This is a genomic window from Vibrio sp. TBV020 (assembly GCF_046056895.1).
Classification (GTDB): Bacteria; Pseudomonadota; Gammaproteobacteria; order Enterobacterales; family Vibrionaceae; genus Vibrio.
Genome location: NZ_JBEEAQ010000003.1, coordinates 346,030 through 461,372, shown reverse-complemented (window position 1 = coordinate 461,372; position 115,343 = coordinate 346,030). Strand labels below are relative to the sequence as shown.

At 42.8% G+C, this 115,343-nt stretch carries 103 protein-coding genes (2 of these 103 only partly in view); 55 read left to right on the top strand and 48 right to left on the bottom strand.

What is annotated here, in order from left to right:
* On the top strand, nucleotides 1-256 hold the 3' portion of the coding sequence (locus tag AAFX28_RS10050) for an amidohydrolase (protein WP_408687419.1). Its footprint begins 1,154 nt before the window's first position; only the last 256 of its 1,410 coding nucleotides appear in the window; its start codon lies off the left edge, out of view; its stop codon occupies nucleotides 254-256.
* A gap of 102 nt (nucleotides 257-358) precedes the next feature.
* Here AAFX28_RS10050 and motX read toward each other — a convergent pair whose 3' ends face one another.
* The 7 genes from motX to kefG form a co-directional block, all read right to left on the bottom strand.
* Nucleotides 359-997 carry a flagellar protein MotX gene (gene motX / locus AAFX28_RS10045; protein ID WP_408687418.1) on the bottom strand — a complete coding sequence of 213 codons (639 nt, stop codon included), beginning with the start codon at nucleotides 995-997 and terminating at the stop codon, nucleotides 359-361.
* 244 nt (nucleotides 998-1,241) lie between these two features.
* Nucleotides 1,242-2,558: an adenylosuccinate synthase gene (locus tag AAFX28_RS10040; RefSeq protein ID WP_408687416.1), complete on the bottom strand. Its 1,317-nt coding sequence runs from the start codon at nucleotides 2,556-2,558 to the stop codon at nucleotides 1,242-1,244.
* 172 nt (nucleotides 2,559-2,730) lie between these two features.
* A complete protein-coding gene (locus tag AAFX28_RS10035) occupies nucleotides 2,731-3,672 on the bottom strand; it encodes an isoaspartyl peptidase/L-asparaginase family protein (protein WP_408687414.1) in 942 nt (313 codons plus the stop codon).
* 110 nt (nucleotides 3,673-3,782) lie between these two features.
* On the bottom strand, nucleotides 3,783-4,364 hold the full coding sequence (slyD, locus tag AAFX28_RS10030) for a peptidylprolyl isomerase (RefSeq protein WP_408687412.1): 582 nt from the start codon (nucleotides 4,362-4,364) through the stop codon (nucleotides 3,783-3,785).
* A gap of 92 nt (nucleotides 4,365-4,456) precedes the next feature.
* On the bottom strand, nucleotides 4,457-4,651 hold the full coding sequence (locus AAFX28_RS10025; RefSeq protein WP_408687410.1) for a YheV family putative zinc ribbon protein: 195 nt from the start codon (nucleotides 4,649-4,651) through the stop codon (nucleotides 4,457-4,459).
* 19 nt (nucleotides 4,652-4,670) lie between these two features.
* Nucleotides 4,671-6,467, bottom strand: coding sequence for a glutathione-regulated potassium-efflux system protein KefB (kefB, locus tag AAFX28_RS10020; RefSeq protein WP_408687409.1), 1,797 nt, complete (start codon nucleotides 6,465-6,467; stop codon nucleotides 4,671-4,673).
* 1 nt (nucleotide 6,468) lies between these two features.
* A complete protein-coding gene (kefG, locus tag AAFX28_RS10015; protein WP_408687407.1) occupies nucleotides 6,469-7,041 on the bottom strand; it encodes a glutathione-regulated potassium-efflux system ancillary protein KefG in 573 nt (190 codons plus the stop codon).
* A gap of 157 nt (nucleotides 7,042-7,198) precedes the next feature.
* On the opposite strand from kefG, the gene AAFX28_RS10010 reads away from it, so the two are divergent.
* The 6 genes from AAFX28_RS10010 to crp all read left to right on the top strand — a co-directional run bounded on the left by AAFX28_RS10010 (nucleotide 7,199) and on the right by crp (nucleotide 12,675).
* Nucleotides 7,199-9,121, top strand: coding sequence for an ABC transporter ATP-binding protein (locus tag AAFX28_RS10010; protein ID WP_408687405.1), 1,923 nt, complete (start codon nucleotides 7,199-7,201; stop codon nucleotides 9,119-9,121).
* Entirely contained in the window at nucleotides 9,118-9,597 is a 480-nt protein-coding gene (locus tag AAFX28_RS10005) for a TIGR02444 family protein (RefSeq protein ID WP_408687404.1), read from the top strand. The genes AAFX28_RS10010 and AAFX28_RS10005 overlap by 4 nt, the downstream gene beginning before the upstream one ends.
* Before the next feature lie 9 nt (nucleotides 9,598-9,606).
* Nucleotides 9,607-10,596: a hydrolase gene (locus AAFX28_RS10000; protein WP_408687403.1), complete on the top strand. Its 990-nt coding sequence runs from the start codon at nucleotides 9,607-9,609 to the stop codon at nucleotides 10,594-10,596.
* 40 nt (nucleotides 10,597-10,636) lie between these two features.
* Nucleotides 10,637-10,849: a YheU family protein gene (locus AAFX28_RS09995; protein ID WP_408687401.1), complete on the top strand. Its 213-nt coding sequence runs from the start codon at nucleotides 10,637-10,639 to the stop codon at nucleotides 10,847-10,849.
* A gap of 82 nt (nucleotides 10,850-10,931) precedes the next feature.
* A complete protein-coding gene (locus AAFX28_RS09990) occupies nucleotides 10,932-11,801 on the top strand; it encodes a phosphoribulokinase (RefSeq protein ID WP_408687399.1) in 870 nt (289 codons plus the stop codon).
* Between the two features lie 241 nt (nucleotides 11,802-12,042).
* The gene (crp, locus tag AAFX28_RS09985) at nucleotides 12,043-12,675 is read left to right on the top strand and encodes a cAMP-activated global transcriptional regulator CRP (protein WP_004410522.1); all 633 of its coding nucleotides are present in this window, start codon (nucleotides 12,043-12,045) and stop codon (nucleotides 12,673-12,675) included.
* A gap of 213 nt (nucleotides 12,676-12,888) precedes the next feature.
* Here the strand turns inward: crp and AAFX28_RS09980 are convergent, their stop codons facing one another.
* From AAFX28_RS09980 to AAFX28_RS09950, 7 genes are all read right to left on the bottom strand, one after another.
* Entirely contained in the window at nucleotides 12,889-13,680 is a 792-nt protein-coding gene (locus AAFX28_RS09980; protein ID WP_408687397.1) for a DUF1338 domain-containing protein, read from the bottom strand.
* Between the two features lie 205 nt (nucleotides 13,681-13,885).
* Nucleotides 13,886-15,343: a succinylglutamate-semialdehyde dehydrogenase gene (gene astD, locus AAFX28_RS09975; protein WP_408687395.1), complete on the bottom strand. Its 1,458-nt coding sequence runs from the start codon at nucleotides 15,341-15,343 to the stop codon at nucleotides 13,886-13,888.
* A 25-nt stretch (nucleotides 15,344-15,368) separates the two neighbouring features.
* Nucleotides 15,369-16,388 (bottom strand): arginine N-succinyltransferase, encoded by a 1,020-nt coding sequence (gene astA / locus AAFX28_RS09970; RefSeq protein WP_408687393.1) that lies wholly within the window; start codon nucleotides 16,386-16,388, stop codon nucleotides 15,369-15,371.
* 197 nt (nucleotides 16,389-16,585) lie between these two features.
* Nucleotides 16,586-17,800, bottom strand: coding sequence for an aspartate aminotransferase family protein (locus AAFX28_RS09965; protein WP_408687391.1), 1,215 nt, complete (start codon nucleotides 17,798-17,800; stop codon nucleotides 16,586-16,588).
* Between the two features lie 402 nt (nucleotides 17,801-18,202).
* Nucleotides 18,203-18,790 (bottom strand): aminodeoxychorismate/anthranilate synthase component II, encoded by a 588-nt coding sequence (locus tag AAFX28_RS09960; RefSeq protein ID WP_408687389.1) that lies wholly within the window; start codon nucleotides 18,788-18,790, stop codon nucleotides 18,203-18,205.
* Nucleotides 18,791-18,921: 131 nt separating this feature from the next.
* Nucleotides 18,922-21,519 carry an ExeM/NucH family extracellular endonuclease gene (locus tag AAFX28_RS09955; RefSeq protein ID WP_408687387.1) on the bottom strand — a complete coding sequence of 866 codons (2,598 nt, stop codon included), beginning with the start codon at nucleotides 21,517-21,519 and terminating at the stop codon, nucleotides 18,922-18,924.
* 346 nt (nucleotides 21,520-21,865) lie between these two features.
* Nucleotides 21,866-22,384 carry an FxsA family protein gene (locus AAFX28_RS09950; protein ID WP_408687385.1) on the bottom strand — a complete coding sequence of 173 codons (519 nt, stop codon included), beginning with the start codon at nucleotides 22,382-22,384 and terminating at the stop codon, nucleotides 21,866-21,868.
* Nucleotides 22,385-22,713: 329 nt separating this feature from the next.
* On the opposite strand from AAFX28_RS09950, the gene aspA reads away from it, so the two are divergent.
* The 16 genes from aspA (at nucleotide 22,714) to AAFX28_RS09870 (ending at nucleotide 41,522) form a co-directional block, all read left to right on the top strand.
* A complete protein-coding gene (aspA, locus tag AAFX28_RS09945; protein ID WP_408687383.1) occupies nucleotides 22,714-24,165 on the top strand; it encodes an aspartate ammonia-lyase in 1,452 nt (483 codons plus the stop codon).
* A gap of 154 nt (nucleotides 24,166-24,319) precedes the next feature.
* Nucleotides 24,320-25,627 (top strand): anaerobic C4-dicarboxylate transporter, encoded by a 1,308-nt coding sequence (locus AAFX28_RS09940; protein WP_408687381.1) that lies wholly within the window; start codon nucleotides 24,320-24,322, stop codon nucleotides 25,625-25,627.
* 471 nt (nucleotides 25,628-26,098) lie between these two features.
* Nucleotides 26,099-27,547, top strand: coding sequence for a YfcC family protein (locus AAFX28_RS09935; RefSeq protein ID WP_408687379.1), 1,449 nt, complete (start codon nucleotides 26,099-26,101; stop codon nucleotides 27,545-27,547).
* 845 nt (nucleotides 27,548-28,392) lie between these two features.
* On the top strand, nucleotides 28,393-29,616 hold the full coding sequence (gene arcA, locus AAFX28_RS09930; protein ID WP_408687377.1) for an arginine deiminase: 1,224 nt from the start codon (nucleotides 28,393-28,395) through the stop codon (nucleotides 29,614-29,616).
* A gap of 60 nt (nucleotides 29,617-29,676) precedes the next feature.
* The gene (gene arcC / locus AAFX28_RS09925) at nucleotides 29,677-30,588 is read left to right on the top strand and encodes a carbamate kinase (RefSeq protein WP_408687375.1); all 912 of its coding nucleotides are present in this window, start codon (nucleotides 29,677-29,679) and stop codon (nucleotides 30,586-30,588) included.
* A 100-nt stretch (nucleotides 30,589-30,688) separates the two neighbouring features.
* Nucleotides 30,689-31,699 carry an ornithine carbamoyltransferase gene (locus tag AAFX28_RS09920; protein ID WP_408687373.1) on the top strand — a complete coding sequence of 337 codons (1,011 nt, stop codon included), beginning with the start codon at nucleotides 30,689-30,691 and terminating at the stop codon, nucleotides 31,697-31,699.
* 564 nt (nucleotides 31,700-32,263) lie between these two features.
* Nucleotides 32,264-33,193, top strand: coding sequence for an aspartate carbamoyltransferase (pyrB, locus tag AAFX28_RS09915; protein WP_408687371.1), 930 nt, complete (start codon nucleotides 32,264-32,266; stop codon nucleotides 33,191-33,193).
* Between the two features lie 16 nt (nucleotides 33,194-33,209).
* The gene (gene pyrI, locus AAFX28_RS09910; protein WP_408687370.1) at nucleotides 33,210-33,674 is read left to right on the top strand and encodes an aspartate carbamoyltransferase regulatory subunit; all 465 of its coding nucleotides are present in this window, start codon (nucleotides 33,210-33,212) and stop codon (nucleotides 33,672-33,674) included.
* Nucleotides 33,675-33,965: 291 nt separating this feature from the next.
* Entirely contained in the window at nucleotides 33,966-34,454 is a 489-nt protein-coding gene (locus AAFX28_RS09905; RefSeq protein ID WP_408687368.1) for an arginine repressor, read from the top strand.
* A 161-nt stretch (nucleotides 34,455-34,615) separates the two neighbouring features.
* Nucleotides 34,616-36,409, top strand: coding sequence for a protein-disulfide reductase DsbD (locus AAFX28_RS09900; protein ID WP_408687366.1), 1,794 nt, complete (start codon nucleotides 34,616-34,618; stop codon nucleotides 36,407-36,409).
* A gap of 216 nt (nucleotides 36,410-36,625) precedes the next feature.
* Nucleotides 36,626-37,261 carry a response regulator transcription factor gene (locus AAFX28_RS09895; protein WP_408687365.1) on the top strand — a complete coding sequence of 212 codons (636 nt, stop codon included), beginning with the start codon at nucleotides 36,626-36,628 and terminating at the stop codon, nucleotides 37,259-37,261.
* Between the two features lie 104 nt (nucleotides 37,262-37,365).
* Nucleotides 37,366-37,992 (top strand): MarC family protein, encoded by a 627-nt coding sequence (locus tag AAFX28_RS09890; protein WP_408687363.1) that lies wholly within the window; start codon nucleotides 37,366-37,368, stop codon nucleotides 37,990-37,992.
* 222 nt (nucleotides 37,993-38,214) lie between these two features.
* Nucleotides 38,215-38,478, top strand: a complete 264-nt coding sequence (locus AAFX28_RS09885) for a DUF4212 domain-containing protein (protein WP_004410602.1) — start codon at nucleotides 38,215-38,217, stop codon at nucleotides 38,476-38,478.
* Between the two features lie 12 nt (nucleotides 38,479-38,490).
* On the top strand, nucleotides 38,491-40,218 hold the full coding sequence (locus tag AAFX28_RS09880; RefSeq protein ID WP_408687362.1) for a sodium:solute symporter family protein: 1,728 nt from the start codon (nucleotides 38,491-38,493) through the stop codon (nucleotides 40,216-40,218).
* A 93-nt stretch (nucleotides 40,219-40,311) separates the two neighbouring features.
* Nucleotides 40,312-40,794, top strand: coding sequence for a hypothetical protein (locus AAFX28_RS09875; RefSeq protein WP_408687360.1), 483 nt, complete (start codon nucleotides 40,312-40,314; stop codon nucleotides 40,792-40,794).
* A 77-nt stretch (nucleotides 40,795-40,871) separates the two neighbouring features.
* Complete coding sequence (locus AAFX28_RS09870) at nucleotides 40,872-41,522, top strand: inorganic diphosphatase (protein ID WP_408687358.1); 651 nt, start codon at nucleotides 40,872-40,874, stop codon at nucleotides 41,520-41,522.
* 96 nt (nucleotides 41,523-41,618) lie between these two features.
* On the opposite strand, the gene AAFX28_RS09865 is transcribed toward AAFX28_RS09870, so the two are convergent.
* Both AAFX28_RS09865 and AAFX28_RS09860 read right to left on the bottom strand, forming a co-directional pair.
* Entirely contained in the window at nucleotides 41,619-45,047 is a 3,429-nt protein-coding gene (locus AAFX28_RS09865; protein ID WP_408687356.1) for a PAS-domain containing protein, read from the bottom strand.
* Between the two features lie 106 nt (nucleotides 45,048-45,153).
* Nucleotides 45,154-46,338, bottom strand: a complete 1,185-nt coding sequence (locus tag AAFX28_RS09860) for a 3-phenylpropionate MFS transporter (protein ID WP_408687354.1) — start codon at nucleotides 46,336-46,338, stop codon at nucleotides 45,154-45,156.
* A 200-nt stretch (nucleotides 46,339-46,538) separates the two neighbouring features.
* Between AAFX28_RS09860 and AAFX28_RS09855 the strand changes: the two genes are divergently transcribed.
* The 19 genes from AAFX28_RS09855 (at nucleotide 46,539) to AAFX28_RS09765 (ending at nucleotide 66,406) form a co-directional block, all read left to right on the top strand.
* Nucleotides 46,539-48,365 (top strand): DUF294 nucleotidyltransferase-like domain-containing protein, encoded by a 1,827-nt coding sequence (locus AAFX28_RS09855; RefSeq protein WP_408687352.1) that lies wholly within the window; start codon nucleotides 46,539-46,541, stop codon nucleotides 48,363-48,365.
* Nucleotides 48,366-48,374: 9 nt separating this feature from the next.
* Nucleotides 48,375-49,007 (top strand): 3'-5' exonuclease, encoded by a 633-nt coding sequence (locus AAFX28_RS09850; protein ID WP_408687351.1) that lies wholly within the window; start codon nucleotides 48,375-48,377, stop codon nucleotides 49,005-49,007.
* A gap of 198 nt (nucleotides 49,008-49,205) precedes the next feature.
* The gene (acs, locus tag AAFX28_RS09845; RefSeq protein WP_408687349.1) at nucleotides 49,206-51,155 is read left to right on the top strand and encodes an acetate--CoA ligase; all 1,950 of its coding nucleotides are present in this window, start codon (nucleotides 49,206-49,208) and stop codon (nucleotides 51,153-51,155) included.
* A gap of 301 nt (nucleotides 51,156-51,456) precedes the next feature.
* The gene (gene aroQ, locus AAFX28_RS09840; RefSeq protein WP_408687347.1) at nucleotides 51,457-51,906 is read left to right on the top strand and encodes a type II 3-dehydroquinate dehydratase; all 450 of its coding nucleotides are present in this window, start codon (nucleotides 51,457-51,459) and stop codon (nucleotides 51,904-51,906) included.
* 59 nt (nucleotides 51,907-51,965) lie between these two features.
* Nucleotides 51,966-52,421, top strand: coding sequence for an acetyl-CoA carboxylase biotin carboxyl carrier protein (gene accB, locus AAFX28_RS09835; RefSeq protein WP_408687346.1), 456 nt, complete (start codon nucleotides 51,966-51,968; stop codon nucleotides 52,419-52,421).
* A 15-nt stretch (nucleotides 52,422-52,436) separates the two neighbouring features.
* A complete protein-coding gene (accC, locus tag AAFX28_RS09830; protein WP_408687344.1) occupies nucleotides 52,437-53,780 on the top strand; it encodes an acetyl-CoA carboxylase biotin carboxylase subunit in 1,344 nt (447 codons plus the stop codon).
* Nucleotides 53,781-53,917: 137 nt separating this feature from the next.
* A complete protein-coding gene (prmA, locus tag AAFX28_RS09825) occupies nucleotides 53,918-54,805 on the top strand; it encodes a 50S ribosomal protein L11 methyltransferase (RefSeq protein ID WP_408687342.1) in 888 nt (295 codons plus the stop codon).
* A gap of 139 nt (nucleotides 54,806-54,944) precedes the next feature.
* Nucleotides 54,945-55,907: a tRNA dihydrouridine synthase DusB gene (dusB, locus tag AAFX28_RS09820; protein WP_394127449.1), complete on the top strand. Its 963-nt coding sequence runs from the start codon at nucleotides 54,945-54,947 to the stop codon at nucleotides 55,905-55,907.
* 72 nt (nucleotides 55,908-55,979) lie between these two features.
* On the top strand, nucleotides 55,980-56,276 hold the full coding sequence (fis, locus tag AAFX28_RS09815) for a DNA-binding transcriptional regulator Fis (protein ID WP_000462885.1): 297 nt from the start codon (nucleotides 55,980-55,982) through the stop codon (nucleotides 56,274-56,276).
* A 109-nt stretch (nucleotides 56,277-56,385) separates the two neighbouring features.
* Nucleotides 56,386-57,198, top strand: a complete 813-nt coding sequence (locus AAFX28_RS09810; RefSeq protein WP_408687340.1) for a DUF6387 family protein — start codon at nucleotides 56,386-56,388, stop codon at nucleotides 57,196-57,198.
* Nucleotides 57,199-57,294: 96 nt separating this feature from the next.
* Nucleotides 57,295-57,507 carry an AlpA family phage regulatory protein gene (locus AAFX28_RS09805; RefSeq protein ID WP_408687338.1) on the top strand — a complete coding sequence of 71 codons (213 nt, stop codon included), beginning with the start codon at nucleotides 57,295-57,297 and terminating at the stop codon, nucleotides 57,505-57,507.
* Nucleotides 57,508-57,711 carry a helix-turn-helix transcriptional regulator gene (locus tag AAFX28_RS09800; protein ID WP_408687336.1) on the top strand — a complete coding sequence of 68 codons (204 nt, stop codon included), beginning with the start codon at nucleotides 57,508-57,510 and terminating at the stop codon, nucleotides 57,709-57,711.
* A gap of 267 nt (nucleotides 57,712-57,978) precedes the next feature.
* Nucleotides 57,979-58,458, top strand: coding sequence for an inovirus-type Gp2 protein (locus AAFX28_RS09795; RefSeq protein WP_408687334.1), 480 nt, complete (start codon nucleotides 57,979-57,981; stop codon nucleotides 58,456-58,458).
* Nucleotides 58,459-58,757: 299 nt separating this feature from the next.
* The gene (locus AAFX28_RS09790) at nucleotides 58,758-60,329 is read left to right on the top strand and encodes a type I restriction-modification system subunit M (protein ID WP_408687333.1); all 1,572 of its coding nucleotides are present in this window, start codon (nucleotides 58,758-58,760) and stop codon (nucleotides 60,327-60,329) included.
* Nucleotides 60,326-61,540, top strand: a complete 1,215-nt coding sequence (locus AAFX28_RS09785) for a restriction endonuclease subunit S (RefSeq protein ID WP_408687331.1) — start codon at nucleotides 60,326-60,328, stop codon at nucleotides 61,538-61,540. The genes AAFX28_RS09790 and AAFX28_RS09785 overlap by 4 nt, the downstream gene beginning before the upstream one ends.
* A gap of 65 nt (nucleotides 61,541-61,605) precedes the next feature.
* Nucleotides 61,606-64,494, top strand: coding sequence for a type I restriction endonuclease subunit R (locus AAFX28_RS09780; protein ID WP_408687329.1), 2,889 nt, complete (start codon nucleotides 61,606-61,608; stop codon nucleotides 64,492-64,494).
* Nucleotides 64,495-64,774: 280 nt separating this feature from the next.
* Nucleotides 64,775-65,464 carry a hypothetical protein gene (locus tag AAFX28_RS09775; protein ID WP_408687328.1) on the top strand — a complete coding sequence of 230 codons (690 nt, stop codon included), beginning with the start codon at nucleotides 64,775-64,777 and terminating at the stop codon, nucleotides 65,462-65,464.
* Between the two features lie 19 nt (nucleotides 65,465-65,483).
* Complete coding sequence (locus AAFX28_RS09770; RefSeq protein WP_408687326.1) at nucleotides 65,484-65,828, top strand: STAS-like domain-containing protein; 345 nt, start codon at nucleotides 65,484-65,486, stop codon at nucleotides 65,826-65,828.
* Nucleotides 65,825-66,406 carry a hypothetical protein gene (locus AAFX28_RS09765; RefSeq protein WP_408687324.1) on the top strand — a complete coding sequence of 194 codons (582 nt, stop codon included), beginning with the start codon at nucleotides 65,825-65,827 and terminating at the stop codon, nucleotides 66,404-66,406. Before AAFX28_RS09770 ends, AAFX28_RS09765 begins: the two co-directional genes overlap by 4 nt.
* A gap of 56 nt (nucleotides 66,407-66,462) precedes the next feature.
* Here AAFX28_RS09765 and AAFX28_RS09760 read toward each other — a convergent pair whose 3' ends face one another.
* Nucleotides 66,463-67,680, bottom strand: a complete 1,218-nt coding sequence (locus AAFX28_RS09760) for a tyrosine-type recombinase/integrase (protein ID WP_408687322.1) — start codon at nucleotides 67,678-67,680, stop codon at nucleotides 66,463-66,465.
* A gap of 403 nt (nucleotides 67,681-68,083) precedes the next feature.
* On the opposite strand from AAFX28_RS09760, the gene AAFX28_RS09755 reads away from it, so the two are divergent.
* Together AAFX28_RS09755 and AAFX28_RS09750 are read left to right on the top strand one after the other, a co-directional pair.
* A complete protein-coding gene (locus AAFX28_RS09755) occupies nucleotides 68,084-69,664 on the top strand; it encodes a hypothetical protein (RefSeq protein WP_408687320.1) in 1,581 nt (526 codons plus the stop codon).
* Nucleotides 69,665-69,807: 143 nt separating this feature from the next.
* A complete protein-coding gene (locus AAFX28_RS09750) occupies nucleotides 69,808-70,785 on the top strand; it encodes a GGDEF domain-containing protein (protein WP_408687319.1) in 978 nt (325 codons plus the stop codon).
* Nucleotides 70,786-70,875: 90 nt separating this feature from the next.
* On the opposite strand, the gene AAFX28_RS09745 is transcribed toward AAFX28_RS09750, so the two are convergent.
* Complete coding sequence (locus AAFX28_RS09745; RefSeq protein WP_408687317.1) at nucleotides 70,876-73,014, bottom strand: M60 family metallopeptidase; 2,139 nt, start codon at nucleotides 73,012-73,014, stop codon at nucleotides 70,876-70,878.
* A 275-nt stretch (nucleotides 73,015-73,289) separates the two neighbouring features.
* The gene (gene zntR / locus AAFX28_RS09740; RefSeq protein WP_408687316.1) at nucleotides 73,290-73,700 is read right to left on the bottom strand and encodes a Zn(2+)-responsive transcriptional regulator; all 411 of its coding nucleotides are present in this window, start codon (nucleotides 73,698-73,700) and stop codon (nucleotides 73,290-73,292) included.
* A gap of 284 nt (nucleotides 73,701-73,984) precedes the next feature.
* Here zntR and purH point away from each other — a divergent pair, with 284 nt between their 5' ends.
* Nucleotides 73,985-75,577 (top strand): bifunctional phosphoribosylaminoimidazolecarboxamide formyltransferase/IMP cyclohydrolase, encoded by a 1,593-nt coding sequence (gene purH, locus AAFX28_RS09735; RefSeq protein ID WP_408687314.1) that lies wholly within the window; start codon nucleotides 73,985-73,987, stop codon nucleotides 75,575-75,577.
* 179 nt (nucleotides 75,578-75,756) lie between these two features.
* Entirely contained in the window at nucleotides 75,757-77,046 is a 1,290-nt protein-coding gene (gene purD / locus AAFX28_RS09730) for a phosphoribosylamine--glycine ligase (RefSeq protein ID WP_408687313.1), read from the top strand.
* Between the two features lie 71 nt (nucleotides 77,047-77,117).
* Here purD and AAFX28_RS09725 read toward each other — a convergent pair whose 3' ends face one another.
* The gene (locus AAFX28_RS09725) at nucleotides 77,118-77,810 is read right to left on the bottom strand and encodes a DUF1481 domain-containing protein (protein WP_408690854.1); all 693 of its coding nucleotides are present in this window, start codon (nucleotides 77,808-77,810) and stop codon (nucleotides 77,118-77,120) included.
* A gap of 90 nt (nucleotides 77,811-77,900) precedes the next feature.
* Complete coding sequence (gene hupA / locus AAFX28_RS09720) at nucleotides 77,901-78,173, bottom strand: nucleoid-associated protein HU-alpha (RefSeq protein ID WP_004410720.1); 273 nt, start codon at nucleotides 78,171-78,173, stop codon at nucleotides 77,901-77,903.
* Between the two features lie 330 nt (nucleotides 78,174-78,503).
* Between hupA and AAFX28_RS09715 the strand changes: the two genes are divergently transcribed.
* Nucleotides 78,504-79,616 (top strand): CNNM domain-containing protein, encoded by a 1,113-nt coding sequence (locus AAFX28_RS09715; protein ID WP_408687311.1) that lies wholly within the window; start codon nucleotides 78,504-78,506, stop codon nucleotides 79,614-79,616.
* Nucleotides 79,617-79,660: 44 nt separating this feature from the next.
* Here the strand turns inward: AAFX28_RS09715 and AAFX28_RS09710 are convergent, their stop codons facing one another.
* Entirely contained in the window at nucleotides 79,661-80,248 is a 588-nt protein-coding gene (locus tag AAFX28_RS09710; RefSeq protein ID WP_408687310.1) for a YjaG family protein, read from the bottom strand.
* Between the two features lie 73 nt (nucleotides 80,249-80,321).
* Between AAFX28_RS09710 and AAFX28_RS09705 the strand changes: the two genes are divergently transcribed.
* Together AAFX28_RS09705 and AAFX28_RS09700 are read left to right on the top strand one after the other, a co-directional pair.
* Nucleotides 80,322-81,248, top strand: coding sequence for a D-2-hydroxyacid dehydrogenase (locus AAFX28_RS09705; RefSeq protein ID WP_408687309.1), 927 nt, complete (start codon nucleotides 80,322-80,324; stop codon nucleotides 81,246-81,248).
* A complete protein-coding gene (locus AAFX28_RS09700; protein ID WP_408687308.1) occupies nucleotides 81,248-81,823 on the top strand; it encodes a uracil-DNA glycosylase family protein in 576 nt (191 codons plus the stop codon). The genes AAFX28_RS09705 and AAFX28_RS09700 overlap by 1 nt, the downstream gene beginning before the upstream one ends.
* Before the next feature lie 71 nt (nucleotides 81,824-81,894).
* On the opposite strand, the gene groL is transcribed toward AAFX28_RS09700, so the two are convergent.
* The 5 genes from groL to AAFX28_RS09675 form a co-directional block, all read right to left on the bottom strand.
* Nucleotides 81,895-83,541, bottom strand: coding sequence for a chaperonin GroEL (groL, locus tag AAFX28_RS09695; protein WP_408687307.1), 1,647 nt, complete (start codon nucleotides 83,539-83,541; stop codon nucleotides 81,895-81,897).
* Between the two features lie 72 nt (nucleotides 83,542-83,613).
* Nucleotides 83,614-83,904, bottom strand: a complete 291-nt coding sequence (locus tag AAFX28_RS09690) for a co-chaperone GroES (RefSeq protein ID WP_004410737.1) — start codon at nucleotides 83,902-83,904, stop codon at nucleotides 83,614-83,616.
* A gap of 194 nt (nucleotides 83,905-84,098) precedes the next feature.
* The gene (locus AAFX28_RS09685; protein WP_408687305.1) at nucleotides 84,099-84,434 is read right to left on the bottom strand and encodes a DUF3135 domain-containing protein; all 336 of its coding nucleotides are present in this window, start codon (nucleotides 84,432-84,434) and stop codon (nucleotides 84,099-84,101) included.
* A gap of 124 nt (nucleotides 84,435-84,558) precedes the next feature.
* Entirely contained in the window at nucleotides 84,559-85,179 is a 621-nt protein-coding gene (locus AAFX28_RS09680) for a helix-turn-helix transcriptional regulator (protein ID WP_408687304.1), read from the bottom strand.
* Between the two features lie 74 nt (nucleotides 85,180-85,253).
* Complete coding sequence (locus AAFX28_RS09675; protein WP_408687303.1) at nucleotides 85,254-85,679, bottom strand: GNAT family N-acetyltransferase; 426 nt, start codon at nucleotides 85,677-85,679, stop codon at nucleotides 85,254-85,256.
* Nucleotides 85,680-85,737: 58 nt separating this feature from the next.
* On the opposite strand from AAFX28_RS09675, the gene murB reads away from it, so the two are divergent.
* From murB to pssA, 3 genes are all read left to right on the top strand, one after another.
* A complete protein-coding gene (gene murB / locus AAFX28_RS09670) occupies nucleotides 85,738-86,784 on the top strand; it encodes a UDP-N-acetylmuramate dehydrogenase (RefSeq protein WP_408687301.1) in 1,047 nt (348 codons plus the stop codon).
* Nucleotides 86,781-87,752 carry a bifunctional biotin--[acetyl-CoA-carboxylase] ligase/biotin operon repressor BirA gene (gene birA, locus AAFX28_RS09665; protein ID WP_408687300.1) on the top strand — a complete coding sequence of 324 codons (972 nt, stop codon included), beginning with the start codon at nucleotides 86,781-86,783 and terminating at the stop codon, nucleotides 87,750-87,752. The genes murB and birA overlap by 4 nt, the downstream gene beginning before the upstream one ends.
* 69 nt (nucleotides 87,753-87,821) lie before the next feature.
* The gene (gene pssA, locus AAFX28_RS09660) at nucleotides 87,822-89,162 is read left to right on the top strand and encodes a CDP-diacylglycerol--serine O-phosphatidyltransferase (protein ID WP_408687299.1); all 1,341 of its coding nucleotides are present in this window, start codon (nucleotides 87,822-87,824) and stop codon (nucleotides 89,160-89,162) included.
* Nucleotides 89,163-89,209: 47 nt separating this feature from the next.
* Here pssA and AAFX28_RS09655 read toward each other — a convergent pair whose 3' ends face one another.
* Complete coding sequence (locus AAFX28_RS09655) at nucleotides 89,210-90,373, bottom strand: nucleotide sugar dehydrogenase (protein WP_408687298.1); 1,164 nt, start codon at nucleotides 90,371-90,373, stop codon at nucleotides 89,210-89,212.
* Nucleotides 90,374-90,835: 462 nt separating this feature from the next.
* Here AAFX28_RS09655 and AAFX28_RS09650 point away from each other — a divergent pair, with 462 nt between their 5' ends.
* Nucleotides 90,836-91,708 carry a sugar transferase gene (locus AAFX28_RS09650; RefSeq protein ID WP_408687296.1) on the top strand — a complete coding sequence of 291 codons (873 nt, stop codon included), beginning with the start codon at nucleotides 90,836-90,838 and terminating at the stop codon, nucleotides 91,706-91,708.
* An 8-nt stretch (nucleotides 91,709-91,716) separates the two neighbouring features.
* Here the strand turns inward: AAFX28_RS09650 and AAFX28_RS09645 are convergent, their stop codons facing one another.
* The 7 genes from AAFX28_RS09645 to AAFX28_RS09615 all read right to left on the bottom strand — a co-directional run bounded on the left by AAFX28_RS09645 (nucleotide 91,717) and on the right by AAFX28_RS09615 (nucleotide 97,874).
* The gene (locus tag AAFX28_RS09645) at nucleotides 91,717-92,472 is read right to left on the bottom strand and encodes a glycosyltransferase family 2 protein (protein WP_408687294.1); all 756 of its coding nucleotides are present in this window, start codon (nucleotides 92,470-92,472) and stop codon (nucleotides 91,717-91,719) included.
* Nucleotides 92,469-93,347: a glycosyltransferase family 2 protein gene (locus AAFX28_RS09640; protein WP_408687292.1), complete on the bottom strand. Its 879-nt coding sequence runs from the start codon at nucleotides 93,345-93,347 to the stop codon at nucleotides 92,469-92,471. The genes AAFX28_RS09645 and AAFX28_RS09640 overlap by 4 nt, the downstream gene beginning before the upstream one ends.
* A gap of 15 nt (nucleotides 93,348-93,362) precedes the next feature.
* On the bottom strand, nucleotides 93,363-94,154 hold the full coding sequence (locus tag AAFX28_RS09635) for a glycosyltransferase family 2 protein (protein WP_408687290.1): 792 nt from the start codon (nucleotides 94,152-94,154) through the stop codon (nucleotides 93,363-93,365).
* An 86-nt stretch (nucleotides 94,155-94,240) separates the two neighbouring features.
* Nucleotides 94,241-95,011 (bottom strand): FkbM family methyltransferase, encoded by a 771-nt coding sequence (locus AAFX28_RS09630; protein WP_408687289.1) that lies wholly within the window; start codon nucleotides 95,009-95,011, stop codon nucleotides 94,241-94,243.
* On the bottom strand, nucleotides 95,008-96,336 hold the full coding sequence (locus tag AAFX28_RS09625) for an oligosaccharide flippase family protein (RefSeq protein WP_408687288.1): 1,329 nt from the start codon (nucleotides 96,334-96,336) through the stop codon (nucleotides 95,008-95,010). Before AAFX28_RS09625 ends, AAFX28_RS09630 begins: the two co-directional genes overlap by 4 nt.
* A gap of 1 nt (nucleotide 96,337) precedes the next feature.
* Nucleotides 96,338-96,883, bottom strand: a complete 546-nt coding sequence (locus tag AAFX28_RS09620; RefSeq protein WP_408687286.1) for a sugar transferase — start codon at nucleotides 96,881-96,883, stop codon at nucleotides 96,338-96,340.
* A 40-nt stretch (nucleotides 96,884-96,923) separates the two neighbouring features.
* Nucleotides 96,924-97,874 (bottom strand): UDP-glucose 4-epimerase family protein, encoded by a 951-nt coding sequence (locus tag AAFX28_RS09615; RefSeq protein ID WP_408687284.1) that lies wholly within the window; start codon nucleotides 97,872-97,874, stop codon nucleotides 96,924-96,926.
* A gap of 143 nt (nucleotides 97,875-98,017) precedes the next feature.
* On the opposite strand from AAFX28_RS09615, the gene AAFX28_RS09610 reads away from it, so the two are divergent.
* Together AAFX28_RS09610 and AAFX28_RS09605 are read left to right on the top strand one after the other, a co-directional pair.
* On the top strand, nucleotides 98,018-99,889 hold the full coding sequence (locus AAFX28_RS09610; protein WP_408687282.1) for a polysaccharide biosynthesis protein: 1,872 nt from the start codon (nucleotides 98,018-98,020) through the stop codon (nucleotides 99,887-99,889).
* A gap of 2 nt (nucleotides 99,890-99,891) precedes the next feature.
* Nucleotides 99,892-100,638, top strand: coding sequence for a glycosyltransferase family 2 protein (locus AAFX28_RS09605; protein ID WP_408687280.1), 747 nt, complete (start codon nucleotides 99,892-99,894; stop codon nucleotides 100,636-100,638).
* A 64-nt stretch (nucleotides 100,639-100,702) separates the two neighbouring features.
* Here AAFX28_RS09605 and AAFX28_RS09600 read toward each other — a convergent pair whose 3' ends face one another.
* The 13 genes from AAFX28_RS09600 to rfbA form a co-directional block, all read right to left on the bottom strand.
* Entirely contained in the window at nucleotides 100,703-102,682 is a 1,980-nt protein-coding gene (locus AAFX28_RS09600; protein WP_408687279.1) for an acyltransferase family protein, read from the bottom strand.
* A 91-nt stretch (nucleotides 102,683-102,773) separates the two neighbouring features.
* The gene (locus AAFX28_RS09595; protein ID WP_408687277.1) at nucleotides 102,774-103,865 is read right to left on the bottom strand and encodes an acyltransferase family protein; all 1,092 of its coding nucleotides are present in this window, start codon (nucleotides 103,863-103,865) and stop codon (nucleotides 102,774-102,776) included.
* A complete protein-coding gene (locus tag AAFX28_RS09590) occupies nucleotides 103,865-104,971 on the bottom strand; it encodes an acyltransferase family protein (protein ID WP_408687276.1) in 1,107 nt (368 codons plus the stop codon). Before AAFX28_RS09590 ends, AAFX28_RS09595 begins: the two co-directional genes overlap by 1 nt.
* Nucleotides 104,972-104,973: 2 nt before the next feature.
* A complete protein-coding gene (locus tag AAFX28_RS09585) occupies nucleotides 104,974-107,877 on the bottom strand; it encodes a glycosyltransferase (protein ID WP_408687274.1) in 2,904 nt (967 codons plus the stop codon).
* A 28-nt stretch (nucleotides 107,878-107,905) separates the two neighbouring features.
* Nucleotides 107,906-108,577: a sulfotransferase gene (locus AAFX28_RS09580; protein WP_408687273.1), complete on the bottom strand. Its 672-nt coding sequence runs from the start codon at nucleotides 108,575-108,577 to the stop codon at nucleotides 107,906-107,908.
* Nucleotides 108,574-109,632 (bottom strand): DegT/DnrJ/EryC1/StrS family aminotransferase, encoded by a 1,059-nt coding sequence (locus tag AAFX28_RS09575; RefSeq protein WP_408687271.1) that lies wholly within the window; start codon nucleotides 109,630-109,632, stop codon nucleotides 108,574-108,576. The genes AAFX28_RS09580 and AAFX28_RS09575 overlap by 4 nt, the downstream gene beginning before the upstream one ends.
* A complete protein-coding gene (locus AAFX28_RS09570; protein WP_408687269.1) occupies nucleotides 109,629-110,828 on the bottom strand; it encodes a hypothetical protein in 1,200 nt (399 codons plus the stop codon). Before AAFX28_RS09570 ends, AAFX28_RS09575 begins: the two co-directional genes overlap by 4 nt.
* The gene (locus tag AAFX28_RS09565) at nucleotides 110,825-111,805 is read right to left on the bottom strand and encodes a sulfotransferase (protein ID WP_408687268.1); all 981 of its coding nucleotides are present in this window, start codon (nucleotides 111,803-111,805) and stop codon (nucleotides 110,825-110,827) included. Before AAFX28_RS09565 ends, AAFX28_RS09570 begins: the two co-directional genes overlap by 4 nt.
* On the bottom strand, nucleotides 111,798-112,778 hold the full coding sequence (locus AAFX28_RS09560) for a hypothetical protein (protein WP_408687266.1): 981 nt from the start codon (nucleotides 112,776-112,778) through the stop codon (nucleotides 111,798-111,800). The genes AAFX28_RS09565 and AAFX28_RS09560 overlap by 8 nt, the downstream gene beginning before the upstream one ends.
* 2 nt (nucleotides 112,779-112,780) lie before the next feature.
* Nucleotides 112,781-113,476, bottom strand: a complete 696-nt coding sequence (locus AAFX28_RS09555; protein WP_408687264.1) for a WbqC family protein — start codon at nucleotides 113,474-113,476, stop codon at nucleotides 112,781-112,783.
* Between the two features lie 3 nt (nucleotides 113,477-113,479).
* A complete protein-coding gene (gene rfbC / locus AAFX28_RS09550; RefSeq protein ID WP_408687262.1) occupies nucleotides 113,480-114,022 on the bottom strand; it encodes a dTDP-4-dehydrorhamnose 3,5-epimerase in 543 nt (180 codons plus the stop codon).
* 1 nt (nucleotide 114,023) lies between these two features.
* Nucleotides 114,024-114,896 (bottom strand): dTDP-4-dehydrorhamnose reductase, encoded by an 873-nt coding sequence (gene rfbD / locus AAFX28_RS09545; RefSeq protein ID WP_408687260.1) that lies wholly within the window; start codon nucleotides 114,894-114,896, stop codon nucleotides 114,024-114,026.
* A 6-nt stretch (nucleotides 114,897-114,902) separates the two neighbouring features.
* Nucleotides 114,903-115,343 carry the 3' portion of a glucose-1-phosphate thymidylyltransferase RfbA gene (rfbA, locus tag AAFX28_RS09540; RefSeq protein ID WP_408687259.1) on the bottom strand. Its footprint extends 429 nt past the window's final position, so only the last 441 of its 870 coding nucleotides appear in the window; its start codon lies off the right edge, out of view; it ends in the stop codon at nucleotides 114,903-114,905.

Genomic DNA, 115,343 nt, shown 5'->3' with positions numbered 1-115,343 from the left:
TGAAACAGGTAAGCTTGCAGACATCATCGTGGTTGATACTAAAGCACCAAACATGGTTCCAGTTTACAACCCATACTCAGCACTGGTTTACTCTGCTAACTCAGCGAACGTTAAGCACACTATTGTTGATGGCAACATCATCATGAAAGATCGTGAAATGCTAACCGTTGATGAAGATAAAATCCGCGAAGAAGCATTAGAGTTCACAAAAGTTGTTCGTGAAACTGTTATCGAATCGGGTGAAGTTGTTCAATAACGACTGACCAATAATGACAATGCCCAGCAAGTGCTGGGCATTTTTGTATCTATCGCAACCAACTGAGTGCAGTGAGTCAGGTGCTGTCGAGACTTTAACCGATTACCAGAACGTGTCGCGCTTTTTCGCTCGAGCAATGATGTTCTGTGGCATTCGCCTTTCTAGTCCTTGCCTTAACACACTAATACGCTTGTGCGTTCGTTGGTCAGCAGTGACGGAGTTGTATAACCAGCGGTAAGCATCTTCGTAATCTAAAGGACTGCCGTAATCACGTAGCAGCAGTTCTGCAAGATGGATACGTGCATTTAAGTTACCCATCGCCGCTGCTTCACGTAGATAGGGAATCGCTCGCTCTTTATCTTGCTGCACGATCGTGCCACGCGAGTAGTAACGACCAATTTGCTCAAGTGCGGCTGGCAAGCCTTGATGCGCTGCGTTTTCCATGTAGTAAAGACCAAGCTCAACGTCTTGCTCAACACACACTCCCCACGCTAGCATATCGCCATACAAAAATTCGTATGCTGGCAGGCTGATACGAGTCGCACGCGCAACGATGTCTTCCACTAGCTGGCAGCTATCCGCCTTTACACGTTCTAAATGCTGGTTGTTATTAATCAGTTTAATTAGTTCAGCTTCGGTATAAATTGGCACTGGCTCACCAATATTAGGCGAATCATTCGCCTGAACAACGGATGCGCTCAACGCTAATACCATCGAAGCCGCTAATTTCCTTAGCTTCATTTTCTGCACTCTTTACTTCGATTTCTATGCTGCTGCCAAAACGACCTTGATCGGCAAACAGTGAGTTATTTGCCGTTCTATGCGGCAAGCTTGATAACTTTATCGGCAAACGGTGCTAACTCTTTAATCAAAATTGCCGCTATTTGGCAAATTGTTGCCGTAAGCAACTCAGATCGCAAGGAAAAAAAGTCAAAAAAAAGCCAGCGATAAACGCTGGCTTTTTAAGTCTCTGAACAATCAGAAATTATGCACCGTATGGGTGAACTTTAATGATTGTTTCGTTACGGTCTGGACCTGTAGAGATGATGTCTACTGGTACACCCGTTAGCTCTTCGATACGTTTGATGTAGTCAAGAGCAGCTTGTGGAAGCGCGTCGATTGACTTAGCACCAAATGTAGTCTCAGACCAACCTGGCATTGTTTCGTAGATTGGCGTTGCTTCTTCGAAAGATTCAGCAGCCATTGGAGAAACTTCTAGGATAGTGCCATCTTTCATCTTGTAACCAGTACAGATCTTGATCTCTTTTAGACCATCAAGAACGTCTAGCTTAGTTAGACACATACCTGTTAGAGAGTTGATTTGGATTGCACGACGCATTGCTACTGCATCAAACCAACCTGTACGACGTAGACGACCTGTTGTTGCACCAAACTCGTGGCCAACATCGCCTAGGTGCTTACCAACTGGGTCTTGCTTATCTAGACCGTCGTAAAGTTCTGTCGGGAATGGACCTGAGCCAACGCGAGTACAGTACGCCTTAGTAATACCTAGGATGTAACCGATGTGACGAGGACCGAAACCTGAACCTGCAGCAACACCACCAGCAGTCGTGTTAGAAGAAGTTACGTATGGGTAAGTACCGTGGTCGATATCTAGTAGAGTACCTTGAGCACCTTCGAACATGATCTTGTCGCCGCGCTTACGTGCTGCGTCTAGTTCGTCTGTTACGTCCATAACCATAGAAGTTAGTAGATCTGCGTAACCCATGCACTGCTCAAGTACTTCTTCGTAGCTTACTGTTTCAGCTTTGTAGAAGTGCTCTAGTTGGAAGTTATGGAATTCCATTACTTCTTTTAGCTTCTCAGCGAACATTTCTTTATCGAAAAGGTCACCAACGCGTAGACCGCGACGAGCAACTTTATCTTCGTAAGCTGGACCGATACCACGACCAGTTGTACCGATAGCTTTCGCGCCACGAGCGATTTCACGCGCGTTGTCGATAGCGATGTGGTACGGAAGAATTAGAGGACAAGCTTCAGAAACGAAAAGACGCTCGCGCACTGGGATACCGCGCTCTTCTAGAGGCTTCATTTCTTTAAGAAGTGCTTCAGGCGATAGTACAACGCCGTTACCGATAACACATTTTACGTTATCGCGTAGGATGCCTGATGGAATTAAGTGAAGAACGGTTTTTTCACCGTCAATTACAAGAGTGTGACCAGCATTGTGACCGCCTTGGTAGCGAACCACATATTTTGCATCTTCAGTTAAAAGGTCAACAATTTTACCTTTACCTTCGTCACCCCATTGGGTGCCCAGAACGACTACGTTATTTCCCATCTTTCCAGTATCTGTTGCTAGTTAAAAATGGATTCTAGCACTGAATCACATTTCTTGCAGTCATTTTTTAATCATGCAAGCGTAATATGGTGTAAATCCAATAGGGCTGAAACTAAGGCCGAAATAAATCAGCCAGTTAGCTTAAGGCTTAGATAAATCAACTAGATTCAGATTACTCATCAGCATATATCTTAACGCTGAAATTGCCGTCGGCATCAATGCCAGCTCGATACATTCCTGAACTGTTCATCGCAAAGTGCAGCTCGCCTTGAGCATCAACTGCAATTAAGCCACCTTCACCGCCCATATCTTTGAGTTCACCTTGAATGACGGTTTCACTCGCCGTGTGCACGTCTTCCTTTAGATAGCGCATTCTTGCTGCTACATCACCTGCAACAGTTTTACGGATAAAGTATTCCCCCATCCCCGTCGTTGATACCGCAACATTGCCATTCTCAGCATAAGTGCCTGCACCAATGATTGAGGAGTCTCCAACGCGACCGTACTTTTTGTTGGTCACTCCTCCTGTACTTGTCGCCGCAGCTAGGTTACCTTGCTGATCAAGTGCCACCGCCCCAACCGTGCCGAATTTTTTGTCATCTGGATACTTTGACTCAGAAAGCGCAAACAGCCCTTTCTCTTTCATTGACAGTAGCTGCTCATAACGTCGGTCCGTAAAGAAGTAGTCTTGCTCAGTAAACTGGTAGTCGTGTTCAAATGCGAACTCTTCAGCCCCTTCACCTATCAGAAGGACATGATTGCTTTTAGTCATCACATCACGAGCAAGCTCGATTGGGTTTTTAATATGGCGAACACCAGCAACAGCCCCCGCATCGAGAGATTTGCCATGCATGACAGAGGCATCCATCTCAACCATCTCTTTGTGGGTTAATACTGAGCCTTTACCGGCGTTGAAGTTCGGCGAGTCTTCCAACACCTTTACTGCCACCACTACTGCATCAAGAGCGTCACCTGACTCCTGCAATATTTTGTACCCTGCACGCACAGAAGTTTCGAGATCAGACAAGATAGAGGATTTCAGTTCATCACTCATTTGCTCACGTAAAATCGTTCCAGCACCGCCATGAATCGCGATTGAAAAAGGTTGGCTCATGAGAGTCTCCATCTATATATCTAAACTGGTTGATAAGCTTTTAAATAACAAAAAAGGCGTTTCCCGTACAGCAGGAAACGCCTTTTCATATCTAGCTAATCGCTAATGGATTAGTGAGAACCGCAGCTGCCGCCACCGCAACAACCGTCTTTTTTCTCTTCACCGTGGTCATGGCCTTCGCCACCACAGCAACCGCCTTCGTGATCGTGGTCGTGACCACAACCGCCAGCTTGGTGCACGTGACCGTGCTCAATCTCTTCTGCTGTAGCTTCACGTAGAGCAACAACTTCAACATCAAATGTCAGTGTTTGGCCAGCAAGCATGTGGTTGCCATCTACAACAACTTCGTCGCCATCTACTTCTGTTACTTCAACAGGGATTGGACCTTGGTCAGTGTCCGCTAGGAAGCGCATACCTACTTCGATCTCTTCAACGCCTTGGAACACGTTAGCAGGAACGCGTTGTACTAGTGCGTCGTTGTGCTCGCCGTACGCTTCTTCTGGAGAAACAGTTACAGAGAACTTAGCGCCCGCTTCCTTACCTTCTAGTGCAGTTTCAAGACCTGTGATTAGGTTGTTGTTGCCGTGTAGGTAATCTAGAGGTGCTTCAGTCGTTGATTGGTCAACAACAACACCGTCTTCTAGTTTTACTTGGTAAGCAAGACTTACTACTACGTTCTTTTCAATTTTCATATTTACTCCAAGGAGAATAAAGGACCATTGCTACAACAATGGTCGTCAAACTTTCTATGGGGGTATTATGGGGATGATTTAGAGAAACTCAATCAATCAGGCTTAAAAATACCGATCATTTCTTGGCCACCGTGTTCCGCGGTATCGACGGATTCTGGTGTTCGTTGATCTTGATGACCACACTCAACACATTCTACTAATTCAATATTGTTCTCTATCCACCAGCGTAATGTGTCTTGTTGAGCACATTTAGGGCAGCTGGCGCCTGCGATAAATCTTTTTTTCATCTCTATTTATTTCACTAGTTTATTCCCAGAAGTTCTTCGCTTGCTGATCGCTTTCCATTTCACGACCAAAAATCTCTTCTAGTTCTTTACGGGCTTCTTTGGCTCTTTGGGCCAATTGTTTGTCATCATTATGCTGAGGAAGCAATTCCTTGAGCATAGCATTATCTAATTTTCGAAAATGCGCTTCAGCTCGCTTTGCTTGATATGGATGCATGCCCAAATCGATCAAGGCTTGTCGGCCTAAATCTAATGCACCTAAGAAAGTTTCACGCGAATAGCTCTCTACACCGTGACTAAGCAATTGATAGGCTTCAACACGACTTCGAGCACGAGCCAATAACTTAAGATTTGGGAAGTTCGCCTGGCAGAGTTCAATGATCTGCATGATTTCATCTGGAGAGTCGGTACAGATGATCATCGCTTCCGCTTTGTCTGCACCCGCCGCTCTTAACAGGTCAACTTGTGTCGCATCACCGTAAAAGACTTTATAGCCATATTTCCTCAGTAACTGAATTTGGCTAGCATCGCTTTCCAGTACCGTCACTTTAATTTTGTTGGCATACATTAAACGGCCAATAATCTGACCAAAACGACCAAAACCAGCAATGATGACACGCGGTTGTTTGTTGATGATATCCGTTTTTAGTTCATCACTCGCACCAGCATTAAGACCACGTGCATACCATTTACTTTGAGCCATCAAAAGTAGAGGCGTTGTTACCATCGACAAACTCACCACAACTAACAAGAACGCGGTCTGTTCGCGGTCTAGTAAACCTTCTGTTGCCGCTGCAGTAAAAATGACGAAAGCAAACTCACCACCTTGGCTCAATATTGCTGCCATCTTGCTACGTGCTTTTGGTCGGCTGCCAGCGATACGCGCCAAGAGATAAAGAATCATCCCTTTCACAATCACCAATCCGATGACTGCTGACAATACAGCAAATGGTTCTAACGCCAACAAACCCAAGTTGACCGCCATACCCACAGCGATAAAGAACAGACCAAGAAGCAGACCTTTGAAAGGCTCGATTGCTATTTCTAATTCATGGCGGTATTCGCTTTCTGCCAGTAGTACCCCGGCAAGGAATGTCCCCAATGCCATCGATAGACCTAGCTGCTTCATCATCAGTGCAATACCAATCACAAGAAGTAATGCTGCTACGGTAAAGAGTTCACGCACACCACTTAACACAACATAACGAAATAGAGGTCGTAGTAAGAAGTGACCACCGACAAGTAGGCCGCCGACACCAGCTAGCATCCATAGTGCATCTAGCCAATCACCTGCCGTGTTACCGGCTAAAACGGGGAGCAGAGCCAGCATTGGGATTACAGCAATATCTTGGAACAGTAATACAGCAAAACCTGACTGCCCTGCTTCTTTGCCTCCCAGCCCTTGCTCTTCAATTACTCTTAATGCGATTGCTGTAGAAGAAAGTGCCAACCCCATACCGATAACTAAACTGGTTTGCCACGACGTTCCTGCAAGGTATGCGACACTCGCTAACACCATGGTCGTAACCAAAACCTGTGCCCCGCCGAGACCCAATATTGGCCCTTTCATTTGCAGTAGCTTCTTTGGGTTTAGCTCTAGACCTATCAAGAACAGCAGCAGTACAACCCCAAATTCAGCGAAATGAAGAATCGCATCAACATCACTGATCAGCCCAAGTCCCCAAGGCCCGATCGCGACACCCGCCAACAAATAGCCTAATACCGATCCCAGACCCAATCGCTGGGCAAGAGGCACTGCTACAACTGCTGCAGTTAAGAAAATTGCACTACTTTGCAGAAAGTCATTTTCTAATGCCATGCTACCCTCCTACTTGTTCAGAATAGGACATCAATGGGTCATTTAGCCATTGACGGTAACGCTCAGCATGTTGATAGCGCTCCATCTCCGAGACATTACGCGCCCAGTAAAGCACTAATGGCTCAATCCAAAACATCTGGCACAATGCAGCCGTCAATTCGAATGGCTGCAGAATTTCTGATAGTGGGTAACGGTTGTATCCCCCTTGGCCAAATGCCTCTTCCTTACCTCCAGTGGTGATAACACTGCGCCAGTACTTTCCTTTAAGTGCCTCGCCATTACCAAACGCAAAGCCTTTGCCCAACACTCGATCCATCCACTCTTTCAACAAAGCAGGACAAGAATACATATAGAGAGGATGATGAAAGACGATCACATCATGATCATTAAGCAATTGATGTTCAGCATTAACATCAATAAAAAAGTCAGGGTAGTGAGCATAAAGATCATGCACAGTGACATGCTCAAGAGACTCGATCTTCTTAAGCATCATTTGGTTGGCAACGGAATCTCGCGACTCCGGATGAGCGTAAATCACCAATACCTTAGGTGTGTCGGAGGGTAAGTTCTGCATTCCTTGGACAGCAATCCTTATAATTTAAGCCAAAATCATTGTTTTTATAGGTTATCAGATTGTTATACGTGGTTAGCTACAATAACGCAACGATCGACATAGCTAGTTAAGTAACCTACTATTCGACGCAATACGAGCAAAGACAAAGCAAAAGATTATGATTACCTTCTCTGGCATTCAGCTTCTTCGAGGTGGCAAACCGCTACTTGATCAAGCCTCTGCAACGATTCACCCTGGCGATAAAGTCGGTCTTGTGGGCAAAAACGGTTGTGGCAAATCCACCCTATTCGCCTTAATTAAGGACGAACTTTCTATTGATGCTGGTAATTTTAGCAAACCCGCACACTGGGAACTGGCATGGGTCGCTCAGGAAACTCCAGCCTTAGAACGCAGTGCCATTGAATACGTAATTGATGGTGACCGCGAGTATCGTCGTCTCGAATCAGATTTGGCTGATGCCGAACAAAAAGATAACGGCACTCTGGTTGCTGAAATCCACGGTAAGATCGAAACCATTGGCGGCTACAGTATTCGTGCTCGCGCAGCAGAACTATTGGATGGTTTAGGTTTTAGCCAAGAGCAAATGAGCTGGAACTTAACTCAGTTTTCCGGTGGTTGGCGTATGCGCCTTAACTTAGCTCAAGCCCTGCTTTGTCGCTCCGACCTATTGCTACTCGATGAACCGACCAACCACTTAGACTTGGATGCAGTAATGTGGCTAGAACGCTGGCTACAAAACTATCCAGGCACTTTAGTTTTGATCTCTCACGACCGAGACTTCCTAGACCCGATCGTTGGTCGCGTTATCCACGTAGAAAACCAACAGCTTAATGAGTACACCGGTAACTACTCTTCGTTTGAAGAGCAACGCGCACAAAAGCTGATCCTGCAACAAGCACAATTTGAGAAGCAGCAGAAACAGATGTCGCACATGCAAAGCTACATTGACCGTTTCCGCTATAAGGCATCAAAAGCTCGCCAAGCGCAAAGTCGTATTAAAGCACTTGAGCGTATGGAAAAAGTATTACCCGCTCAGCTTGATAATCCATTTAGCTTCCAATTCCGTGACCCTGATGCACTACCTAATCCAATCATTATGATGGACGAAGTTTCGGCGGGTTATGATGACAACTTAATTCTTGAGAAGATTCGTCTTAACCTGGTACCGGGTAGCCGCATTGGTCTACTTGGTCGTAACGGCGCGGGTAAGTCGACACTAATTAAGCTGCTATCACGTGAGCTTAATCCTCAAGGTGGCGATCTTACCTATTCACAAGGTGTCAAAATTGGTTACTTTGCTCAGCACCAATTGGAAACACTGCATCCTGAAGAAACACCACTGCAGCACATGATGCAGATAGCACCTGATAAAAATGAGCTAGAACTACGTAACTACTTAGGCAGTTTTGGTTTCCAAGGTGATAAAGCGCTTGAAAAGGTAGCGCCTTTCTCTGGTGGTGAAAAAGCGCGTCTGGTTCTCGCGTTAATTGTGTGGCAAAAACCAAACTTGCTACTACTCGATGAGCCAACCAACCACTTGGATTTGGACATGCGCCAAGCTCTAACTTTGGCATTGCAAACCTTCGAAGGGGCGATGGTGATCGTTTCGCACGACCGCTACCTACTTAGAGCCACAACGGATGATCTTTACCTTGTTCACGACCGCCAAGTTGCACCATTCGACGGTGATTTAAACGACTACTATAAATGGCTGACGGATCAACAGAAGGCAGAGCGAAAAGAAGCTCAAGCTGCGCAACCTGCAAAGGATAGCACCAACAGTGCCGCCGCGAAAAAAGATCAAAAACGCCGTGAAGCAGAGTTCCGCAAGCAAACGGCTCCAATTCGCAAAAACCTGACAAAGCTTGAAGAAAAAATGGATAAGTTGGGCGCTGCATTAGCCGATGCTGAAACGCAATTGTCTGACAACTCCCTTTATGAAGCCGAAAATAAAGCTAAACTTAATGAAGTATTGGCTGTTCAGGCTAACAGCAAAGGTGAACTAGAAGATGTCGAAATGGAGTGGATGTCTCTCCAAGAAGAACTAGAACAGATGGAACAGGAGTTCAATAGCCTATGAGTTCAAAGCACGTCGAAATTTCTTTAACCCTTGAACGCTTATGGCAATTCAGTTTGCAATATTACAGCGTGCGAGAGGTAAAAGCGGCGTGCTTGAATCTTCAGAATCAATTCAAAGGTAACGTGAACTTATTACTGCTGCTCAAATGGTTAGACGAGCAGCAGATCTGCTTCAGAGAACAAGACTGGCATCGAGTTGAAGAGTGCTTAGGGCGCTCCGAAGCATTACTACTCAATTACAGAGAGTTCAGGCGCAAACTGAAACTCCATGTCAGCGACACGCTTTATCGAGAATCTCTTCAGTTTGAACTCCAGCTAGAAAAACAGCAGCAATCTGACTTGGTTGACTGCATTAATAGCATCCCACTGACTCTCAATCATAGCGAACCCTTAACGCTGCGCTATTGCCGCCAGTTAGGTGGAGAACAACTCTACTCTGCATTTGCGGAGCCTATCGACAACATCGCAAACCTATAGAGATCCTCTATGACTCAATTTGTTGCTGCTAAAGGACTAACAAACCCACATCTTCAAACTCTTGCACCGCGCTTTATTCGCAAAAAAGCGCTATTTGAACCTGTGTGGCAAACACTCGATACCCCTGATGGGGACTTTCTCGATATTGCATGGAGCGAAGACATCAATCAAAGCAACCAAGACGAGGCAAAGACTGATAAGCCAATTTTTGTGTTGTTCCACGGGTTAGAAGGCTGCTTCTATAGCCCATATGCCAACGGTCTAATGAATGCTTTTGCCAAACAAGGTTGGCTATCGGTCATGATGCATTTTCGTGGTTGTAGTGGCAAACCAAATAAACTGGCTCGCGCTTATCATTCAGGTGAAGTCGAAGATGCGCGATTCTTCTTGGAATACCTCAATCAATTATTCCCTAACCAAACCAAAGTCGCGGTAGGTATCTCATTAGGTGGCAATATGTTGGCCAACTATTTAGCCAAATATAGTGAAGAGCCCTTACTTGATGCTGCCACCATTGTCTCTGCGCCACTCGATCTTTCTGCTTGTTCAGAACGAATCGAGCAAGGCTTTTCAAAACTCTACAAGAGCTATCTGCTCACCTCGCTAAAAAAGAGCGCACTGCAAAAACAACATCTGCTGAAAGGCGAGTTAGGCCTGAGCTATCACAGCATCAAACGAGTCACGAGATTGTATGAGTTTGATGATTTGATTACCGCTCCCCTGCACGGTTTCAAAGATGCAGAGGATTACTACCATAAATGCTCTGGGATTCATCGCTTAAAAGAGATCACTCTTCCAACCCAGATCATTCATGCTAAAGACGATCCTTTTATGACCGATGCGGTGATCCCCAAATATGTCTTGCCGGATAACATCGACTACCGCCTTTTCGAGCAAGGTGGACACGTCGGTTTTGTCACTGGTAGTGCAATAAAGCCCCGTTTTTGGTTAGAAGAAGCGTTGCCCGCCTACTATGAAAGTCTGGCAGTTTCGGCATAATACCCAGCGTCTACAACGAACATAAAATCTAGAGGTATTTATGATTGTTCCTTGGCAACAAATTGACCCGGACACACTGGATAACTTAATCAAAGAATTCGTCCTACGCGAAGGCACTGACTATGGTGCTATCGAGGTCTCGCTACAAAGTAAAATCGACCAAATCAAGAAGCAGCTTGAGTCCGGTGAAGCAGTCGTTGTTTTCTCTGAATTGCATGAAACGGTCGATATCCAACTCAAAAATAAATTTTAGAGAACCGCATACAGTGACGCCCCATTAAAGCGTGTTATAGTGGGCGTCGATTACAGGAACGTATTCTCAGACAAGGTTTGTCATGTCAGCAAAACACCCAATTATTGCCGTTACTGGTTCTTCCGGTGCCGGAACTACCACTACCTCTGAAGCTTTCCGCAAGATGTTCAACATGATGAACGTCAAACCTGCATGGGTTGAGGGCGATAGTTTTCACCGCTTCACCCGTCCAGAAATGGATGTAGAGATCCGTAAAGCTCGAGAACAAGGCCGCCACATTAGCTATTTTGGTCCACAGGCGAATGACTTTGGTGGGTTAGCTGAGTTCTTCCGTAAATATGGACAAGAAGGTATAGGCCAAGTTCGTCGCTATCTACACACCTTTGACGAAGCCGTCCCTTACAATCAAATGCCAGGTACATTTACTCCTTGGCAAGACTTACCAGAAAACTCAGATGTACTATTCTACGAAGGTCTTCATGGTGGCGTAGTCGATGGTGATGTCAACGTAGCTCAACATGTCGATTTTCTGATTGGCATGGTACCCATCGTAAACCTTGAATGGATTCAAAAGTTCGTACGCGATACCCGTGATAGAGGCCATTCTCGTGAAGCGGTAATGGACTCCATTGTTCGCTCAATGGATGATTACCTAAACTACATCACACCGCAGTTTTCTCGTACTCATATTAACTTTCAGCGCGTACCAACCGTCGATACTTCTAACCCACTTAATGCGAAAGGAATCCCTAGCTTAGATGAGAGCTTTGTCGTGATCCGCTTGCGTGGTATCAAGAATGTCGATTTCCCATATTTACTCGCAATGATTGATGGTTCGTTTATGTCCCGTCATAACACCATTGTTGTCCCTGGTGGCAAGATGAGTTTTGCGATGGAATTAATCGTACGCCCTATTCTTCAACAACTCATCGAAACCGGGAAAATTGGCTAATACTCATGGCTAGAACGCGATTACTTTTCATACCGTGATCATGTGCACAGTTTTGCGTAGTAAATACACCGCTTGACCCGATTAAAATCAAGAAATCGTTTTCGAAAAAGGATACTATTTCTTACCGAAACACAAGATAGCTTGCAGCATTTGTAAAGTGCTCTTATCCTAGTAAGCCTATTTAAGGCTTTGCTAAAACATGGAAAGCGACAAGCGTACCCTGCAGAGGAAGTGAGATATTATGGTTCTAGGTAAACCTCAAACCGACCCAACATTAGAGTGGTTCCTTTCACACTGTCATATTCATAAGTACCCATCAAAAAGCACGCTAATTCACGCGGGCGAAAAAGCTGAGACGTTGTACTACATCGTTAAAGGCTCTGTTGCGGTTCTTATCAAGGACGAAGAAGGTAAGGAAATGATCCTTTCTTACCTAAACCAAGGTGATTTCATCGGTGAGCTTGGTCTATTCGAAGAAGATCAAGAGCGTACTGCTTGGGTTCGTGCTAAATCTCCTTGTGAAGTAGCGGAAATCTCTTTCAAGAAATTCCGTCAGCTAATCCAAGTTAACCCAGACATCCTAATGCGCCTTTCTGCGCAAATGGCAAGCCGCCTACAAGTGACTAGCCAAAAAGTGGGTGACCTAGCATTCCTAGACGTTACTGGCCGTATCGCTCAAACGCTACTAAACCTAGCGAAGCAACCTGATGCGATGACTCACCCAGACGGCATGCAAATCAAGATCACTCGTCAAGAGATCGGTCAGATTGTTGGCTGTTCACGTGAGACAGTAGGTCGTATCCTGAAGATGCTAGAAGAGCAGAACCTAATTTCTGCACACGGTAAAACTATCGTGGTATACGGTACTCGTTAATCCCAATTAACGTTTAAAAAATTTAAAAGCCACCAATGGAGACATTGGTGGCTTTTTTGTTTATTTGCGTCATCCCCGAGAAGGAGGGACGACTGAGTTGGGGATCTCTGCAAGCAAGAAAGCCAACCGATGAAGATTCCCTACTCCCTCCTGCGTCGGTCTATGGAATGACGTCTATCTCCCTAGGGGCAAAGCCGTTTTCACTTCTGCTTTTTATCCGTTGGTACTTTCAAAAATCTTATCTGCAGATGCTGCTACAAATCCTGGGTACAACTCACCATTCGCCATTGGGTAGCGCTTAGCAAATTCATAAAAACCACCAGGAATGATTTCCGTTCCTTCAGCAAATGACACTGCGACTTTGTCAGCCATAGTAGAAGATTGCTCTAGCAATACATCTGGAGAGCCTTTCACTTCACCGCCCGATTCATTGATAGTGAAACCAGCTTGGCGAAGATGATCATTAACACCTTTCACTTCATCAAAGGCGTTCAATTGATTCACACTCACAGTAAAGTGGTTCGCACCGTAACCATGTGCTGCGAGCCAAGAAGCGTATTCACTCTCTTTCGCTAGCGTTTGGAAATCTTGATAACTCAACTCCCATAAACGGCCACCCCACAGGAAGTCAGCACCTTTTAGATCATGGGTGTCCAATTGCTCTACAAGCTTGGCAACGATCGCCTGAAGCTCGTCAGAACACTCATTCACTTTAAGCTCACTGATAAACACTTTAGGTTGTTTAGGATCAGGATGTTCAAAATGCTTAGCCACCAGCTTCTTGCTTTCAAACTCATAATCACCACATGGTTTATAGCCAGCATCCAAGAAAGGCTGAGCCAGTGTTGCAATACCTAATGGCTCAATATTAAAGGTTCGCAGAGCAATATGGTCATTGATGAGAGCCTCATCTTCTTGTAGAAGTTGATGCACTTTTTCAGCAGAAGGACACAAGCGTTGAATATAGTCCGTCCATAACTGTTGGAATAAAACATCTGGCGTCATAACGCCTCCTTGTATGGGGTTGTTTACGTTATAGAGTTAGGTCGTTGTTATCGTTATTCGTTTAATTTTTGGTATAAAAGAGGCTACCAAACCGACTTGTCCAGATAATCAGTTTGATAGCCTTCAACCTGTGACGTTAAAACCTCCCTGCTCAGGGAGGAAGAAGGGAATTCCCTTAATTTAGGTTCTTACTGACCTAATATTTTTATAGCTCTACCCCTGGGCTCAAGGTCGCAGGAAGAATCGTTTCTCCGCCTTCCATCGATGCCATTGGGTAAGCACAGTAGTCTGCTGCATAGTAAGCACTTGGTCGTAAGTTGCCCGACGCACCAGGACCACCAAATGGTGCATCACCACTTGCGCCCGTTAGCTGACGGTTACGGTTCACGATACCCGCTCGGATATGGTCAACAAAATATTCCCACTCGCCATCGTCAGTAGAAACTAGACCAGCGGATAAGCCAAAACGTGTATCGTTTGCTAGCTCGACTGCTTTTTCTAAACCTTGGTAACGAACGACTTGCAGCAATGGACCGAAGTACTCTTCATCAGGCAATTCAGCAATCGCTGTCACATCGATAATGCCAGGCGTCACAAATGCTGCTTCACCTGCCTGTGCTTCAATCAAACTCTGACCACCCAGTTTTTGCAGATTGGATTGTGCTGCAAGGATAAAGTCAGCCGCAGCTTTAGAGATCTGCGGTCCCATGAATGGCGCAGGTTCAGCGAATGGCTGATCAACACGAATCTTGTTCGTCGCTTCTACTAGCTTGCTTACTAGTAGGTCACCTTTCTCACCGACTGGAACATACAGACGACGAGCACAAGTACAACGTTGACCGGCACTGATAAATGCCGATTGGATAATGGTGTAGACCGTTGCATCGACTTCACCGTAGTTTTCAGAGATAACCATTGGGTTATTACCACCCATCTCTAGTGCCAACATTTTACCCGGTTGGCCTGCAAACTGTTTGTGAAGGATATGACCTGTATTCGCACTACCTGTGAATAGCACACCATCAAGCCCCTTAGAATCAGCCAGTGCGATACCTGTTTCTTTCGCACCTTGTACAAGGTTGATTACCCCTTTAGGTAGACCAACCTGATCCCACAGCTTCATCGCGAACTCACCCGTTAACGGGGTTTGCTCTGATGGTTTGAATACTACGGTATTACCAGCAAGAAGCGCCGGAACAATGTGACCATTTGGCAAGTGACCAGGGAAGTTATATGGACCAAATACTGCCATTACACCCAGAGGTCGGTGGCGAAGTACAATCTGGTTACCTGCAGCTTCTCTCTGCGCTTCACCAGTACGGTCATGGTAAGCACGGATAGAAATCGCAATTTTGCCAGCCATAGCGGCCGCTTCAGTGCGCGTTTCCCAAATCGGCTTACCAGTTTCTTTAGCGATGATTTCAGCAATTTGCTCGCTGTTCTCTTTCACTTTCTCAGCAAAAGCTAGAACAATCGCTTCGCGTTCAGCAAAGCTCATTTTCTTCCAGCCAACAAATGCGCTACGCGCTGCTGATACGGCCTGTTCAACTTGATCTGGCGTCGCACTTTCACCCTGCCAGATGACTTCATTGTTGTATGGGCTTTGTGAGTTCATTGCCTCACCTTGACCTTTCACCCATTCACCAGCAATCCAATGTGTCATAACTTGTTCCTTCATAATATCAAGCTTACTGAGCCAACATGCGAACGTAGTCGCCTTCATTCAACTTCAATGCATCTGCTACTTCTGGCGACAAAATCACTGACTCAGTGGCATGGTCGTATGCCGCTTTTGCTGCGGTCGCTCGGAAGTCTTCGAACGAAGTGTTCGAAATGAGGTAGTCCTGAGAACTGGTATGTTCTGCGACTGTCACCTTAGCGCGAATCGAATGACGCACAGATTCAATATTGCGCACGTCACACTCTACCGTCGGGCCACCATCAAAAATGTCGACGTAGTTGCGACAAGTGAAACCTTCTTTTTCAAGTAGGCGCAGCGCAGGTTTGGTGTTGTCATGAACCTGACCGATCACTGCCTGTGCTTCCTTACTCAATAGGTTGATATAAATTGGCAGCTTAGGCATAAGGTCTGCGATAAAGCCTTTCTTACCAATACCTGTTAGGTAATCTGCTAATGTAAAATCAATCGAGAAGAAATGCTCTTGTAGCCATTGCCAGAATGGAGAGTTACCCTCTTCATCAGAAACACCACGCATCTCAGCAAATACCGTTTTAGAAAAACGATGCGGGTGCTCAGCCATCATGAGGAAACGACATTTAGACATTAAGCGACCATTCAATCCTCCGCGGAATGACGGTCTTAGGAATAAAGTACAAATCTCACTACAGCCGGTGTAGTTATTGCCGAAAGTCAGTAGCTTAACTACGTTATTCACGCCAAGTTTCGGCGATGAATGCACGACGGTACTGATGTGGTATGAGTAGAAGGGTACATCCCAACCAATTGAAGCTTCGATACCAGTACAACCAGCGACTTCACCAGTTTCACTATCAAAGCCAACCATTAGATAGCCTTCATCACCAGGTTCAGTTACGTCTGGCTTTGTGAAGCTATATTCTGAATGGGTAATACGATTAGTTAACAGTTCTTCGTTAACCGGTAGAGATGTAAATCCATGACCCGACTCAACCGCACATGTGTGCAGCGCATCGTAGTCCGACATTGCGATAGGGCGAACAACCAGCATCGAAACTCCCTCCTGATGCAGTGAACGCTAGTACTCATTAATTATCTGTTTATACTTTGACTTCGTCATTCCCTACAGTGAGGAATGAGCTTGATAGGGAATCTCTCAACGCTATGCAAGAGATCCCCAACTTTGTCATGCCTTCCTGTTGAGGATGACACTGTTTATGTCGATATGAGTACTAGACTAGGTATTTCTTATTTAACTAGCGTTGCTAGAGCTTTATCTAGGCGAGCTAATCCTTCTTCAATTTCTTCTTTAGTAATGACTAGTGATGGCGTGAAACGCACGACGTTTGTACCTGCAACTAGAACCATTAGACCTTCTTTACCTGCTGCAACCAAAACGTCACGAGCGCGGCCTTGCCAATCTTCATTCAGTGCGGCACCAAGCAATAAGCCTTTACCACGAACTTCGGCAAACATGTTGTACTTATCGTTTAGTTTAGCTAAGCCTTCGCGGAACAACGCTTCACGCTCAGCAACACCGGCTAGCGTTTCTGGTGCGCTAACAACATCAACCACAGCTTCCGCTACAGCACATGCTAGTGGGTTGCCACCATACGTTGAACCATGAGTACCTACTTTCAGGTGCTTAGAAAGTTCAGTCGTCGTAAGCATTGCACCGATAGGGAAACCACCACCAAGAGATTTAGCAGTGCTCAGAATATCTGGCGTTACACCTAGACCTTGGTAAGCGTAGAAGTGACCAGTACGACCGTTACCCGTTTGTACTTCATCGAAAATCAGTAGTGCGTTGTGCTTGTCACACAGCTCACGAACAGTCTGTACGAATTCGTCCGTTGGAGAGATGATGCCGCCCTCACCTTGAAGTGGCTCCATCATGATGGCACACGTACGATCTGAAATGTGTGCTTTCAATGCTTCCACATCGTTGTACGGTAGGTGAGTAACGTCACCAGGTTTAGGGCCAAAACCATCAGAATATGCAGCTTGACCGCCAACAGTAACCGTAAAGAAAGTACGGCCGTGGAAACCTTGTTTAAAGGCGATGATTTCTGATTTTTCAGGACCAAACTTGTCAGCGGCGTAACGACGAGCAAGCTTAAGTGCCGCTTCATTCGCTTCTGCACCAGAGTTTGCAAAGAACACTTTCTCAGCAAAACATACGTCTGTCAGCTTTTTAGCAAGACGCAGCGCTGGCTCGTTAGTCATAACGTTACTTAAGTGCCAGATCTTCTGACCTTGTTCTGTTAACGCGTTAACCATTGCAGGATGACAATGACCTAGGCAGCTCACGGCAATACCACCAGCAAAGTCGATATATTCAGTCCCTTTTTGGTCCCAAACACGAGCACCCTCGCCTTTCACTGGAATCATTTCCATTGGGTTGTAACAAGGTACCATTACCTCATCAAACAAACCGCGTTCTACATTATTTTCTACAGTCATTGCACATTCCCTCTTGATACCGCATGCATAGCGAATATGGTGTCCTTACTTCGAATCAATGAAATAAGATATTGTTTTGCTATTAAGCTATGCTGGCATTGTATTTACATTTAATTAACCATTTCAATAGTGGTTTATTCTTTTTAGTAGCCACTATGAAGTCTAATACTCATCATCCTTGAGTATTTATGCATTACCCTTTCACATTTATGAAGCAATATATTCTTATATTAAAGATAAGCTATGGTTAATCTTAGTCGCGATAAGGGCTGAGAAGTAGGCGTGACAAACTCTACGCATACTTTTTCACAAAGTATTCGCAGACGAGGTTATGAAGAAAATGTTAAGAAAAGTGATCTGAGTCAGGCTTTAACCGAATACCAAACTCAGGAATCGAGCGTTTTAAAGTGGCTTTCGAGCAATAAAGTTGGCGAGGATCTGGTGACCTTGCTCCGTTTTAATCGATTCAGGATGAAACTGTACGGCATCAATCGGCAGGGTTTTGTGTTGATAACCCATGATCTCATCCATGCTTCCGTCTTCCAATTGCGTCCAAGCAGTCAGCTCAAAACAATCCGGTAGCGTTCCGGTTTTCACCACCAGAGAATGATAGCGCGTGACCGTCAGCGGGTTATTCAATCCAGAAAAAACACTTCGGTTGTTGTGAACAATTGGCGATGTCTTGCCATGCATAACCTGACGAGCTCGTACAACTTCACCACCAAACACCTGCGCAATTGCCTGATGGCCAAGACACACTCCAAGTATTGGTAGTTTACCCGCAAAGTATTCGATAGCAGCTAGTGAGATACCCGCTTCATTGGGCGTACATGGCCCAGGAGAGATCACTAGATGAGTAGGGTTTAACGTTTCGATTTCTTCAAGCGTGACTTCATCGTTGCGCACGACTTTCACCTCTGCGCCCAGCTCACAAAAATACTGGTAAAGGTTATAAGTAAAGGAGTCGTAGTTATCGATGATCAGTAGCATGATGAAAAACTGCGTTGATAAAAGTCGAGGTTAGGGGCGGTATTGTGCAATAAGAAAGGAGAAAGGCAAGTGCAAACGATAAAATAAGGCCAGTATTCACTGGCCTTATGAATTTACACTAATAGGGAGCGCTACTGTTTACGGCGCCATAGTGCTAGACCAAATAGCGACAATGTTGCAGCAAAACCAAACGAACCCGCCATGTTCAGCTCAAGTACCGCAGGATCATGATCTGAAGAACGGAAATGGTCATTGTACTTCGGAAGGTCGCCTTTATATTCATCGTTGTAATCAAACAATGTCGACTCGCCACCGTTAATGTGCCAATCCGTAGCATCAACAAAATGCTTCTCTAGGCTTGAACTGATCAACAAGTGGTCCAGTGCACCCACTTCATCATTGTATGAATAGCTCCAGCTGTTTGGATGCGCTTTCGCTACGGCATTGATGTAGCCGTAGCTATCAGTGATCACTGCACCTTCGTCGCCAAACTGAACCTGACCATCAATGTACGTATTACGTGCTGCTTTGATCGTCTTACCGTATTTCTCTTGGCTGTAATCTGTCAGTACTAGCAATGGATCTTCCATTCCGTATGCGTTCAAGTCACCTAAGATAACTTTATGACCTTTGATTTCGCTTAGTGCATCACCCAAAGCCACAGCAGCTGCTACACGGAAGTTCTCACAAGAACCCTGTTTGTCTAGGTCTTGACCGCCTTGACCGCCCTGCTCAACTGGCGCCGCATCTTCCCAACACTTAGAACCTTTCGACTTAAGGTGGTTAATCGCAACCGTGATCTTCTCTTTGGTGCCTTTCACTTTGAAGGTCGGCGCTAGAGAATCACGTTGGTAGTTCTTACCATCCTCAATCACTTTACCATTGTCATCCAACACTTCTGGTGCTTGCTGACTTGGCATTGGAATAACGCGAGAATCTTTCAGCTTAACCACTTTCGGACGGTAGATTACGCCTGTAGTAATCACGTCAGTACCAATGTAGTCATTTTCGTCAGTTACTTTGTCGCCGTTAGAGTCGATAGCAACAATGTCGTAGCGATCTTTCTTCTTCTCAATACGAGCGTTCAACTGGTCAACAAGCTGACGAATTGCACCACTATCACCAAAGCCGTTATTTTCGATTTCCATCAGACCGATGATGTCTGCATCTAGGCGTAGAATCGCGTTAACGATTTTCGCTTGTTGCACCTCAAATTCTTCATAGCTATCAGCACCACGGTTATCACCATGTGGATTCGCGTCTCCCCCAAATGGCGAATTGAAGTAGTTGAGTACGTTGAAAGTAGCGATGCGTAAATCACCCTCTTTCATGTCGATGTCTTCAGTACGAGGATCGTTACGAATAAAGCTTTCGCTTGTAAGAGTATTGGTTGGAATAAGGCGGTAGTCACCATAGCTGTAGGTAATCACACCTTCTAGGCCAACAATAGTGTCGTCGATACGAATGTAATCTTCTGTCGAGCCATCTTGATCAACATCAGTGCGACCGAAGTCTGGGTAATATGGGATTTGACCATCACCGGCTTTAGCATCTGATTCTACGTATAAGCGACGCTCTGCATTTTCAATACTTTGTTGCTTAGCCTCTTCTGACCCTGCTGGGAAGTTTTGGTTTGGCTGCATGCTGATGCGGCCTTGCGCAAGTACCATATTGTTGCGACGCGCTGCGTAGTCATAACCAAAAGTTCGGGTAACTCGCATATCCAGAGCTTCAGTGGTGTTAACCAACATACCTTCATAACGCTCTAGGGTACGATCGAAGTTCTCATCCGTTGGTAAGATTTCGATATCAGTTGCCACTGGCGCGGTTTGTTCGCCTTGCTTAACCCAGTTATTGTTTTCTACTTTTAGTTGCGTGTGGTCGTAGTATTCTTGCACCTTACCTTTAACACATACCACATCACCCGCTTTTAACTCAGAGCTCGATTGGTTTGTATGAACAAACAGGCCTTCTGAGGTTTCAGGGTTGTAGTCATCAGTTAGTGCCTGAAGGTAGAAGCCTTTTGTCAGACCCGTTGTTACTGCACTTACTACACCTTTAACAAAGAAATCTTCATCGGTTATGTATGGGTAACCATTGATAAATGGTGAAGTATCGCCATCGCCTTGAATTTCTTGGATAGAAGTAAAGGTCGGCTCCGCGCCGTCTTGAGTACACGCGAACGGTTCTGGCGCTGTACCACCATCAAGAACACCTAAACCTTCGATACTGTCTTTCGGAAGTGATGACCATTGAGAAGCGTCATAAGTAGAAGAAGGTGTCATCGCATCCGAATTACGTACTAGAGTGACATCTTTTGCAAAGTCGACATCACCCGACACACCCAATAGGTCATGAACCGCACCATCTTTGAGCAGTGCCATTGGATCATCACCATTAAAATTAGTCGTTGAGCCATCAAGAATATTCGCAACAGCTTTAATGTCATCGCTCGCACTGGTATGCGCCACAACCAATACACTTTGCGCAGCGAGCACTTGGCCATTTAATGACAGTTTACTGCCCCATTCGCCTTTACCATTGCTCTGTTTCGCCAGTTCATATCCATCTAGAGAGACTGAGCTATCACCGGTATTGGCGATTTCAATAGCTTTGTTGTAACTACCACCTTCTACATATTGAGAGATGATGATGTCTGCCATTGCTGGAGACGAAAGTGCGCCGGCTACCACTGCGGCAAGTAAAGTAGGAGTGAGTTTTTGTTTCATGTTATCCACCGTGTATCGCTTTCAATGTTACACAGCAACTAGAAAGCGTGTTCCATGTCACTTTTTCTGTGACTACGTTTTAATAAATCTTGCTCAGTGTTGACGTTTTTTATGAAACAAAAAATTACATTCAGTGACAGTGAGATTTTGATCTCATAGGTATGGTGAATATTTGAAGCCTTATCAAATTTTCAACATATCGTGATAACAGAAGTTTCAAATTCAAGACTAGTTCTATGAATTAAATAAGGTTTTGCTAATAAATAAAGTAACAGCTCTACAGTAATTCGACTTGTTCAAGCATGAAAAAAGGCGCTACATGAGCGCCTTTTTCCGAGCTAATCGCTTAATTCAATCGATTTCGATCATCATCATCTTTGCGTTCAAACTCACCCTCAAAGGTAGAACCTTGTTGTGAATCGTCACGATGGAACGGGTTCTGTTCAAACGGGCTTTGACCAAATTGATCACCTTGAAAGCTTCCGTGGAAACCATTGCTCCCCATCGATTTAACCACCATTTTACTCATCAAATATTTAGCAATCATAGCGCGAGGGGCTGGCAACAATACCAACATACCCAATGCATCAGTCATAAATCCTGGTGTAAGTAGGAGTACACCCGCGACAGCTAGCATCACTCCTTCGAAAATTTGTTGGGCAGGAAGCTCACCTTGCTGAAGGCGATTTTGTACCGACATTAATGTTTGTAGACCTTGGCTACGCACGAGGGAAGCCCCTACGAATGCAGTAATTAGCACTAAGGCGATAGTTGGCCACAGTCCAAGGAAGCCACCAACTTGAATAAATAGACCTATTTCAATGATAGGAACGAAAATAAATAGCAGTAATAAGATAGGAAACACACGCCCTCCTTTGTTGTACTCAGTGTACGTGCTCCGCGGTTTGAGCTCAAATTAAAGCGGTAAAAAAACGTGACATAAGCATGATAAAAAACTCAATAAAACACTACCACTAAAGGGTTATTAACACTCTATTCATATCTAACATAACTTTGACTCAACGAAAGCAAAAAAAGGTGATCAAGTTACTATTTTTATACGCTAGGTACAGTATTATGTGCCACATAAGTCAGGACGGATTATACAGCCAAAAATTCTGCCGAATGGATTCTTACACTACAGAATGGCTAGAAATAAACTTTATTATCAGAATAAATTCCTAAGGATCCTGTATGGCTACCCTAACTGATACTTCAAAAACGGCTAACCTTGCAACTCGCATCGAAGAAGATTTACTAGGTGAGCGTCATGTACCTGCTGACGCGTACTACGGCATTCACACTCTACGTGCGATCGAAAACTTCAATATCTCTAACATGACCATCTCTGACGTACCTGAATTTGTACGTGGTATGGTAATGACAAAGAAAGCAGCAGCACTAGCAAACAAAGAGCTTGGAGCGATTCCAAAAGACGTCGCGAACTACATCGTAGAAGCGTGTGATTTGATCCTTGAAACAGGTAAGTGCATGGATCAGTTCCCATCAGACGTATTCCAAGGTGGTGCTGGTACTTCTGTTAACATGAACACTAACGAAGTTATCGCGAACGTTGCACTTGAACTGATGGGCAAGGAAAAAGGCCAATATGAGTTCATCAACCCGAACGATCACGTAAACAAGAGCCAATCAACTAACTGTGCGTACCCAACGGGCTTCCGTATCGCGGTTTACAACAGTGTTCATCAGTTGATGGAGGCGATCGAATACCTAAAAGGCGCATTCGAGCTTAAAGCACAAGAATTCAAAGACGTATTGAAGATGGGTCGTACTCAGCTTCAAGACGCAGTGCCTATGACTGTAGGTCAAGAGTTCCACGCTTGGGCAGTAACGCTAAATGAAGAGATTCGTGCACTAGACTACACGTCTAAGCTACTGTTAGAAATCAACCTAGGCGCAACAGCAATCGGTACTGGCCTTAACGCACCAACTGGTTACCAAGCAACAGCAGTGAAACACCTAGCGGAAGTAACAGGCTTAGAAGTAGTTCCTGCTGAAGACCTTATCGAAGCGACGTCTGACTGTGGTGCTTACGTAATGGCACACGGCGCGCTTAAACGCCTAGCAGTTAAACTGTCTAAGATCTGTAACGACCTACGTCTACTTTCTTCTGGTCCTCGCGCAGGTCTAAACGAGCTAAACCTACCAGAAATGCAAGCTGGTTCTTCAATCATGCCTGCAAAAGTAAACCCAGTTATCCCTGAAGTAGTAAACCAAGTTTGCTTTAAAGTTCTAGGTAACGACAACACCGTTTCTTTCGCAGCAGAAGGCGGTCAGCTACAGCTTAACGTAATGGAACCAGTTATCGCACAAAGCGTGTTTGAGTCTATCTCTCTACTACACAACGCATGTGTTAACTTGCGTGACAAGTGTGTTGACGGCATCACTGTTAACAAAGAAGTGTGTGAGAACTACGTATACAACTCTATCGGTATCGTTACTTACCTAAACCCATACATTGGCCACCACGAAGGTGACATTGTTGGTAAGATCTGTGCTGAAACAGGTAAGAGTGTACGCGAAGTAGTTCTTGAGCGTGGACTATTAACAGAAGATGAGCTAGATGACATTCTTTCTGTTGAAAACTTTATGCACCCAACGTATAAAGCGAAACGCTACGAGTAATTGCAGCAGGAAAAGGCCCCAAACGGGGCCTTTTTTAGGCCTGTATACGGTTAACCACATCAACGCCAAGGTCTTTATTTTCTGATTATCTAAACATTCAGACAACGAGTTTTTAGATAATCAGAATCAAAATTAACTTTATGAGGTAATTAATATGGTGGCAGTAGAGCTCTTTGTCGTTCTGCTTTTTATCTATTTAGGAGCAAGAATCGGCGGTATTGGGATTGGCCTAGCCGGTGGTGCTGGTGTCATCGCCTTATCTTTAGTATTGGGCGTACCAACAAGCCAAGCATTCATTCCTATCGACGTAATCTTGATTATCATGTCAGTGATTACCGCAATTGCAGCAATGCAAGTCGCGGGTGGTCTAGATTGGATGGTTCAAGTAGCTGAAAACTTTTTGCGTAAACACCCTGAACGCATCACATTTTACGCACCGATTGTTACCTTCCTGATGACATTAATGGCTGGTACAGGCCACACGGCATTCTCAACTCTACCGGTAATTGCAGAAGTAGCAAAAGGCCAAGGCGTTCGTCCTTCGCGCCCACTTTCTATTGCGGTTGTAGCTTCTCAAATCGCAATCACTGCATCACCAATTTCTGCAGCAGTTGTTGCTTTCGCGGCAATGCTTGCTCCAATGGGCGTTGATTACCTAACGCTACTTGCGATTTGTATTCCAACCACGTTTGTTGCTTGTATGATTGGCGCATTCGTTGCGAACTTCATGGGTTGTGAACTCAAAGATGATCCAGTTTATCAAGAGCGTCTAGAAAAAGGCCTGATTAAACTCGCTACGGATGAGCAACGAGAGATCCTGCCAACTGCCAAAAAAGCCACTTATATCTTCCTTGCAGCGATTGGCTTTGTGGTTTGTTACGCAGCCGCTATTTCAAACTCGATTGGCCTAATCGAAAATCCAGCGCTTGGCCGTAACGAAGCGATCATGACAGTAATGCTAGCGGCTGCTGCAGCTATCGTAATGAGCTGTAAAATCGACGCAGGAAAAATTCCAGCAGCAGCGACATTCCGCTCTGGTATGACAGCGTGTGTCTGCGTTCTTGGTGTTGCATGGCTTGGTTCGACGTTCGTAAACGCACACGTAGATGGCATTAAAGAAGTCGCAGGTGCACTGTTAGCAGACTACCCATGGATGCTGGCAATGGTACTGTTCTTTGCCTCTATGCTGCTTTACTCACAAGGCGCAACTACTGTGGCACTTATGCCTGCGGCGCTTGCAATTGGCGTAGCACCACTAACTGCCGTAGCGTCATTCGCTGCAGTGAGTGCACTGTTTGTACTACCGACTTACCCAACTCTGCTTGCAGCAGTTGAAATGGATGACACTGGCTCAACACGTATTGGTAAATACGTCTTTAACCATGCATTCTTTGTCCCTGGTGTCGTGACAATTGCTTCAGCTGTAGCACTTGGATTCACATTTGGTGGTCTATTTATCTAGTAAAACCTAGAACATCATAAAAGGGAGCTTCGGGCTCCCTTTTATTTTTGTAATCGTAAAAATATCTACCTCACACTTTATTTTTGACTTTAATCAAAAAAACATCCAAAAAGCGAACCTGCATTTTAATTCGACCATTTGAATAAAATTCCCTTCTTATTTCACTTCCCCTTACCCCACTTAAGCCAGTAAGAAAAACATGTAAACTAAAAGAATATTAATCCGCCTATTTCAAACAATTAACCCTTACAGAAACACGCAACAAAACCACCATAAAATAAACGCTATATTTTTGTGAAGATCCACAAAGTTACCTAATCACCCTCAGATTAAAATAGCTTCAACAGGCAAATGCCTAAATAAGAATTCCAATTACTAATAACTTCCCTACAAAGTTATTTATTTTTAATAACGATGAGTCGCTGATTCACTTTTATTTATCGGTATATAAATAAAAGTAAGGAGATAGCCATGACAACGCAAACTTTACCGACTGAAGAAAAAAAAGGTGGTTTCTTTGCCAACTTTAAATTCCCTTCTGCTTACACCATTCTTTTCATTCTAATTGCTTTAGTTGCAATGCTTACTTGGATCGTTCCTGCAGGTCAATACGACCGACAGATGAACGAAGACCTAGGCCGCGAAGTTCCTGTAACTGGCACCTATCAAGCTGTGGAAGGTAACCCTCAAGGGGTGATTGACGTACTTCTAGCACCAATTGATGGCTTCTATGACCACAACAGTTATGAAGCAGCGGCTATCGACGTTTCTCTGTTTATTCTAGTCATTGGTGGCTTCCTTGGCTTAGTAACAAAGACAGGCGCAATTGATGCCGGCATTGAGCGAGTGACCCATCGCTTGCAAGGTAGAGAAGAGATGATGATTCCTATCTTGATGGCTTTATTTGCAGCCGGTGGTACTGTCTATGGTATGGCGGAAGAATCACTGCCTTTCTACACTTTGCTTGTTCCAGTAATGATGGCTGCACGTTTTGACCCACTCGTTGCCGCAGCGACTGTACTTCTTGGTGCTGGTATTGGTGTTCTAGGTTCAACCATTAACCCGTTCGCTACCGTTATTGCCGCTAACGCTTCAGGTATTCCTTTCACAGACGGCATCATGCTACGCGCAATCATGCTAGTGATTGGCTACGGTATCTGTGTGGCTTACGTTATGCGCTATGCTCGTATGGTTCGCGAAGATCAAAGCAAGTCTATCGTTTACGACAAATATGAAGAGAACAAAGCGCACTTCCTTGGCAACCAGTCAGAAGAAGGCCTAGAGTTCACTACAACTCGCAAGATTATCTTAACCACCTTTGGTGCTTCATTCGGTGTGATGATCTACGGTGTATCAGTTGCCGGTTGGTGGATGGCAGAGATTTCTGCGATGTTCCTAGCAGCTACAATCCTAGTAGGTCTGGTCGCTCGTATGAGTGAAGAAGACTTCACCAATAGCTTTATCGACGGTGCTCGTGACCTATTGGGTGTTGCACTTATCATTGGTATCGCCCGCGGTATCGTGGTTGTGATGGACCGCGGTATGATCACTGATACTATCTTGTTCTCAGCAGAGCAAATGGTGACTGGCCTATCGTCAGTGGTGTTCATCAACGTAATGTTCTTCCTAGAAATTTTACTTTCATTCCTAGTGCCATCGACATCAGGCCTAGCGGTATTGACCATGCCTATCATGGCGCCATTAGCTGACTTTGCTGGCGTAGGTCGCGAGCTTGTTATCACTGCGTACCAGTCTGCTTCAGGTCTAGTGAACTTAATTACGCCAACATCTGCGGTGGTAATGGGTGGTCTGGCTATCGCTCGCGTCCCTTATGTTCGTTGGGTTAAATGGGTAGCGCCGCTACTAGCGATTCTGACGCTGTTCTGTATCGTTTGTCTAAGTATCGCTGCACTAATCTAAGTTAACTGTTTCTTTTCCTTACCCGGCTCACAGGACGTGAGCCCTCTCCCAAAGCCGCCCTAGTGCGGCTTTTCTCATTTATACGTTAAGAGATAAAGCGTCTAGAGATTCCCTACTCAATCCTTCGTTGCTCTATGGATGACTAACAAAACTCCTCTTCGCTACAACGCTGTCATCCTCAAGAGTCAGGAACGAACGAGTTGGGGAGCTCTTAACGCTAGCCACACTATTTTAGAAACTCCCTACTCGCTCCTGCGCCGCGCTATGGAATGACCAATTCAAATAACACCATTCAATAAACTTGTATTTCCCGATATTTATTAATAAGAAAAACTATCAGATTTAATTACTTTCATTTATCAGTATTAAATTAGTGTTCACTGTGTTTTAAATAGCTAATGTGATCTAGATTAAACTTACCACCGAAATATTTGTTACCAGAGCATTAATTCACGAGTCAAAATCAATTATATAGGAACTCTTAGTGCATATTTCCACCCTATTCACTTTATTGTCACCAATTAGAAATTGAATATTTTTCCTATAAAACCCGGCAAGCCTTATTAGATGAACAAACCCATGCATAAACTTCCCTACTTCCTACCTAATTAGGGCATTTACATCCAAGCAACAAGTGAATAGATATTGTTAAAACCCTTGTAAATCAAGGCTTGGAGCATAAAAAACGAACTGTGATTGACCTCTAAGATTCCCCCGCCAACAGGCGTAATATGAGTTCCAGAAACAAAATAAGTGAATAAATAAATTCACGCTTCTATTCCCTACAAATTAATTATTAGTTTTTAAATTAAAACTAAATTAAGAAATATAAGAGAGATACGATCATGAGTAAGTTATACGTAGGTTCTGAAATCGGTCAATTACGTCGCGTTCTTGTTCACCGTCCTAGACGCGCTCTCACTCACCTAACCCCTTCTAACTGTCACGACCTACTGTTTGACGATGTACTTGCAGTAGAACGTGCAGGTAAAGAGCATGATGTGTTTACTCAAACACTGCGTGACCAAGGTGTAGAGGTTCTACTACTTACTGACCTTCTTGCTGACACACTAGCTGTACCAGAAGCAAAAGATTGGCTACTAACTCACCAAGTGTCTGACTACCGTCTAGGTAAGACATTTGCGAATGATGTACGTTGCTACCTAGGTGACCTACCAAACATTGAGTTAGCAAAAATCCTAACAGGTGGTTTGTCTTACGCTGAAATGCCAATGAAATCTTCTTCTATGATGCAAGGTTTACACGCACCAACAGATTTCATCATCGAACCACTACCAAACCACCTATTCACACGTGATACCTCTTGCTGGGTTTACGGTGGTGTGTCTATCAACCCGATGGCTAAACCAGCTCGTCAACGTGAAACAAACCATGTTCGTGCTATCTACCGCTGGCACCCAAGCTTCGCGGGTCAAGACTTCATTAAGTACTTCGGCGACAACGAGCAAGTGAACTACGACAATTCAACAATTGAAGGCGGTGACGTACTGGTTATTGGTAAAGGTACGGTTCTGATCGGTATGTCTGAGCGTACTACGGCGCAAGGTGTTGAGCACTTGGCATCAGGTCTATTCAAGCATGGTCAAGCTAAGCAAATCATTGCGATGGAGCTTCCAAAACACCGCTCTTGCATGCACTTAGACACAGTAATGACACACATGGACGTAGATACCTTCTCTGTCTACCCAGAAGTCGTGCGTAAAGATGTGAAATGCTGGAGCCTAACTGGCGATCAATCTGGTGCTGTAAATGTGAAAGAAGAAGGCTACTTCGTTACAGCAATCGAGAAAGCACTTGGTGTCGACAAACTAAATCTAATCACAACTGGTGGTGACAACTTCCACGCTGAACGCGAACAGTGGAACGACGCAAACAACGTTCTAACAGTGAAACCAGGCGTCGTTGTTGGCTACGAAGGCAACACTTACACCAACGAGAAATACGACAAAGCGGGTATCACAGTTCTACCTATCCCAGGTGATGAACTAGGTCGTGGTCGTGGCGGTGCTCGCTGCATGAGCTGCCCAATCGAGCGTGATGGCATTTAATTAACCCGTTGATTTGGCAGGAGGTAACTTTCCTCCTGCCCCTGCAGAGAGATAAAAGCAATGACTAAACAAACTGTAGTTGTAGCACTTGGCGGTAACGCTCTTCTTCGTCGCGGCGAGCCATTAGAAGCCGATGTACAACGCCACAATATTGAAATCGCAGTAAAAACTATTTCTGAGATTGCAAAAGAGTACAACGTAGTACTTGTTCACGGTAACGGTCCACAAGTTGGCTTACTGGCTCTACAAGGTCTGGAATACAAAAAAGTAGCACCTTACCCACTTGATGTTTTAGGTAGTGAGACTCAAGGCATGATCGGCTACATGCTAATGCAAGAGTTCAAAAACCAAATGCCTAACGTCAACGCAACTTGCATGTTGACGCAAATGACAGTTGATCCAAAAGACCCAGCGTTCGCGGACCCAACTAAGCCAATCGGCCCAATCTACGAAGAAGCTGAAGCGCGTGAACTGGCAGAGAAGTACCACTGGACAATCAAACCAGATGGGCAGCACTTCCGTCGCGTAGTACCAAGCCCTCAGCCAACGGGCATCATCGAGCATGAAGCGATCACTGCACTGATCGAACAAGGTCACTTAGTGATTTGTACTGGCGGTGGCGGTATTCCAGTTAAACGTGAAGATGGCAAGTTGGTCGGTGTAGAAGCGGTTATCGACAAAGATATGTCAGCGGCATTCCTAGCTAAGCAATTAGACGCCGATGCACTGCTTATCCTGACTGATGCAGATGCGGTTTACCTAGATTGGGGCAAACCAACTCAACATGCACTGCGCAGCACGAATCCAACTGAACTGGCTAAGTATCAGTTCGATGCGGGCTCTATGGGTCCAAAGATCGAAGCATCCTGCGAGTTCATTAAACAAGGCGGCAAAGTCGTCGGTATCGGCTCACTGCAAGATGGCCTACGAATTCTACAAGGCACTGCTGGAACCAATATCACTAAAGGCTAAGCCTTAGAAAACAATTAATTAAAACCTATTACCTTGTGCGCTTTCTTACCTCTTTCCCTGCAAACAAGAGAGCGCATTCAAAACATAGAAGGAAAACATCATGGCTTTTAACCTACGCAACCGTAACTTCCTAAAACTATTAGACTTTACTCCACGTGAAATTCAACACATGTTGGATCTTTCAGCGGAACTGAAAAAAGCGAAATACAACGGCTATGAGCAACCTCGTCTAAAAGGCAAAAACATTGCACTAATTTTCGAGAAAACATCAACTCGTACTCGTTGTGCATTTGAAGTTGCAGCATTTGACCAGGGCGCACAAGTATCTTACTTAGGCCCATCTGGTTCTCAAATCGGTCACAAAGAGTCAATGAAAGATACTGCTCGCGTTCTTGGTCGCATGTACGACGGCATCGAGTACCGCGGTTTTGGTCAGGAAATCGTTGAAGAGCTAGGTGCATATGCTGGAGTGCCAGTATGGAATGGTCTAACAGATGAATTCCACCCAACTCAAATCCTAGCTGACTTCCTAACTATGATGGAACACGGCCGTGGTAAACAGCTACATGAAATGACATTTGCTTACCTAGGTGATGCTCGCAACAACATGGGTAACTCGCTAATGGTTGGCGCTGCGAAAATGGGTATGGACATCCGCCTAGTTGCTCCTAAACAGTTCTGGCCAGAAGAAGCGCTAGTAGCACAATGTCGTGAAATCGCTGAAACAACAGGCGCGAAAATCACACTAACTGACGATGTACAAGAAGGCGTTCAAGGTTGTGACTTCCTATACACTGACGTATGGGTATCTATGGGTGAAGCTAAAGAAGCATGGGCTGAGCGTATCAACCTAATGATGCCTTACCAAGTGAACATGGAAATGCTAAAAGCAACAGGTAACCCACATGTGAAATTCATGCACTGCCTACCAGCATTCCACGGCGAAGACACGACTGTTGGTAAACAACTAGCAGCAGAATACCCTCAGCTAAAAGATGGTGTAGAAGTAACAGATGAAGTTGTTGAGTCTGATTACTCTATCGTATTCGATGAAGCTGAAAACCGCATGCACACAATCAAAGCGGTAATGGTTGCGACATTAGGTGATTAATCACCACTAGTCGCAGTCAATACTCAAAATAGTTGGAGCTGTAGCATGGCAACAAATGAATGAGTCTTCCTGAGTTTAGTCCGCTAAATGATTGGCTGGGCCGGCACTCCGGGCGAATGAATGCAGTTAACGCCGCTACAGTTTCAAATATGAAGAGTATTTCTGCAGGGAAATGCGGGTGGCATGATGACTCTTCTCGATTACGTCTGAATAAAGCCCGCATTTTTTTTCATCGATGAGATGATGATTTAAAGCCAAAAACGCCGATAAGCAAGAACTACCAAAGGTTGGTAAAAAGTTTCGAAAAGATGTGAAATTCGCATAAAAATCCAATTTCTGGATACTTTTCGCAAACGCTTGCGTGGCGTTTTTTTGTGCGTATAATCCTCCGCAATTTGTCTAAGGAGACCAACATGTTACAGCAACTAACGACTCACCGTTGTTATAAGAAACGCCCTGAATCAGGGACAGTTGCTGTTTTGTTTTTCTCGTTCAATCCGTTTTAAGCCTCCTATTTTTAGGGGGCTTTTTTTTGTCTGTACATCACGACTAGGAAACATTGCTATGGCGCATTCGTTATTTAATAAGCACATTATCTCCATCCCTGAGCTCAGCCGTGAAGAGCTAGAGCTTATCGTCGACACTGCAGCAAGATTAAAAGCTGAACCAAATCCAGAATTACTTAAACACAAAGTTGTGGCTAGCTGCTTCTTTGAGCCATCAACTCGAACTCGTCTTTCATTCGAAACGGCAGTAGAGCGCTTAGGCGGCAGTGTGATTGGGTTTGATAACGGTGGTAACACTTCTCTGGCTAAGAAAGGGGAAACACTCGCTGACTCAGTACAAGTTATCGCATCGTATGTTGATGCTTTTGTCATGCGTCACCCTCAAGAAGGCGCGGCACGTTTGGCTTCTGAGTTTTCTAAGGGAGTGCCTATCATTAACGGCGGTGACGGAGCAAACCAGCACCCAACGCAAACACTTCTCGACCTGTTCTCTATCTACGAGACTCAAGGCACTCTAGACAACCTCAACGTCGCATTTGTCGGTGACTTAAAGTATGGCCGTACCGTTCACTCACTAACGCAGGCTCTAGCGAAGTTTAACAACGTGCGCTTTTTCTTTATTGCACCTGATGCTCTAGCAATGCCTGACTATATCTGTGAAGAACTTGAAGATGCCGGCATTAAATTCAGCATGCACAGTAACATTGAAGAAGTCGTGCCTGAGCTGGATGTGCTGTACATGACGCGCGTACAGAAAGAGCGCTTTGATGAGTCTGAATATGCGCATATGAAGTCCGCTTTCATCCTTACTGCTGCGACTTTAACGGAAGCGCGCGACAACCTAAAAGTGCTACACCCTTTACCACGTGTTGACGAAATCACAACTGACGTTGATAAGACCAAACACGCTTACTACTTCGAGCAGGCAGAAAACGGCGTTTATGCACGTGAAGCGCTACTAGCTCTAGTTCTTAACCAAACCATTTAATTGCAGGAGAGATATCATGGTGAAAGAAACCCAACTTCAAGTAGAAGCGATTCGTAATGGCTCTGTGATCGACCATATCCCTGCCAATATTGGTATTAAAGTGCTCAAGCTGTTCAAAATGCACAAAACCAATGAGCGTATTACGATTGGTTTAAACCTGCCCTCTTCCGCTGTGGGCGCAAAAGATTTGATCAAGATTGAGAATGTTTACCTGACTAAAGAACAAGCTAACCAATTGGCTTTATATGCTCCAAAGGCGACGGTTAATCAAATTGAAGAGTACAAGGTGGTGAATAAGCTCAATTTGGTTCTGCCAGATAGCATTGAGAGTGTATTTGAGTGTCCAAACAGCAACTGTATTTCTCATGGCGAACCGGTTGAGAGCAAATTTAAAGTGCAAGAAAAACACGAGAATGTGCAGCTAAAATGCCACTACTGTGAAAAAGTATTCTCTAGAGAGATCATGACAGAAGCACGCTAACTGCGTCATTGTTAGTCTCTTTTACCCTTCTATAAAATCTTGCGGATATTTATGCCAATGTTTGGATAAATATCCGCAAAACTTCAGAATTCACGTCTAATTACAGCAACTTGACCAGTTGTTTATTTGGCGATCCTATTCACAAAGCCGCATATACTTTGGTGGTAGACTGATAATCTAAATAAAGCCACCAAAGAGTGGTCGCTCACAACATAGACGGCACCCACATGGAACGGAGTGCTGATGGCCGCATGGACGATCGATTATTACGTCATGTTTTAAGGAGTTCTCATGAGTGAAACTCTAAACCCTAATGTCGTCGACTACAGCGAAGATAAAACGCTGACGGCAGCTTGCAAACGTCTACTGCAACAACAAAGCTTCACAACACAAAATGAGTTAAGAGAAGCACTAGTTAACATCGGCTTTCAGGGGATTAGTCAATCGACAGTATCTCGACTACTTTCCCAGTTGGGCGTAGTAAAAGTGCAGAATGCATGTGGTAAAAAGGTCTACTGTATTACCGTCGAAACTGCACCAGTACGCGTCGAGTCTTCTATTTCATCTCAAATTGAGTTTATTACCCACAACCAAGCAATGGTAGTGGTAAAAACCCACCCAGGCAGCGCCCAACTTGTTGCGCGTTTAGTGGATATAGACCCACATACTGAGATTCTTGGTACCGTTGGCGGCAATGATACCGTGTTGGTCATTCCTAAAGACACCGACCATATTGATGCCTGTGAACGGGTAGTTCGCGCTCGACTTGGTGTGGCATAACCTTTAATGAGCGATCACTTTTGCCTTCCTTATCTCCAAAGTGGTCGCTACTCAAGCTGTGTAAGACATTTCGAATAATTCCGCTAATCGTGAAACTTATTCCCCCAATCCTCTGTCTGATTGAGTTAAAATGATGAAAATTTAACTTAAGTGACACGTTTATGCGCTTTGCCTTATCTCTTTTCTTGCTGTGTGTTTCCGTTATCTCTGCGCCTGCTATGGCGTTATTTGGTAATTCGAATTCTACGCCAAGCTTTGGTAACAACAGCAATACCTTCGTCCCAGTGGACGAGGCTTTTCCGTTTAACGCATTTCAACAAGGCAACCATGTTCTAATAGACTGGCAAGTTAAAGAAGATTACTACCTCTACCAGCATCGCATTTCCGTCAGCGGAGAAAATGTCGCCCTGGGTGATATTGATATGCGCGATGGCGAACCTTATAAAGATGAGTTTTTTGGGGATGTGAATATTTACACCACTCCTCTTTTTGTTGATGTCCCACTTGCAAATTACCAAGATGGCGCTCGTCTAATTGTTCAATATCAAGGTTGTGCAAAAGCAGGTTTTTGTTACCCACCAGAAACACGAGTTGTCGACCTCACGAGCTTTGATAATCAAGCACCAACTGCAGCCGCACCAGCTAAAAAAGCCATTGAAGATAAAACAGCTTCTACTAACGAGAGTACGTCATCACCAGTATCAAGTGAATCCAACCTAGCCTCTAAGCTGGGTAACAATTGGTGGACGCCTCTGTTGTTCTTGGCCTTAGGTGTTGGTCTTGCTTTCACTCCTTGCGTACTACCTATGTATCCTATTCTGACGAGCATCGTACTTGGTAGTGGAAAGCTAAGTCACGGTCGTGCTCTAGGGCTCGCATTTATTTATGTCCAAGGTATGGCGCTGACTTATACCTTACTCGGATTGGTGGTCGCTTCTGCAGGCATGCAATTTCAAGCAGCGATGCAACACCCTTATGTTCTGATTGGTTTAAGCGTACTGTTTGTTACTCTCGCACTTTCGATGTTTGGCTTATACACCATTCAATTGCCAAGCAGTGCGCAAACTTGGCTTAATAACCTAAGCAACAAACAACAAGGTGGTAGCACTCTTGGTGTTTTCGCAATGGGTGCTATTTCAGGCTTAGTCTGTTCCCCTTGTACTACAGCACCACTGTCAGGAGCTTTACTGTATGTGGCTCAAAGTGGCGATCTACTCACTGGTGGTATCGCTCTATACGCATTAGCTATAGGTATGGGCATCCCATTAATGCTGGTAGCGGTATTTGGCAATAAGCTGCTACCAAAAGCTGGCAACTGGATGGATCGAGTGAAAACCTTGTTTGGCTTTATCCTTCTCGCAGCTCCTATTTTCCTGCTAGAACGTATCTTACCTGAGCTATGGGCAACGACACTTTGGTCAGGTCTTGGAATTGCAGCATTTGGCTGGCTGTATCATGTAAAGAACTCACTACCGTTTGGCGGTTGGAAGCAGAGCGTCGTGGGAATCATTGCTGTGCTGGGTCTTTTTGCTTCAGCGCAACCGGCTCTAAATTACTACTTTGGTAACAATGTGGTAGAACAACAAAGCCAGATTGAGTTTATTCGAATAAACAATATTGAAGAACTAAACCAACAGTTAGAAACGGCTAAGCTTGCCGGCAAGCCAGTGATGCTCGATTTCTACGCCGATTGGTGTGTCGCGTGTAAAGAGTTTGAGAAGTACACTTTCCACCAGCCAGCGGTCGAAGCCAAACTCAAAAACTTTGTGCTATTACAAGCAGATGTCACACGCAACCAGCCGCAAGATATCGAGCTACTGAAAGAAATGCGTGTACTGGGCTTACCGACAATTGAGTTTTGGGATGCCAATGGTGAGCCTGTTTCAAACGCTCGAATTACTGGCTTTATGAATGAACCAACCTTTCTAAAGCATTTGGACACCCATAGTCTTTAAGCTATTCAGCTACTACTGGTATTGCTGTGTTCAGAGAAAAAGGCGGTAATACCAGCCAAAGTGAGCAAGTACTCATTTATTTTTTAAGGCTGGAATATATATGCAATTTTGCTAATAAAACCCGATACAGTTCAGACTTTTAGCGGATAAATATTGTCCACAATCGCAAAGATGACAATAATTCTATTAACTAAACAGTCATAAGTAGTTAACGTCATGGATTCGACCTACACCATTATCATTGCTGATGATCACCCGCTATTTCGCAATGCACTCTTTCAGTCAGTGCATATGGCAGTGAGTGGTGCCAACCTACTCGAAGCAGATTCTTTAGAAGCACTACTCACCTTGCTCAAAAAAGAAGACGAGCCTGACCTACTGCTGCTGGATCTTAAAATGCCAGGGGCAAATGGTATGTCTGGTTTGATCCAACTTCGCGCTGAATACCCCGACTTACCGATTGTTGTTGTCTCCGCCAGTGAAGAGCCAGCGGTTGTAACCCAGGTAAAAAGTCATGGAGCTTTTGGGTTCATTCCAAAGTCGAGTGACATGCGTGAGCTAGTCAGTGCCCTCAACCAAGTACTTAACGGTGAACCCTTCTTCCCTGAAGGCTCGATCACAAACAATGCGGCCTGTAATGACTTAGCTGAAAAAATAGCAACTTTGACTCCTCAGCAGTATAAAGTACTTGGAATGTTATCTGATGGATTGCTTAACAAGCAGATTGCGTATGAGTTAAATGTATCTGAAGCAACCATAAAGGCCCACATGACGGCAATCTTCAGGAAGTTAGGCGTTAAAAATCGAACTCAAGCAGTAATACTACTGCAACAGCTTGAATCTGAGGTTTAGCTTACCTCTATCTGACATTTAACCTCCCAGAATTTTGCTAGAATACGAGAATCAGGCGACAATCTGATTTACCCCTCTGTTCACTAACTCTGGGAGTACTTCTCTTGTTAAGCATCATCATTACCCAATTCGTGGTTCTTTGGGCGGTTATTGATCCTGTCGGTTCTGTTCCCGTCTACCTTTCACAAACTCAGCATTTATCTGCGAAACAGCGTCGTTTAGTTGCCCTTAAAGCCGTAGCCATTGCCACGGGCGTATTGCTGTTCTTCCTTATTGCGGGCCAGCTACTCCTCGAAGCAATGCAAATCCCGTTGCCTGCATTTCAGGCTGCAGGTGGTTTAGTTCTACTGCTTTTTTCTCTGACGATGATCTTTGGTGAGTCCAAACCTGAGCAGGAAACCAAACTTTCTGAAGAAGTCAGCCGTTCTGACCTTGCCGATTTGGCGGTTTACCCATTAGCCATTCCATCAATCGCCTCTCCTGGGGCAATGATGGCGATTGTTATGTTGACGGACAATCACCGCTTCTCATTGATTGATCAAAGTATTACCGCAGGTGTCATGGTCGCAGTCTTACTCATCACCCTTTTATTACTGCTAGGTGCCACTCATATTCAAAAGTGGATTGGCAATGTCGGAGCAGCGATCATTAGCCGTGTGATGGGACTGATTTTAGCGGCAGTTGCGGTCAATAACTTGCTGATGGGGATCAAAGATTTCTATTTAAGCTAAGTTGAATTTATAAAATAATAAATAAAACGTTAGACTTTAGGCTAATTTAACACAACATTAACATCACAAAAATCAATACATCATTTGCTAAGCGCCCGTTATTTGGGCGCTTTTCGTTTTTATTGCCGCGACTAAAGTTGAAAAGAGTTCTTGCCAAGCCCTTGCTAATGTACATGGTGAAACATTTTTTTAACAACCCAAACCAATCGTAAGGAGGCGGCAATGGCGTTTGAAAGTCAGGATAAAGCCAAAGCCTATTGGGATAAGAACGTAAAACTAATGATCACGTTAATGGTTATCTGGTTTGTCGTTTCTTTCGGCTGCGGCATCTTATTTGTCGATCAACTCAATCAATTTCAACTAGGTGGTTACAAACTAGGTTTCTGGTTTGCTCAACAAGGCTCAATCTATGCCTTCCTAGGTATTATTTTCTACTACGCGTGGAAAATGCGCCAAATCGACCGTGAATTCGGCGTAGATGAGTAAGGAGTCACTCAGATGGATTTGAAAACAATCACTTACCTCGTTGTTGGTGCGACCTTTATCCTTTACATCGGTATTGCGATTTGGGCTCGTGCAGGATCAACTAAAGAGTTCTATGTTGCAGGCGGTGGTGTAAACCCAATCGCAAACGGCATGGCAACAGCAGCAGACTGGATGTCAGCAGCATCATTTATCTCTATGGCGGGTCTTATCGCCTTTATGGGTTACGGCGGTTCCGTATTCCTAATGGGTTGGACAGGCGGTTACGTACTTCTAGCACTTCTTCTTGCTCCTTACCTTCGTAAGTTCGGCAAGTTCACGGTACCAGAGTTCGTAGGTGAGCGTTTCTACTCAAACGCAGCACGTATCGTAGCGGTAGTGTGTCTGATCATCGCATCAGTAACTTACGTTATCGGTCAGATGAAAGGTGTTGGTGTTGCGTTCGGTCGTTTCCTAGAGGTTGACTACTCTACTGGCCTACTGATCGGTATGTGTATCGTATTTATGTACGCAGTAATGGGCGGCATGAAAGGGATCACTTACACGCAGATTGCTCAATATTGCGTACTCATTTTAGCTTACACTATTCCTGCAATCTTTATCTCTCTGCAACTAACAGGTCACCCTCTACCTCAGATTGGTCTAGGTAGTACCATCCAAGGCACCGACGTTTATCTACTCGATAGGCTCGACCAAGTGGTTACCGAACTCGGCTTTAGTGAATACACCACTCAAGTCCGTGGCGATACGTTAAACATGTTCGTTTACACAATGTCACTCATGATCGGTACTGCAGGCCTACCACACGTAATCATCCGTTTCTTCACTGTACCTAAAGTTCGTGACGCACGTACATCAGCAGGTTGGGCTCTAGTGTTCATCGCTATCCTATACACAACTGCTCCTGCAGTATCGGCGATGGCTCGTCTAAACCTAATGGATACAGTTAATCCAGCACCAGGTCAGCACCTTGCATATGATGAGCGCCCTGACTGGTTCAAGAACTGGGAGAAAACAGGTCTACTTGGTTTTGATGACAAGAACGGTGACGGCCTAATTGAGTACACTTCAAGCCCAGCAACAAATGAGCTTAAAGTTGACCGTGACATCATGGTACTAGCTAACCCTGAGATTGCGAAACTACCTAACTGGGTAATTGCACTTGTGGCAGCCGGTGGTCTAGCAGCGGCACTATCAACGGCGGCAGGTCTATTGTTGGCTATCTCGTCCGCGATATCCCATGACTTAATAAAAGGCGTCATCAATCCAAATATATCTGAGAAGAAAGAGCTGCTCGCCAGTCGGATCTCTATGGCGGTCGCAATTGCGGTGGCAGGCTATCTCGGCCTCAATCCGCCAGGCTTTGCAGCAGGTACGGTAGCACTGGCCTTCGGTCTCGCCGCATCGTCCATCTTCCCTGCACTGATGATGGGTATCTTCAGTAAAGGTATCAACAAAGAAGGTGCTATCGCAGGTATGATTGCAGGTATCAGTATCACTCTATTCTACGTATTCCAACACAAAGGCATCCTATTCGTTGCTGACTGGAAGTACCTAGAAAGCTGGGGTAGCAACTGGTTCCTAGGCATTGAGCCAAACGCATTTGGTGCAATTGGTGCTGTATTTAACTTCGCAGTAGCATTCGCTGTATCGAAAGTAACAGCTGAAACTCCACAAGAAGTGAAAGATTTGGTTGAACACGTACGTGTACCAGCAGGCGCTGGCGGTGCAGTAGACCACTAAAATTATACCTAAACCACAAAAGCCCCGATTGGGGCTTTTTTATTCGCTAAATTGAGTTAACTTAGCCTTTTAACGTTGAAGCCAGGACGCAAGATGTTCAAAAATAAGCACTTTCTAATCGCATTATTGATTGCCCCGATTCTCTCTCTGATTGCCTATTTTGGTACCGATATGGCGCTGAGTGAAAAACCTCATGCCGCTAAAGAAGGGGAAACTTATAAGTTGGCCGCGAAATCTAACTGCCGCTACACCAGTGGTTTGTGTGATATGACTAATGGTGACTTCAAAGTGCAATTTCGCTCAGAAAAGCTAACGGCTAAAGGGTTAGATCTAACATTGAAAGCGGCTTTCCCTCTTGAAGGAGTTAAGCTATCACTAGTAGATAGCCAAGATAAGAGCGCACAACCTATCGATATGGCATCGACCGATAGCACTGGTCAACACTGGGCTATATCCCTACCAAAACCAACCTCTGCAGAAAGCTGGCTACGAGTGGCTATTCAATCTGAAGGCACGCTCTACTACGGTGAAACTCAAACCGCTTTTGTTAAATACGAAACGCTATTTACGGAATAATCAAAAGCCCGTGACTTAATAAAACTGAAATAGTCCTACCGTAGATTTACGCTAACTCTATGAAAAGGACTACTTCAATGAAAAAACTACTTCTTTCTTTGCTTATTGCATCTTCACCCGCATTAGCCACTGATAACTACGCGATTACTCAAACAGACACTTACACTCTAACGTCAAACGTAGATCTGATGTCTATTCCAGCCGTAAATACTGAAGGTACGATCAATGCCATCATCGAGATTCCAACGGGGACTAACCAGAAGTGGGAAGTAAACAAGGAAGACACGTCACAAGTAATTTGGGAGTTCAAAAAAGGTAAGCCACGCGTCGTTAATTATCTTGGTTACCCAGCAAATTACGGCGCTATTCCAAGCACAGCGCTTCCTAAAGAGCTTGGTGGTGATGGTGATCCACTTGATGTGATCGTATTAGGTCACTCTTTACCACGTGGCTCAGTTGCTGAAGTTCGTTTAATTGGCGTGCTTAAGATGCTGGATGATGGCGAGCAAGACGACAAACTACTTGCTGTCATGACTGAAGGTTCTCCACTGTCTGAAATTAAATCAGTTTCTCAATTGGATAACGAGTTTAACGGCGTGTCTAAAATCGTTAGTACTTGGTTTAGTAACTACAAAGGTAAAGACGGCGGCATGGAACTTCAAGGAATAGAAGAAGCAGGTGTAGCAAATGAAGTCTTGAGCCAAGCGGTAAAGAACTACAAAGGCTAGATTTAATTCTTAAAACGCCCACCAAATGGTGGGCGTTTTCATTAACTAGTAGTGTCTAGTGGTAAAGCATTCCTAATCAAAAACAAAGTGTCGCGCTTAAACCCTATTTAACACTGCCCTCAACTTAAGCGGCTTAACTGGTTTAGGAATAAAACTAAAACCATTGGACTTGATACCATCCAGCATATCTTCGGTTCGGTCAGCACTGATGATCACACCAATGAAGCTATCACCTAAACGCAGGCGACATTGCTGGAGCACTTCTAACCCAGTACGCCCATTGTCGAGGCGGTAATCAGACAAGATCACGTCAGGCACCCAAGTTTCCTCAATTGCCTGAAGCGAATTGACCAAATCAGTCGCTGTTCGTACATCGCAACCCCAACGACCAAGTAAGTTCTCCATCCCAACCAAGATATCGCTTTCATTATCGACGCAGAGCACTTTTAAGTGACTCAAATCGGAAACAGCAGTCGCCTGAGGTGCCTTCACTGGCGCAATAGCTTGCTCACTGCGAGCTAAGGTAATCGAGAAGACACTTCCTTTACCCGGCCATGAGCGCATAGTGATTTGATGACCAAGCACATGGGCAATCCCTTTAGAGATCGCCAAGCCTAGACCTAATCCTTGGTCGGATCGTACCTGCGTGCCACGGTTAAACTCTTCAAAGATCTCTTGCTGTTTATCTTCATCGATACCCATGCCGTTATCCCAAACATCAATACGAGCTTGGTTGCCGACTCGCCTTACACCCAGCACTACTTTACCTTTCGGGCTATAACGAAACGCGTTCGTTAAGAAGTTTTGTACCACTCGGCGCAGTAATTTCGGGTCTGACTTAACCAGCAATAAGCTCGGGATCATCGTAAAATCAATGCCTTGCTGTTTGGCGAGTGCACTAAACTCAGCGTTGAGGTTAGCCAATACGTCATTTATCGCAAAGCCATGCACGTTGACATCTAGCTTGCCAGATTCAAGACGCGAGATATCGAGTAAATCGCCGATTAAATCTTCTGCTGCACCAAGAGCACTCTCGATATGATGAGAAAGCTGTTTGGTTTCAGAGTCCTTTGCCACTTCCGATAACGAAGAAGCAAACAAGCGAGCAGCATTGAGTGGCTGCATTAAATCGTGGCTCACAGCAGCTAAGAAACGGGATTTGGATTGAGATTCATGTTCCGAGCGTTGGGTTGCGCTGACCAACTTCTTATTCAGTTGTTCAAGCTCTTGAGTCCGCTCTTGCACGCGTTCTTCCAACGACTCGTTGGCATCTTTTAGAGCTTGCTCTGCATCCCTAAAAACTGTGATATCGGTAAAGCTCATAACGAAGCCACCGCCTGGCATTGGGTTACCTTGTACTTCAATTACTCGACCATCAGGACGGACGCGAGAAGAGGTATGACGGGTACCTTGCTCTAAGTGGAATACTCGACGGCGAACATGTTCTTCAGGGTCTCCTGGGCCGCACAAACCTTGCTCAGCATTGTGGCGGATGACATCTGCAATCGGCCTACCAACTTGAATAAGACCTGCCGGAAAAGTAAATAGCTCAAGGTAACGTTGGTTCCAAGCCACCAGCCGTAGCTGTTTATCGACTACTGCTATACCCTGACCAATATGCTCAATCGCACCTTGCAGTAACCCACGGCTAAAGTCGTAAAGCTCCGACGCTTCATCAACAATCGTGGCGACTTCTTCCAGCTGCATGTTTCGGCCTTGCAGCGCCGAAGTAAGGACTAACTTAGCTGAAGAAGCACCAAATACACCAGCCAGAACACGCTCGGTATGACGAATTAAGGTAGAAGGCGCTTGTTGATTTGGTAATAAGGTTTCACGTTGCTGCTGCCAATATTGCCTAAACGCACTTCGAACGCGCTGACGACCAACAAAACGAGAGGCCAGCATTTCTAGCTCACCCACCGTAACTCGGCTTTGGTACAAACTCATATTTTCGCTTTCTGGCAATGGCGTACCAACAAACGATGCAGACTGTAAGCGCTCACTTAGACTTGCTCGGGTAAAGAGTGAAATTACTACATAGCAAAGCGTATTCAGCGTAACACTGAGCACAATACCCCAATCAGAGTTCTTCACATCCCAACTTTGCAATAGCTCAGGCGGAGTGATCAGCCACAATAAGAAGTTACTTTCAGCCGAGCCTGCCAACATATCTGTCTGGCTCATCAAGGTAATCAGCCACAAGGTAAAACCTACCGCTAGACCAACATAAACACCTTTACGATTACCCTGACGCCAGTACATACCGCCAATCAATGCTGGTGCAAACTGAGTAATTGCCGCAAAAGAAAGGAAACCAATCGCAGACAAAGAGTGAATACTGCCAAACGCTTGATAGAAACCCCATGCGCCGAGCAACAGCAGCAAAATTAAGCCGCGGCGGATAATCAACAACAATCCAGAGAAATGACGATGAGTACGCTGTGATAAGCGCATCCTACGTAGCAATAACGGCATGACTAGATCATTCGATACCATGATCGCCAACGCAATGGTCGAGACGATCACCATACCACTCGCAGCTGATGTACCACCCAAAAATGCCAATAGCGCGACATCTTGCGCACCAACAGCCATCGGCAAACTAATCACATAGGTATCAGGACTAGCATTGCTCAACAGACTTTGCCCCACCCAAGCAATTGGCAAAACAAAGATACCCATTAAAATCAGGTAAACCGGAAAGAGCCAACGTGCAGTATGAAGGTCTTGAGCCCGCTCATTCTCTACTACCATGGTATGGAACTGACGTGGCAAACAGACAATGGCCAACATGGTTAAGATGGTGTGAATCAATAATGTCGGCACATTTGGTGATTGATATGTCTGGCTGGCTATTTCTGCCAGATCGACATCACCACGGTTCAACGCCAAAAAGAGAATAAAGAAACCAACCGCGAGAAAGGCCACCAGCTTAACGATAGATTCAAACGCGATCGCCATCATCATACCGCGGTGGTGCTCAGTATTATCAATATGACGAGTACCAAACAGCATGGTAAAAATCGCCAAAGCTCCTACTACAAACCATGACACATCGAAACTTGAGCCTTCAAAGTGCACAGGAAGTTCAGGGGCGATGATCTCCAGCCCCATCGTGATACCACGTAGCTGCAATGCGATGTAAGGCAATATGCCCGCAACAGCAATCAAGGTGACCACTACGGCTAACCCTTGCGACTTTCCGTACCTCGCAGCAATAAAGTCAGCGATAGAAGTAATGTGTTCGCGCTTTGCGGTAATGATCAGCCGAGCCAGTATTCGCCAACCAAAAGTGAACACCAGAATTGGTGCGATATAGATGGGTAAGAATGACCAAGGGTTATTGCTCGCTTGCCCCACCGTGCCGTAAAAGGTCCATGAGGTACAATAAACAGCGATGGAAAGGCTATAGACCCACGGGCGCCACTTCGCCAGCCAAGTATTACGTTTATCTCCATACCAAGCGATGAGAAACAGCAGCCCGAGATAGAGCAGTGAAACGGTGATCACTAACCAGCCTTGCATCCGATATCCTTATCTTGTGCGCATTCTTAACCACAAATAAAAAACCTCTCCGAATTGGAGAGGTTTCATTTAACTAAGGATAACTAGTTAACTCAATCAGATAGACTTAATTCTGTGCTTTAGGCTCTGCTTTCATTGATTGTGTTGCATTGGCGTTTTGCGGCTCTAGTTTAATAAACAGCGCCAATACCCCCATTGCTGCCATTGCCCAGAATACATTCGCACCCCAGTTTTCATAACCCCAACCACTTAACGTCGTCATCAGTGCAATGAAAGCGCCTAGTGGGATTGCATTGTAAAGTGCCTGTAGTGCCACCATCTTGCGCTGCTCCGAATGCTGGATATATTGAATAGCAGCGATATGTGCCATCGCAAATGTTACGCCATGCAGCAACTGAATAAGCACCAGAGCCATTAAGGCGGTCGTTGATGCCGTTAACCCCCAACGAGCCACTACTCCTAACGCTGCTACCACAAACAAAGCACGTAAACTCCAACCAGAGAACAGGCGCTTACTTAAAGCAAAGACCGCGACTTCTGCGACAACGCCTAAACTCCACAAGTAACCGATAATATCTTCGGAGTAGCCTGCTTCTTTCCAATAGATGGAGCTGAAGCTGTAATATGCGGCATGACTACCTTGGATGAGTGCGACCAATACAAGGAATTTCACCACGGGTAATTCACGCAACAGCTCAGACAGTTTTGGACGCTCAGCATCGACTTCTTCTGTCGTAACAGGCATAGGGTTGGTGTTACGCATACCAAACACTAATGATGCGAACACGCCGGCTAAAGCCGTATAAAGGATCATATCTGTGCCAAACTTAGCAACCAAGAAACCCACTACTGTCGACCCTGCAATAAAAGCAATTGAGCCCCACAAACGTGTACGACCGTAATCGAGCATTTTCAGACGAGCATAGTAGTTGGCCATGGCATCAGAAAGCGGAACAATTGGCCCACAGCAAAGGTTAAATAGAACCGTCGCTAACGCCATTAACCAGAAACTACCACCAGCAAAGAAGTGGAAGCCAACAAACAATAAAGACGCAAAGCTTAACCAACGCAGAGCTGGCATAAGGTGCTCGACTTTGTGCAATCGTGGTGTCAGCACCATATTAGCAACACAGCGCGTCGCAAAACCTATCCCCACTAAAACACCAATATCAGTCGCCGATACTCCTTGCTCTTCAAACCACAGCGCCCAAAATGGTAAATAAACGCCGTAAGCAAAGAAAAATCCAACAAAGTACTGGGAAATCCAGCCGTAAGGAGAAGGGGTGAGCATTGTGACCTCTGAATGCAATTTTTGGGGCACGGTATTATCGTTTGCTTTTAGGGAAATAAAAAGGGAAGAATCCCGACTGACACTTTTCCCTGTTGGCATGCCGTAAGTCATAAATTTGCTAGGATTCGACCAAAGTCGTCTGGAAGAAAAATATAGAACCCGCACACTTAGCGTGTAAAAGATTGCGCGAGTAGGTCAGTATGCCAGATAAGTTTAATATGCATTCCCCACCTTTCGATCGACTTGATGCCCAGCAGCAGAATCGGCTGCGCAGCTCACTCGACGTGGCTTATTTTCGCACCAAAGAAACCTTGCTTCAGCCTGGCGATAATAGCCAGCATCTTCATATCCTGATCAAAGGCGCCGTTGAAGAACGTTCCGAAGATGACAGCGAAATCTTCGCCCACTATGCCAATGATGACTTATTTGACGTTCGCGCCCTATTCGACGAAACCGTTAAGCACCGCTACATTGCGTTAGAAGATACCTTGGCCTACTTACTGCCAAAATCCATCTTCATAGAGCTTTATAACGAAAATGGACAGTTTGCAGCCTACTTTGATAACAACCTCGCTCGGCGCCAGGAATTGATTGAAGCGGCACAGCAACAACAGAATCTAGCGGAGTTTATCCTCACCAAAGTAGATAAAGAGATCTATCATCCGCCGATGGTGCTTTCACCAGAACAACCTCTCAATGAAGTCACTCTCACTCTAAAAGAAAATGGCATCGACTCAGCGTTGGTTCGCCTTAACGATAATGATGTCAGACTGATAGATGATTCACACTCACTGCCCTACGGCATTATCACTCGAACCAATATGCTCCATGCGGTGATGCTCGACGACCACCCCCTAGATACACCTGTCGGCAGAATTGCTACATTTCCAGTGATTCATGTTGAGGATGGTGAGTTCCTTTTCAACGCTATGATCAAAATGACTCGCCATCGCGTCAAACGTGTCATGGTAGCGGACGGCAAAGACGCGGTCGGCATGCTCGACATGACCCAGATCCTCAGTGCCTTCTCGACGCATTCACATGTGTTAACCCTAAGTATTGCCCGCTCATCGAGTATTGAAGAGCTCGCCTTGGCCTCCAACCGTCAGCGCCAGTTAGTTGAGAGCTTACTCAGTAATGGTATTCGTACGCGATTTATCATGGAGCTGATTTCAGCCGTTAATGAACAAATTATCGAAAAAGCCTTTGAACTGATTGTTCCCCCCGCCCTTCACGACCATTGCTGTTTGGTCGTTTTAGGCTCAGAAGGGCGTGGTGAACAAATTCTCAAAACAGACCAAGACAATGCCTTAATCGTCAAAGATGGGTTGCAGTGGCATCAATGTGAATCCGTGATGGAGAAGCTCACTCATACTTTGCAGCAGCTTGGCTATCCACTTTGCCCAGGTAATGTCATGGTCAACAACCCTAAATGGGTCAAAACACAAAGTGAGTGGAAGAGCACTATTAGCCAATGGTCGAAACCAAGTTCCGCCGAGCAAGTAATGGATTTAGCAATCTTTACTGATGCTCACGCCGTAGCTGGGAACACTAGCTTACTCGAGCCAGTTGCCAAACACCTTCAGCAAACAATGCTCAATAACATGCTTGCACTACAAGACTTCTCTCGTCCTGCTCTGCAATTCTCGCTACCGCTCACTCTGTTCGGCAATGTGAAAAAAGACAAGCAAGGTGTTGACGTGAAAAGTGGAGGGATCTTCCCAATTGTTCACGGCATTCGCACTCTGTCACTAGAGTATGGCCTTGAAGAAAAGAACACTTTTGAACGAATTGAAGCGCTGCGCAACAAACGGATCTTAGAGCCCGAAACCGCTGATAACCTCAGTGAAGCATTGAAGCTGCTGTTTAAACTTCGCCTTAATCAACAGTTGAGCAACCAACACAGCCACAACCGTATCGACCTAAAGCAAATTGACCGCACCGAGCGTGATTTATTACGTCATAGCCTGCATGTAGTGAAAAAGTTTAAGCAATTCTTAGGCTATCACTACCAAATTCGAGACTAGAGGTATTCAATGAATTGGTTTCGACGTCATTACTGGCACTACAAACTGAAAGGCTCGCCTTATCAGCCACTGTTTTCTTCAGTAAAAAAGGGAGAATATGTTTCGCTCGATTGTGAAACCACCAGCCTTGACCCAAATAGAGCAGAATTAGTCACCATAGCGGCAACCAAAATCATCGACAATCGCATTATCACCAGCAAACCTTTTGAAGTAAGGCTGAGAGCGCCGCAATCGCTCGATTCAGGTTCAGTCAAAATCCACCATATACGGCATCAAGACCTAGTTGATGGTATTGATGAGAAACAAGCACTGATCCAACTATTAGAGTTCATAGGTAATCGGCCACTGGTAGGCTACCACATTCGCTATGACAAAAAGATTCTCGACCTTGCGTGTCGCAAACAGCTTGGCTTCCCACTACCCAACCCTTTGATTGAAGTCAGTCAGATCTACCACGATAAGCTTGAGAAACATTTACCTAACGCCTATTTCGACCTCAGTTTAGATGCTATCTGTAAGCATTTGGATCTACCGTTGCAGAACAAACATGATGCGCTACAAGACGCGATTGCAGCAGCTCTTATCTTTGTTCGCCTAACAAAAGGTGATCTGCCAAGCCTAAATCTGCCCTACAGTCGATAGAGCAAGCTTAGATCTAACTCTCAATTTCAAACATAGTTCCTTCATTTTTAAGCAGATTCATCTCTCTCATCCTAAAGTCTAATTGTCGAATCTTCGCGCGTGATTGAAAGTTAAAGGCACAGGGATTTTGTACAACGTTAGTTGTTTTAAACGGACACTTGCTCGATTCGAGTTGGATTGAGCACAAGGAGATAAGCAATGAGTGAAGCCCACATTTATCCGGTAAAAGAAAACATCAAAAAAAATACACACGCGGATAACGATACTTACCAAGCCATGTACCAACAATCTGTAACAGACCCTGTTGGCTTCTGGAGTGAACACGGCAAGATTGTCGATTGGATGAAGCCTTTCACCCAAGTTAAGAACACCTCTTTCGATACTGGCCACGTTGATATTCGCTGGTTTGAAGATGGCACACTTAACGTGTCAGCAAACTGTATTGACCGTCACCTTGCAGAGCGTGGTGATGATGTTGCGATCATTTGGGAAGGCGATGATCCAAATGACGACAAAACACTTACTTTCAACGAACTGCACAAAGAAGTGTGTGAGTTCTCTAATGCATTGAAAGAGCAAGGCGTGCGCAAAGGCGACGTGGTTTGTTTGTACATGCCAATGGTGACTGAAGCGGCCGTTGCAATGCTAGCTTGTACTCGTATTGGCGCAGTTCATACCGTGGTATTCGGTGGTTTCTCTCCAGAAGCACTCTCTGGTCGTATTATCGATTCAGATGCAAAAGTCGTCATCACAGCGGACGAAGGTGTTCGTGGTGGTCGCGCAGTTCCACTGAAGAAAAATGTTGATGAAGCACTAACAAACCCAGAAGTAAAAACCATCGAGAAAGTCATTGTCATGAAGCGCACTGGTGGTGATGTAGATTGGCATGAGCATCGTGATGTTTGGTGGCACGAAGCAACCGCGAATGTTTCTTCAGAATGCCCACCAGAAGAGATGAAAGCTGAAGATCCACTATTTATTCTTTACACGTCAGGCTCAACAGGCAAGCCAAAAGGCGTACTGCACACTACTGGTGGTTACCTAGTTTATGCAGCGATGACGTTTAAATACGTATTCGATTACCAACCTGGGGAAACTTTCTGGTGTACAGCTGATGTGGGTTGGATTACTGGCCACACTTACCTAATTTATGGACCACTAGCAAACGGCGCCAAGACGATTCTGTTTGAAGGTGTACCTAACTACCCAAGCACAAACCGCATGAGCCAAGTAGTTGATAAACACCAAGTGAATATCCTCTACACGGCACCAACAGCGATTCGCGCACTTATGGCGAAAGGTAATGAAGCCGTAGAAGGCACTTCACGTAGCAGCCTACGTATAATGGGCTCGGTAGGTGAACCTATTAACCCTGAAGCGTGGGAGTGGTACTACAAAACCATCGGTAATGAAGACTCACCTATTGTGGATACTTGGTGGCAAACCGAAACTGGCGGCATCTTGATTGCCCCACTACCAGGCGCAACAGATCTAAAACCAGGATCAGCAACCCGCCCATTCTTTGGTGTTCAACCTGCTCTAGTTGATAACATGGGTAACATCATTGAAGGTGCGACTGACGGTAACCTTGTTATCCTAGATTCATGGCCAGGTCAGATGCGCACTGTTTACGGTGACCATGAGCGCTTCGAACAAACTTACTTCTCGACGTTTAAAGGTATGTACTTCACTAGTGATGGTGCTCGCCGCGATGAAGATGGTTACTACTGGATCACTGGCCGTGTGGATGACGTACTAAACGTATCCGGTCACCGCATGGGTACGGCAGAGATCGAATCGGCACTGGTTGCTCACGATAAGATTGCTGAAGCAGCGATTGTTGGTATCCCACACGACATTAAAGGTCAGGCAATTTACGCTTACATTACCCTTAACGATGGTGAGTTCCCATCTGCAGAACTACATGCGGAAGTTAAGAAATGGGTACGTAAAGAAATCGGCCCTATCGCAACACCAGATGTACTGCACTGGACTGATTCTCTGCCTAAGACTCGTTCAGGTAAAATTATGCGCCGTATTTTACGTAAGATTGCAACAGGTGATACCAGCAACTTAGGCGATACATCAACGCTCGCGGATCCAAGTGTGGTTGATAAGTTAATTGCGGAAAAAGCTGAATTAGCATAATCATCGCGCAATAAGTCAAACATGGTTCAAGCCGTCACTTTGTGGCGGCTTTTTCTATTTGTCCCTTTAAATTCCAGCTCTCCACCATTCCTGATTGGTCAAAAAATGTTATCTGTGTAACAGATTTTCCGTTTCAAACTGGGAGATTAGACCAGTAAATTGCTGCGATTTGCGCTGAATTAGCTATAATCTGGTTCTATTTCAAAGATCCAACGCTATTTTTGACAAAATACTTGCGTTGAATCAGCGATAATATGGGAATATTCCAGTTCATATCATGAAGTAGAAAGATGGCAGCATAATGACAGCAAAATCACGCATTCTTGTCTTAAATGGTCCAAATCTAAACCTGTTAGGTCTACGCGAACCGGCACATTACGGTTCTTCAACCTTACCGCAGATTATCGACACATTATCTAAGCAAGCTCACGAAGCCGATGTTGAACTTCAGCATCTTCAATCTAACCGTGAGTATGAGTTGATTGAAGCGATCCATGCCGCTTATGGCAATGTAGATTTCATCATTATCAATCCAGCCGCATTTACCCACACTAGTGTGGCACTAAGAGATGCGTTACTTGGCGTTGCTATCCCATTTATCGAAGTGCACTTATCGAATGTGCATGCACGCGAATCGTTCCGCCATCACTCTTATCTCTCTGATAAGGCTGTCGGCGTAATTTGTGGTTTGGGTGCTCAAGGTTACGAATTCGCTCTGTCTGCCGCAATCAAGCAATTGCAGGCAAAGTAAACAAACACTCTGCAGCTATATAGAGCTGTCTTATTCACAAGATAAAAGAGAAAGAAAAAATGGATATCCGTAAAATCAAGAAGCTTATCGAGTTAGTAGAAGAATCTGGCATTGCTGAGCTAGAGATCTCTGAAGGTGAAGAGTCGGTACGCATCAGCCGTAACGGTACAGCAGCACCAGCTCCTGTACAATACGCAGCAGCGCCTGCACCTGTAGCGGCACCTGCTCCAGCAGCAACACCGGCTCCAGCAGCAGAAGCGGCAGCACCAGCAGTTCCTGCGGGCCACCAAGTTCTTTCTCCAATGGTAGGTACTTTCTACCGTTCTCCAAGCCCAGACGCGAAATCATTCGTTGAAGTTGGTCAAACAGTTAACGCTGGCGACACTCTATGTATCGTTGAAGCAATGAAAATGATGAACCAAATCGAAGCTGACAAGTCTGGTGTTGTTACAGCTATCCTAGTTGAAGACGGCCAACCAGTTGAATTCGACCAACCACTTGTTGTTATCGAATAATAGAGGCTCTCTCTTATGCTAGATAAATTAGTCATCGCGAACCGAGGTGAAATCGCACTTCGTATCCTTCGCGCATGTAAAGAATTGGGCATCAAAACCGTTGCAGTTCACTCAACAGCTGACCGTGACCTAAAGCACGTACTGCTTGCAGATGAGGCAATTTGTATCGGTCCAGCTCGTGGTATCGACAGCTACCTAAACATCCCTCGCATTATTTCTGCGGCGGAAGTAACAGGTGCAGTTGCGATTCACCCTGGCTACGGTTTCCTATCTGAAAACGCAGACTTCGCAGAACAAGTAGAGCGCAGCGGCTTTATCTTTGTTGGTCCTAAAGCAGAGACAATCCGTATCATGGGTGACAAGGTTTCGGCGATCACTGCAATGAAAAAAGCGGGTGTACCTTGTGTTCCTGGTTCTGACGGTCCTTTGGATGATGACGAGCAAGCAAACAAAGCGCACGCAAAACGCATCGGTTACCCAGTAATCATCAAAGCATCTGGTGGCGGCGGCGGTCGTGGTATGCGTGTTGTACGCTCAGAGCCAGAGCTTATTGAAGCAATTGCTATGACTCGTGCTGAAGCAAAAGCAGCCTTCAACAACGATATGGTTTACATGGAGAAATTCCTTGAAAACCCTCGTCACGTTGAAGTACAGGTTATTGCTGACGGTCAAGGCGGTGCTATCCACCTTGGTGAGCGTGACTGTTCAATGCAGCGTCGCCACCAAAAAGTTGTGGAAGAAGCGCCAGCTCCAGGTATCACTGAAGAGATGCGTAAATACATCGGTGAACGTTGTACGCGTGCATGTCTAGAAATCGGTTACCGTGGTGCAGGTACGTTTGAGTTCCTATACGAAAACGGTGAATTCTACTTCATCGAAATGAACACTCGTATTCAGGTTGAGCACCCAGTAACAGAAATGGTTACAGGCGTTGACCTAATCAAAGAACAGCTACGTGTTGCTGCAGGTCAGCCTCTGTCATTCACTCAGGATGACATTAAGATCCGTGGCCATGCTATCGAGTGTCGTATCAACGCAGAAGACCCAGAGCGTTTCCTACCTTCTCCGGGTAAGATCGAACGTTTCCACGCTCCTGGCGGTATGGGTGTTCGTTGGGAGTCGCACATTTACACGGGTTACACAGTACCACCTCACTACGATTCAATGGTCGGTAAACTGATCACTTTCGGTGAGAACCGTGATGTTGCGATTGCTCGTATGAAGAACGCACTAGGCGAGATGATTGTAGAAGGCATTAAGACTAACGTTTCTCTACAAGAATCGATCATGAATGATGAGAACTTCCAACACGGTGGAGCTAACATTCATTACCTAGAGAAGAAACTAGGCCTTCAATAAGCCTCGATTCTAGATCTCTTAAAATGCTCACTTCGGTGAGCATTTTTGTTTTAGGGCATTTATTAACCTATAAAACCGGCCATTTTCTGCTAAACTCTGCGCCAAATCACATCAATCAATGTAAAGAGCTCATACTCATGCCTTGGATTCAAATCAAACTCAATGCGACCAATGAAAACGCTGAACAGATCGGCGATATGCTTATGGAAGAAACTGGCGCACTTTCTGTCACCTTTTTAGATGCTCACGATACGCCTGTATTTGAACCTCTACCGGGTGAAACTCGTCTTTGGGGTGATACGGATATCCTAGCGCTGTATGACGCAGAAGCGGACAGCAACTTTATCATTGAGCAAACCAAGCTTAGTGGCTTGCTTCCTGAAGGCTTTGCTTACAAAGTTGAGCAGCTTGAAGATAAAGACTGGGAACGCGAATGGATGGATAACTTCCACCCAATGAAGTTCGGTGAACGTCTATGGATTTGCCCAAGCTGGCGCGAAATCCCAGAACCTGACGCGGTCAACGTGATGCTTGATCCAGGTCTAGCATTTGGTACCGGTACTCACCCAACGACTGCGCTATGTCTTGAGTGGCTAGAAGGCCTAGACCTTACTGGCAAAACCGTCATCGACTTTGGTTGTGGCTCTGGCATTTTGGCGATCGCTGCGATCAAACTGGGCGCTGAAAAAGTTGTCGGGATCGACATTGATCCTCAGGCACTGCTGGCATCAAAAGACAATGCTGAGCGTAACGGCGTTGCTGACCAACTGGAAGTATTCCTACCTCAAGACCAACCTGAAGGTCTGCTTGCTGACGTTGTAGTAGCTAACATTCTGGCTGGCCCTCTACGCGATCTTTCATCGATTATTAAGTCTCTAGTTAAGCCAAATGGTGAGCTTGCGATGTCAGGCGTACTGGATACGCAAGCTGAAGATGTTGCTAACTACTACCGTGACGAGCTTCACATTGATCCTATCAAAGAGCAAAGTGAATGGTGTCGCATCTCTGGTCGCAAGCAAGGCTAGATAAGACTTTGCGAGCTAATTGACTGATTTTTGGGCATTTTGCGAAAACAATTTGTAAATGCTCAAATATTAGTCTTTTCACAGCGCAAAAAAATGCGTAAAATGCGCGCCCTTGCTGGTACTAAGCTGTGAAGACGTTTTGAAAATCGGAAACCACCAACTTAAGAACAATCTCATCGTTGCCCCTATGGCTGGCGTAACGGATAGACCATTCCGCGAGTTGTGCCTCCGCTATGGTGCTGGGATGGCCGTCAGTGAAATGATGTCGTCAAACCCAAAGCTATGGAAAACGTCAAAGTCGAAGCAACGCATGGTGCATGAAGGCGAATCGGGCATTCGCTCTGTACAGATTGCGGGAGCCGATCCGCAGCTTATGGCCGACGCTGCTCAGTTTAGTGTTGAAAACGGTGCGCAAATCATCGACATCAACATGGGCTGTCCAGCAAAGAAAGTGAATAAGAAGCTAGCCGGCTCAGCGCTGCTGCAGTATCCAGATATCATTAAAGATATTCTGCAAGCTGTAGTGAACGCCGTGGATGTCCCTGTGACATTGAAAACCCGTACTGGCTGGGACACAGACAATAAAAACTGCGTCCAAATCGCTAAATTAGCCGAAGACTGCGGCATACAAGCTTTGGCCCTTCATGGGCGCACTAAAGCGTGTATGTACAAAGGTGAGGCCGAATACGACAGCATTAAAGCGGTAAAACAAGCGATCTCTATCCCGGTTATTGCTAACGGTGATATCGATAGCCCAGAGAAAGCTAAATTTGTCCTAGAGTACACTGGGGCAGACGCTTTAATGATTGGACGCCCTGCCCAAGGTCGTCCGTGGATTTTCCAGGAAATCCAACACTTTTTGGAAAACGGCACCACGATGCCTGATCTTCCTTATTCGGAAGTGAAAGACATCCTGCTTGGTCATGTGAATGCCCTACATAGTTTCTATGGAGAGTATTTAGGTCCACGAATCGCGCGTAAGCACGTTGGCTGGTATCTAAAAGAACACGAGCAAGCAAGTGAGTTTCGCCGTACCTTCAACGCCATCGACGCAGCTGAGCTGCAACTTGAAGCGTTAGAAGAGTATTTTGATAAAGCCTAAATAGTTGAAGCTACGGCTTCAAATATGACGGGTAAACGTTGCATCATAATTAAGAGAAGAGCTAGACCGAATATGTTCGAACAAAATCTGACTTCAGAAGCATTAACAGTAACTACAGTAACGTCACAAGACCAGATTACTCAAAAGCCTTTGCGTGACTCTGTTAAAGCATCTCTTAAAAACTACTTGGCTCAACTAAACGGCCAAGAAGTAACAGAACTATACGAATTAGTTCTAGCTGAAGTTGAACAGCCACTATTAGATACTATCATGCAGTACACTCGCGGTAACCAAACTCGCGCAGCAACTATGATGGGTATCAACCGCGGTACTCTTCGCAAGAAACTTAAGAAATACGGCATGAACTAAAAGCATTGCTTTAAGTTTTTGTTTAGAAAGGGGGTTCTGTTAATTCAGAACTCCCTTTCTTGTTATATGTACCCTCACATGTACCCCGAGTAAATTTCTTAGCACAACTATGTACCCCAACTCCCCTATAAAAATACGCAATTCAAGCCACCCTCTCTGGCCTCATTGGTTTTCACTACCAAACTATGACTGTCTACTCGATTTAACGGTAGGAGAGCTCTTAAATGAGATAGAGCGGCGTTTGTTCTTTTACCAAAGTCCTTTACTCCCATCAGGCCGGAAAATGCGCGACGATAAAGCATGGCTAGCCTTAGAGAGAGGCTTCCCTCTGATATCAGAATTCAATTCAGGAGGCTTTCAACACTCCGCCTGTGCCTGCGTTCCAATCAACCACATAGATATTCTGACCTGTGCAGAGGAGATTAAGCGAACTCTTAGGGACTTACCCTACCAACCTGAGCCAATTTACGCTTTACCAATGCTTCCTGATCAAGATGTAGTGGTGGTAGCTTTAAAACTAAGTCAATACAACGACGAGATAGTTATCAAGCAAATGCCTTCTCTACTCTCCCTGATGCGTAAAGAAGCCAATATGCCAGAACAGGCTATCAAATCTGTCCGAAAAGCCTCTGAGATGACGCTGGTGAAGCTCCTTCGCTACCAGACCATTCCTTACTTAGACCTACTCTTGTACTCACAGACTCACAAACAATTAAGTGAAAGTGAGTGGAGACCGTTGATTTTAACTCAAGGAGCATTGCTCGATTTGCTGTTCAAAGATACGGCTGATACCGAACAATTGAAAAAGACAATCCTGCCATTCTATAAAGACAAAGTGTTGGACACTGAATTCATCAATCAACTGTTTTCAAACGTTCGCTCAGACAAAGAGCTATTAATTCGCAAGGTATCGGCTATCTAATTTTTGGGGTAGGAATCAATTTTCCATTCTTACCCCGAACAATCTGCTCAAAACTTACATCATTCACCCAATACAAACGAAGACAACGAAAGGTGAATGATGTCTATTCAACAATCAAATCCGCATCTGCAAGATCGTGTAATCAGAGAAAATGAACGTCAGCTCATTACCAGCATTTCTCGCTCGCAAGCTTACCAACTAGAAAAGCAAGGGCGCTTCCCGAAGCGCATAACACTTGGTAGTCGTTCAGTCGGCTGGAGGTTATCTGAGATTATGGCTTGGGTAGATCAGCGCACAATGGGGGTATAAATGAGTCCTATATGCAAACTTGTTGCGAGAGCCTATCCAGTAACTGACCTGATTCGCCCACCAGAGATGCGGCGTAGACTAAAAGTAAGTCGCTCAACACTCTATCGCTGGACCAAAAGCGGAGCGTTTCCACCTCCAATTGTTATAAACAAACGAACCGTTGGATGGAGTGAAAAAGACTATTCCAACTGGCTGAACCGCTAACATCACAAAGAATTAGGCAGGGTAAACCTGCCTATTTTTCACTCATTGATGACACAAGATGGAACACAGATGAAGGTTTTCAGCGGCTTTACTGATGATGACTCTAACCTTCAGCCCTTTAGTTATACGCATCCACAGCAGTCCGCACCAAATATGAGTGCAGGATATTTATATTATTTACCGCCCAATAAACGTACAGAGCCCTTCATCTTTAATGAACAGATTTGGCAAGTTATGAGATTCAATGAAGGAGTGAGCAACAAAATAATGCGCAAAATAATGGAGCAGCTAAACGCACTGTTCAGTCACTACTCAAGGCTATTGATTATTCGTATCGACTTCAGAAGCTACTTGTCTACTCCAAACAACAAAGCTATGTCTTCACTAATAGCCAAGCTAACTTCAAGACTAAAAAGGCGCTACCGCTGTAACGTTGGCTTCGTTTGGGTAAGAGAACAAACGGAAGGCAACCCACACTACCATGCTGCGCTGATACTTAATGGTCACAAAGTAAATCACTCAGCCAGAGTTGTAAGGCTTGTAGAGGAGCTTTTAGAACACGATACAACAATGGGCTTCTATCTACCGAAGAACTGCTATTACCTAATCCACAGAAACTGTACTGAAAGCCAGCAAAAAGCGGTATACCGATTGAGTTATCTCGCTAAAAACGCCACCAAAGGGCTCCGACCAAAACACACAAAAGACTACGCTACGAGCAGGGTAACTTACGTTAAAGCGAAGTAAAACCGATCACTAAGATTGAATTTCATTGGCAGCCCGAACGGTTAACATAAAAACAACAAACCAAATAACCCATAGCAAACAACATATTAGAGCCTTATCTTTTTTAAACGATCGATCGGTAGCATTCCTAAAACCGATCGTTTTTTTTGAAACAAAGAATGGATAACATTTAATTAACAACAATTAAAGAGTGTGCATTACTGTCTCACTATTTGTCTTCAAACCTTATTATTTATGCCATCACCTGCATTCGCTCTGATAAACTACCGCACATCACTTTTATGGGTTAAAGCACTACCATGGTCGAACAACATCAACAAGAGCTTAAGAAGCAGCTTTGGAACATCGCTAACACACTTCGTGGCAATATGGATGCGGATGATTTCCGTGACTACATCTTAGGGCTCATCTTCTACAAATACCTTTCAGATAAACTTAACCAATACGCTGACGGGCTATTGTCCGAAGACGGTATCAAGTTTGCTGGTATTGACGAAAAGACCGAAGAAGGCAAAGAAGTATTAGACGCTATTCGTGAAGAAGCGATTGATAAGCTAGGCTATTTCTTTAACCCGTCAGAGCTATTCCATGTTGTCGCACAAGCAGGTGAAAGCGGTGAGTTTATTCTTGATGATGTACGTGATGTATTAACAGATATCGAACAAAGCACCATGGGCTCTGACAGTGCTGATGACTTTGATGGCCTATTTGCCGAGCTAGATTTGCAGTCTAATAAGCTAGGTAAAACGCCAGACGCACGAAATAAGTTAATTGCTCAGGTACTCGTTCATCTTGATAACATCGACTTCCACCTACAAAACAGTGAAATCGATGTCTTAGGTGACGCCTACGAATATCTAATTGGTATGTTCGCTAGTGGCGCAGGTAAAAAGGCTGGTGAGTTCTACACTCCACAAATGGTTTCAAAACTACTCGCTAAACTGGTAACACTTGATAACCCTGTCGTGAAGTCAGTCTACGACCCAACTTGTGGCTCTGGCTCTTTACTATTGCGCGTAGCAAAAGAAGCGCAAAACCAAGACATCAAATACTATGGCCAAGAACGTAACCCAAGTACCTATAACTTGGCACGCATGAACATGATCATGCATGACGTCCACTATAAACGTTTCGACATCCAAAACGATGACACGCTAGAAACGCCAATGCACTTCGATGAACGCTTTGATGCTGTGGTTGCTAACCCGCCCTTCTCTGCACAGTGGTCAGCAAATCCGTTGCACCTTAACAATGACCGTTTCTCGGACTACGGCAAACTTGCACCAAAATCCAAAGCGGACTTTGCGTTTGTTCAGCACATGATCCACCAGCTCAACGACACAGGTACCATGGCAGTGGTACTGCCGCATGGTGTGTTATTCCGTGGTGCGGCTGAAGGGCATATTCGCCAACATCTACTCAAAGAGAAAAACCACCTTGATATGGTGATAGGCTTACCTGCCAATATTTTCTTTGGTACTTCGATTCCAACCTGTGTCTTAGTGTTTAAGAAAAACCGCCAAGCCGATGAGAATGTGCTGTTTATTGATGCTAGCCAACACTTTGAGAAAGGCACCAATAACAACTACATGCGTGAAGAGGACTTGCAACGCATTCTCAATGCCGTCGCCAAACGGGAAAATATCGACAAATTTGCTTTTGTTGCGACCCAAGCTGACTTAGCCGAAAACGACTACAACCTCAATATCCCGCGCTATGTTGATACCTTTGAAGAAGAAGCGCCTGTAGATTTATCTGCCGTTGCTAAGCAGCTAGTGGATAACGATAAAGCAATACTAGAGACCGATAAGACCATTGCCGATTTCTGTGCTGAGTTGGGGATTGATGCACCGTTTGAGGTAGTTCAATGATACAAAGTCTAAGATTCAAAGAGTTCAGCGGACCACTTCAGAAACAAAAGATTCGTGAATTTTGCTCGATAAAGTCAGGCTCAACACCTCTCAGAGCCAACCTAGCATATTTTAAAAATGGAAAAATACCTTGGGTAAAAACTACTGACCTAAACAACTCAACAATTATTTGTACAGAAGAAAAGGTCACTGAGTTAGCACTTAAAGAGACATCGTTGAAACTACAGCCTGAGAATTCAGTCCTAGTCGCAATGTACGGCGGTTTCAATCAAATAGGCAGAACTGGACTCCTTAAAAGCCCAGCGACAACGAATCAAGCGTTATCGGTATTAAAACCAAAAGACAGATTAGTTCTGCCCAGCTACCTTCAACACTATCTAAATGCGCACGTAGGCCGATGGAAGCGATTTGCTGCAAGTAGCAGAAAAGATCCTAATATCACAAGCTCCGATGTTGGTTCCTTTTACGTAACTTTTGGCTCAATTCAAGAACAACAAAGAATCACTGACTTTCTGACTTCAGTAGACATCAAAATCAGACAACTAGTAGAAAAGCATCGCCTACTCAAAGAGTACAAAAAAGGCGTAATGCAGCAGATTTTTAGCCAACAGATTCGCTTTAAGGATGAAGATGGAAAGGAATTTCCGGAGTGGAAAACCTATGCTCTAAGACAGATCTTATCTCTTCAATCTGACAGCTTAAATATGCAAGACGATGAGACTTACGAGCTCATTACTGTCAAACGTGGATTTGGTGGCGTTGTCAGTCGAGGTCTGTTTAAAGGGAAAGATGTGCTAGTGAAAAATCAATTCACGATCCACGAAAATGAGTTTGTTATCTCCAAACGACAAATCGTACACGGTGCTTGCGGTATAGTCCCTCCTGAGCTTGAAGGGGCTATCGTATCGAATGAATATAATATTTTTCGTCCAGTTGAAGACCTATTAGACATCGATTACTTCAACCGCTTTGCAACTACTCCATTGATGCGAAGAGCATTCTTTATCAATAGTGATGGAGTACATATTGAAAAACTACTTTTCAAAACGCAAAGCTGGCTAAAAACTAAAGTTGCACTACCTTGCCTAGCTGAACAACAAAAGATCTCTACATTTCTTCAAGCACTCGTTCAAAAAATCGAATCTGTAGAGAAACAAATCGAGCAGACAAAGCAGTTTAAAAAAGGCTTGCTCCAACAGATGTTTGTGTAATTCCTGCCATAGCGCCCACACGCTGGGGCGCTATGCAGTAGCAATCTAGGGTCCTAATACGTCATATGGCTTATCAATCAGAACAACAGTTAGAAGATAACTTAATTACTCAGCTCAACACTCAGAGCTTTGAAGCCGTTCGGCTAAAAGACAACGCCGCTCTCGAAGCTAATTTGAAACTTCAACTTGAGAGAGTTAACCACTGCACTCTAACTGATTCCGAGTTTCGTCAAGTATTGGGCAAGTTGGAACAAGGAAATATCTTCACTAAAGCCAAAACCTTGCGTGATCGCATCGCTGTGACACTTGATAATGGAGACTCTCTCCACCTAACATTGTTGTTTGATAAGGCAGAACAAAACCACTTCCAAGTAGCGCAGCAAATAACAGTAAAAGGGACCTACACTAATCGTTATGATGTGACTATCTTGGTCAATGGCCTGCCACTGATTCAATTGGAGCTTAAGAGACGAGGTATTGAGTTAAAAGAAGCCTTTAACCAAGTAAAGCGTTATCAGAAGCACTCTTACAACGCCAATCATCGACTGTTCAACTACATCCAACTCTTTGTTATTTCAAATGGCGTGAACACTCACTACTTTGCCAATAATAGTGAGCTTTCTGCAAAACAAACCTTTGACTGGACGGACGTAGACAATACTAGAATCAGCAAGCTACATGACTTTGCGAGTGCTTTTTTAACACCTAAACACATCACATCAATGCTAACGAAGTACATTGTGCTCAATGAGACGTTGAAGTGCTTAATGGTGTTACGCCCTTATCAGTTCTATGCAGTTGAAGCGATAATCAACCAAGTTAAGACTTCAAGTAAGAACGGCTACATTTGGCATACTACTGGCTCAGGAAAAACTCTCACGTCCTTTAAAGCCGCTCAGCTAATGACCGCTCTTAATGAGGTTGATAAGGTAGTATTTGTTGTAGACAGAAAAGACCTTGATTACCAAACAGCAGAAGAATTTAATGCCTTTTCAAAAGGGTGCATTGATACAACAAGCAATACCCGCATTCTTTTCCACCAGCTACTTGATAAGCCCATCAAAGGCAGAGAAATCAACGAAAAGCGCAATACGAAGCTGGTAGTGACCACACTTCAAAAGCTAAACAATGTTGTTACCAAGAACCGCTATCTAAAAGAGATGGCGTCTCTACAAGATAAACGCATTGTTTTTATCTTTGACGAATGTCATCGCAGTCAGTTTGGAGATACACACCAGAATATTGTGAGCTTCTTTAATCGAGCACAACTGTTTGGCTTTACTGGAACTCCAATTTTTGCTGATAACGCTGTGGCAAAGAACTCGATAAAAAGAACTACTCGCGACCTATTTGGAGATTGTTTACATCCGTATGTCATTGTCGATGCCATACGTGACAACAACGTACTCAAATTCGCTATTGAATACGTGGGCCGCTATCAATACAAAGACGGCTCCAATAACAACCTTGATATTGAAGTAGAAGATATCGATACCAAAGAGCTCCTCTGCTCCCCTACTCGATTAGAAAAAATAACCGACTACATCATTGCTCACCACAAACGTAAAACACACAGTGGTGAGTTCAATGCCATGTTCTGTGTTGCTGGTGTTCCTGAGCTCATTACCTACTACGAGTTATTCGCTAAAAAGAAAGCCGAGGGCAAACACAAGCTCAAGATTGCTACCATTTTTAGCTATGAAGCAAACGAGGAAGAAGAATTTGAGCTAGGTAACAGCGATGACAAACAAGTAAAAGAAGTTGCCGCCAAATACCTCAATCAAGGGGATAAGATAAAGCTCCACAGCAGAGAAAAGCTAGATGGGTTTATTAATGATTACAATCAGATGTTTGGGACTAGCTACAGCACAAAAGATAGTGACTCCTTTTACGACTACTACAAAAACATTTCAAAGCGTGTAAAGGCCAAAGAGATTGATATTTTGCTGGTGGTGAATATGTTCCTTACAGGATTTGACGCTAAGACCCTTAACACTATCTATGTAGATAAAAACCTAAAGCATCACGGTCTAATTCAGGCTTTCTCGCGCACCAATCGCATTCTGAACGAAACAAAGTCTCACGGGAATGTCGTATGCTTCCGTAACCTAAAGAAAGCCGCTGACGAAGCATTCACGCTGTTTTCCAATAAACGGCCGAAAGAAGTAATTGAAACACCGTCGTTTGATGAACTGATGGCAGATTTCAATAAAGCGTGCGAAGCCCTAAAAGCTATTACGCCAAATATAGACGCCGTTGACACCCTACCAGATGAAGAAGCGCAAAAGCTATTTGTCTTGCAGTTCCGCAAGCTAATACAACTTAAGAACATGCTAAGTAATTTTGCAGATTTCGATATGTCTTTAGCCGATATGGATGAACAGGAGTTCCAAGACTTCACAAGCAAATACGCAGACTTGAGTCGTCAAATCCGAGAATCCACCAGCAAAGAAAAAGTCTCTATCTTAGAAGATGTCGATTTTGAGCTGGAGCTACTGCACCGTGATGAAGTGAACGTTAGCTATATCTTGCACCTACTACGTGAACTGCACGAAGAAGAAAGCCAAGAAAGCAGAGAGAATAAGCGTCAAGTCATAGCCAATATCATTAGCTCTGATCCTGCACTACTCAGCAAGAAAGAGCTTATCGAGAAGTTTATGAATGAACACCTTGATGGCATTCCTGCTCACACTGATGTGGAGGAAGAATTTGAGTACTTCTGGGAGCGTGAAAAACGTAAAGCTTTGGAAGTGATGGCTGAAGAAGAAAAGTTAAACACCGACAAACTACAGATCCTAGTGAATCGATACGAACTAAGCGAAGAAATGCCACTGCGCGATGACTTTGCAGAGACTTTAGAAACCAAACCAACCATTCTACAACGCAAAAAAATTGTCGGCCGCTTAGCTGACCGATTTAAAGGGTTCGTGGATACGTTTATTGGTGGATTTTAATACAAGAAATTGAGTATAAATACGTATGTATAATTTAAAGTCACTACCCATAGCTATAACTATAAGTATTCCATCTGTACGAGATGACTTGAACGGCTTTTACAATTTATGGAACAGGTTGTATGAACACGATTGGCAGGAGTCATCTAAGTATTACATTACTTTAGATTTCTCTAGCTGCAATTTTGCAGGCGTTAATCTCACCGCAATGTTAGGAGCGTTTGTTTATTTTGTAAGACGTAAGTTGATTAATAGCACTTTGCGTATCGAGACAAAAACCATGAATCTTCCAGTTTATCTAAAACTGAGAAACATGGGGTTATTAGAGAGTCTAGATAAACTAGACGGCCAAGGTTTCACACACAAAACTGAAGATATTATTCCATATAGAGAATTTCCGACATCGACTAAAGAAGAGGAAATCCTGTCTTATTTGCGGGATGAATGGCTAGGTAAGAATAGATTAAATTTCTCAGAAGAAGTAGAGAGTGCGGTGTTAAGTTCTCTTTGGGAGGTTTATGCAAATGCATTCGAGCACAGCGGTACACATCAAGTTCAAAGCTGTGGTTCATATGATCGCAAAGCAAAAACACTAACATTGCTCGTTGGTGACTCAGGAAACGGCATAGCTACTTCTGTTCGAAATTATTTAAATACAGAACTTACAGCTCAGCAAGCACTTGAATGGGCTCTAGTAAAAGGTAACTCAACATATACTGCTAACTTAAAAGAAGCTGGGGAAGAGCAACCCCGTGGACTAGGTCTACATTTATTGACTCAACTAGTTGATATTAACGGAGGAAGTATGGAAATCTATACTGATACTGTTTATTACTCCAGAAACTCAGAGCAATGCTCGTACATTGATAAGCCTACGATGATCAAAGGCAGCTGGGTAAAGCTTACTCTCAACTGTAAGCATGATGTAATATATTACTTTCGAGATGAAGACATCCCGGAGTACTTCTAACAATTTAAAGGTAGTTGCTATGAGAATCGATGTTGCTCAAGTCGTAGGTAAAACCGCGGTATCACGTGATGGCGGCCTAAAACTCAAAAGTGCACTTGATGAAGGAATGCAAGGTGGTGAAAAAGTTGAATTGGACTTCCAACAAGTCCAAGTGTACGCGTCACCATTTTTTAATACTGCAATTGCTCCATACCTAGGACAAATGAAGTTTGAAGAGCTTAGAAATAAGGTAAGCTTTGAGAATCTATCTCCTGTAGGTAAACGACTTCTAAATCAAGTCATCCACAATGCTATCGAGTTTTATTCGAAAGACCAAAACGAACAATCGGTTTTAGAAGAAAAAATAACTAAGGGACTCGAGTGATGGGGATCATTTTAGAAAGCTCAACGTCATTCCCCGTTAAAGAGAAAATTTTGCTTGATACTAATGTCCTATATTGGCTGACATATGCGAACTCAAGAGTATTCCCTAGCAGGTTAAAACCTCAGGAATACCAATTGGAAGAATACCCTAAGCTATTCCAAAAACTCTTAGAACACGAAAACGAGCTATTCTTTTCTAATTACTCTATTTCTGAGTTAGCAAGTATCATAGCTAAAGTTGAAGCCTCGCTAAGTGGCAGAGGCTTTGACTACGAACGAAAAAAATGGCTTAGAGAAGAAAATGGTAGAGAGACTGTCGTGAAAGAGCTTACAGTTGCTGTAGAAACGATTGAATCATGGGCGGAACCATTAGCCTCTCACCCACCGTTATCGTCCAATGAGTACTTAAACAAATATGCTCAAGTCCATCTTGACGGTTATGACATTAACATTGAGAATGAACTGACAAAAAATCAACTTAGTTACGTACTAACTGATGATATTGACTTTATTAGCGTAGATTCACTCAAAGTTATCACCGCAAATAGAAGGCATCCTAGAGCAATGGTTATTAGATAATAACCTAACATACCACCAAGTTGCACAAGTGATTAGAATTAATACAAATTAGGGCATCAAGCCCTAATTCTTACTACATTTACACACGTATTATTCTCACTTATCAAATACTCGCACCAAGCTTCCAAAGCGCGCCTTTTCTCTAAAATATATTGGCTCCTGTTATAAACAGCAATTACACCACCTAACGTATGCCCAAGTAATTGTTCTACGACATGAATAGCGACACCTGAGTCATTAAGCCTAGTAGCGAATGTTCTACGTAAATCATGCAATGTCCATTTCTCGGAATGCCCTAGTTGCTTCCACAACATCCTTCCTTTCTGGCTCACGGCTTCAGGTTGCTTCAGTTCCCCTAGTATATAATCACTATTACCGCTAGTGGCTTTAAGTTCTTGCAACCAAGGTGCTAATGACTCCGGAATTGGACGCACTATCTTGTCATTGGTTTTGCTGTGAGCTTTAGGCACAGTCCAAAGCCTCTGTTCAAAATTCCACTCAGACCACTTAGATAAACGTACTTCTTGCGTACGTGCGCCAAAAACCACCAGCAACCGAATCAAATTACGATAATAAGGAAGATGTTTTTCGCATGATGTCATTTGCCAAACATCCATCAGCTCAGAATCAGTAAGGCAGCGGTCTTTTTTATTTTGCTTATTGCCAACATCAGTCGTAGTTAAATCATCCAGTACACGGCTGGTGGCATAACGTCGAACTCTACAAAACCTCAAGGCTTGTTTAGCATTTTGGAGCACATACCCAGCTGCAACAGGTGCTGGACGTTGTTTACCTTGTATACCTCTTTTAACTCGGTCAAAGCACTCCAGCCAGTGTCGCGTTTCCGTCTGCTCTAATGGTAAGTGTCCAATGTATGGATACAAATGACGTTCAAATTGCGCTCTGTGTTTACCTGCATTAGCCCTATTATCCTCAGCATACTCCACTAACCAGTACTCTAAGGCTTCTTTAACAGTAATTGGCTTAAGAGTTGCCGAGCGTTCTAGCTCGCGCTTGAGCTTAGGATCATGACCATTGGCAAGCCACTCTCGACATTGTTTAGTTATATCTCTCGCTTTCAAAATTGAAAGGTCCGGATAATCCCCCAAATCTATTCTTTTATTTTTTCCTTCGACTTTATAACGGAACTGCCAGCGAACTTTGCCTTGTGGCGAAACTCTAGCACCCAAGCCGTTCCCGTCTGAGTAGACGAGCGTTTTCTCTTGGGCTTTGTTTAGAAGGGATTTCAGTTGTTTATCGTACAGCTTTGCCATGTTTTCCTCTCTGGGTACAAAACCACTCAATATGTACCCCTATATGTACACGGAGTTAACCACAAAAATGAAAACAAACCAATACAAACAAATACGATAAAACCAAACAAGCCCTTATATTAAAAGGACTTTGCGCGTCACGTTAATACAAATCAAAACCAACTAAAACAATAGATTTGATAATACGGCATGAACTAATCGTTCATTCGGTACCAAATTTCAAAGCCAAACTATTCTCAGTTTGGCTTTTTACTTTCTAGAACTAACTATCATGGAATAAATCAGCACTTAGCCGTTGCGTAATGCTCCTGTCTTAGATAACCTTAACAATATACAGAATGAAATGCCATTTATTGTTAAGATGAGAAAGATAGCACCTATCAGACTAGCGTTAATTAGCACGATGCTTATTGGATGCGACTCCACTAATTCTACGTTAGAGCTGAGTCAACCAGTCCACCCCCCAGCAGCTTTCAATATCGTAGACATCAGTTCAGAAGGAAATGATGTACGATTTACTTGGAGCACTTCAGAAGTTGTCAGCCAGTCTTCCTCAAAATATACAGTCTGTATAAAAGAACTTAGTAAAGAAGATCAATGTACCCCTTTGGCTACAGGGTTTAATGTTAATTCATTATTAGTCACTTCACTGAGCCCTCTATCAGCGATTGAGCATGAATTCTTTGTTATACATGAAAATGCAGCTGGTTCTGTGTCATCGAATGAAGAAACACTTTCAAGCAACGTCGTCACTAACATTATTCAATATCTAAAAGCTTCTAACTCAGGTAATAACCTAGCGAATGGTGACAAGTTTAGCTCAGGGATAAGTCTAAGCGGTGACGGTCTAACTCTTGCCATAGGAGCCCCAGAGGAAGACTCTGACGCCTTAGGGGTCAACGGTGATAAGCACAACGAAATACGTTCAAACTCTGGCGCTGTCTATATCTATCGATATGACAATGGTCGCTGGATAGAAACCGACTACATAAAATCTTCAGGTGCTGAAATTGACGCTTTTTTTGGAAAAGCACTAGAGTTGAATCACGATGGTAGTCGTTTAGTTGTCGGTGCAGACGCGGAAAGTAGTTTTGAAGGAGCTGCTTATGTTTATTACTTTGATGGCTATTCATGGACTGAAGAAGCACATTTAAAAGCCCCTACTCCAACTTCTGGTGATAGCTTCGGTGAAAATGTCACCATTGATGCTGATGGTGAGACTCTTGCTATTGGCTCTAAGTACGCGGATTCATGGAAAGGAAAAAGCTACATTTTCACGCGAAGCGGGAACAGTTGGTCCCTAGAAAAAGAGCTATCAATAACCCCTGTTCAAAGTAATGGTGTCTTTGGCGACACGGTAAATTTAAGCGATGATGGTAAGTTACTCGCTGTATCGAGTCCTGGCGATAATACTAATGCCACCTCCAATGGAGCTATTTATCTCTATCGTAAAGTCAATGGCAATTGGGTCAACGAAGCTCAACTACTCACCTCGAATAAAAACAGGTCTCTGAACTCTGGTTTTAGCATGACATTAAGTGGGGATGGTCGGACAATTGCTTCGTCAACAATGCAGACTAATAGCGGTGGCACTATATTCCTCTTCACTTATGATGGTGCCTCTTGGAGTGAAACTGGAACCTTACAGGCACCAAATAAAATGAAAACTGATCGGTTTGGGTTTTCACTCGACCTCAATCATGATGGTTCCGCTCTTGCGGTAGGTGCTACTTATGAGAACTCAGATTTTACCGGCATAAATGGAGAGAAGGATAGCAACGCGAATCAGTCAGGAGCCGCTTACATATTCAAAAACTCGAACGGCATCTGGCAGCACAATCATCATATCAAAGCTTCAAACACTGGTAATGGGGATGAGTTTGGCTACTCAGTGTCACTGACATCTGATGGAGATCATTTAGCTGTTGGGGCTATAAATGAAGATGAATACAGCACTAATTCTGGCGCTGTTTATATATACTAAATTTATCGGAATGCACGGCTTACCAATATTGTTACGAGAAATGTCATGTGGTTAAACATTCACCAAACTGTGATCCATTACGATTGCACCCTACTTTAGTCGATATATAATGGCCTATTACGTCTACGGATAGGTCCATCTACATGGTTGATACGCAAAGAGAAGAATGGCTGAGCCTGCTCCTTAATGAGCTGCCAGAACGTCTGATCGTTATCAACGATGAAGGATATATCGTCGACGTTTTCTCTGAGAGTACTCACACAGGTGTCGAATTCCAGATCAACTCTCAGCAAGCGTTTTATCAACTCGCACCTAGTGCTATCTCTCATCAGCTTAAGTCTGCTTTTGAGTACACTCTCGCTAAAGATAAGCGTAGCCACTTTCGTTATTCCCTAAGCCCCAATCAACTTTTGCACCTGTCTATCGAAGCATTACAATCATGGTGTGAAGTCGAAGAGCGCTGGTTTGAAGCCTCTTTTAAGCCGGTTACCCTTTCAAATGGTACACGATATGTACTCTGGCAAGACAAAGAGATCACACAATCATTCCTTCATGAAGCTGAACTGAAAAGATTGGCTGAAACCGATGAGCTGACCGGTATTTTAAACCGTCGTGCTTTTATCCAGGGATTAGAGTGTGAATTCGACAAACCCTCTCAATCACTACTCTCATGTCTAATGATCGACATTGACCACTTTAAAGAGATTAATGATCAAGTCGGGCATTTATCGGGAGATGAAGTCATCACGCAAGTAGCACAAATTTGTCATGGGCAGATCCGTTCGAGTGATTATATTGGTCGCTTAGGAGGGGAAGAGTTCGGCGTTGTCTTAACCCATACCAACGCCATTCAAGCTTACGATATTGCAGAGCGGATTCGTCAATCCATCGAGTCCACTCCTTGCCGAGTCGATGATCATATCATTTACCCCACTGTCAGTATTGGCATTGCAGAGCTCAACAGCCAAGTTTCTTCAGTAAGGGAATTATTGGTTCAAGCGGACAAAGCCATGTACTACTCAAAACAGACAGGCCGTAACCAAGTGACCTTGTATTACGACAACCTGCCTGAAATCAAAACCAACACTGAGTTAAAAGCTAAAATTCTTAAAGCTTCTTAGTCTCTCGATTAAAATGCCTACACTCTAAGAGACTGCTCAGCCGTATCAAAGCAGAAGCATTACTACTTCTGCTTTGATTGTTTTCAATGACTAGCAAGAAGAAGCATCAGCAGGTCGCCATACTCCCCATTGACCTGTAGAGCCGGGCTCCTCATTTTTAGTCCACCAATGGTTAACCCAATGCCCACCATTCCAACTAACCACGTTGTTCGGTTGCGCGTAGGTTTTACCCGCCTCCCATGTTGGGCACTTAGAGTCCGTATCCGGTAAAGTCACATCGCCGTGCTCTTCAGCGTTCTGGGTGATATTCACATATGACGTATGACTCAAGCGACCATCACTCACCGTCAAACTAAATTTGTACTGGGTCGTTTGTTTCACTTCAGGGAAAGTCACTGACGTGGATGAGCTGGCCTGGTTGGCAATATTTGCAATTGGAGAGTATGGAGAAACCTGTTGCCAATGATGACTCAACGTATCGCCATCAGCATCATATGACATTGAGCCGTCAAGATTGATGCTCTGTGAACCTGTCAATTCCACCGTACTCGCTTGAATATGCGAGACAGGTGCTTGATTACTGTCTACACCACCGTCTTGACCTTCATTATCAGCACAACTTGGTGAACTCACCTCACGCCAAACTCCCCACTGGCCTGTGGTTCCTGGCTCTTCACCACGAGTCCACCAGCCATTTTCCCAAGTGCGATTGTTCCACTCAACAACACTGCCTGCAGCCGCATAAGTTGTCCCCGGCAGCCAAACATCACACGAAGTAACCTGCCCGTTATCTACTTCCCCAGTGTCAGTGTCAGTGTCAGTGTCAGTGTCAGTATTACCATCGCTCCCTTCTCCGATAGCGTAACTGTATTTGATATCGCTATCTCTATTCTCCCAGATAGGGTCAACTAACACTTCTAAGTTCTGCTGGGTTAACCAATAGCGAGTGTCAGAGCTCGGTGATAGTCCCCAAGCTTGGAAGAAAGGTGTTAAGTCATAACCACTGGTCAAGCTCGCATACCGAATAAAGGTTTGTTGCTTATCAAAATCTGATGTCGGTCTATGAGACGGTTCTAAATCTCTATAACGCTGACCGAGGTTACGATAAAACGCTTTGCCAAAAGTCAAATCAAGCTGCCAAAACATAGCTGCTTTATCAAACAGATTACCAATGCTGTTGTAGTCGATGCCCTGCGTATTTAAAGTTGGGATAACTCGATCCCAGTTGCCGCTTGCCTCCAAACGAGACTCATTGCCCAAGGCTCGTTGTACATACAAAGAGGTTAAGTTAACCGTTACCTCAGTAAGACCTTTCCATGTCATTGATGGGATCTGAATAAGGTGACCGTATTCATGCCATGGCCCCCAACTTTTTTTAAACTTGTCAGCATCAATGACATCACGAATAGATCCTTTGCTTGACGCTCCCAGACGATAGCGCCATGCAAACATATAGCCATATGACATTGCCCCATCGGTATAGTCAACGAAGTGGACTCGTGGTTGGCTATCAGCACTTGGCCAAATTGACGTGTCGTCCAAACCATACTGCTCTCGCCCTAATCTTATTACCTCTTCCCATGTATTCAGCATTTCAGTCGGTTTATTTGTATATTTAACCGCATTCTCTCGAATAACTGTTGAGAAAAAGTTGTCACTGACGAAATGAACATGAGGCGCATCCGGAAACGCATCTAACATTCGCTGTAGATCACCATCTGAATGCTGGCCTAGAACAAACATCGGCATTGCTCGTCCACCACTTTTCAGCGTAACTTCAACATTGGCACTCACAACCGATTCGTTGTTCGTCACAATGTAAATTTCGCCATCTTTGGTGACATCAATGGTATTCAATCCCGGTTGTAGTGCTACTCTTTGGGCTCCTGTGTAGCTATACGAACTGTCTTTTCGATTATGAATATAAATCTTCGGACTTACTCCTGAGCTTGATTTAAGCTCAACAACAAGACGATCTCCGACTTTCGCCCAGAACCCAGTTGGCTGCAAAGGAGAGAGTTCAAAATTCAGTCCCAAATTACGTTTGATACGATGGACATCTCCGAATTGAAGTGCAGGGATTGTACGAGACGGCATAATTGCCCTTTGTACAAAAGTTTGAACAGAAGCTTGCGTCCCCTCACTTGCTGCAACGACTGCAGTCGCACTCCCTAATAGTCCCAATCCTAAAGCGGCAGAAACCGCATAAGTAATTAACTTCTTTTCCATTAATACATCCTGAAAGCTGGTAAACATTGTCCGGAATGCTAAAAACGATCGAATCATTCTTGTCTCAAGCATTCATATTCATGCCGTTAAGGCGTTAACCTAACGAATCACAAACAACGTCTTGTTTATTGTTCAGCGAAGTAAGAGAACATTGGAACCTAAGTTTTTAATCCGAATTAGGAACGCTCCGCACATTTTCTGACAGATAGAACATCCAGAAGTAAGGAGAATACGAAGGACAAAAATGGGAAAAAGATGTCGGTTGCAGATTGGGGCTACGCACCCTTATCATCCAATGCCGCGAGAATAGAGCAATGGCTGGCGTCATCATTGTCATGACCGCAGCAAGCATCATTAATTTTCTTTAGAGCAGTACGTATCCGCGTCAACTCATTGATTTTTTCGTCAATCACATCCAACTTGGCACTCGTGATTGCTTTCACTTCAGAACAACTATGCTCTGTCGCTTCTAGCTTTATACTCAATAGCTCACGAATTTCTTCAAGACTCAACCCTAAGTCTTTCGCTTTTAGAATAAAGCTGACTTGTTTCTGGTTCTCTTCATTGTAGAGACGATAGCCTGAATCACTACGACCAGCGGGTTTGATCAATTGGTTTTTCTCATAAAATCGCAGTGTATCGGCTGTCACATTACAGCGTTTTGCCAGTTCTCCGATCTGAAACATAACTTTTCCTATTAACTGTTTCGTTACTTTTTACCGATAAAGACAAGCTTTTTGCAATTATTTTTGCGATGCCAAACGATTGCGCGAGCTTTTTTGTAATAAATTAGTTAGAATGTGCGCCATCAAACTCAGAGACTAGTTTATCACCAGTATTTACTGGAAAGGTCTTTACCAAAACTGGCTAATATTCTGCTCTTCTAAACCCTAGATAAGTAGAAACAAGTTCACTTTTGGCAAATATCTTTATCTTTCATATTAACTCTGTGACTTTGAGGAATTGAAGCATGACTAACGCTCGTCCTATTCGCCGCGCTCTAATCAGCGTATCAGACAAAACTGGTATTGTTGAGTTTGCACAAGCTCTAGCTAACCGTGGCGTTGATATTCTATCAACTGGTGGTACGGCTCGCCTACTAGCAGAAAAAGGCATCTCTGTAACTGAAGTATCAGACTACACTGGTTTCCCAGAAATGATGGACGGTCGTGTTAAGACTCTTCACCCTAAAGTACACGGTGGTGTTCTGGGTCGTCGTGGTCAAGATGATGAAGTGATGGAAACACACGGTATCAACCCAATCGACATGGTTGTAGTAAACCTATACCCATTCGCAGAAACGGTAGCAAAAGAAGGTTGTACACTAGCGGACGCTGTAGAGAACATCGACATCGGTGGTCCAACAATGGTTCGTTCAGCGGCTAAAAACCACAAAGACGTAACTATCGTTGTTAACGCTCACGACTACGACCGCGTTATCGCAGAAATGGATGCAAACGAGAAATCTCTAACTCTAGAGACTCGTTTTGACCTAGCTATCGCAGCATTTGAGCACACAGCTTCTTACGATGGCATGATCGCTAACTATTTCGGCACTATGGTTCCATCTTACGGTGAGAACAAAGAAGGTGATGAAGAGTCTAAGTTCCCTCGCACATTCAACCAACAATTCGAGAAGAAGCAAGACATGCGCTACGGTGAGAACAGCCACCAAGCAGCAGCTTTCTACGTTGAAGCAAACCCTGAAGAAGCATCAGTATCTACTGCTCGCCAAATCCAAGGTAAAGCACTGTCTTACAACAACATCGCTGATACTGACGCAGCCCTGGAGTGTGTGAAAGAGTTTGACGAGCCAGCATGTGTCATCGTTAAGCACGCAAATCCATGTGGTGTAGCACTAGGTAAAGACATCCTAGAAGCTTACGACCGCGCATATAAGACTGACCCAACATCAGCATTTGGCGGCATCATCGCGTTCAACCAAGAGCTAGACGCAGCAACAGCATCTGCAATCGTTGAACGTCAATTCGTTGAAGTCATCATTGCGCCATCTGTTTCAGCTGAAGCGGTAGAAATCGTAGCGGCTAAGAAGAACGTTCGCCTACTTGAATGTGGCGAGTGGACAACTAAGACAACAGGTTTTGATGTTAAGCGTGTTAACGGCGGCCTACTGGTTCAAGACCGTGACCAAGGCATGGTAACTCTAGATGACCTTAAAGTGGTTTCTAAGCGTCAACCAACAGCAGAAGAGCTAAAAGATGCCCTATTCTGCTGGAAAGTTGCAAAGTACGTGAAGTCTAACGCGATTGTTTACTCGAAAGGTGACATGACAATCGGTGTGGGCGCAGGCCAAATGAGCCGCGTTTACTCTGCGAAAATCGCAGGCATCAAAGCTGCAGACGAAGGTCTACAGGTTGAAGGTTGTGTAATGGCATCAGATGCGTTCTTCCCATTCCGTGACGGTATCGACGCGGCGGCAGAAGCTGGCATTAAATGTGTGATTCAACCGGGTGGTTCTATGCGTGATGATGAAGTTATCGCTGCAGCTGATGAGCACGGCATGGCGATGATCTTTACCGGAATGCGTCACTTCCGCCACTAATTTCCTCTTCGTATTTGGCACTGTGGCTTCGTTAACTGCTTTCGCCCACCCCAGTCACATAGCGAGCTATGCTCCTGGGGATGGACTCAATTGTTGCCTAGCCACATCACCAACTACTTTGAGTAAAACTTATAATTTGTTTTTTAAATATTCCGATATTTGAAATTAAGGATTAAAACATGAACGTACTTATTATTGGTGCTGGCGGTCGTGAGCACGCTTTAGGTTGGAAAGCAGCACAAAACCCAAATGTAGAAACAGTATTCGTTGCACCTGGTAATGCAGGTACTGCACTTGAGCCGAAGCTTGAGAACGTGAACATTGGCGTTGAAGCAATTTCTGAACTGGTTGCTTTCGCTCAAGAGAAACAAATCGAACTAACAATTGTTGGTCCTGAAGCGCCACTCGTTATTGGTGTGGTTGATGCTTTCCGTGAAGAAGGCCTACCTATCTTTGGCCCTACAGAAGCAGCAGCACAGCTAGAAGGTTCAAAGGCGTTCACTAAAGACTTCCTTGCTCGCCACAAGATCCCAACAGGCGCTTACGCAAACTTCACAGAGATTGAGCCAGCTATCGCTTACGTTCGTGAGCAAGGCGCGCCAATCGTAGTCAAAGCGGACGGCCTTGCAGCAGGTAAAGGCGTTATCGTTGCGATGACTCTTGAAGAAGCTGAAGACGCAATCAAAGACATGCTAGCTGGCAACGCATTTGGCGAAGCAGGTAGCCGCGTAGTTATCGAAGAATTCCTTGAAGGTGAAGAAGCAAGCTTCATCGTGATGGTTGATGGCCAGAGTGTTCTACCGATGGCCACCAGCCAAGACCACAAACGTGTAGGCGATAAAGATACTGGCCCTAACACAGGCGGCATGGGTGCTTACTCTCCTGCTCCAGTGGTTACTCCAGAAATCCACGAGCGCATCCTAGAAGAAGTTATCTACCCTACAGTACGCGGCATGGACGCGGAAGGTCACCCATACACAGGTTTCCTATACGCTGGCCTTATGATCGATAAAGACGGCACGCCAAAAGTTATCGAGTACAACTGCCGCTTCGGTGACCCAGAAACGCAGCCTATCATGATGCGTATGGAGTCAGACTTGGTTGAGCTATGTCTAATGGCTATCGACGAGAAGCTAGATGAAGCAGAGTCTAAATGGGATCCACGCGCTTCTATCGGCGTTGTTCTAGCAGCTGGCGGTTATCCAGCAGACTACGCAAAAGGTGATGTAATTTCACTACCAGCAAGCGAAGTTGAAGATCAGAAAATCTTCCATGCGGGTACAGCAAACAACGCAGAAGGCGAAGTTGTAACTAACGGCGGTCGTGTTCTTTGTGCAACAGCACTAGGTAACAGCGTTTCTGAAGCACAAGAAAAAGCATACGCACTAGCGAAGCAAGTTAGCTGGAATGGTATGTTCCACCGCAACGACATCGGCTACCGCGCAATTGCTCGCGAGCAAGAAAAATAAACGACAATATCAGTTGGCTTAAATAGAAAAGGCGCTCAATGAGCGCCTTTCGTTTATCTGGAAGCAGTTCGTTACTCTTCAATCAAGCTAGGACGCTCAATACAATCATAACTATCATCAGACAGCATCAACAACTCTTCAACCACGACTTTATTGCTGCGCGTTGAACCGATAAAGGCTGCATAGCTATCTACTGAAGCCAAGCGGTTCACAACGAAGCTCGGTAAGGTCTCATTAAATTCGACTTGCTCATAGCTTTTACCTGAGCATGTATCAAACGTAGAGCCATCCCAGTAGCCTTGTATCAGCCTTGTTCCATTGCTGCTTTGCTGTTTACTAATATCTGGGATATTGCGAGCTTCTTGCTTCAACCAAGCAATTTTATCCGCTTTGAGAGGTAGTACTTTACCGTCAAGACGATATTGCTGATAAACCGCATCTCCACCTTTGTTAAAGCGCACATGGATACGATATGGCACCAAAGCACCATCTTTTAACTGTTCACCTTCACGAATCAGCTCTCGTAGCTCTCCTTCATCCCAACGATAGTCGGTCTTGTATGAGCCATAGTCACCGGCAACTACATAATCCGCCGCCGTATAAGGAAACGTTAAGCGCTCGGTATACCAGTACAAGCTTGTGGCATCACCCATAGTTTGCCCGCCAGTATAGTTTGAGAACTGGTCAAGGTTTGGCGTCGAGACACTCGATGAGCAGCCAATAAGCAAAGAAGCAATTAGTGAAGGAAGAAGAATTTTTTTCATAGTCATAAAACAAATATACGCCAAGATAGGGAAACTACCTTGGCGTATTATATACAATATCGAGTGCTAAACTCTGAAATCAGTATTTAATTATTTTACTGCGTCTTTCAGTGCTTTACCCGCTACGAATGCAGGAACGTTCGCTGCAGCGATTTGGATCTCGTCACCAGTTTTAGGGTTACGGCCAGTACGTGCTGCACGGTGGTTAACTTTGAATGTACCAAAACCAATTAGTTGAACCTGGTCACCCTCTTTAAGTGCACCAGTCACACCTTCAAGAGTAGCTTCAAGAGCAGCTTTAGCTTGTGCTTTAGATAGATCTGCTTTCTCTGCGATAAAGTCGATTAATTGGGTCTTGTTCATTAGGTTTCCCTTCTCATATGTTATCGAATTCAACTCACTCTAAATCATAAATGCCCCATCTGGCAAAGGTTTGTAAGCGATCTTTCGCTTTCATGACGTACTTTTAACCATAATCTGAGCATTAACTCACAATTTGTTACTTTGACAGGAATAGTTAATACTTGTTTTTAACCTGCTTAGGCCTTATTTATAAACTAGCTAGAGCTCGTAAAGCCTGATAGTGCGGGGCTTAAAGCGAATACAAAATGTCCACTTCGACAATGCGCAGGCACGAAAAGTCATCCTTTTCATGCAAAATTAGAAGTGGGTATAACCTGATATAGGACACTTATGTTGTTGCTAACTATATACGTCTCTGTTGCGATTGGCGTATCGTTTATCTGCTCCGTTTTAGAAGCGGTTCTTCTGAGTATCTCACCAAGTTATATCGCTCAACTGCGTCAGCAAGGTCACCCTGCGGCAGACGCGTTGGCAAAATTGAAAACAGACATCGACCGTCCACTGGCTTCGATCCTAACTCTAAATACAATTGCTCACACGATTGGTGCCGCAACAGCCGGTGCGCAAGCAGCAGTGGTATTTGGTAGTGAGTGGCTGGGTGTATTCTCTGGCGTATTAACACTGGGCATTCTAGTACTGTCTGAAATCGTTCCTAAGACTATTGGTGCGACATACTGGCGTCAGCTTGCCCCTATGGCAGCAACCACATTGCGCTGGATGGTATGGGCGCTAACACCGTTCGTGTGGTTCTCAGAGCAGATCACTAAACGCCTAGCTCGTGGTCATGAAGCACCGAAGATGCGTGATGAGCTTTCTGCGATGGCTATTTTGGCAAAAGAAAGTGGCGAGTTTGCGGAAGGTGAATCTAAGATCCTGAATAACCTACTAGGTATTCAAGATGTACCAGTAACGCAAGTAATGACACCTCGCCCTGTTGTGTTCCGAGTGGATGCTGAGATGACAATCAATGAGTTCTTAAATGAGCACAAAGAGACACCATTTTCACGCCCGCTGGTTTACAGCCAGTCAAAAGACAACATCATTGGTTTTGTCCACCGCCTAGAGCTATTTAAGCTTCAGCAAGCAGGCAGCGGTGAGAAACAGCTTGGTGCGGTTATGCGCCCGGTACACGTATTATTTAATACGATAGCTCTACCAAAAGCGTTTGAGCAGATGATGGCAAACCGCCTACAGCTTGCAATGGTGGTCGATGAGTACGGTACAATTCAAGGTATCTTAACCCTAGAAGACGTCTTTGAGCACCTAGTTGGTGAAGAGATTGTCGACGAGGCTGACCGCACCACAGACATGCAAGAACTGGCGTTTGACCGCTGGGAGAAGTGGAAAGAAAAGCATGGTGTTATCGAAAATCGTGATGACGACGATGATGAAGAGCTAGAAAAGCCGCTAACCGCTGATGACTCGAAAGAAAGCAAGTCATAGATACAATAAAGGGAGCCGAAGCTCCCTTTATTTTTTGAATCACTTTACAAGCTAACGCCAATATTACTCACGCCTTCATCACGCAGTTCTGCACGTAAATCTTTAATCAGGTCAATATCACGTTCTTCTGCTTCACGTAACGGACGGAAAATGGCCCATTGCACATCCCACTCACCACAAACTGCTTCATTTTGTTTCTGGTTCTCGTTCGTCACTTCTTCACCCGTTTGGGCTTCTTCAAGTTGAGCAACCGTCATCACTGATTGCTGACTTACTTTGTGCATGTTTTCAAACAAGTAGTCTCGGTCTAGCAAGCCATGGAGTAGGTGCGACAAAGATACACAAGCATCAATTGCAGGGTAAACTCCGTAAAAGTCAAAATCTTCAGAAGAAGGAATAATCTCTTCTAGCTTTTCCAACTGACGCTCAAAGTTCACTTTTGCTGTTTTAACAGTAAGCTGCTCCCAAATGCTGTCCAAAACATCACGATAAACACGCGCCTCGGCAAACTCTGTGCTATCACAAAACATTGCATAGTTTGGGTACATACGTTCACACAGGCTCGCCATAAAGGTAATCTGTTTCCATGGTTCTAACTTCTCAAGACGAAGCTGAAGAGGATTCTGTAGCATAGAGACTCATTGGTTGAGAATAAAATAGACAGCGAAAGTGTACTTGATAACCAGCAGGGAAAAAAGCAAGGCGATGAACAATTTCACTCATAAGTTGTATCTACTCACTGAAGATGATCCACATTACCTCTCGCAAATAGAGCAATTAGCACTACCTGATATCGAAATCACTTCCGAGCGGCATCAAGCAACGATTCTATTGGCTTCTCCACCGATGGCTGCGAAATGCCTCAATGACTTTCCTAATGTTGAATGGGTGCAGTCTATCTACGCGGGGGTTGATGCATTGATTCCGTACTTAAATGACTTTTCTGGAGACCTCACAAATGTAAAAGGTATCTTCGGCCAACAAATTGCTGAATATGTTCTGGGTTATACCATTGAGTACTATCGCCACTTTACTCACTACCACCAGCAACAATTTCAGAAAGCATGGTCACCAAAACCTTATCAATCACTGGCAGGTAAAAAAATGGTGATACTAGGGACAGGGTCGATAGGTGCCTATTTGGCAAATACGGCTAAAGCGTTTTCCATTGTACCTATTGGTATTAATCGCAGTGGTATTCCAAGTAAAGACTCGCCATTTGAATCAACCTACCATATTCAAGAATTAACCACCGCTTTAGAACAAGCAGATATTGTCGTAAACACTTTACCTAACACACCTGAAACTCTACATATCCTAAATAGCGATAGCTTATCGCACTGCTCAGATGCTTTGCTTTTCAATGTCGGTCGAGGCAACGCGCTTGAGGAGCAAGGGTTACTAGCGGCATTTGAATCTGGTTCTATTCGTCATGCATTCCTCGATGTATTTGAACAAGAGCCATTAGATAACTCTCACCCTTATTGGCGACATCCAAATATCACTATCACACCGCATATCGCTGCTCTTAGCTTCCCTGAGCAGGTAGTGGAGATCTTTACAGAAAACTATCAGCGATGGCGAGACGGTTTTAGCCTCATCAACACTGTTGATTTGGATAAAGGTTACTAATGTTAGGCACTCTTTTAAGTGAAGTGAGAGCGTGCAAGCTTTGCGAACCAGATTTACCTCTAGGCGCTAACCCTATCATTCAGGCTTCGCAGTCCTCCAAGTTATTAATCATTGGTCAAGCGCCAGGTACTCGCGTGCATGAAACCTCAGTACCTTGGAACGATCCAAGTGGTAACAGGCTTAGAGAATGGTTGCAGCTTGATAAAGAGACGTTTTATGACGCTAGCAAAGTCGCCATCATGCCAATGGGACTATGCTATCCAGGAAAAGGAAAAAGTGGTGACTTGCCACCAAGAAAAGAATGCGCGCCAAAATGGCACCAAGCTGTGTTAGAACAGTTGCCGAATGTTGGCATGACTTTACTGATTGGCCAATATGCTCAAAACTATTACCTGCATGATAAACCCAAAACGCTGACTGAAACCGTGCAGCAATGGCAACGTTGGGCACCAACTTATTTACCACTGCCCCACCCTTCACCAAGAAACACACTATGGCTGAAGAAGAACCCATGGTTTGAGGAAAGTGTCGTGCCATTTATTCGCGACTATGTGCATCAACATCTAAACACCTAGCCAGCTAGCAGATACAAAAACGGAGACCGAAGTCTCCGTTTTAATATCAGCTAAAGATAGCTAGGGGATGATTACATCATACCGCCCATGCCACCCATACCGCCCATACCACCCATATCAGGCATTGCAGGAGCAGAGTCTTGAGGCTTGTCAGTAACCATTGCTTCAGTCGTGATCATTAGACCAGCAACCGATGCCGCGAACTGAAGTGCGCTGCGAGTTACTTTAGTTGGATCTAGGATACCCATCTCTAGCATGTCGCCGTATTCACCAGTCGCCGCGTTGTAACCGTAAGAACCTTCGCCACCTTTCACGTTGTTTGCAACAACTGACTCTTCATCGCCAGCGTTCTTCGTGATTTGACGGATTGGCGCTTCCATTGCACGTAGAGCTACACGGATACCCACGTTTTGCTCTTCGTTATCGCCTTGAAGATCAGTGATCTTAGAAGCTGCGCGGATAAGTGCAACACCACCACCAGCAACTACGCCTTCTTCAACAGCTGCACGAGTCGCGTGTAGAGCATCTTCAACACGGTCTTTCTTCTCTTTCATCTCAACTTCAGTTGCAGCGCCAACTTTGATTACTGCAACACCGCCAGCCAGTTTAGCTACGCGCTCTTGGAGTTTCTCTTTGTCGTAATCAGAAGTTGCTTCTTCAATCTGCTGACGGATTTGAGTTACGCGACCAGAGATCATTACTTCTTCGCCCACACCATCGATGATAGTTGTGTTCTCTTTAGTGATAGCAACACGCTTCGCTTGACCTAGGTCTTCTAGAACCACTTTTTCAAGTTCTAGACCAACTTCTTCAGAGATCACTGTACCGCCAGTTAGGATTGCGATGTCTTGTAGCATAGCTTTACGACGGTCACCAAAACCAGGGGCTTTAACAGCTGCAACTTTCACGATGCCACGCATGTTGTTCACAACTAGTGTCGCTAGAGCTTCACCTTCTACATCTTCAGCGATGATCAGAAGAGGACGAGATGCTTTCGCTACAGCCTCTAGAGTCGGAAGAAGTTCACGGATGTTTGAAACTTTCTTGTCGATTAGAAGGATAAATGGGCTTTCTAGATCAACACTGCCTGCTTCTTGGTTGTTGATGAAGTAAGGAGATAGGTAACCGCGGTCGAACTGCATACCTTCAACTACGTCTAACTCATCTTGTAGAGCCTGACCTTCTTCAACAGTGATAACACCATCACGGCCAACTTTTTCCATCGCTTCAGCAATGATGTTACCTACGCTTGAATCAGAGTTCGCAGAGATAGTACCAACCTGTGCGATAGCTTTAGTGTCAGCACATGGAACAGAAAGCGCTTTCAGCTCTTCGACTGCTGCCACAACGGCTTTGTCGATACCGCGTTTAAGGTCCATTGGGTTCATGCCAGCAGCAACTGCTTTAAGGCCTTCATTAACAATAGCTTGAGCTAGAACTGTTGCTGTTGTGGTACCGTCACCTGCAGCATCATTAGCTTGAGACGCCACTTCTTTAACCATTTGTGCGCCCATGTTTTGGAACTTGTCTTCAAGTTCGATTTCGCGCGCTACAGATACACCATCTTTAGTGATAGTTGGTGCACCGAAAGATTTGTCTAGAACTACATTACGGCCTTTAGGGCCCAATGTTACTTTTACTGCGTCAGCCAGAACGTTTACACCTTCAAGCATTTTTACGCGTGCGTCGTTACCAAATTTAACGTCTTTAGCAGCCATCTTTTATTTCCTTTAAATTCTTTGTTTTGACTAGTATTTGAATCTGAGCAAAAAACTACTCAATGATTGCTATTACTCAACGATCGCCATAATGTCGTTTTCAGACATCACTAGCACTTCTTTACCGTCGATTTTTTCAGTCTTAGTACCGTAACCTTCAGCGAAGATAACCGTGTCGCCAACTTTTACGTCCAACGGTAGAACAGTACCGTTTTCTAGAATGCGGCCTTTACCTACAGCTAGTACCACACCGCGAGTTGATTTCTCTGCAGCAGAACCAGTTAGAACGATGCCACCCGCTGACTTAGATTCAACTTCTTGGCGCTCTACGATAACTCGGTCGTGTAATGGACGAATATTCATTGGTCGTCTCTCCTGAAAAGTTCCATGTTTGATTTGATAAACGGCTTTCAAAGCCTTGTGGTAACTATATGAGGGACGGATTGATTAAACCCAAGGGGCAAAGGAAGTTTTTTTGTGATCGGGTTCAGAGATGTAGGGAAACGAGACTCAGTCTGACGAGAGTATTGTTGAAAAATAAAAAGGACTTTAAGAGCTCAACGCCACTCATCCAACGAGATAACATCTGCTAAAGGCAGCTTGCCTGCTTCTCCAACATCACCATCGAGTACATCTTGAAACTTAGTCATCTGCGAAACAAGTTCACGCATTAACACCATATTGGCATGGTTTGGGTTTTTACAATTGCTGACAACGCGATCGATATGGCTCTGCTGCGCCCACAACCTATCTTGCATCTCTTCAGAGGCAGAAAGAATCATCTCTTCACACATGTCATGTTTAAGTTGAGAGAAGGCGTCTGGATTAGTCTGTGCCAGCTCCATCAACTCATCAAAAGAAGGTAAGGTTTGATTAATTAATGGTGTTCTCATGCGGCCCCCTGGAACATTGACTGAATTATCAGCAACTCATTCAAGGATAGGAGATCATGGAAACAACGACAGCTAGGATTGCACTTAGTCTCAGAAGTGAGACCAAGAAAAGCACCTATTAAAGTTAACTCACCACCGACACTCGGTAAACACAACGCCTTTCGCCTTGAACAATGTGTTCTGTTCGCTCAATCGAGCAGCGATCACCAAGTAGCTTTTGAAATATATTCAGCTCAGATTGGCAAAGAGAAGGGCAACGAGTCGCAGCTTTACAGATAGGGCAATGGTTTTCAATCAGGATGTATTCCGACTCTGTTTTCTCTAACTCAGCTATATAGCCTTCTTGCTCACGCAGTTCGACTAATTTTAGTAGACGTGTTTCTAGGTCAGTGCAGTCACGTAACTGGCTTAGGTAGTTTTGAAAGGTTTGCTTTTCCCTTTCATCTGCGACCTTTTGCACCCCTTCGGCACCAAATAGATTCTCAACTGCATCAATTACCTGAATCGTAAGCTCACCATGACGATCTGCAAATTCCTGATGTCCTTGAGATGTAAGCAACCAGTGTCGAGTCGGGCGGCCCACTTTCACTTTACGATCTTCAAATGTAAGCACGCCTTCAGACTCAAGAGTTTGGAGGTGTTGTCGAGCCCCCATGGTTGTCATCGCCAACTCTTGTGCTAATTGCTTTACCGTAACCGCCCCATTGGTTTTGATTAACTGTAAGATCTTATCCGTGCTTTTCATATTGCTTCCTCTGTCACCTAAACATTATGAGCGAAGCCATTTATAAAGCAAACGCTTTACCTGCCATTCGCTTACTACGACGAAAGGTACTTCATCGGCACAAGAGTTTTTGTACGGGTATAACGCTCAAACAAGCTTTTCAATGCATTGGGAAGCTCTTGATGCTCAATCGTCGTGAAGCCATGTTGAGAATAGAAGTTCTCGAGGTGCAGATAAGCAAAACAATAGTCCCCTTCGGTTAATACATGTTCTAAGCAGTAGGCCATCAGTTCATGCCCTAGCCCTTTGTCCCTAAAATCGGGCACCACAAGCATTCCCGTTAGCAAACGACATTGTTCAATCGTTCTAAAGCGCACAACAGAAACCAATTGATTTTCTAGGTAACCCACAAACGTAAGCTCATCTTTTTTCGCCTTTCCTGATGAATAAAACGACTTGTACAACCTTGATACTAAAGGCAGCTTCATCGGGTCCAATTGTTCAATCTGCATTGCGCTCATTATCACCAATCCTAATTTAGGGTAGAATGAGCGCAGTTTAGATTACTCAATAAAACCAATGCAAATTACAGCCAACGCGGACCTACGCCCTTACCATACTTTTTCTATTTCTCAGCAATGTGCTTACCTTGTTGAAGTCAGTTCTATCGATGAACTGAGACAGGCCTACTTACACGCTGACTGGTTGGAGCTACCTAAGCTTGTACTCGGCAAAGGCAGCAATATGCTGTTTACAGAAAAGTATCAAGGCGTAGTTATCGTGAATGCTTTGCTTGGCAAGGAAGTCACTGAATCGGAGACTCACTGGCATTTGCGTATATCGGGTGGTGAAGATTGGCCTTCCCTAGTTCAATGGGCGGTTGAAAGCGGTTACCCGGGGCTAGAGAACCTAGCATTGATACCTGGGTGTGCGGGTAGTGCTCCAATCCAGAATATCGGAGCCTATGGCGTTGAGTTAAAAGATGTCTGCGAGTATGTCGATATTCTTTGCCTTGATACTTTTACCACTAGACGATTAAACGCTGAAGAGTGCCGATTTGGTTACCGCGACTCTATTTTTAAACATGAGTTATACCAAAAAGCGGTTATTGTCTCAGTAGGCTTAAAGCTCGCTAAAGATTGGCAACCAAACATCGAGTATGGTCCCTTAAAATCGTTGGCTTGTGAGGGCCTTGAAGCAAAGCAGATATTTGACCGAGTCTGCCAAGTCCGTATGGAGAAACTCCCTAACCCGGCAATTACCGGTAATGCAGGAAGCTTTTTCAAGAACCCTATTATTTCGTTAGCACACTTTGAGCAACTAAAAGCACAGTTCCCAGATATTGTGGCTTATCCTGCTGAGAACGGTATGAAGATCGCTGCAGGATGGTTGATTGATCAATGCCAATTGAAAGGCATGAGCGTTGGCGGTGCAAAAGTTCACCCAATGCAAGCACTAGTATTGGTTAATCACGATCATGCAACAGCTGAGGATGTGTTGCAGCTCGCAGCAAAAGTTAGAGACACCGTCTTTGCTCGTTACCAAATAAAACTAGAACATGAAGTTCGCTTTATGGGTGCTCAGCACGAAACTTACTTACAAGATATCTTGGAGAAACAGCAATGAAAGATCACTCTTTAAAGTTGTCGATATTGAAGGCTTTATCCCAAGGTGGCTTTCACTCAGGTGAAGAGCTTGGTGAACAGCTTGGTGTTTCTCGTGCAGCCGTGAGCAAACACATTAAAGGCATTCAGGATTGGGGTGTCGATATCTTCCGCGTTCAAGGCAAGGGCTACCAACTGGCTAAACCGATGCAGTTGCTTGACCAAGAGGTATTGGGCAAAGCTCTAACAACACCTGTAGAGCTTATTCCTATTATAGATTCGACCAATCAGTACTTACTCGACCGTGTCGATAATCTGGAGTCAGGCTCAGTCTGTTTAGCGGAGTATCAAGCCAAAGGACGTGGCCGCCGTGGCCGAGAATGGGTCTCCCCTTTTGGCTCTAACCTCTACCTATCGATGTTTTGGCGTTTAGATGCAGGTATGGCAGCCGCTATGGGGTTAAGCTTAGTAGTAGGCGTCGCCATTGTTGAAGCGCTGGAAGAAATTGGTCTAGAAGGTGTAAAACTCAAATGGCCAAATGACCTTTATTATCAGGATAGAAAACTGGCTGGTATTTTGGTCGAGATGTCAGGCCAAGCTGGCGCTGCGGCAAACTTAGTAATTGGCATGGGCATGAACTTAATGATGTCTGAGAGTACTGAAGGTATCACTCAGCCATGGGCAAGCCTTTCTGAAGTCGCTGAGAGCCAAGAAATCGACCGCAACCAACTGGCTATATCTATGATTAAAACCCTGCATAACGCGTTAGTTGATTATGAGATGCAAGGAATGTCCGGCTTTGTTGAACGCTGGAACAGGCTAGATAATTTCTTAGGCCGCCCGATTAAACTTATCATGGGCCCACGTGAAGTTACTGGTATCGCAAAAGGCATCAATGAGCAGGGCGCTGTGTTACTAGAAACAGAACAGGGTATCGAGAGCTATATAGGTGGTGAAATTAGTTTACGAGCTTCTAGCAGCGAGCTGTAGGTCACTCGCAACTTTTTCGTTCTTTTGCTAATATCCCTGTCCACTTCAAGTAAAGGTTACCCATCCAACATGATGACTCCTAGGAATTTATTCGAACAACTTCCTACTTTGGCGCAAGATCCAGCGCAGTTTGAAACCCTCTACGCCGCTAGAGATTTTCGAACTCGTTTAATTGAAGCGATTCGTCAAGCAAGCAAACGAATCTATCTTGTTGCCCTTTACTTAGAAGATGATGAAGCCGGTCGAGAGATCCTAACTGAGCTTTATCATGCAAAACAACGTAACCCAGGACTCGATATCAATGTTTGTGTCGACTGGCACCGTGCTCAACGTGGTTTGATTGGTGCAGAGCCTGGCGAAACCAATGCGACAATGTACAAATCCTTTGCTGATAACTACGAACATAAGGTTCCTGTTTATGGCATCCCTGTTCGTGGTCGTGAAGTATTTGGCGTACTGCACCTCAAAGGCTTTATTGTTGATGATCAAGTTATCTATAGCGGCGCAAGCTTAAATAATATCTACCTAAACTATAAAGACCGTTACCGCTTTGACCGCTACCATATGCTAAACAACAAAGCGCTGGCAGACAGTATGGTTGAGTTCATTCAATCTGAAATGATAGCTCATCCTGCGGTAAACGACTTAGCATGTCCGAGTAAACCTGAAACGAAAGAGATCAAAGCGCAAATTCGTCAGCTACGCGCATCGTTAGCCAAGTCGAATTACAAATTTGAATCTCAAGAAGTTTCTGCCGATGAAGTAGCGGTAACCCCGATTGTTGGCGTCGGTAAGAAACGCAACAAACTAAATCAAGGAATCAATCAATTACTTGCTCAAGCTAAAGATGAGATTTTCATTTGTACGCCTTACTTTAACTTCCCACGGAGTGTGGCAAAAGAAGTAAAGAAAGCGATCAAACGTGGCGTAAAAGTAACGATTGTTGTCGGTGATAAAACGGCAAACGACTTCTATATCTCTCCAGAAGAAGATTTCAGAACGATTGGCGGTCTGCCTTACCTATATGAACGCAACTTGCGCCAATTTGCTAAAGCGAATGAAGCTAATATTGCTAGCCGCAAACTATCTATTCACCTTTGGAAGCATGAAGAAAATAGCTTCCACTTAAAGGGGATTTGGGTCGACAAGCGCTATATGCTGATTACAGGTAACAACCTCAATCCACGCGCTTGGAAGTTGGACTTAGAAAACGCTATCTTCATTCAAGATAACTATCATCATCTAACTCCTCAGTTCGAGAAAGAGGTGGAAAACATTCTTCAGCATACAGATCTAATCTGTACTTACCGACAATTAGAGAAATTTGAAGACTATCCCGATGCAGTGCAAAAGCTGATGCGCAAGATAACGCGAGTGAAAGCGGATCGGGTTTTGAAGCAGATTTTGTAATAAAAAAGCGAGGAGTATTCCCTCGCTTTTTTATTGAATCGCGATAACTAACCGTTACCGAATAAATCTCGGCTATAAACTTTGTCACTCACATCGCTCAGCTTTTCACATATACGATTAGCTACGATAACGTTCGACTCTTGCTTAAATTGCTCAAGTTCATCAATAAGCATCACTTCTGGCCAGAATGACTCTGTCAACAATGGTTCATACAATCGTATCGATACCCCTTTGGCAATAAGGCGCTCAATAACCCCAATCATCGAAGAAGAGCGAAAATTGTCTGAGTCCGTTTTCATTATCAGCCGATAAACTCCTACAACCTTAGGTTGACTACTAAGTATCGAGTCAACAATAAAGTCTTTCCGTGTCGCGTTCGATTTTACAATCGCTTGAATCAAATCATTGGGTACGTCACGGTAACTCGATAACAGCTGCTTGGTATCTTTAGGCAAACAGTAACCACCATAACCAAATGAAGGGTTGTTATAATGATTACCAATCCGCAGGTCTTCACCTACACCGTTAATAATTCTTCGGCTATCTAAACCCGTTTGTTCAGCAAAGGTATCCAATTCATTAAAAAATGCTACTCTCATAGCTAAATACGTATTTGAAAAAAGCTTTACTGCTTCAGCCTCAGAAGAAGACATTAGTTGAATTCTAGGATTCTCTTGAGCACACGCACTTGCAAACAGTTGCGCGACAAATTCTCCATCAGGACCTTGATCACCTACAATAATCCTAGATGGGAATAAACTGTCATGTAGCGAGGAGCCCTCACGCAAAAATTCTGGAGAAAAGAGGATATTCTGGCAATTAAATTCGTTGTTTAGTCGCTCTGTGTAGCCAACAGGTACCGTTGATTTAATAACGATTGTGGCACTTTGATTAACACTCTTAACTTGTCGAACAACCTGCTCAATAGACGATGTATCAAATTGAAACGTTTCATGGTTATAGTCGGTAGGCGTCGCTACAATCACTACCTCCGCATCAGATAGTGCAGAATATGGATTAGTAGTAAAGCTAAGGGTCGCATCGTCCAAATATTGTTGAACAAGGGGGTCATGAAACGGGCTTTGTTTTGCTTTTAGCTGTTCCACTCTTACTGTCGAAATATCATAGACAGTAACCCAATTAGACTTATCTAAGAGTAGGGCAATAGAGAGGCCAACATACCCCGACCCGACTACAGCAATTTTTTTCACTCTTTTCCCTTTATTAATATCTTATGCGCCAAATTACTTATGAGAGTAACATAGCAACAGGTTGGAGGAGTGTGATAACGTATGAACACTGACTAAAAGCCTGCAAATCAAATGAAGCTCGATAAACAAATAAAACTGCATACTATTGGACTAACGTGCATTCTGTTCATTATAGCTCTATGGACCGCAACCTTTTACCCAGCACTCCCGAACTCGATTTTATACAGTGTTTGTGCCGTCACACTCTGCTTTTTTTCTACATGGTGGTTTAGCCCACAACCAAGGCCAAGAATATTAAAAACACAGCGCTATCAAATACTCCCTACTGTTCTCAGCAGCTACTGTATTGCATTAGTCACCATCGCAATGCTGCGTGTCGATTACTCTAGAACAGCACTCACTCTAGGGTTAATCCTATCTTTTATATGGTTTTCAGCTTTTCACTTTGTATGCTGTCAGCGAATGAAAGCAAAGCTGTTTTATCTCAGTAATGTTAGGGCTGAGCAATTTGGCCAATACCACAACTTAGAATTGACACAGATAAACGATCGAACACAAATTAAAGACATTATACATGGTGTGCTGGTTAACCTGCACAGACCCCTTACGGGGGAGGAAGAGCGTTTTTTAGCAGATTGCAGCCTAAGTAATATACCAGTCTATCACTCACATCTATTAAAAGAGCGACTCGATAAACAAGTATCTACAACCCATTTGACACAAAACACGATTGAAGTTTTATCGCCTAATATTCGCTACCTAAAATTCCGCTCGATAGTCGAAAAACTGCTCATCATCAGCTTAGCTCCTATTATTTTACCTGTATTACTCATTACCGCTCTGCTCGTAAAACTCAACCTTCCATCAGAATCTATTTTGTTCCGCCAAGAAAGAGTAGGAAGAAACGCTACGCGATTTAATATCTACAAGTTTCGAACCATGGAAAGCAAAGAAGATAGTAAGGCTAACTTCGCCACCTCAGAGCACAACAGAATAAGTCGCCTAGGGCGTTGGCTGCGTCAATCAAGGTTAGATGAATTACCACAACTGCTCAACGTGTTAAAAGATGAGATGTCTATTATCGGACCAAGGCCAGAACAATCATTTTTTGTAGAGCAATACCAACGAGAAATACCTTTTTACAACTATCGCCACATTGTAAAACCCGGAATTACTGGCTGGGCACAGATAGAGCAAGGCTATACCGATTCTCTTCAAAGTACTAAGCACAAACTCTCTTACGATCTGTATTACATCAAGCACCTATCCCTAGAGTTGGATATATATATCGCGATAAAAACGCTAAAAATCATCTTACAACGTAAAGGGGCGTAGCATTCCACCTACCAATAGTGACGTGATACTCCATTCCAAGCATAAAACGCAAAGTAATAGGCCGATTGAAAGATATTCAATTGTTCGCACTCCCTATAGACTGCCCACTGATAGGGTAAAACTTTGCATTTATTCGATGAGAGAGAGTTGTCACCTACTCTATAATAAGCGAGTGACTCAGGCATCCCACCAGACTTAGCGCCTAACTTCATGAGTTTTAGCCAAAACGCCAAGTCTTGCCTCTTGCGCAGTTCAGGCATAAAAACTTTACCTAATCTCTCAGTATCATAAATAGCGGTCAAACAACCTATTTCGTTACATTTCAATAGACTTTCATAAGTAACAGTAGAGGGAGCACTGCGTTGACTCGTCACCGCGCCATGTTGATCGATCACTTTATAGGCGGAATAACATAAATCAAGATTATGTTCCTGCATAAATGTAACCTGTCGACTCAGTTTAGTTGGCGCCCACACATCATCGGCATCGAGAAAAGCGATATATCGTCCTGACGCATGTTTAATGCCTTCATTTCTGGCAATCGCGGCACCGGAGTTACTCTCTAATGTGATAAATAATGTTTTAGGAAAGCCAGTAATTAACGATTTAAGCGCATCAGACTCAACCAAAGATGAGCAGTCATCGATAATTATATGCTCATAGTTAAGGTACGTTTGCTGAGCAACCGACTCCAACGTCTGCTTTAAATTTCTTAGATTGTTATAGTGGGGAGTTACAATGGATACTAGACTGTTCACTATCATTTGGACATCAAGCTTCGTTTGGTTAAGTAATATAACTCATTCAAAGAGAAAAAAATCTTTTGTCTCATTTTCAGGCAACATAGCAAACGTTCCCACCCTTTCTCAAAAGAGAACATAAATGCCCTATAAATATGGGGAATCAGCGCGAGCTTATACTGCCCACCTTGCTGTTCAATAAAATGATTGAATCTCAATGCGGTTTCAAAGCGAGTATCAAGGGCTTCTTCTGACGTTTTTTTGGTTAAGCTATCCATTCTATCTACTACACAGTAAAAGCTTCTGCGATCCACACAGATCTTTCTAGCAAAATGACTAGCATATAAGGAGAACATCACGTCATTAGACACATGGATTTCATCAAACTTTAACTGCTTCTTTTGTAAATAACCTCTTCTATAAAGCTTGCTCCAAGGGACATGAAATCGATATCGGATCCGCATGGGATCGTCCCCGTGGCTAACAACCAAATATTGATAGGGAAGATGCCTATACGCTGGTTCGGCATGCTCGTTGGTACTCATAGGAGCAAAAAAAACAATATCTATATCTTTATCGAGATAGTTAGAAAGTACTTCATACCACCCAGGTAGCAGATAGTCATCATCATCGGCAAAAAGAACATAACGGCCTTTAGCTCCACTAAGCCCTTTATTGCGAGCTGCGCCAGCCCACCTTTGGCTGACGCTTAGCTCCATGTAGCGTAAATCTATTGTAGGATACTCTAGCAGCAGCTCTTCAATTGATTCACTATTGTCGTTGACAACTATAACTTCAACACCTGTATTATCGCTTACGTTTATGCTATCCAGCAATCGACGTATACCATTCTCATTATTGTGATATGGAATAACAATTGTCAGTAACGTCGGTATCATGAGCTCTCACTAGGCTCACAGGTGAAAACCAAAATACTGAAACATATTATGCAAGTATTTGTCATTCAGGCCCCCTAACACATTCACCGTTTTGAGTTCTAGATTATTTTTGTGAGTTAGAAAAGTAAACCGTTCTCGATAAGAGTATGCACTCTCAAGCTTGCGAACTTCTATACTATGTAACTTAGCGATATAGTTAACCCAAACATCATCCGCATTTGGGCACAAAGTCATGGCTAGCTCTTTATTAACAAACCACAGCCTAGACTCGTCCGCAGGGAAAAAAGTACCACCTCCAGTCGTAACAAAAGTATTCTCTCCACAATGCTCTGATACCTCCTTTCGCCAATGGTGATAACAAGTCGGAATACCCTCTGAATTTCGCGTTATTGCGTGCGCTCGACATGCAATAATTGATTTTGGATAAGCCTGATGCTGCTTTAGTAGATCAGCGAGCATCGCTTCTGGGTATATAATATCGTCATCAATGGTAACGATATGCTTCTCAGGAAAGGCTTCAACAGCTGGAAATAGCTTCTTGTAAGAACCAAAGTTCGGAACGAAGCGAACCTGTAGCCCACGTATCATCTGCCTTTTGATCGTCTCAGGTAAGGTACTAGCATCAAATTCATCCTGATCTAGCCATAGAATGACAGATTCAGCTTTCACTGACTGATAAGCGATTGACTCAATTGCTACATAGGCGCTATTTATACGACTAGAGTAGGTTGTAAGGCTAACAATGATTTGGCTGTGTGAGTTAGGATCACAGATAGGTATATCTGAGTGCCAACAACTTTCTTTCATTTTGCCCAATAACCGCTTTCGCTTTACAGCCTCTTTAGTTTTACTAATCATTTTAAGCCAATTAATCTTTATACGCTCAACGATCATTACAACCCTAGCCTATTACGTAGCTTATGAAATACATTTATGGCTTTCCTTTCCAACGCGTATCCTTTCATTTTAATGTTTTCAACACTAGAACGGCAGCTAAAATGGTACATCGGTGTAGCACCCCAGCAGCTAATTGGATAATACCCTAAACTTCCTAAGTGTTTGGCTAACTTAAAATAGTCGTATCTCGAAGCTGCTTCTATAAACAACTCCGGTCTTTCTGATATTAGTGTATTAACAGCCCCCTTTAACACTTTCAACTCCATACCTTCAACATCAATTTTAATTATCGCTAACTTAAATTCTGGATGGCTCAACTTCCAGTCTGTAAATAGTGTATCAAAGCTAGTAATAGGAACCGTTCCCTGCTCTAACTCATTCAATCTTGCTGAGCCTATATTTTCATCCAATGGTATGGTTAGTTCACCAAAGCCCTCGCTCTCTCCAAGTGCGACAGGAAAAAGAGTGTGTGAAATGGCATTAATTTCTAAATTACATTTGAGTAGCGGCAGCACATCGGGATTAGGCTCAACGGCAACTACATGCTCACTAATAAATGAGCCTAAGAATACGCTATGATTTCCTATATTTGCGCCGACATCAACGCAAACTATACTTTCAGGAGCTCTATTTTTCATTACCTTGATTATGTATTCTAGTAACTCCACCTCATAGAAACTTTTTGTATTCACAATCGTTCTATAAATATGGTCATCCTTTGAATACCCCATTAAAGTGATGATTCTTCCCTTATAGTTAAACTTCACACCCGCCTTCCTAAAGCCAAGAAATTAGGTTTGATACAAGCAACAAGCCCTGTCTTTCGGAACAAAACAATAGCCATCCCTCCGCTCCAAGTTATTGTGCTAAAAGTAACTGCCCATGCAGCTCCCACTCCATACCAACGGGGTATAAAAGCTACCAACGTAACAAACAAAACCAAAACTGTAATAGCTAATACCAGTACTGACTGCTTTTCATGCCCTGTCATATGTAAAGCAGGCCCCACATTACCCATACAAATTCTCACGACTTGACCAACTAGTAGTATTAATAGCATGGCGTAAGCTTTTGTATAAACATCTCCAAAAAGGAAAGCCAATAAGTCAGAACCAAAAAAATAAAATACAATCACAACAGGTAAAGAGCAAAGGAAGGCATGATTTGCACTATGAGTCAGTACTTTTTGAGTGTCAGCGTAATTATTATCTGAATATAACTGAGCAATTTTCGGGGAATATACCGAAGCTGATGTTGAAAAGATTAAAGTAATGACTGTTATAGCTTGGATAGCAACTTTATAAAAGCCTAGCTCTTCTGGAGGGGCTAAAAACCCAAGTAGAACTCCCCCTAATTCTGTATTGAGTGTTGATAAAATCATAATAGTAGCAAACGGACCCAGCTGTTTCGTCCATCCAAGAGGCTCTAATTTTGGTTGAACATTTTTTACTTTATTCTGAAGGCACTGTCTCAACACTAGCGCAGATGAAGTAGCGGCAAAAAGTGCGGCAATACCGCTACCCATAAGCATTGAATTGGCATTCAAGTTAGGTACGCAATAAGAGTAGATAAGAGTAAAAAAGATACAAATAGATGGGTAAATGATGAAGGGGCCTAAAGTAGCTTGAAAAGGATGATTTAGACCTATTAATACCCCACCATATACATTTGATATGGCTTTACTGATAGTAACAATACATATTATTACGAAAGGCATTAAAAGCTCATCAACGTGTTCAATATACAAAGCCAAAACGACAGATGCACATATCAACAACAGTAGAAATAACGCCACAACCCATAAGGTGCCCCAAACAACCACCCCTTTTAAGCGTGCAGGTTGAAGAGGTTTAGAAAAAATGGCGGATTGCTTCGTAGCGAATGTAGGTAACCCCAAAGAAATGAATAAAATACCCATGGACGCTAGTGCTAAATAAAAACTGTATTGACCGAACTGTTCTGGCCCCAAACTCCGAGCAATCAATACCCCCATTCCAACTGATAGAGCTTTCCCTATTAGCTGGCCACTAGCCGCAACAAAATAATGAGCATCAAAAAAGACATAACGGAATAATTGGAGTAAGTGTTTCACTTTAAACCCTATCCCCAGCCCCTTTACCTAACACCGTTTGAACAATATAGATGAAGTAGTGCTTTGTCGTCATTGACTGGATCATACGTTGATCCCATTCCGCTAATGTTTTTGGGGTCGACATATCGATTTCATTAACCTGTGCTAAACCTGTTATTCCAGGACGCACATTAAAGACTCCTCGGCTCTCTCGCTCTGAAATTAGCTCCTCTTGGTTGAACAAACATGGACGGGGCCCTACTAAGCTCATTTCTCCTTTAAGCACATTCCACAATTGAGGGAGCTCATCTAGCTTTGTTTTGCGGAGAAACGCACCAAGTTTAGTTACGGAGCTAGCACCAACAAGGTGTGTAGCTACAGATTTAGTTTCTATTGGCATTGTGCGGAATTTCACGAGAGTAAACGGCTGTTGGTCCCTACCTACACGGACTTGTCTAAAAACAGGAGCTCCTGTATCGAAGTAACCCAATACACAAATGACGATAAATACCGGCCAAAGAAACAGAAGGCCGAATAAAGCAAATAAAAAATCTAATGTACGGATCAAAACTATCTCCGATGGGACTCTAAAGGTACTAATGAAAAAACTATTTAGTTTGTAGGTAAGCATCAACTGTTTTTTGGATGCCTTCTTCAAATGAAACGGGGGGAACCCACTCCAGCAAAGTTTTTGTCTTGGTTATATCAGCCTGAAGGCTACCACATAATCTTTGCGATAGCTGAGGCTTACCAATAAGCTTGGCAGAAAATGTTATCAATGACATAGGAATAGGCAATAATCGAGCGCTTTTCCCCATTGCAGAAGCAACTGTGTTTAGTAATTGAGTTGTAGATATATCGTTATCATCCGAGACTAAGAATACCTCACCAGCTGCTTTAGGGTGGCGACAACACGTAAGAAGAAGATCAACCAAATTATCAAGATATACAACACTTCGACTGTTATGAATCGCTCCTAACGGAAGCGGAACCCCTTTATCCATCCAACGCATCATAGACAAAAAGTTAGCTTTTACTTCTGGTCCGTAAACCAAAGGAGGACGAATAATTACTACCTCAAGACCTGTCTCTTTGGCTAATTGGCGAAGTTGAACCTCGGCTTCATACTTGCTTAATCCATAGGGGTTAGCTGGTACGTATGTCGAATCAGGGAGAAATGGTTGTTTGGGATTGGAAAACTCACCATTGACTTTAATTGAACTGACGAAAACAAAACGTTTAACACCCGCTTGAGCTGCTTGTCTAGCAAGATTTAACGTCCCTTCTGTATTGGTTTCTCTATAAGCCTTTATCGCTTCTGCTTTAGACTCTTTCATTTGATGAACACGGGCTGCGCAGTGGACAACACAGTCAATACCTACGAATGCGCTGTGCCAATCAGTAGCACCATCAATACTATCTACAACAAAAGTGCTTGGACAAAGACTCTCTTGAGTTCTGGCCCTAGAAACAGAGCATACTTCCCATCCGTTCAGGGCACATTGTTTAGTAAGTTGACGCCCAACAAACCCCGAACTACCTGTGACTAATAGTTTCAATACGTACTCTCTTCGCACTTAACACATTTGCATTCATATTTGATGAAAATGATACCGTTTTCTTCTAGCTATTAACATTAAAGCTTTCTAAAATACGGGCGACAATAACATAAGATAATCACTCACTGGCTATAGTTACATATATGTTCACTCCGATCCGGCTTCTTCTAAACGCAAATAGAAAAAACAAACGATTAATCAGTATTGGTTATGACATCATCGCAGTCCTGTTTTCGTTGTACCTTGCCATAGCACTTAGACTCGGAGCTGCTAGTTTTCATGTAGGCTTAGATGAGGTCTTTAGTCTGCTAGTAACGCTATTCGTTACAATTTACAGCTTTATTAAGCTCGGGATGTATAGAGCCGTGCTTAGATATATGATGCTGCCTGCTGTCGGACACATATTTTTAGGTGTATTCTTATCAGCACTTACACTTGCTCTGAGTGGTTTCTTTTTTCACTCATTCATACCTAGAAGCGTGCCGTTTATCTATGCCGGGCTGGCAATCTTAACCCTAGGTGGACCTCGTATCCTTGTACGAAGCATCTATTATCATTACTACAAACGCCAAAAACCAAACGTATTAATTTACGGGGCAGGTGCGACCGGAAGGGATCTCGCTTACGCTCTAATACAAGGAGATGAGTATCACCCTGTCGCCCTACTTGATGATGATCCAACAAAAGCAGGGCAAGTCCTGTTTGGGATTCGTGTATATCACCCGAATGAGTTCGAGCATCTTCAATCTCTTTATCAGCCAGTCAAATTGTTACTAGCAATCAACAATATCAATAAAGGGAAGCGATTAAGGCTGGTGGAAAAGCTATCTAACTGGCCAATTGAAGTACAATCTGTACCTTCAGTGGAAGATATTGCCGCAGGACGAGCGAGCGCAACAGAAGTAAAAGATTTAGATATTGCTGATCTTTTAGGCAGAGCGCCAGTTGAGCCAGACCAAGAATTACTATCAAAAAACATAGTTGGAAAAAGTGTAATGGTCACAGGTGCGGGAGGCTCAATAGGCTCAGAGCTTTGCCGCCAAATTTTAACTCAAAACCCTAAAACGTTGGTTTTGTTTGAGCTAAATGAGTATAACCTTTATCAAATCAACCAGGAACTGAATGCCAGCAAAGCGGCCCTGAAAGTTGAGACAAATATAATTGCAGCTTTAGGCTCAGTCCAACGTCAGAATAGACTAGAAAAGCTCTTGTCAGCACATGGTGTTGATACTCTTTACCATGCAGCAGCATATAAACATGTGCCTTTAGTCGAAGACAACGTTGTCGAAGGGATCCGAAATAATGTCTTTGGCACGTTAGCTTGTGCAAAAGCTGCTATTAATGCGCGTGTTAAGAACTTTACGCTTATCTCTACCGATAAGGCTGTTCGCCCAACAAATGTCATGGGGGCGAGTAAAAGGCTTGCGGAGCTAGTACTACAAGCTTTAGCAGAAGAGCATTCAAAAACTACATTTACGATGGTCCGCTTTGGTAATGTCCTCGGTTCATCAGGTTCTGTAGTTCCACTATTTAAAAAGCAGATTCGTTCGGGGGGCCCTGTAACGGTCACTCACCCAGATATCATTCGATACTTCATGCTTATCCCAGAAGCTGCTCAATTAGTCATTCAAGCAGGGGCCTTAGGTCATAATGGACAAGTTTTTGTCTTAGACATGGGCGAGCCAGTTAAAATTTTGGACTTAGCTCAGCGAATGATTCACTTAATGGGAATGTCAGAAGCGAAAGAAGCTAAGTCAGATGATGGAGATATCGAGATTAAGTTTACTGGACTGAGGCCTGGCGAAAAACTCTATGAAGAACTTCTAATTGGAGAAAATGTTGAAGGGACTGGACATCAAAAAATTATGACAGCACAAGAAGAGAGTCTAAGTTGGTTAGAGATGGATAAATTACTTCATAAACTCGACAAGTGTTGCCATGACTTTGATACAAGTCAGATAAAAACCATTTTGTTAACAGCGCCTACAGGCTACACTCCAACAGAACAGGAATAGTAATGAGTCTATATATATCAGTTGTGAATCATAACCACGATGAAATGATCTGCAAAAACCCAACATTAAAAAATTTAGCAAAAATACACCATGTTGTGATCAAATCAAACACCGTAGCCTCCGTTGAATTAAACAGTTATTGTGCTGAAGCAGGTATACACTTGATACAAGGCGTGGAAAAAAAAGGATTTGGGGCGAACAATAACGAAGTGTTTGAGCTTTGTACAGACCAATTAAATATGACTGATAGCGACTACTTTTTAGTGCTCAACCCTGATGTAGAAGTTACATGTGAAACTATCGATCAACTGTATGAAGCAGTTATAAACTCTCGAACAAAAGTAGCAACTATCAACTTGTTCCGTAATCGAGAAATGACACTCTACGATAACTCTATTAGACGGTTTCCTTCAGTTCTAAATCCAATAAAGACCCTACTGAAAATAAAAAGGAATGATCACTACAATAAGAAAACAATAACCCAACCAACTACTGTTGATTGGGCAGCTGGCTCTTTCTTACTATTTTCTACTCAAGTGTATAAAAAATTAAAAGGGTTTGATGAAAGATATTTCATGTACTTTGAAGATGTTGACATTTGTAAGAGAGCTCTCAACTTACTAGATTATAAAGTTACTTATTACCCTGAATATAAAGCAACGCATTTTGCGCAACATGCAAATAGAAGTATTTTTTCTAAAACCTTTCTTCACTACCTAAAGAGCTATATTAGATACTTCAAAACTTAATAAAAAAGGAAAATGCACTAATCGTTATTTCTACCAACCAAAACATTACCAACCTTAAAGTTAATTAATTATTTAAGTATTGCTTAAATAGCGGACTCAATAGTTTATTGCCAAATTCACTTAAATGGTCACCATCAAAGTAAATAGGTCTACCATCAATCTCTGCCATACACCGACCATCCCGACAAAGAACTTTAATAGGATCAATAACTGTAACACCACATGAATCTGAAGCACTAGAAATCATACTTCTTAAAATATTATTTCTTTGAAAATACAATCTTATGTCTATTGAGTAATCTAAGCCATACTTCCCTTGCGAGAGATCTGATGACATAACCTTTGGTATATTTCTTCTCATTTCAGGGACTGGCTGTGTAATAAAAACAGGAGAGCTTTTCTTGGCTTCACACAGTGTCTTTTTTAAGTTTTCTTGAAATAGTGACTCTAACTGTTTAATTTCAATCTGTTCATTATTTCCAAAGTACATCGATGGGTGGTTATCATCAATTATTCGTTCTGGATCTGATTGACCATAGAGATAAGCCCCCCATCTCGCCACAATAAATACTGGAATATTAGGGAATTCTTGTTGAATCCTTTCTAACCTTAGAAAGTTCTCATAATAGCATGCGTCTCCATTCCGATTATTTTTAGCGTTTAGGATGAATGGGCATGAAGCCCTTGTAAAGGCTAACACTCCATCACGATCCAGATCCAAGAGACTTGATATGGATGTCGTTAACGCTTCAGCATGACTATCACCAACAATAATAGCTTTAATATTATCTTGTTGGCCGATATAACAATATGTTAAATCATTTAACTTAACCTTACCATTAACCATACACTTGTATGGATTTCTATTATTTGCCTCCATTGAAGCAATAGCTATTGGTTTTGTACTAAATTTATCAATATAACCACTTACCCCTATTGAATATAAAGAAAAGAATAGGACAGAGGAACCCATAAACGCTAGCAATACCTTAAAAGAAAGCTTACGCCTAAAACTAATTTCAATAAATTGATATGATGCATAAGAAATTAATAATGTAATCAACATCAAAAGCACAAAGTGTTCTATTCTAAAAGATGGTGTTTCTATTAACCTAAAGAAAACAAAAATTGGTTGATGCCATAAATACAATGAATAGGAAATCAAGCCAACATTAACAACTGGCTTTAAAGAAAAAATACTAATGGCGACACTAGTTTTGTCATAAAACATAATAAATAGACAAGTACCTACTACAGGAAGTAAAGTAACAAATGATGGGTGCTTGACATTATGACTAATAAATATCATCGAGAAGATGACAAGCAATATTCCAAAAACTGGCAAACATCTATATATAAAAGAAGACAATCTTTCTTTAATTAATGTATCAAACTGTGACGTTCTATAAAAAGTAATTAAACCACCCAAAATCAACTCCCATGCCCTAGTGATAAGGAAATAGAAGGCCATATCAGGGTCTATATCTACAATATATCTTGATAATTGTAATGATAACAGAGCAAAAAACAGAAGAAAAATAAATAAGTATTTAGAGCAAACCTTATTCAACCCCCATACCAAAAAAGGGAAAACTATATAAAACTGCCATTCAACAGATAAGCTCCAGGTATGAAGCAAGGGACGATAAATACTTGCTATCGACGTATAGCTATCTTGCGTATAGAAATAATGATTTGAACCAAAGTATAATGCAGATCGTAACGACTCAATATAAGTAGTTAATTGACTTGGTAACAAAATAAAAAAAGCAAATATAGATGTAACTAAGAGCATAATGATATATGCAGGCAGTATTCGCTTAGCTCTTCGCCAGTAAAAATCACGAAACGAAAACTCTTCTTGCTCCATCTGACTACGGATTATAGATGTAATCAAATAACCTGAAAGAACAAAGAATACATCAACACCAAAAAAACCACCTTGAATGACCTTAAGTCCAAATACTTCTAAGTTAGCATGGTAAATAATCACTGCAATTACGGCTAAAGCACGTAATCCATCTAATTCTTTTCTGTATATCATTTCTCAGTTTACCCAAACAATCTTAACAATTGCCATCTTAGTTAAAATTCAACCTATCAAGGTACAGCAATAGCATTTATGACATCCCTATTTAAATACTATTTTTATTAGTAAACCTCAAAATAAGCGTTCTCATTGGAGCTTCAAAAAATTTCCATGATATGAGGGAAAATAATAATAAGAAACAAAAATACAAGAAGAATCTAATAGTTAAATCACTTCCAACAAGATCAAAGAAAAACTTCTCCATAATTAAATACACTGGCATTTGTAATATATATAATGAGTAACTAGCCTCTCCTAGGACAACAAAAGGTCGCTTAGACAACCATTGTGTTATGATGCAAGAGTTTGATGCCACCATATAGATGTATAGTGCAAAAAATATTGAATAAAAACTACTCCCATAAGCTAAAGTTATATCGAATAGTTTATTAAGACTGCGGCCATCATATAGAACATATATCATTAAAGCTGTTGATATAGTGAAAGTTAATAATGAAAACAGATTATTATTCACTGTTTTGTTATTTCTCATAAATATAACACCAGAGCATAAACCAAAAAAGAAACTGCAATAGTGAGATAGAGGGAAATAAAATATTAGCTCTCGAAGGGGAAGTTCAGAAGCCGAGATAGCGATATTGGAAAGTTGAATTTCTAATAACTGGCTTAATATAAATTGAGTTACTATATATAAAACAAAAGAAATAGTTATTAACTGTTTGATACTGAGATTAACTAACCGCCAAAAAATGAAAGGAAAACTAGCATAAAAAAACATTTCAACGGAAAGAGACCAGCCTGGAGCATTGTATGATAATGCGTATGAAGGAAACCAAGCTTGTAGCCATGTAATATTCAGAAATAAACCTAAACTATCATTTGGCCCCCAACCTACACCATCAAAAAACAGCCAGGTTAATAAAAGGGCTAAAAGATAAATAGGAGCAATCCTTGCTATACGTGCAAAATAAAAGGACAAGAGAGATGAGGTGGACCTTTTATAGTAAGCGATTGCTAAAACAAATCCAGAAAGAGTGAAAAAGAAAGTGACCATAATTGGTCCCATATTCCCAAATTTTCCTAAAGATTCTTTGAAGAGAGTCCCTGAACCATAATGGAAAATCACCACCAAACATGCTGCAATAAACCGGAAAAAAGTAAGTGATTCAACGCGCACTATTTATTCCCCTTGAGGTTTAGAAACCAAGAAGATACTTTAAGAGCCACATTTTCGACAAGAATAATACACCTGTCACGATGTGCTAATGCTTTCTTCTCAATATAGTGCCATGAAATGTATGCAAAGATTAATGTAACTGCTGTTGAAGTCCAAAAAAGAATCCAACCACTTGGCAAAAAGTAATAAACCAAAGCTTGCTGAACAGGAAATGCATAGATATAAGTACCATATGACAAGTCGCCAAGCTTATTATATCTAAGAACTCCTCCCTTAATTAAGTAGGCAAAACAAACAGTCCAATAAGTGATAAAGATTGGGAACAAAACTTTAGAGAACTTATAATCATTAACTAAATAGTAAAGAACAATGCTTAATACAAGAATGAACCATGAGATTAATATCTTATCTCTTAGAAGATAAAATAAAACCCCAGAATAAAACATAACAAGCAATTTTAGATAGACAGGACTAATTATTTCAATATCTACAAGCCTATATATCCCATTAAAGTATAGCAAGAACAAAAAACTAGCCGAAATAAAGAAGCCAATATTAGAGTGCTTTTTAAGTACTATGTAGATTAATAATACTGATATGTATGAGTAGATCTCCCAAGGAAGTGTCCACAATGATCCATTTACAGCATATTTGTATGGTGTATGTTCAAAAACTCCAGGAAGTGAATACTGAATAACATTATCAAAAAGCCAAATATTGCGCTTTACAAAACTAAAGGTATCACTATGTAGAATATAATCAAATAGATTCAATTCTGTCGTTACCGCACCAACAATATAAGTTGAAAATAAAACTGCAATAATAAGACCTGGAAAGATCCTTACTCCACGAGCAACTAAGAAGAAAGTGATACTTTTCCTATCAACTAAGCTTTTAGTCACCAACATCCCACTAGTAATAAAAAATATATTCACTGCAAGAGCTGAAATTGGCATTCCAATAAATCGAGCCAATGGATCAGCTCCATTTTGAGGGCCCATTGCTAAAATAAAGCTATGACTAAAAATTACTGCAATTGCAGATAACATCCTAATAAGGTTAAAGTTATTATCTCTACTATTTAAATGTGCTGATAATCTAGTCATTATTATAACTTCACTTTTTGTCTTTTTATCGCATCAGGAAATGCTTTATTCAGTAAGCTAGCTCTGCGGAGACGTTCTGCTTGGTCGGCTGGAGTTCTAAAAAGAGATGTTGTTTTCTCGACAAACTTAAACTGCGCATCAGATGCATAGCAAGTCCATAGGTTCCAATCTTCAAGCTGATCCATATCTTCTTCAAATCCACCATGTTGTTCATATAAGTCTTTCTTAAACAAAATTGACTGGATTGGTATATAGTTATGATCAAGAAGAGTTTTATAATCAAACTCTTGGTAAAAGAGAGGCAGCGTTTCAAAAACATGCTCTTGATAGCAGCGTGCTTCTTTATTAACTTCCGTGTGTGCATCCCAAGCTAATGAATACGTAGCCGAAACTTTAGGGTTACTGAGAATCTCATTAACCAAAACCTCTATATGATCTGGGAAAATTAAATCATCATCATCTAAGAATAAACAATATTCCCCTCTCGCCTTAGCTAGTCCTTGGTTACCAGTGTATGATCGGCCCTTCTTTTCAAAACCATAAAACTCAACATTATAGTCTGGGCCATAGGATTGCTTGGCTTTAGAAACAAGGGAGCTATGAGTATCGCCACCATCTTCAACGATTATATGCTGAATATTTGAGTAAGTTTGGTTAATGACAGAAGCTATGCATTCTTTTAGCCAAAACTCTCGTCCCTGATAGGTGCGTGTAATAATTGTCACTAAAGGTTGCTCGTGTGTGCTTATCGGAGTACTTACCTCATAAAAAGCACCATCTCTAATCAGTTCATAATCAAAATATCTGAATGGAAAGTTAACTTGCGAATTTTTATTTGCTGTAGATACAAAATAATTCGCATTCTTGAATATCAACTTTAGATTGTTTACCACCAGTTTACGGCTGCCCTCAAAGCCCCCGCCTCTCACTAGTAAAGCAACCTGTAGTGCCAGCCCTACTAACTTATCTGTGGTATTACCATATCTTAAACGCAGATATGCATTTGCAAGTGTGCTACCTGAGAACTGTATAGGTTTAACTTGGTTCACCTCATCATAGGTATAATGGTATACAAATGCAGAAGGCACATATTTCAATGAATATCCATAGGATCGGAAACGATAAGATAATTCAACATCTTCACCATACATGAATATTCGTTCTTCATACCCACCGACCTCTACATATGCTGAACGCCTAATTAAAATACAGGCATGTGAAGACCAATTAGTTTCAAATGTAACAGGATCATAATATTTAGGGTGTTCATAAGGTAGCTGTTTAAGCTCCCATGATGCTATTTTCTCGTCATCAGAGAGGGCATTTACGACTACCGTTTCAATTGACTCGGGTGCAAACTCTAAATCAATATTAGTTACTAAGAAAAGCTCATTAGTAGATTGACTGACCGCATAATCATGACCAGCACCAAAACCCAAATTTTCTCTTTGATACACAGAGAAACCAGCAAACTGACCTCCTAGCTTTTCCTTTGCATCTAATAATTGCTCAAAGGTATTATTTGTAGAGCTATTATCTACAAAGTGCAGATTAAGTTTATGTACTGGATAATTTTGTGATAGTAGGCTTCCTAAGAATTTATCAAGCCACTGTCCATTATTATATGTAACAATCGTTAGATCTATTTCTGGCAATGCATCGTGTGGAGTTTTATGAGTTATAGAGCGAACATGCTGTTCTGAGCACAAGATATCAGCCCTTTTCAAAGACATACTCTGTATCGCTGGCAAGTTTTGCTTAGAATAAGGACTTGTTGCGATAAATCGTTTAGACTTTAAATAACCATAGTAGAACTTTCTTAATACTGGCTCGAATGGACTTTCTTTGAGCTTTGACTTTAATGCAGGAAAATAAGCTTTCGGTTTAGAAAGTAAGCGTATTGGTCTTGTAACCATCCATGAAAAACTATTGAGTACACTATTTAGGTCATCTAGTATTGCTTGATTTTCTGTTGAGAGTCTATCTATCTCTTTTCTAAAATCATATTCATCTCTATCGAGTTTATTTTTTTGATTTCTAATCAATTCACTTGATATTAATAGTTGTTCTTTATGAAAAGAATCAATTTCTTTTTCAAGAGGAACTGAAAAATCTAAATTATACTTTTCTATAATAGAAGCGACATCAACTAGACTAGCACCAAATTTAAGTTCGTTATAGAAGTTAAATGTAAATCTAGAAACTGGGCTTAAGTCATTACACTCACTAAATATATTATGACGTAAGCTAGGATCGAGATATTCATGACAAAAATAGTTCAGCTTTGGTTTGTCAATATCAAGTGATAACTTTGAGGCAATATCCATTAACACAGATTCTGGATCAGAAATCACTTCACTATAGTCTACGATGTAACTTTTAGATCCGCTCTTTAAACAAGATAAAGATTGGGTTACATAATATAACCAAAGGTAGTATGCATGATGCTCTAGTATGGCATCTCGCTTTTGAAGAGAACCAGCAACTTCTACTGGGTTGCGTAAACAAACTAAATATTTAACTTCAACAGATGATAACTTCTGAAAAACTAAGTTCCAAAAATCCAATAACACACATGTTCTGGGATCTTTAAACCCCCAAACATCATGCTTTTCTAGCTTTGAGCTAATAAGTTCATATGCTTCAGATATTAAATCATTTAACTGGTTGCTATTAATATCGGAAACTTTGAAATGATTAGTAGAATACCAATGGCTACCAAAAATGTTCAATAACCTTTCATTAAAGTTCAATATATCCGCATCTTCCCAGAAGCCTTTTACATTATCATTAGCCTGAGGAATCACGGACTCACTTAGCTCAACTCTAAGACTTTCAAGACCTTTAGTTATTAAGCTAGTGCCGCTTCGATGCATACCTAGAACAACTATAATTTGTTTATTCACTTAAATTCTCACAAAATACCGAATAGATTTACTTAGCTAGCTTAATTGTGTCGCTCAGAGACTTATTTGTCTTATGAGAGTGAACTGATGAGTAGTCCAATTTCCATTTATTGATTCCACAAAACCTTGCTAACCCTTTCCAAGAGTGGGTTTCTAACTTATCAAAATATAGTCGGTTATCAGCATTCAATAGTTTAAAGTAAGCATTAATTTCATCATGATAAGTACAATGAAATTGTAAATAATAATCACGGCTCTCAGTAATTTTGAACGCCTCCCTTGTATCAACATAGTTAAAGTTATCAATAAATTGACTTTTCCATTCAAGATGCCCAAGTCTGCGATACACCTCTGCGTGTCGAATAGCCAAACCAGGATGATTCCCATCACTATGTTTTATCATAGAATCAAACCATTTCTTCGCATCCCTTTCTAGTAGAATAAACTTACTATCAGGTAAATTATGGAAAAGAAATTTGTATATATCGTTATGCCACCAAGGTGAATCTTCAAAAGCGTCATACTCGGATGTCTCAATATAATCTAATAACTCATTTAGTCGGTAGTCATGAGCCATTTCAATAATGCCATCATCAACAGCATTTTTATAAGTACAGACCTTTATCCCATTATCTCGAAGAAAATTACCAACAGACTTAGTTCCTGAACGCTGTAAACTAATACAAAATATTTTACTCATCTGAGTGCCTTAATAAATTTCTTACAAACCTTTTCTACAGGTACATCATAGTAAAGAGGTAAACAGATTACTCTCTCAGATATACTTTTAGAAATGGATTTTTCTTGTTTCCCATAGACCGAACAAAGTGATGGACGAAAATATCTTCGAGTAAGAATCTCCTGACTCGATAACTTTTCAACAACGTTTGATGTACGACATGAGCTATCTAGAACAACTGGCATATAACTTGGGGCTACATCTGTGTTATGGGCAAGTTCTTGAAACTGTACAAGGTCCCTCAAGCATTCCTTATATTCCTCGATTGAGTCTTTGCGGTTTGCAATAATCTTATCTATATCATCTAACAAAGCCAATCCAAAAGCTGCATGTACTTCTGATACCTTTGCATTAATGCCAACGCCATTTGTTTTATCAGGTCCAGAAATACCAAAGTTAATTAGCAACCTAACTTTATCAGCCACATCATTGTCATTTGTCACTATTGCACCACCTTCAACGGTATGAAAAAGTTTGGTTGCATGGAAACTAAGTGTACTAATGTCGCCTTGATTTAAAATAGACTCACCATCGGTCTTAGTACCGAATGCATGAGCAGCATCATATATAACTTTGAGCCCCTTTTCCTTCGCAATATCATTAAACAAGCCTGTTGCACAAGGATTACCATATACGTGTGTAGGCACTATAGCCTCTGTTTCTGGTTTGAGGTGCTCTAATACTCGCAATGGGTCTAGATTGAATGACTTGCCGCATATATCAGCAAAGTCAAAGTCTATTCCTTCCCACTCTAGACTACTTGCCGTCGCAACAAAGGAAAATGGGGTCGTTATGACATGCTTTGAAATTCCAAGTGCTCTATACGCTATTTGAAGTGCTAATGTTCCATTCGCGACTAGGATAACATTTTTTACCCCAAGGTACTCTTCAAGGCGAGTCTCTAACTGACGAACTAAAGGGCCGCGATTAGTCAGAATACCGTTACTGTATATCCCAGTCATATATTTATTGATCTTATTTTGATCAGGAAGATAAGGTTTAGTTACCGGAATCATGTATTGTACAATCTCTCAAGTTCATCACCGAATTTAGAGTACCAAGGAAATCGACCTGCAAACTCAGGAGATAATGCTCCCAAACTCAACCCTAAATCTAGCTGAGATACTCCTAACTGCATTTTGTGGATTTTATAGCTAAAGATAGAAGCTAACATGCCACACTGATAGAGAATGATACCATTCCCACTTTGAGAACCAATATGCTTAACTACTCTATCTACTATCTTCTCACGTTCTGACGCTGCTGAATATTCTGGAACGTCAACCATTTCACCCTTAAACAGCCCATTTTGAAACAGATAATTTAACTCTTTAGGTCCAACTATAATCACAAAATCATAATTGACATTAATCGACTCAATTAGTCGAATGAACTCACCTTTATAAACAATATCTTTTCCCTCCAAGCCATTATAATAAACCCCCCCATTAACTCCAATTAAAGACAATGCATCAACCATATTATCTTTTGACTTTGAGTTTATTTCATGGTGTTCACCACCAACTGAAGATATAGCTTGGTAATATCCTGAAGAGCTGTATAAGAATGACTCAAGCCATTCAAAATAGAGTCCTTCATGAGACCAATTCCTAGATATAGCCCAGTCAGGAAAAACCTCTTTATAGGCTCTTAATACTAGAGATATCTTTTGGTCATTTGTGAGGTTAACATCTGCACTATGAACACTTTTGTGTATAGCATTAATAGTGTCAAAAATTCCATGATTTTGCTTAACGTAAGTAAAATCATCATCAGAAGAGATCAAGTCAAATATTATGGGCTTACCTGTGATAAGGAAACCTCTATATTCTTCATTGTTTTTTCTTTTCTTATCTATTTTATCCTGAAGCTCTGGCAATGACAATGTGTCATTGTTTATATAGGAATGTTCTCTCTCAAACAATTCGAACTTACTATAGTCATTTTTAAAATGTCTCTTAAAACAAAAAAACAACAGCTCGAAGTTCAATGAACCTAAACAGAAGTATTTAGTATTTTCAAATAAAAAAGGGTCAATACCACCTAAAACCTTCAGTCCGTAGCGCTCACTAATTTCCATTTTTAATAAAATATCATTAGGAGAGAGGCTATTAATATCATAAATGTTTTTAATAGCCTTTTTTTTACATCCACTAATAAAAAAAACTGCAGACCAAAATATCGAAGTAATAATTAAAAAAAATCGTTTCAAGTATCACCTCTCAACATTTCTTGTTCAATTTTATTTTTCGCCGATAAAAGTTGCTCCCAAACTATATTATCTACGGATTTAAAATTTGCATCAATAATACTATCCCTAGGAACATCTCTATCACTACGAAGCGTAACACCAAGCTTGTCATACTTACTTTTTATTAAACTAAATACTCCCTCTGGATCTTCTACAAACCTTTCATAATCCAGGATTAATTTATTATCACTAGGAATAGACTTTAAACACTCTTCTATCTCATAGTTGCTGTATAAAACTTGCCCTGCAATTTGTTCAAAGATATTCCTATCTTTTAGTGATTTATATTGCTTTGGTTTTGCAGACCACCAATGGCTAGCCCCCTCCATTTCAGACAACCTTGACTTATAAATCGACTGCATATTATAAATAGGGTCTCTTCGTATATATATATACAAGACTTTCCCTAACTTATTTGAAAAAAAATCAAGATTATATTGAAACATTAATGCTTTTGTTAAGAAAGGTTTATTATTAAGCTCACATATAATATCTAAATCTTTTCTTAAAGAAACACAATCAACCTTAGAAAGCTCTTCTTTATTCAAATAGCGTATTGTTTGATTAGGGAAATAGTGTCTAAAGAAATGGAAAAATTCATTCGCATTCATAGCTCCCTTGCTACGCCCATATTCAGATGAAAAGTCAATATTTGATGAGTTCCTAATCAACCCAAACTTTTCATCAAACATCAATCTCTGAAATAGCATTCCTACATACAAAGATGAAGAAAAGCGAGTTAATAGGTTAGTCGGGTAGTTCCAAGCGTTCGTGTATGATAGATACTGAAGTAGCGCAGTTGTTCCACTTCGAGGACAGCCAAGTATGAACGCATGACAAAAGTCAGTTTTCATAAACTGACTTGAACCCTTCCTTACCCTATCTTGAACAGGCTTTAACAACCTTTCAAGTTCTTTAATTAATGTAATTTCATCCATATTTTTTTAGCAGCTTGTAAAGGCTTTCGATTAGAAAGCGAACATCAGCAAACTTAAGCCTATGATCTATAGGTAAGAATAATGTATTTTCGTACATGTAATTGTTACTTCTCGGCCAATATCTAGGTAAATAGATACCCTTGGGTATCAATTCTCGACAGATATTCGTCACATTTTCACTCATGACTAAAGGGTAGCAAAGTGGTACCGATTGAGAGTGTAAGGAAAGATTAGACAAATTAATTTTAGAAAATTCATCATCTAGTTTTTTATAGTTTTCTACTCGTGCAATCTTTATCGACTCGAGATCATAACTGTCAACAAGGCTTTCAGATATCTGAGACATGAAAAGTGGTTGCAGTTGTGTAAATTCACTCTCAGATGCTAAGAATTTTTCATACCCAAGGCTAATTTCTCCTTTCATCCTTAGATATAAGTGATCTATATGGCTCATACCATCAAAAAATAACTTTGGATAGTTATTATTTAAACTAACATCTGTATACAAATAGCCACCATCTGCTATTCCAAGAAACTTTCTTGGAGAATAAACTGTAGCAGAACAATCCAGAGGTTCAGAAAAAAGTGATTGAGAGTTATCGATAATCACTTTTGATCGATGAGCATCATGGCTGTATAAATATGATTCTATTTCTTTATCACACAAACCAAAATAATTAACTAGTAATAAAAATTCACCATCAAGCAGACTATTTAAATCAACAGAATCAGGTAGCATTCTATCATCAAGCTGATAAAACACTGCCTCTATTTTTAAAGTTTTAAATACAGGAAGTATTACATCACATACGTAAGATGGTATATAAATTTTACGGCATACGACATTTGAGAGGAATAAAAAAAGAGCACTCCTCGCAGATTGTAGTTTGAGAGCTTTAGGGTGAAGACTAGAGCTAGAATTACCATACTCTAACTCACCAAAACCACCAATCTTATATTTAACTTTACTCATCGCTATATAAGTTCGTAATTAAGTAACATTTCACAAACTTGCTCTTTTGAGTTCCACATGAGAATATCAATCATAGAAAGATTATCAATAAATTCACTATCAGTACTATTTTGATAGGAGTGCATTTCATTTTTTCTAATAAAGTTAAGACATATACTATTATCTTTAAAATAGGACTGATCGTATAAATTAATACCACCATATGAATTGACATATTTATTACAATTCATAATCTTACAAATATCGATTATCTTATCGGTTGCTGAAAGGGTTCTGTCATAGGCTAAGTCACTTGAAAAGTATAGCTCCTTTTCTATCTCAAGATATTTAAATACTAATTCTATTGATTTTGCAGCAACGACTGATAATCTTCGGTCTTCAGAAAGTAGAGTTTCTTTTATTAATGGGTAAATATCATTAAAGTAAGGAGCTTTACAATATGCTTGCTCAATTGTTGTAAGTAGCTTTCTGAGTTTATCACTGCATAGAACATCACAAATCAGTACATTCGATGAAGCGCCAGTCAAAGGAACCGTAAACCTTTGTTTTTTATTGTTAACCTTGATCAGATTTCTATTTATATAGCCACCTTTAATATAGGTAACATCATCATAGAAAACAAAACAATCGACTGAGTTTACTAGCTGATAATAGCCTAAATAGGGGAATATGTAAGGTTGCATTAACCCGAGAATCATATGTTATATCTCTAGATTCGCTAGTTTTATTCCTACTTTATCTTTTTCAGATAGAATAGGAGTGTCAAACATTGGCCAATTAATAGCAATATCATTATCGTCCCATGCAATTGTTAACTCAGCATTTGGATTATAATAATCCGTACACTTATAGACAAACTCTGCCTCATCACTCGTTACATAAAATCCATGAGCAAAACCTTCAGGCACCCAAAGTTGACGTTTATTTTCTGCTGATAGGTAAACCCCAACCCACTGCCCAAATGTAGGTGAGCCCTTACGAATATCTACCGCTACATCAAAGACTTCGCCAGAAACAACACGAACAAGTTTTCCTTGCGTATTTTCAGTTTGAAAATGCAAGCCTCGTAAAATGCCTTTTTTCGATTTAGAGTGGTTATCTTGAACAAAGTTCGCTGGCTTTCCTGTAACAAGCTCTTCAAACTTCTTTTGTTGCCAGGTTTCCATAAAAAAACCACGTTCATCACCAAACACAGTAGGTTCAATGATCTTTACTTCAGGAATCTTGGTATCTATAACTTTCATATTACTTATATGCTTGAATATTGGTTAATGCTTGTTGCCAGTCACTTGGTTTAATACCAAACTGTTCCACAACCTTACTGCAATCCAAACGCGAATTTGCAGGTCGCTTAGCTGGAGTCGGATAGGCAGAAGTTGAGATTGCTGTTAATTGCGGTTGTTTCGATATAATTTGTTTCTGTTCTGCCACGCTAAAGATCTGCTTTGCGAACTCAAACCAACTCGCATAAGGCATACCTGAAAAGTGGTACACACCCCATTTTGCTTGATTCCCTGCCTCAATAAACTCCATCATACGGATTAAAGCATTGGCAATATCACCAGCGTAAGTAGGTCCACCAACTTGGTCACCAACAACGCTTAGTTCATCACGGTTTTCTGCTAAACGCAGCATCGTTTTTACAAAGTTATTACCGTGTTCAGCAAACACCCAAGCAGTACGTAAAATTAGATACTTTGTACATGCTTCCGCTACAGCAACTTCACCTGCTAGTTTACTTTCACCGTAGACACCTTGTGGGCCAGTTAAGTCCGACTCTTTATAGGCCTCTTCTCCTTCGCCATCAAATACATAATCGGTAGAGATATGTAATATCACAGCACCACATTGCTGTGCCGCTTCTGCTAAGTATTTGGGACCATCACGATTAATCGCATACGAAGCAGTTACTTCTTCTTCAGCTTTATCAACTGCAGTATGCGCTGCGGCATTGATGATGTACTTCGGCTTAAACTCAGCAACAACCTTATCTACAGCTTGCTGATCAGTAATATCTAACTTGTGATAATCAAGAGCTAATAGTTCTGCTTTACCTTCTAATCGCTCTGTTAAGCAATGACCTACTTGACCATTGCAACCGGTAATCAAAACTTTCATCAGAACTTACTTCCCTTTTAGTAAAGACATTAAATATTGACCGTAATCGTTCTTAAGCATCGGAGCAGCAAGTTGCTCAATATCATGATCTGATAACCAACCTTGGCGCCACGCAATCTCTTCTAAACAAGCAACTTTGAGCCCTTGCACATTTTCTATTGTTTGAACAAAGGATGATGCTTCATGTAAGCTTTCATGAGTCCCTGTATCTAGCCACGCAAATCCACGACCAAGTAACTCAACATTTAATGAACCATCTTGTAGATACATGTCATTAATCGAAGTGATCTCTAATTCACCACGTTCAGATGGTTCAACCTGTTTAGCAAACTCCACCACACGGTTATCATAGAAATACAAACCTGTTACCGCATAGTTAGATTTTGGCTGTACTGGCTTTTCTTCAATCGAGATAGCTTTCATGCTGTCATCAAACTCAACCACACC

Excerpts from the sequence above, each read along its gene's own strand:
- AAFX28_RS09675 (WP_408687303.1), bottom strand. The coding sequence starts at position 85,679 with ATGAGCGCAATGCAGATTGAACAATTGGACCCGATGAAGCTGCCTTTA.
- AAFX28_RS09855 (WP_408687352.1), top strand. The coding sequence starts at position 46,539 with ATGCCAGATAAGTTTAATATGCATTCCCCACCTTTCGATCGACTTGAT.
- AAFX28_RS10035 (WP_408687414.1), bottom strand. The coding sequence starts at position 3,672 with ATGAGCCAACCTTTTTCAATCGCGATTCATGGCGGTGCTGGAACGATT.
- accB (WP_408687346.1), top strand. The coding sequence starts at position 51,966 with ATGGATATCCGTAAAATCAAGAAGCTTATCGAGTTAGTAGAAGAATCT.
- AAFX28_RS09900 (WP_408687366.1), top strand. The coding sequence starts at position 34,616 with ATGCGCTTTGCCTTATCTCTTTTCTTGCTGTGTGTTTCCGTTATCTCT.
- pyrI (WP_408687370.1), top strand. The coding sequence starts at position 33,210 with ATGGTGAAAGAAACCCAACTTCAAGTAGAAGCGATTCGTAATGGCTCT.
- pyrB (WP_408687371.1), top strand. The coding sequence starts at position 32,264 with ATGGCGCATTCGTTATTTAATAAGCACATTATCTCCATCCCTGAGCTC.
- motX (WP_408687418.1), bottom strand. The coding sequence starts at position 997 with ATGAAGCTAAGGAAATTAGCGGCTTCGATGGTATTAGCGTTGAGCGCA.
- aspA (WP_408687383.1), top strand. The coding sequence starts at position 22,714 with ATGGCTACCCTAACTGATACTTCAAAAACGGCTAACCTTGCAACTCGC.
- AAFX28_RS09770 (WP_408687326.1), top strand. The coding sequence starts at position 65,484 with ATGAGAATCGATGTTGCTCAAGTCGTAGGTAAAACCGCGGTATCACGT.
- AAFX28_RS09565 (WP_408687268.1), bottom strand. The coding sequence starts at position 111,805 with ATGGATGAAATTACATTAATTAAAGAACTTGAAAGGTTGTTAAAGCCT.
- hupA (WP_004410720.1), bottom strand. The coding sequence starts at position 78,173 with ATGAACAAGACCCAATTAATCGACTTTATCGCAGAGAAAGCAGATCTA.
- AAFX28_RS09800 (WP_408687336.1), top strand. The coding sequence starts at position 57,508 with ATGAGTCCTATATGCAAACTTGTTGCGAGAGCCTATCCAGTAACTGAC.
- AAFX28_RS09885 (WP_004410602.1), top strand. The coding sequence starts at position 38,215 with ATGGCGTTTGAAAGTCAGGATAAAGCCAAAGCCTATTGGGATAAGAAC.
- AAFX28_RS09600 (WP_408687279.1), bottom strand. The coding sequence starts at position 102,682 with ATGATATACAGAAAAGAATTAGATGGATTACGTGCTTTAGCCGTAATT.
- astA (WP_408687393.1), bottom strand. The coding sequence starts at position 16,388 with ATGCTGGTTGTTCGCCCTATCGCAATGTCGGACTACGATGCGCTGCAC.
- AAFX28_RS09755 (WP_408687320.1), top strand. The coding sequence starts at position 68,084 with ATGCTTATTGGATGCGACTCCACTAATTCTACGTTAGAGCTGAGTCAA.
- AAFX28_RS09960 (WP_408687389.1), bottom strand. The coding sequence starts at position 18,790 with ATGCTACTGATCATCGATAACTACGACTCCTTTACTTATAACCTTTAC.
- rfbC (WP_408687262.1), bottom strand. The coding sequence starts at position 114,022 with ATGAAAGTTATAGATACCAAGATTCCTGAAGTAAAGATCATTGAACCT.
- AAFX28_RS09750 (WP_408687319.1), top strand. The coding sequence starts at position 69,808 with ATGGTTGATACGCAAAGAGAAGAATGGCTGAGCCTGCTCCTTAATGAG.
- accC (WP_408687344.1), top strand. The coding sequence starts at position 52,437 with ATGCTAGATAAATTAGTCATCGCGAACCGAGGTGAAATCGCACTTCGT.
- acs (WP_408687349.1), top strand. The coding sequence starts at position 49,206 with ATGAGTGAAGCCCACATTTATCCGGTAAAAGAAAACATCAAAAAAAAT.
- AAFX28_RS09780 (WP_408687329.1), top strand. The coding sequence starts at position 61,606 with ATGGCTTATCAATCAGAACAACAGTTAGAAGATAACTTAATTACTCAG.
- AAFX28_RS09870 (WP_408687358.1), top strand. The coding sequence starts at position 40,872 with ATGAAAAAACTACTTCTTTCTTTGCTTATTGCATCTTCACCCGCATTA.
- arcA (WP_408687377.1), top strand. The coding sequence starts at position 28,393 with ATGAGTAAGTTATACGTAGGTTCTGAAATCGGTCAATTACGTCGCGTT.
- AAFX28_RS09955 (WP_408687387.1), bottom strand. The coding sequence starts at position 21,519 with ATGAAACAAAAACTCACTCCTACTTTACTTGCCGCAGTGGTAGCCGGC.
- AAFX28_RS09685 (WP_408687305.1), bottom strand. The coding sequence starts at position 84,434 with ATGAGAACACCATTAATTAATCAAACCTTACCTTCTTTTGATGAGTTG.
- AAFX28_RS10000 (WP_408687403.1), top strand. The coding sequence starts at position 9,607 with ATGACTCAATTTGTTGCTGCTAAAGGACTAACAAACCCACATCTTCAA.
- purH (WP_408687314.1), top strand. The coding sequence starts at position 73,985 with ATGACTAACGCTCGTCCTATTCGCCGCGCTCTAATCAGCGTATCAGAC.
- purD (WP_408687313.1), top strand. The coding sequence starts at position 75,757 with ATGAACGTACTTATTATTGGTGCTGGCGGTCGTGAGCACGCTTTAGGT.
- AAFX28_RS09995 (WP_408687401.1), top strand. The coding sequence starts at position 10,637 with ATGATTGTTCCTTGGCAACAAATTGACCCGGACACACTGGATAACTTA.
- AAFX28_RS09680 (WP_408687304.1), bottom strand. The coding sequence starts at position 85,179 with ATGAAAAGCACGGATAAGATCTTACAGTTAATCAAAACCAATGGGGCG.
- AAFX28_RS09690 (WP_004410737.1), bottom strand. The coding sequence starts at position 83,904 with ATGAATATTCGTCCATTACACGACCGAGTTATCGTAGAGCGCCAAGAA.
- AAFX28_RS09605 (WP_408687280.1), top strand. The coding sequence starts at position 99,892 with ATGAGTCTATATATATCAGTTGTGAATCATAACCACGATGAAATGATC.
- birA (WP_408687300.1), top strand. The coding sequence starts at position 86,781 with ATGAAAGATCACTCTTTAAAGTTGTCGATATTGAAGGCTTTATCCCAA.
- crp (WP_004410522.1), top strand. The coding sequence starts at position 12,043 with ATGGTTCTAGGTAAACCTCAAACCGACCCAACATTAGAGTGGTTCCTT.
- AAFX28_RS09560 (WP_408687266.1), bottom strand. The coding sequence starts at position 112,778 with ATGAGTAAAGTTAAATATAAGATTGGTGGTTTTGGTGAGTTAGAGTAT.
- AAFX28_RS09715 (WP_408687311.1), top strand. The coding sequence starts at position 78,504 with ATGTTGTTGCTAACTATATACGTCTCTGTTGCGATTGGCGTATCGTTT.
- AAFX28_RS09965 (WP_408687391.1), bottom strand. The coding sequence starts at position 17,800 with ATGACTGTAGAAAATAATGTAGAACGCGGTTTGTTTGATGAGGTAATG.
- AAFX28_RS10010 (WP_408687405.1), top strand. The coding sequence starts at position 7,199 with ATGATTACCTTCTCTGGCATTCAGCTTCTTCGAGGTGGCAAACCGCTA.
- AAFX28_RS09875 (WP_408687360.1), top strand. The coding sequence starts at position 40,312 with ATGTTCAAAAATAAGCACTTTCTAATCGCATTATTGATTGCCCCGATT.
- AAFX28_RS10040 (WP_408687416.1), bottom strand. The coding sequence starts at position 2,558 with ATGGGAAATAACGTAGTCGTTCTGGGCACCCAATGGGGTGACGAAGGT.
- aroQ (WP_408687347.1), top strand. The coding sequence starts at position 51,457 with ATGACAGCAAAATCACGCATTCTTGTCTTAAATGGTCCAAATCTAAAC.
- AAFX28_RS10005 (WP_408687404.1), top strand. The coding sequence starts at position 9,118 with ATGAGTTCAAAGCACGTCGAAATTTCTTTAACCCTTGAACGCTTATGG.
- AAFX28_RS09905 (WP_408687368.1), top strand. The coding sequence starts at position 33,966 with ATGAGTGAAACTCTAAACCCTAATGTCGTCGACTACAGCGAAGATAAA.
- prmA (WP_408687342.1), top strand. The coding sequence starts at position 53,918 with ATGCCTTGGATTCAAATCAAACTCAATGCGACCAATGAAAACGCTGAA.
- AAFX28_RS09990 (WP_408687399.1), top strand. The coding sequence starts at position 10,932 with ATGTCAGCAAAACACCCAATTATTGCCGTTACTGGTTCTTCCGGTGCC.
- AAFX28_RS09935 (WP_408687379.1), top strand. The coding sequence starts at position 26,099 with ATGACAACGCAAACTTTACCGACTGAAGAAAAAAAAGGTGGTTTCTTT.
- AAFX28_RS09920 (WP_408687373.1), top strand. The coding sequence starts at position 30,689 with ATGGCTTTTAACCTACGCAACCGTAACTTCCTAAAACTATTAGACTTT.
- AAFX28_RS09645 (WP_408687294.1), bottom strand. The coding sequence starts at position 92,472 with ATGATAGTGAACAGTCTAGTATCCATTGTAACTCCCCACTATAACAAT.
- AAFX28_RS09700 (WP_408687308.1), top strand. The coding sequence starts at position 81,248 with ATGTTAGGCACTCTTTTAAGTGAAGTGAGAGCGTGCAAGCTTTGCGAA.
- murB (WP_408687301.1), top strand. The coding sequence starts at position 85,738 with ATGCAAATTACAGCCAACGCGGACCTACGCCCTTACCATACTTTTTCT.
- pssA (WP_408687299.1), top strand. The coding sequence starts at position 87,822 with ATGATGACTCCTAGGAATTTATTCGAACAACTTCCTACTTTGGCGCAA.
- AAFX28_RS09895 (WP_408687365.1), top strand. The coding sequence starts at position 36,626 with ATGGATTCGACCTACACCATTATCATTGCTGATGATCACCCGCTATTT.
- arcC (WP_408687375.1), top strand. The coding sequence starts at position 29,677 with ATGACTAAACAAACTGTAGTTGTAGCACTTGGCGGTAACGCTCTTCTT.
- AAFX28_RS09865 (WP_408687356.1), bottom strand. The coding sequence starts at position 45,047 with ATGCAAGGCTGGTTAGTGATCACCGTTTCACTGCTCTATCTCGGGCTG.
- AAFX28_RS09575 (WP_408687271.1), bottom strand. The coding sequence starts at position 109,632 with ATGATTCCGGTAACTAAACCTTATCTTCCTGATCAAAATAAGATCAAT.
- AAFX28_RS09710 (WP_408687310.1), bottom strand. The coding sequence starts at position 80,248 with ATGCTACAGAATCCTCTTCAGCTTCGTCTTGAGAAGTTAGAACCATGG.
- AAFX28_RS10025 (WP_408687410.1), bottom strand. The coding sequence starts at position 4,651 with ATGAAAAAAAGATTTATCGCAGGCGCCAGCTGCCCTAAATGTGCTCAA.
- kefB (WP_408687409.1), bottom strand. The coding sequence starts at position 6,467 with ATGGCATTAGAAAATGACTTTCTGCAAAGTAGTGCAATTTTCTTAACT.
- rfbD (WP_408687260.1), bottom strand. The coding sequence starts at position 114,896 with ATGAAAGTTTTGATTACCGGTTGCAATGGTCAAGTAGGTCATTGCTTA.
- slyD (WP_408687412.1), bottom strand. The coding sequence starts at position 4,364 with ATGAAAATTGAAAAGAACGTAGTAGTAAGTCTTGCTTACCAAGTAAAA.
- AAFX28_RS09635 (WP_408687290.1), bottom strand. The coding sequence starts at position 94,154 with ATGAAAGAAAGTTGTTGGCACTCAGATATACCTATCTGTGATCCTAAC.
- AAFX28_RS09640 (WP_408687292.1), bottom strand. The coding sequence starts at position 93,347 with ATGATACCGACGTTACTGACAATTGTTATTCCATATCACAATAATGAG.
- kefG (WP_408687407.1), bottom strand. The coding sequence starts at position 7,041 with ATGCAGAACTTACCCTCCGACACACCTAAGGTATTGGTGATTTACGCT.
- AAFX28_RS09860 (WP_408687354.1), bottom strand. The coding sequence starts at position 46,338 with ATGCTCACCCCTTCTCCTTACGGCTGGATTTCCCAGTACTTTGTTGGA.
- AAFX28_RS09775 (WP_408687328.1), top strand. The coding sequence starts at position 64,775 with ATGAATCTTCCAGTTTATCTAAAACTGAGAAACATGGGGTTATTAGAG.
- AAFX28_RS09725 (WP_408690854.1), bottom strand. The coding sequence starts at position 77,810 with ATGAAAAAAATTCTTCTTCCTTCACTAATTGCTTCTTTGCTTATTGGC.
- AAFX28_RS09810 (WP_408687340.1), top strand. The coding sequence starts at position 56,386 with ATGTACCCCAACTCCCCTATAAAAATACGCAATTCAAGCCACCCTCTC.
- AAFX28_RS09980 (WP_408687397.1), bottom strand. The coding sequence starts at position 13,680 with ATGACGCCAGATGTTTTATTCCAACAGTTATGGACGGACTATATTCAA.
- AAFX28_RS09785 (WP_408687331.1), top strand. The coding sequence starts at position 60,326 with ATGATACAAAGTCTAAGATTCAAAGAGTTCAGCGGACCACTTCAGAAA.
- AAFX28_RS09555 (WP_408687264.1), bottom strand. The coding sequence starts at position 113,476 with ATGATTCTCGGGTTAATGCAACCTTACATATTCCCCTATTTAGGCTAT.
- AAFX28_RS09610 (WP_408687282.1), top strand. The coding sequence starts at position 98,018 with ATGTTCACTCCGATCCGGCTTCTTCTAAACGCAAATAGAAAAAACAAA.
- AAFX28_RS09590 (WP_408687276.1), bottom strand. The coding sequence starts at position 104,971 with ATGACTAGATTATCAGCACATTTAAATAGTAGAGATAATAACTTTAAC.
- AAFX28_RS09940 (WP_408687381.1), top strand. The coding sequence starts at position 24,320 with ATGGTGGCAGTAGAGCTCTTTGTCGTTCTGCTTTTTATCTATTTAGGA.
- AAFX28_RS09705 (WP_408687309.1), top strand. The coding sequence starts at position 80,322 with ATGAACAATTTCACTCATAAGTTGTATCTACTCACTGAAGATGATCCA.
- AAFX28_RS09745 (WP_408687317.1), bottom strand. The coding sequence starts at position 73,014 with ATGGAAAAGAAGTTAATTACTTATGCGGTTTCTGCCGCTTTAGGATTG.
- AAFX28_RS09580 (WP_408687273.1), bottom strand. The coding sequence starts at position 108,577 with ATGAGTAAAATATTTTGTATTAGTTTACAGCGTTCAGGAACTAAGTCT.
- AAFX28_RS09850 (WP_408687351.1), top strand. The coding sequence starts at position 48,375 with ATGAATTGGTTTCGACGTCATTACTGGCACTACAAACTGAAAGGCTCG.
- AAFX28_RS09795 (WP_408687334.1), top strand. The coding sequence starts at position 57,979 with ATGCGCAAAATAATGGAGCAGCTAAACGCACTGTTCAGTCACTACTCA.
- AAFX28_RS09880 (WP_408687362.1), top strand. The coding sequence starts at position 38,491 with ATGGATTTGAAAACAATCACTTACCTCGTTGTTGGTGCGACCTTTATC.
- AAFX28_RS09790 (WP_408687333.1), top strand. The coding sequence starts at position 58,758 with ATGGTCGAACAACATCAACAAGAGCTTAAGAAGCAGCTTTGGAACATC.
- AAFX28_RS09760 (WP_408687322.1), bottom strand. The coding sequence starts at position 67,680 with ATGGCAAAGCTGTACGATAAACAACTGAAATCCCTTCTAAACAAAGCC.
- fis (WP_000462885.1), top strand. The coding sequence starts at position 55,980 with ATGTTCGAACAAAATCTGACTTCAGAAGCATTAACAGTAACTACAGTA.
- AAFX28_RS09805 (WP_408687338.1), top strand. The coding sequence starts at position 57,295 with ATGATGTCTATTCAACAATCAAATCCGCATCTGCAAGATCGTGTAATC.
- zntR (WP_408687316.1), bottom strand. The coding sequence starts at position 73,700 with ATGTTTCAGATCGGAGAACTGGCAAAACGCTGTAATGTGACAGCCGAT.
- astD (WP_408687395.1), bottom strand. The coding sequence starts at position 15,343 with ATGACACATTGGATTGCTGGTGAATGGGTGAAAGGTCAAGGTGAGGCA.
- AAFX28_RS09650 (WP_408687296.1), top strand. The coding sequence starts at position 90,836 with ATGAAAGCAAAGCTGTTTTATCTCAGTAATGTTAGGGCTGAGCAATTT.
- groL (WP_408687307.1), bottom strand. The coding sequence starts at position 83,541 with ATGGCTGCTAAAGACGTTAAATTTGGTAACGACGCACGCGTAAAAATG.